Source organism: Pseudomonas putida, assembly GCF_028682475.1.
Classification (GTDB): Bacteria; Pseudomonadota; Gammaproteobacteria; order Pseudomonadales; family Pseudomonadaceae; genus Aquipseudomonas; species Aquipseudomonas putida_AG.
Genome location: NZ_JANHLE010000014.1, coordinates 1 through 115,343, shown reverse-complemented (window position 1 = coordinate 115,343; position 115,343 = coordinate 1). Strand labels below are relative to the sequence as shown.

Here is a 115,343-nt window from a genome sequence, read left to right as displayed (position 1 = left end):
TGAACAGCTGGGCCAGGACAGCCACTTCGCACGCCTGCGCCTGCTCGATCCGAACCGTTTCCATGACCTGGCAGCCTTCCGCGCCGAGAGCGAGCACTATCGCCCGGTCGCCGAAGCGGTACAGGAGCTACTGGACGAAGGTCGCCTGTCGGCCAAAGCCCATGCCACCATCGAAGGCTTCCTCGGTGCCGAAGGCGAAGCCCTGCTCGCCGCTGTCAACGACGGCGACACCCAGGCCAGCGCGCGTCTGATTCGCGAACTGCTCGATCGCCACGGTACCGGCCGGGTACTGTTCCGCAACACCCGTGCCGCCGTTCAGGGCTTCCCGGAACGTAATCTGCACCCTTATCCGCTGCCAAGCCCCGATCAATACATGGAGCTGCCGGTTGGTGAACACGCCGAACTGTACCCTGAGGTAGCATTCCAGTCTCAAGGCGACACTGACGAAGAAGAACGCTGGTGGCGCTTCGACCCACGGGTCGACTGGCTGATCGACACCCTGAAGATGCTCAAGCGGGTCAAGGTTCTGGTGATCTGCGCTCACGCCGAAACCGCCATGGACCTGGAAGACGCCCTGCGCGTACGCTCCGGGATTCCGGCCACGGTTTTCCATGAGGGCATGAGCATCCTCGAACGTGACCGCGCCGCCGCCTACTTCGCTGATGAAGAATTCGGCGCGCAGGTGCTGATCTGCTCGGAAATCGGCAGTGAAGGCCGCAACTTCCAGTTCGCCCACCATCTGGTGCTGTTCGACCTGCCTGCCCACCCTGACCTGCTCGAGCAGCGTATCGGTCGTCTCGACCGTATCGGCCAGAAGCACACCATCGAACTGCACGTACCGTACCTGCAGAACAGCCCGCAAGAGCGCCTGTTCCAATGGTACGACCAGGCGCTGAACGCCTTCCTCGCCACCTGCCCGACCGGTAACGCCCTGCAACATCAGTTCGGCCCGCGCCTGCTGCCACTGCTCGAAAGTGGTGACGACGGTGAATGGCAGGTGCTGGTCGATGAAGCCCGCGCCGAGCGTGAGCGCCTGGAAGCCGAGCTGCATAGCGGTCGCGACCGCCTGCTGGAGCTCAACTCCGGCGGTGCAGGCGAAGGTCAGGCCCTGGTCGAGGCGATCCTTGAGCAAGACGATCAGTTCGCCCTGCCGATCTACATGGAAACCCTGTTCGACGCCTTTGGCATCGACAGCGAAGACCATTCGGAAAACGCCCTGATCCTCAAGCCGAGCGAAAAAATGCTCGACGCCAGCTTCCCGCTGGGCGACGACGAAGGTGTCACCATCACCTACGACCGCAACCAGGCGCTGTCGCGCGAAGACATGCAGTTCATTACCTGGGAGCACCCGATGGTCCAGGGCGGCATGGACCTGGTGCTGTCCGGTTCGATGGGCAACACCGCGGTGGCATTGATCAAGAACAAGGCACTCAAGCCTGGCACCGTGCTGCTCGAACTGCTGTACGTCAGCGAAGTGGTTGCTCCGCGCGCCCTGCAACTGGGCCGTTACCTGCCACCGGCAGCACTGCGCTGCCTGCTCGACACCAACGGCAACGATCTGGCCTCGCGGGTATCGTTCGAAACCCTCAACGACCAGCTCGAAAGCGTGCCAAAGGCCAGTGCCAACAAGTTCATCCAGGCCCAGCGCGATGTGCTGACGCCACGGATCAACAGTGGTGAAGCCAAGATCATGCCGCGCCACGCCGAACGCGTTGCCGAAGCCCAGCGTCGTCTGGCGGCGGAAACCGACGAAGAGCTGGCGCGCCTGACCGCGTTGCAAGCGGTCAACCCGAGCGTGCGCGACAGCGAGATCGAAGCGGTGCGCAAGCAACGTGAGGAAGGCCTGGCGATGCTGGAAAAAGCTGCGCTGCGTCTGGAAGCGATCCGGGTGTTGGTCGCTGGGTAAATCCGGTCCAGTTCATCGCGGGGCAAGCCCGCTCCCACAGTGATTGTTGTAATCCTGGTGGGAGCGGGCTTGCCCCGCGATGCTTTAGAACGTTGCGCTATTACCCTAATACCCAAATCGTAGCAGTCAAAGTGCCATTAATCCGCCTGGGTTAATGCCCTCTTCCTATACTCCAGCACAAGAGTCTCCAGACAGGCTTTTGGGGGACGAGTGAAAACTCGACGAAGAGGCAGGCTATGGAGTGGCTGGGGCTACAGATGCTCGTCGATCTTCCGGCAAGCGGACAGATGATTCTTGAGTGCCAGTACAACCCTTACCTGGTCGTACTTGCCTTTCTGGTCGCTGGCGCAGGCAGCTTCGCCACCTTGAGCATGGCTGAACGCCTGAACCATGTAGAACAACCCATTGCCCAGCGCCAATGGCGCCTGCTCGGCGCCTGCTGCCTGGCCAGTGGTGTCTGGGCTCTGAATTTCATCAGCATGCTGGCCTTCCAGGCGCCCATTGAGGTGCACTACGACTTCGCCCTGACCGGCTTGTCGTTGATCGTCATGCTGCTGGCCGGCTGGCTGGCGATGAACACCCTGGGCCGCAGTGACCTGCGTGTCCGCCATTTCCTCCAGGCGGCCATCTGCATCGGTCTGGGTATCGCGGCGATGCATTACATCGGCATGTCGGCGATGCGCTCCAACGCCGAACAATTCTATCGTCCGGACCTATTCGCCGCCTCGATTGCAGTGGCCATCATCACCAGCCTACTGGCCCTGTTGCTGGCCCGCTACTTTCGCTATGGCAGCGGCACCCTTCATCAGTTGCTCAAGTACGCGGCCAGCCTGTTGATGGCCGGCGGCATTTTCGCCACCCATTTCACCGGCATGGCGGGCATGACCCTGATCATCCCCAGCGACGCAGTCGTGGTTCTGCCTGGCGCCGATAATAACCTGCAGCTGGGCCTGACAATCGCCTTCATCACCCTGCTGGTCAGCGCCAGCAGTATCAGTGCCGCCCTCTCCGACCAGAAGCTGCAAAGCAAGGAGCACGACCTGCGCCGGGTCAATGTTCTGCTCAGCCAGCTGGATCAGGCGCGGGTGTCGTTGCAGCAAGCCGCTCATTACGACGCTCTGACCAACCTGATCAACCGTCGCGGCTTCAATCAGGTGTTTGCCGAACGCCTTGCGGAGCAGACCACCAATGAAGGCTTGCTGGCGGTGATGTTCCTCGATATCGACCATTTCAAACGGATCAACGACAGCCTTGGTCACGATGCCGGCGATGAACTGCTCAAAGTCATTGCCGGCTATATCAAGGCGGCGACCCGCAGTCAGGACGTGGTGGCCCGCTTTGGTGGTGACGAGTTCTGCATCCTGATCGCCTTGAGCAACCGCGAAGAGGCCCGGCAACTCGCCCAGCGCATCATGCACAAGATGAAAGAGCCGATCGACCTGGCCGGACGGCGCATGGTCATGACCACCAGCATTGGTATCAGCATCTTCCCCGACGACGGCCGCAGCGCTGATGAACTGCTCAAGAATGCCGACCTGGCGCTGTATCAGTCCAAAGGCTGTGGACGCAACAGCCTGAATTTCTTCAACAGCAGCCTCAAGACCCGCGCCACGCTGGAACTGCAACTGGAAGAAGAGCTGCGCATCGCCCTGTTCGAAGAGCGCGGGCTGCGCATTCACTATCAGCCGATTTTCGACCTGCATACCGGTCAGGTGGCCAAGCTTGAAGCCCTGGTGCGCTGGCAACATCCACAGCATGGCCTGCTCAGCCCGGAGCGTTTCATCGGCATCGCCGAAGCCAACGGCCTGATCGCCGACCTTGACCTGTGGGTGCTACGTCATGCCTGTGAAGACCTGGCGCAACTCAATCGTCATGGTTATGGCAGATTGAAAGTCACGGTCAATTGCTCAGCCTTGACCCTTGGCCGCGAAGAACTGGCCAGAGACGTCGAGGACGCCCTGCAGCAGGCAGGCCTCTCAGCCCGCCAGCTGGAACTGGAAGTCACCGAAAACGCGCTGATGGGCAACATTCACAGCACCATCGCCCTGCTCAAGGATATTCGTGCCCTGGGCGTCTCGTTGTCGATCGATGACTTCGGCACTGGCTACTCATCATTGGCCTATCTCAAACGTCTGCCGCTGGACACCCTGAAGATTGATCGTTCCTTCATTCAGGATGTGCCACGCAGCCGACAGGACATGGAGATTGTCCAGGCAATCATCGTCATGGCCCACACCCTGCACCTGCAGGTGATCACTGAAGGCGTGGAAGCCATCGAGCAGTATCAGTTCCTCGCGCAGCAGGGTTGCGACTTCGTCCAGGGCTATCTGCTTAGCCGCGCCGTGCCCATGGGTGAGCTGCGCACCGTCCTCAACCGGCTTGACCAGCGCGACGAGTCGTCGCGGGTCAGCTTCAATCCTTACGCCGGTACAGATCAATCAGTGTCGCCGGATCTTTTTGCAGATAGCCCTGGCTTGCGTGCAGGCGCATCAGTTGTGCGGCCAGGCCACTGACCGGCGTTGCCGAGCCCTGCTCGCGCGAGAATTTCACCGCCGTATCCAGATCCTTGAGCAAGGTCCGCACATGCCATTTGACCGGCTCGAAGCAGCTCTGCGCCATTTGCGGTGCCAGAATCTGCAACGGCCTGGAATCGGCAAAGCCACCGGCCAGGGCTTCAGCAATAAGGCTGGCATCGACACCGGACTGCTCGGCGAGCGCTACCACCTCGGCAATCACCAGGGCGTTGCAGGCCACGATCATCTGGTTGCAGGCCTTGGTCACCTGACCCGCCCCCACCGGCCCCATATGGGTAACCCGTTGGCCCAGGGTCAGCAACACCGGGCGCACGCGCTCAAGGTCTACCGCATCTCCACCGACCATGATCGCCAGACTGCCGGCCTCGGCCCCTGGCGTGCCACCTGACACCGGCGCATCGAGCCAGCTCATGCCACTGAGCGCGGCCAATTCGGCAGCCATCTCCCGGGTTGCAGTCGGCTCCAGGCTGGAAAAATCCACCAGTAGCTGCCCGGCCTTGGCGCCACTGGCCACGCCTTCGGGCCCAAACACCACGTCCCGCACCACCGCCGTATCGGCCAGGCACAAGAGCACCAGATCAGCCGCCTGACACAGCTCAGCCGGCGTCTCTACCTGACGCGCGCCCGCCTCGACCAGCGCGGCACACTTGTCCGGCGAACGGTTCCAGACAGTCAACGGATACCCCGCTGCCAACAAGCGCCGACACATCGGCAATCCCATCAGACCGATTCCGGCAAACCCCAATGAAGGACGTGCAGTGCTCATGAACAGCTCCAGGCAGATTAAAGAAGTTGAAAGATTGGACGATTCAGTTTGCAGGCGTGGCAAGGAAAACTCCTAGAGCACTAGGGCAGACCCCTATCGCTCACGCCAAATGCGCACTGATACAGTCGCGAAACTTATCCAGTGATGGCTCTATGATATCTACTAGAACAGCCACCCACCCCCAGGCAAATGGCGCAAAATGACCTCCAAGACTACTTCTGCCAACGCGGTTTCCGAGCTGACCTCACCCACTCCCGCGTTCAGCGCTCCAGGGCCCAGAGAATTCTACAGCCCGCGAGCACTTAACCCGCAGCAGTACCTGTATTTCACCGAGCCCGACATCCAACGCATCCTCGACAACCTCGACGGCCTGCGCGATCTGGTGTTTCCACCGAGCGTCCACGTCGAAGACGACAGCCAGCTGCGCCTGGATCAGCAATTCCCGTCGGTCTGCCTGATTGGCCTGGGCCGTTGCGGCTCGAACATCGCCCTCGATGTCGCCGAACTTGTATACAACGCCCGCACCTTCTACCTCAACGAATTCAACAACGAAGACCGGCCCGGCAACGAGCCCACCTACAGCCCGGCCCGCTGGATCCGCAACAACCTGCGCCTGGTGCAGAACAAGGGCAGCAAGCCGGTGTTCCTGGTTGAGCCGCTGGTGATGCTGGGCGACCTGGACAAGGACATTGCCGGCCGTATCCGCTTCTCGCGCAAGGGTGAAAAAAGCGGCTTCATTCGCGACTACAGCAAAATGAAGATCATGGATCTCTCGGAAGTCCATGCCGGCGGCGCCGGTAACGCGCCGATCCTCGGCCAGTACCTGGCCAAGATCATCCTCAACAAGGAAACTCATCGTTTTTCCAGCGCCGACTGGAAGCTGATCCACTCGTACCTGATCGACTCCTGCGGGATCAAGGCCAATCAGTCGCGGCTGTACTTCTACATCTTCAGCGCCGGTGGTGGTACCGGTTCGGGCATGGCCTCGGAGTTCGGCCTGGCCCAGCAGTACTCGTACATGAACAAGACCTTTGACACCAAGCCGGCCGACGAAAACGACGGCAAGAGCGGGCACTCGTTCGTCTTCGAACCGATCTTCACCAGCGGCATCTGCGTGCTGCCGAACATTTCCGATCACCGCAGCGAAATGTCCGAGGCCTTGCACATCAACGCCGGGCGCCTGCTGTGCAAGTACCTGTCGGAAGAATGGGACTTCTCCTATAACTTCGACAATGAAGACAGCAGCGAAGCCAGCGTCATGGGGCGCATCCGCCCCTGGAACGCGATGATGCTGATTTCCAACGACATCATGCGTTACGCCGAAGAGAATGATGACGGCAACATCCAGAACATTGATGTCAATGCCATGGAAAAGCACGCCAACCAGTACATCTCCCAGCAGATCTTCAACATTTTGACCGCCCAGGCGGTGACCACCGACTACGACCAGAACTATTTCCGCCGCGCCGGCATCGACATCGGCGAAACCATTCGCCTGGATGCCAACGACCTGTTCATGAGCCTGGCCGGCCCCGTGGCCATTGCCTACGCAGAGTCCGTGGTACCGGAACAGCCGTCACCGAATTCGGATAAATTCAAAGTGTTCGAGAAGGACCAGCCGCGTCTGAACATCGACGACCTGTTCTTCCGCTCCATCGACCTGCCGCACTTCAACAAGGTGACCCAGGCGATCGAGGGCATCAGCCTGTTGCCGATCGAATCCAAGCGCTATCGCGCGGCGCTGGAACAGTACAAGGCCTCCGGTTATGACGCGGCGGCCCTGCACGACCTGCATTTCTTCAAGAATTGTTCGTCGGTGGTGTCGATCGTGTCCCTGCCCAAGGACTACAAGCTGTCGTACATGGACCTGAACCGGCTCAAAACCCACCTCAACAGCCTGTTCCCCAACACCACTCTCAAGCGCTATGCCCTGGTAATCGGCGCGTCGGCAAACCTGTCGCTGACCACCCTGATCGCCAAGAGCCCGTGCCTGTCGGACGACTTCCTGACCTTGATCGTGGCCTTCATCAAACGCTGCTTTGCGCGCAACCCGTACCGCTTCGACGACACCCTGGACAACGCCATTCTCGAATTCATCACCAGCGATACCTTCGATGAAGAACGCATCGATGATTTGCTCAATGAATTCGAAAACCCGGCAAAAATCCTCGATACCAACTGGTATGCGATCAAGCCGATGTACGAGAAGAAGTACCGTGAACTGATCAACGACAAGAGCAAGTTCGTCTCGATCAACGACATTCGCCTGTCGCGCGAGTGCGTGAAGAAGGCAGTGAAATACCTGCGCGAAATCTTCCGTCACCGGATCGGCAAGACCCGGGTGATTTCGCTGAACAGTCATACTGGGAAGGTGGATTACTGATTAGAAGCATCGCGGGGCAAGCCCGCTCCCACAGGGTCAGCCTGTGGGAGCGGGCTTGCCCCGCGATCTGTTACCGTTAACGTTAAGCACACTCAACTGTTACCAACAGCCACCCTCGCTGAACAGCCCCGCGCACCAAAATCTCCTCGCTGCTTGTTTTCGCGCACCAATCTGGGGCGCGCTCAGGCTGGTTTCTTTTCCTGAATCACAATAAACGGCGAAACCACCACCGCCCAGATCTCTGGATCGCGGCTCTGAAGGTCTAGCGCCTGCCCGGCAGACAGCGGGCCAACAGTGCCAGCATTGCGCCATGCAGCGAAGGTTTCACTGCGGTTCTCGGCCATTGCCTGGGCCACTTCGATCAGGTCCAGACTCGCGTCGACCCAAATCAGGTCACCTTTGGCCCAAAAACGCTCCAGGGCTTTCCACTCGATTACTGCGGTCTCGCCGAGCAGTTTGGCATAGAGGGTGCTTGGTTGATCAGTCATGGGTTCCTGCCAGAAATAATTCGACTACTGTAAGAGGTCGGTATTTTTGCAGAAAAACCCGGTTTCAAATAAGTAATTGATCGAAAAGGACTTGAAAGCGAAGGATTGCCACGGGAATCAGGGCAAGACCAAGCCGCTTTCTTGTAAGTTTCTGTCAATTAAGCGACACGCGCCGAATTTGCCCCAGCGGGCCTGCTTTTCAAGCGACGAAGCAGCGCTCTACACTGTACCGGTACAGTTGCCAGGGCAAAATCGGAGCACTCCGGTCCTCAAGCGCTGGCCGCAGGACTATAAAAATTACAACAGAATGAGTGGAGCACTATGAGTAAGGCTACTAAGCAGATTTCCAAGCTGTTTGCCGCAATGGTACTGGCCGGGGTTGCCAGCCATTCGTTTGCAGCCGATACCATCAAGATCGGCATCGCCGGCCCGAAAACCGGCCCGGTTACTCAATACGGCGACATGCAGTTCGTCGGTGCAAAACAGGCCATCAAAGACATCAACGCCAAGGGCGGCGTCGATGGCAAGATGCTTGAAGCCAAGGAATACGACGATGCCTGCGACCCTAAACAGGCCGTCGCCGTAGCCAACAAAGTGGTCAACGATGGCGTTAAATACGTGATCGGCCACCTGTGCTCCAGCTCCACCCAGCCCGCCTCCGACATCTATGAAGACGAAGGCGTGATCATGATCACCCCGGCTGCCACCAGCCCGGACATCACCGCCCGTAACTACAAACTGATCTTCCGCACCATCGGTCTGGACAGCGCCCAGGGCCCGGCCGCCGGCAACTACATCGCCGACCACGTCAAACCGAAAGTGGTTGCTGTGCTGCACGACAAACAGCAATACGGTGAAGGCATCGCCACCGCGGTCAAGAAGACCCTGGAAGGCAAAGGCACCAATGTTGCCGTCTTCGAAGGCCTGAACGCCGGTGACAAGGACTTCTCCTCGATCATCCAGAAGCTCAAGCAAGCCAACGTCGACTTCGTCTACTACGGCGGCTACCACCCAGAGCTGGGCCTGATCCTGCGCCAAGCCCAGGAAAAAGGCCTGAAAGCCAAGTTCATGGGCCCGGAAGGTGTCGGTAACGACTCCATCTCGCAGATCGCCCAGAACGCCTCCGAAGGCCTGCTGGTCACCCTGCCTAAGTCTTTCGATGCCGATCCTGCGAACAAGGCAATCGTTGACGCCATCAAGGCTGACGGCAAAGACCCTAGCGGCCCGTTCGTGTTCCCGGCGTACTCCGCTGTCGAGCTGATCGCCGAAGGCATCAAAGCGGCCAAGTCCGAAGACACCGAGAAGGTGGCTGCAGCCATCCACGCCGGTACCTTCAAGACCCCGACTGGTGACCTGTCGTACGACGCCAAGGGCGACCTGAAAGACTTCAAATTCGTGGTCTACGAATGGCATTTCGGCAAACCTAAAACCGAAGTTTCCCCTCAGTAATCCCGTGTGACTACATGACTAAAAGCCCACTGTGCGAGCAGTGGGCTTTGTTTTACGAGGTTCATGGGCCTGACTCCCGCGATCCGGGGGCAGGTTCACCTGAAAATCTTAAAACCGTCACCAGCGGTTCGCTGGCAGTTGCCGGTGTCGAAGTGGCTCAAGACCACACGACCGGGCCGGGGGCAGCCCCACCAGTGAAATGCGTATCAGGTTTTTAGGAGCGCTGTAATGCCTGAGATCTATCACTTCTTCCAACAGCTGGTTAATGGTCTGACCATTGGCAGCACCTATGCCTTGATAGCCATTGGCTACACAATGGTTTACGGCATCATTGGAATGATCAACTTCGCCCATGGCGAGGTGTACATGATCGGTTCCTACGTGGCCTTCATCGCCCTTGCCGGGCTGGCCATGATGGGTATCGATTCACTGCCGATATTGATGACCGTCGCGTTCGTCGCCACGATCTTCGTAACCAGTGCCTATGGCTACAGTATCGAACGGGTCGCCTACCGCCCCTTGCGTAACAGCAACCGGTTGATCCCGCTGATTTCTGCCATCGGTATGTCGATTTTCCTGCAGAACACCGTATTGCTATCCCAGGACTCCAAGGACAAGTCCATCCCCAACCTGATCCCGGGGAGCATCTCCTTCGGCCCAGGCGGCGCAGAGGAAGTGCTGATCTCCTACATGCAGATCCTGGTTTTCGTCGTCACCCTGGTGGCCATGACCGGTTTGACCCTGTTCATCTCCCGTTCCCGCCTGGGCCGCGCCTGTCGCGCCTGCGCCGAAGACATCAAGATGGCCAACCTGCTGGGTATCAACACCAACAACATCATCGCCCTGACCTTTGTCATCGGTGCCGCCCTGGCGGCCGTGGCGGCGGTACTGCTGAGCATGCAGTACGGCGTGATCAACCCCAACGCCGGATTCCTGGTGGGCCTGAAGGCCTTCACCGCGGCGGTGCTGGGCGGCATCGGCAGTATTCCGGGCGCCATGCTCGGCGGGCTGGTGCTGGGGGTGGCTGAAGCCTTTGGCGCCGACATCTTCGGTGACCAGTACAAGGACGTGGTGGCCTTCGGTCTTTTGGTTCTGGTGCTGTTGTTCCGTCCGACCGGCATTCTCGGCCGTCCGGAGGTTGAAAAAGTATGAACAGAAATCTCAAACAAGCGTTCTTCAGCGCCTTGCTGGTCTGGGCCGTGGCCTTCCCGGTGCTGGGCCTGAAACTCAGCATCGATGGCATCCGCCTGATCGTCCACACTCAAGGGGCCATGACCCTGTGGATCATCGCCCTGTGTTCGGTGCTGATGTTCCTGCGCGTGCTGTTCGACAAACAGTGGAGCGCCGTGATGCGCACCCGCTCGGACCGCAAGCTGATCTCGCCGGCCATGAGCAACTTCCTGACCCTGCCCAGGACCCAGCGCTGGGTGATCATGGGCCTGATCGTGGTTGCCCTGGTCTGGCCGTTCTTCGGCTCGCGCGGTGCAGTCGATATCGCCACCCTGATCCTGATCTACGTTCTGCTCGGGCTTGGCCTGAACATCGTGGTCGGTCTGGCCGGCCTGCTCGACCTGGGTTATGTCGGCTTCTACGCCGTCGGCGCCTACACCTATGCCCTGCTGTCGCACTACTTCGGCCTGAGCTTCTGGATCTGCCTGCCGCTTGCCGGCCTGATGGCGGCAACCTTCGGCTTCCTGCTCGGCTTCCCGGTATTGCGCCTGCGCGGTGACTACCTGGCCATCGTGACCCTGGGTTTCGGTGAGATCATCCGGCTGTTCCTGCGTAACCTCACCGGGCTGACCGGCGGTCCGAACGGGATCAGCAACATCGAGAAACCGACCTTCTTCGGCCTGACCTTCGAACGCAAGGCCGCCGAAGGCCTGCAGACCTTCCACGAGTTCTTCGGTCTGCAATACAACTCGATCAACAAGGTGATTTTCCTCTACCTGGTCGCCCTACTCCTGGCCCTGCTGGCGCTGTTCGTGATCAACCGTCTGCTGCGCATGCCGATCGGGCGTGCCTGGGAAGCGCTGCGTGAAGACGAGATCGCCTGCCGTGCGCTGGGCCTGAACCCGACCGTGATCAAGCTGTCGGCCTTCACCCTCGGTGCCTGCTTCGCCGGTTTCGCCGGTAGCTTCTTCGCCGCGCGCCAGGGCCTGGTGACGCCGGAGTCGTTCACCTTCATCGAGTCGGCCATCATCCTCGCCATCGTGGTACTGGGCGGTATGGGTTCGCAGCTGGGCGTGATTCTCGCGGCCATCGTGATGATCCTGTTGCCTGAACTGATGCGCGAATTCAGCGAGTACCGCATGTTGATGTTCGGTGCGCTGATGGTGTTGATGATGATCTGGCGTCCGCAAGGCCTGCTGCCTATGCAACGTCCTCATATGGAGCTGCGTCGATGAGCCGCGAAATTCTGCAAGTCAGCGGCCTGAGCATGCGCTTCGGCGGCTTGTTGGCGGTCAACGGCGTGGCCCTGACCGTCAAGGAAAAACAGGTCGTGGCATTGATCGGCCCCAACGGTGCCGGCAAGACCACAGTGTTCAACTGCCTGACCGGTTTCTACAAACCCAGCGACGGCACTATCCTGCTCGATGGTCAACCGATCCAGGGCCTGCCCGGTCACGAGATCGCCCGCAAGGGTGTGGTGCGGACCTTCCAGAACGTGCGTCTGTTCAAGGAAATGACCGCGCTGGAAAACCTGCTGATCGCCCAGCACCGACACCTGAATACCAACTTCCTCGCCGGTCTGCTCAAGACCCCGTCCTTCCGCCGCAGTGAGCTCGAAGCGAAAGAGTACGCACGTTTCTGGCTGGAGAAGGTCAACCTGCTCGAGTTCGCCAACCGCCCTGCCGGTACGCTTGCCTACGGCCAGCAACGTCGCCTGGAGATCGCCCGCTGCATGATGACCCGTCCTCGGATCATCATGCTCGACGAACCGGCGGCCGGCCTGAACCCGAAGGAGACCGAAGACCTCAAGGCGCTGATCAGCCTGTTGCGCGAAGAGCACAACGTTACCGTGCTGCTGATCGAGCACGACATGAAGCTGGTCATGAGCATCTCCGACCATATCGTCGTGATCAATCAGGGCACCCCCCTGGCCGACGGTACGCCGGAGCAGATCCGCGACAACCCTGATGTGATCAAAGCCTACCTGGGGGAAGCGTAAATGCTGCAGTTCGAAAACGTTTCCACGTTCTACGGCAAGATCCAGGCGCTGCACAGCGTCAACGTCGAGATCCGCCAGGGCGAGATCGTCACCCTGATCGGCGCCAACGGCGCTGGCAAGTCGACCCTGCTGATGACCCTGTGCGGTTCGCCCCAGGCTCACAGCGGCAGCATCAAGTACCTGGGTGAAGAGCTGGTCGGCCAGCCCTCCTCGCACATCATGCGCAAGAGCATTGCCGTGGTTCCTGAAGGTCGCCGGGTGTTCGCCCGCCTGACCGTGGAAGAGAACCTGGCCATGGGCGGCTTCTTCACCGACAAGGGCGACTATCAGGAACAGATGGACAAGGTCCTGCAACTGTTCCCACGCCTGAAGGAACGCTTTACTCAGCGTGGCGGCACCATGTCCGGTGGCGAGCAGCAGATGCTTGCGATTGGCCGGGCGCTGATGAGCAAACCCAAGCTACTGTTGCTCGACGAACCGTCGCTGGGCCTGGCACCGATCATCATTCAGCAGATCTTCGACATCATCGAACAACTGCGCCGTGATGGTGTAACGGTGTTCCTGGTCGAGCAGAACGCCAACCAGGCGCTGAAAGTCGCCGACCGTGCCTATGTGCTGGAAAACGGCCGGGTGGTGATGCAGGGCACCGGGGAAGCCCTGCTGACCGATCCCAAGGTGCGTGACGCCTACTTGGGCGGTTGAGCCTCTGCAACGCAAACGAAAAAAGGCCTACGGGCCTTTTTTCTTGCCCGCTGTAACGCCTCCCGGGCAGCGGACTCTAGTGCTGCAGGTGAGCCACAGCCAGTGGCACTCGCCCCTTTAACCTACTGGAGTCCCACCATGAACAAAACCATCAGCGCCGCCGCCCTCATCCTCAGCCTGGGTTCTAGCCTGGCCTTCCTGCCAGCCGTGCAGGCCGCCCAGGACATGAAAATGGACAAGGAAGCCAGCATGGAAAAGGACATGAAAATGGATAAGCACATGTCCGGCGACAAGATGGACATGAGCAAAGACAAGATGGGCAAGGACGACAAGATGATGAAAGGTGAAAAGCACGACGGCAACATGATGAAAGATGCAAAGCACGACGACAAAATGTAATCCCTACAGCGTCTGCAACGCCTGGCTGCTGCGCTTGAACCAGCGCAGCAGGTAGTCGGCCAGTACCTGGACCCGTCTGGGCATCCTGCCCTGATACGGATGCACCAGAAACAACGGCACACTGCGGGTCTGGTAGTCACGTAGCAACCACTGCAAGCGACCGTCGGCAAGCTCCGCATGCACCATGTAGGAAGGCAGCCTGGCGATGCCGGCCGCGAGCAATGCAGCTTGCTTGAGCAAGCTGTAATGATTGCTGGCAAAACTGCCGGCGACCTGCACCCGCAGCAGTTCATGCCGCTGGTGATACAACCATTCTTCCCGCCCGCTGTAATGGCTGTTGAGCAAACAGCGATGAGCGCTCAACTCAGCCGGCGTGCGCGGTTCACCATGACGCTGCAGATAGACAGGACTGGCACAGGTCAGCTCCTGCATGGCCAGCAGCGGGCGCGCAACCAGTCGCGCATCGTCCTGAACCGCAGTACGAATGGCCAGATCGAAGCCGTCCGCCAACAGATCCCGGTAACCATTGTTCAGCTCCAGTTCCACCTGCAGGTCTGGATAGTCGACGGCAAACTCCAGCAGCAAGCCTTCGAAGAACGTCTCGCCCAGCGACACCGGCACCGTGACCCGCACAGGGCCAGCCAGTTCGTCCTTGAGCATGGCCAGGGTCTGACGCGCCCCCTCCATTTGCCGTACCAGCGCCTGGGCCTGGGGCAACAACATGGCACCCGCTGCGGTCAGACTCAGGCGCCGCGTGGTGCGGTGCAGCAGCTTCACTGAATGACTGGCCTCCAATGCACTGATGCGCTTGGACAGCTGCCCTTTGCTCCACCCCAGTTGTTGCGCGGCCTGGGTGAAGCTGCCGGCATCCATCAATACGGCGAAAGCCGCCAGATCATCCAGGTCGCTCATTGATTGTTTCCAGATGAAAACCAAAGGTTGCCTATTAGCACGCTTATCCGCAGAAAAATCCACCCTAGACTTGAGCCTTGTCCCCAACAAACTGCGAGGAACGGTTCAATGAAAATCCTGTTGATCGGCGCCAACGGCACCATTGGTTCGGCGGTGGCCAAAGAGCTGGAGCAACGTCATGAGCTGGTGCGTATCGGCCGCAGCAGCGGTGACTATCAGGTCGATATCAGCGACAGCGCTTCGATTCGCCGCCTGTTCGAGCAGACCGGGCGTTTCGATGCCCTGGTCTGCGCTGCCGGTAATGTCACCTTCGCAGCGCTGGACGAGATGACTGAAGAGCACTTTGCCCTGGGCCTGAACGACAAGCTCATGGGCCAGGTCAACCTGCTGCTGATCGGTCGCGAGTTCATCAACGACGGCGGCTCGTTCACCTTCACCACCGGCATCACCAGCCATGATCCGATCCGTACCGGTGCTTCGGCCAGCCTGGTCAACGGCGCCATTGATGCCTTCGTCAAGGCCGCAGCCATCGAGTTGCCCCGTGGCCTGCGGGTCAATTCGATCAGCCCCAACGTACTGGTCGAAGCCATGCCGGCCTACGCCCCGTATTTTCGTGGCTTCAAGCCAGTACCGGCGGCTGAGGTGGCGCTGGCCTACGCCAAGAGCGTCGAGGGCCTGCAGACCGGCCAGACCTATCACGTCGGCTGAAGCCTTGTGATCGGCGGCCAGCCTGCGTAACGTGGCGGCACCTTTCGGTAGAGCCCTGGAGATTGCTTGATGCGTGCCGCCCCCTCGTTGTTGCTTGTCGCCCTGTTGCCGCTGTTCGCCGGCTGCCAGATGCTGGCGGAAAAACCGCAGCCAGCCTCTACCGCCGGCATGACCCGGATGCAGGGCGAATTGACTGCCAAGGGTGGCCAACTGCTGTTCAAACCTTGCACAGAAAATCGCCACTTTGCCGTCTTCGATAGTGGCAACACCGGTCTGTTGCAGGAAGCCGCCGCCCTGGCCGGCGAACCGGGCACGCTGTTCGCGGATATCAGCGGCAACCTTTCCGCCAGCCAGAAAGCCGGTAACGACGGACAATTGAATGTCCAGCGTCTGTACCGGGTCGAACATTCCAGCAGCGCCTGCAGCGATCCCAACTTCAAGCGCCTGACCGTGCGTGCACACGGTAACGAACCGGACTGGGACCTCAAAGCCAGCGGCAAGGGCATGGTCCTGACGCGCCCGGGCGTGCCGGAACTGGCCGTGCCGTTTCTGGAAGAACAATTGCCTGATGGACGCTTCAGCCTCAGCACCGAGGCCAACGGCCAACGCGTTGACCTCTGGGTCGCTCCGCAACGCTGCGTCGACAGCATGAGTGGCGCCGTCAGCCACCTGAGCGCCGAGCTGCGGGTGAACGGCCAGACCCTGCGCGGTTGCGCCTATTACGGCGGCTCGCGCAACGACTGATCATCGGCGCCTGCGTTTATCCTGCCTGCAAAGGCGGCGAACAGCTTATACTTGGCGGTTTGTGTAAAGCCGCCGGCCGTTCATGGCCGGGATACTGGACCCTGCCATGTTACGAATCACCGAACTGAAGCTGCCGCTGGATCATCCTGATGAGGCCCTGCGCGAGGCCATCGTGCAACGCCTGGGGATCAGCGACGACCAGCTGCTGGACTTTACCCTGTTCAAGCGCAGCTATGACGCCCGCAAGAAGAACAGCGAAATGCTGTTCATCTACACCATTGACCTGACTGTCAGCAACGAAACCGAACTGCTGCAAAAGTTCGCCGACGACCACAACATCAATGTCGCGCCGGATGTCAGCTACAAGGTGGTCGGTCAGGCCCCTGCCGGCCTGCAAGAGCGCCCCATCGTGGTCGGCTTCGGTCCGTGCGGGATTTTCGCCGGCCTGCTGCTGGCGCAGATGGGCTTCAAGCCGATCATCCTCGAGCGCGGCAAGGAAGTGCGTCAGCGCACCAAGGACACCTGGGGCCTGTGGCGCAAAAGCGTGCTCAACCCCGAATCGAACGTACAGTTCGGTGAAGGTGGCGCCGGGACCTTCTCCGACGGCAAGCTCTACAGCCAGATCAAGGACCCGCTGCACCACGGCCGCAAGGTGCTGCACGAGTTCGTCAAAGCGGGCGCGCCGGAGGAAATCCTCTACGTCAGCAAGCCGCATATCGGTACCTTCCGCCTGACCGGCATGGTCGAGAACATGCGCCACGAGATCCACGCCCTCGGCGGTGAAGTGCGCTTCGAAGAGAAAGTCACCGACCTGCTGATGGACGACGGCCAGCTCAATGGCGTGGTACTGGCCAGCGGTGAGCAACTGCACTCGCGGCATGTGGTCCTGGCCCTGGGCCACAGCGCCCGTGACACCTTCCGCATGCTGCATGCCCGTGGCGTGTTCATGGAAGCCAAACCGTTCTCCATCGGTTTCCGTATCGAACACCCGCAATCGCTGATTGACCAGGCACGCCTGGGCAAATACGCCGGGCACCCGAAACTCGGCGCGGCGGATTACAAACTGGTCCACCACGCCAAGAACGGTCGATCGGTCTATAGCTTCTGCATGTGCCCGGGCGGCACCGTGGTCGCGGCCACCAGCGAGCCGGGCCGGGTGGTTACCAACGGCATGAGCCAGTACTCGCGTAACGAGCGCAATGCCAACTCCGGCATCGTCGTCGGCATTACCCCGGAGCAGGACTATCCGGGTGGCCCGCTGGCAGGTATCGAGTTGCAGGAACAACTCGAAGCCCATGCTTACGTGCTCGGTGGCAGCAACTACCAGGCGCCGGCGCAGCTGGTCGGTGACTTTGTCGCTGGCCGGCCTTCCACCGCCCTGGGCAGTGTCGAGCCGTCGTACAAGCCCGGCATCAATCTCGGCGACCTGGCCCCGAGCCTGCCTGACTTCGCCATCGAAGCCATTCGTGAAGCCTTGCCGGCATTCGACCGCCAGATCAAGGGCTACAACCTGCATGACGCGGTGTTGACCGGTATCGAAACCCGTACCTCATCACCGCTGCGTATCACCCGTGATGCCAGCATGCAGAGCCTGAACCTCAAGGGCCTGTTCCCGGCGGGTGAAGGTGCAGGTTATGCCGGCGGAATTCTCTCGGCGGGTGTCGACGGGATCCGCATTGCCGAGGCGGTGGCTCGCAGCATGCTGGGCCTGGAAGGCTGATAGCGCAATCGCGGGGCAAGCCCGCTCCCACACCGACGGTGGGAGCGGGCTTGCCCCGCGATGCGCTTCAGATCCCTGCGCGCAATACCGTCTCAGGCAAAGCCTCACCGCGCTCCACACAGGCTGTTACCGCCGCGATCAATCCCGGCAACTGATATCCCTGCGCTACCAGCCAGTCCTGGTCGTAATAGGTGGTCGCATAACGATCGCCGCCATCACACAGAATCGCCACGATCGATCCCTCCTCCCCCGCCGCTCGCATCTGCCGTGCCGCCATCAGCGCACCGATCAGGTTGGTACCGCTCGAACCGCCCACCCGACGCCCCAGGCGTTCAGCCAGGTAATGCATGGCCGCCAGTGACAGTGCATCGGGCACTTTGATCATGGCGTCGATCACCTGAGGCAGAAACGAGGCTTCTACCCGTGGCCGGCCAATGCCCTCGATTCGCGATCCACAATCGAGCAACAACGAACGGTCACCGCTGGTATAGCTGTCGAAAAACACCGAGCGCTCGGCATCGGCACACAGCACACGGGTGGCATGCTGGCGATAGCGCACATAGCGCCCAAGTGTCGCGGTCGTACCGCCAGTGCCGGGACTCGAAATCAGCCAGGCAGGTTCTGGATGTCGCTCGAAACGCATCTGGGTAAAGATCGATTCGGCAATATTGTTGTTGGCACGCCAGTCGGTGGCGCGCTCGGCATAGGTGAACTGGTCCATGAAGTGACCGCCGGTTTCCCGCGCCAGGCGCTCGGACTCTGCGTAGAGCTGCGTCGGGTCATTCACCAGGTGGCTCTGACCACCATAGAAGGCGATCTGTGCAATCTTTTCCTGAGAGGTAGTAGCGGGCACCACGGCGATGAACGGCAGACCGAGCAAGCGCGCGAAATAGGCTTCGGAAATTGCCGTCGAACCGCTGGAAGCTTCGATCACCGGCGCCCCCGGACGCAACCAGCCGTTGCACAGGGCATACAGAAACAGCGACCGCGCCAGGCGATGCTTGAGGCTGCCGGTGGGGTGGCTGGATTCGTCCTTGAAGTACAGCTCCACCTCGGGAAAACCCGGCAAGGGCAGCGGGATCAGGTGCGTGTCGGCACTGCGCTGGAAGTCAGCTTCGATGATGCGGATTGCTTCACGTGCCCACTGGCGGTGATCGTTCATGGTCCAGTCCCGAAAAAGATCGTTATACAAGGGAGCATGTTAAGAAAGTCCCTACATCCCCAACAGATACAGCCAGGCAAAATATTCCCGCCCAACTGCTAGGCTGCCCTGGACAGGTTAGTCACAGCTTATAACAAAAAAGAATATAGTTTTTGTTTTAATGCATATCCTCACAAGGTAGGGTGTGCCCCTACCGGAACCCTCAGGATGGAGAGCGCCCTTGCTGCGTAGCACCTTCACACGTTTCTTTCAGTTGGAAGCGGCCAGCGGTCTGTTGCTGATTGCCGCCGCCGCCCTGGCCCTGATCATCAACAACTCGCCCTTGTCATACCTGTACAACGGCTTGCTGGATGTCCCTGTGGTCGCCCAGATCGGCGCGCTGAAAATCGCCAAACCCTTGCTGCTGTGGATCAACGACGGCCTGATGGCCCTGTTTTTCCTGCTGATCGGCCTTGAGGTCAAGCGCGAGATCATCGACGGTCATTTGTCCAAACCTTCGCAGATCGTTCTGCCGGGTGCTGCAGCCATCGGTGGCATGGTCGTCCCGGCGCTGATCTACTGGTTCCTGAACAAGGACAACCCGGCTGCCGTTGCCGGCTGGGCGATCCCCATGGCCACCGACATCGCCTTTGCCCTGGGCGTACTGGCGCTGCTGGGCAAGCGTGTGCCGGTGTCACTCAAATTGTTCCTGATGACCCTGGCCATCATCGACGACCTGGGGGCGATCATCGTCATTGCCCTGTTCTACTCGGGCGAGTTGTCGAGCCTGTCGCTGATGCTCGCTGGTGCCTGCCTGTTGGCGCTGATCGCGATGAACCGGCTCGGGGTGGTCAAGCTCGGTCCGTACATGGTGATCGGTCTGATCCTCTGGGTCTGTGTCCTCAAGAGCGGTGTCCACGCCACCCTCGCCGGCGTCACCCTGGCGCTGTGCATCCCAATGCGCACGCGCAACGCCGAACCCTCTCCGCTGCTGACGCTTGAGCATGCCCTGCACCCCTGGGTGGCTTACGGCATCCTGCCGCTGTTCGCGTTCGCCAACGCCGGGGTATCGCTGGCCGGGGTCAGCCTGGAAAGCTTCACCCACTACGTGCCGATGGGGATCGCCATCGGCCTGCTGCTGGGCAAGACCATCGGCGTGTTCGGTCTTACCTGGATCGCGATCAAGCTGGGCATGGCTGCCTTGCCAAGCGGGGCCAACTGGGGCCAGGTGCTGGGGGTGGCGATTCTCTGTGGCATTGGCTTTACCATGAGCCTGTTCGTCGGCTCGCTGGCCTTTGTGCCCGGCAGCAGCGAGTACGCCGGCATGGACCGCATGGGCATTCTTACCGGGTCGATCCTCGCCGCCCTGATCGGTTACGGCGTCACCGCACTGGCGAGCCGCAAGGCAGCCGCCGCCTGATCCGGCGCAGGCAGTAAAAAACCCCGACCGGCACTGCCGAGTCGGGGTTTTCTTTTTGCAGCGGACGTATCAGCGACTGACCCGGCTGGTACCGTCGACAGTCATGATCCGGACACGCTCGCCGACGCGGAAAATCTCGTTTTCCTGGACCGCCTGTACATAGGCACGCGTGCTGCCGTCGTCTTCACGCACAGTGATCTCCACGCCCTGGGTACGGGTCATACCTTCCTCAGCGGCAGCACCCACCAAGCCACCCGCCACGGCACCAATGACCGCTGCAACGATGCTGCCTTTGCCACCGCCGACGGAGCTACCCGCTACGCCGCCGACAACAGCACCGGCACCGCTGCCGATAGGCGTTTTGGTGCCTTCGATTTTCACCGGCCGCAGTGCTTCGATGGTCCCCATGCGCACGGTTTGCACACGGCGAGCTTCATCGCGCGTGTAGGTGTCACCGGTCAGGCTCGAGGCGCAACCGCTGAGCAGCAGCGACAGGGTGGTGAAGCTGGCAACCAGCAAAACAGATTTACGCATAGGATGACCTCCATAAGACAGGTGTTCATTAGACTCCGCACATTGACGACTGTCACGACTGATGCGGGGTAAAATTGATTCCATTCAGCTTCCATACAGCCTGTGTCACCGATGCAGCCTGAAAAACCGTTAGCGCAAGGATAGACATGGATTACTTCATCGTCGTCGTCACGACTCTGGCAGGCCTGTATTTTCACTGGTGGTTGTATGTGCGCATCCGCCGCTGGATGGACCGCGACCTGGCGCTGTCAATGGCCGGTACGGATGAGGGCAAGAAAGCCTACATGCTTGAATGTCTGGACAACGCCAAAGCGCAGAAGATCAAACGCGCCGAGCTGGCGACCTGGCTAGAACGCGAGGCCGCCGCTTACCGGGCCGATTAGGGTGCCAGACGCTCGCGCAGCCAGGTGCCTTGTTGCAGGCGGTAGTTGAGACGGTCGTGCAGGCGGCTGGCACGCCCTTGCCAGAACTCGATGCGCTCCGGCAGCAAACGGTAACCACCCCAGTGTTCCGGGCAATGCGGCTGGGTATCACTGAAACGCTGTTCGGTGGCCTTGACCAGCCCTTCCAGCTCGGCGCGATCTGCAATCACCTGACTCTGCGGCGAAGCCCAGGCACCGAGACGGCTGCCCAACGGGCGCACCTGGTAGTACTCATCCGACTCTGCTGGCGTGACCTTGACCACTTTGCCTTCGATCCGCACCTGACGCTCCAGGGCCGGCCAGAAGAACGTCATGGCCGCAAACGGATTGGCCTGCAGTTGCTGGCCCTTGGCGCTGTCATAGTTGGTGAAGAAGGTAAAACCCTGGTCATCCAGGCCCTTGAGCAACAGGATCCGGCAATGCGGACGGCCATCGGCGTCTACCGTGGCCAAGGTCATGGCATTGGCTTCCACTGGCGGCTGTTCGGTCTTCACCGCGTCGTCGAACCAGTGGCGAAACAACGCGAAAGGCTGGTCCGGGGCCTGGGCTTCGGCCAGGCCATCACGGGTGTAATCGCGGCGCATATCGGCCAGGGTCTTGGTCATTGCTGCGTTCCTTGACGATCAGTTGGTCTTCGCAGGGCTGGTGGTGGCGGCCACTTTCTTGGCAGCAGGCGCAGGCTTTTTAGCTGCGGGTTTGGCTGCAGGGGCTTTCTTCTTGGCCGTCGTGGCTTTGGCCGGAGCGGCTTTTTTGCTGGTACTGGCGTTTTTGACCGGGGCCTTGGCGGCAGGCTTCACCGCTGCTTTGACCGGGGCCTTGGCATCCTGCACCGCGACCAGCTCGGCCGGGCTCGGCGTAGGCTGTTTGTATTTGGCGAGCAAGGCGACCATGGTATTTTGCGGCGTCAGAACCAGTTCCACCCGACGATTCAGGGCGCGACCCTGCAAGCTGTCGTTGGCCGCACGCGGCATTTCCGAACCCATGCCACGCAGCATCAGGCGATCGCGTTCCAGCCCGCTGAGGCGGAAGATCGCTGCCACCGACTGGGCACGTTCCTGGCTGAGCTTCTGGTTACCGGCGGCGGCACCGCTGGTGTCGGCATGGCCCAGTACCAGAACGGCGGTCTGCTTGTCGGTTTCAATCGCTTTGGCGACACGGGTGATCGGGCCGAGGGTAACCGGCAGAAGCATGGCCGGACGATCCGGATTGTAGGAGCTGTCTACAGGAACGGTGACGACCAGCACGTCTTCACGGCGCTCGAGTTCGAACTTGCTGTCCTTGATGGCTTCACGCAGGCGCGGTTCATAGCTGTCCAGCCAGGCTTGAGTGGCCTTGTGGTCAATCTTCGGTACGGCGGCGGCCTTGGCCTTGGCGCTGTCGCCGAACGGCCACCACCAGCGGTTGCTCTCCGACTTGGCATCGGCCTTGGCGACTTTCTCGACAACCACTTCCTCCACCTCCTGGCTGGCAACCTTGTCCGAACCGAAGGGCCACCAATCGATGCTGCTGTCGGCTGTGCCTTTCTGGGAGTGCTGCGCGCAACCGGTCATGACCAGGCACAGGGCAAGAGCTAAGGATTTATGTGAAGACATCAGTGATACACCATGAAAATGAAAGAAATTCCGCCCAATTGCGCTAATGGTTGGAAGCCAGAATAGGCAAAGGGTTCAGGTAACATCAGGGCTAACCGATCAAAGGCAGGTTGCCAGGACGCGCACCAGCTTCTGGGCTCGTGGATCCATCAATACATAAGGGCCCAGGGTATTGGTGACAAAACCAAAGGCCACATCGTACTCCGGATCGGCAAAACCAACAGAGCCGCCGGCGCCCGGGTGACCAAAGGCTTTGCTGCCCAGACCAAAGGTGGCATTGGCCACGGTCGGTTGGTCGAGCATGCAACCCAGGCCGAAGCGGGTCTGGGTCAGCAAGGTCCTGTCCTCGCCCAGGCTGTGTTCACGGGTCAGCTCATCGAGCAGTTCCGATTCCAGCAGGCTGCCATCAAGCACACCGGCATAAAAACCGGCCAGGCTCCGGGCGTTGCCATGACCGTTGGCCGCTGGCTGCTGCATCCGTCGCCACTCCGGTTTGTTGGTGCTGGTGAGCATGCCCGGCGGGTTGGTAAAGGCGCGAGTGGACAGCGCCTGCGGTTCACGCATGGTCACCTGAAGCAGGCGCTGGGCGGCTTCATCGCCCATATTGCCCTTGCCGCGGGCGATATGCGCAACCCGGTGAAACTGATCGTCAGCCAGGCCGATGTGAAAATCCAAGCCTAGCGGGCGGGCGGTGCGGGCGACGATTGACTCGCCAGGGCTGCGCCCGTCGGCACGGCGGATCAACTCACCGATCAGCCAGCCGTAGGTGATCGCCGCATAGCCATGGGCGGTGCCAGGTGTCCACCAGGGTGCCTCGGCAGCCAGGGCCTGGACCATGGTTTGCCAGTCGTAGAAAGCCTCTGCGGGCATCAACTCGCGAAGTGCGGGCACCCCGGCACGGTGGCTGAGCAACTGGCGCAGGGTAATCGCCTGCTTGTCAGCCTGGGCAAATTCCGGCCAGTAACGGGCGACAGGAACATCCAGGGCCAACTTGCCCTCACCCACCAGTTGCAAGGCTGTCACCGCAGTGAACATCTTGGTACAGGAGAACAGGTTGGCGATGGTATCGCTGTGCCAGGCCTCGGCACCGTCCTTGTCGGCGGTACCGGACCAGAGGTCAACCACGGTCTCCCCGCCGACCTGAATACACAGGGCCGCACCACGTTCCTGAGGATCGTCGAACAGCGCTGCAAAGGCCTCGCGCACGGCTTCGAACTTAAGCTCGTAATGACCCTGAATCTGCACCCAGCCGCTCCTCGCGCATACCGCTATCGAAAATGGCGTGCATTGTTTCAGCCTGCGAGGATTTTGGGAACAGACACTGGACAGAGCGTCATCCAGCGAGCCCGAGGCAGTTTTCCTGCCTCAGGCTGCCGCGCCTTTGCTACGGGGCTTTTGCAGCCTTTTCGCCAACGCCTGCCTTGCCGATCTGCTCCTGTGCTTGCAGATTGCTCTTACGCACACTGTCGACAAAACCCTGGAATGGCAGGTCGGTGATACCCACCAGCCCGAAGTGACCGTTCTCGCCATCGAGCAAGCGGCCGCTGGCAGGCTGATCCAGGTACTGGAACCAGTGCACACCGACAATCGACGGCTCAGCCAGCGCTGCCTTTACGAAAGCGGCATAGGCCGGGCCGCGCCCTTCTTCCCTGGCCACTTCCATCGGCCCCGGCCAGAACGGGCCACGGTCACGTGAGCCGAACTGGAACTCCGATACCAGCACCGGTTTGTCCAGGGCGTTGAGCTGGCTGAAGTCGTAGCCGTCCTGCGGTTTCGGCGTATAGAAGTTGAAACTCAGGACATCACAGAATTCGGCACAGGCCGCCACCGCTTCAGGCGTACTGACCGCATAACGGCCGCCCAGCAGCAAGTGATTGGGCGCATGCCACTTGAGTGAATCGGCGATGGTCTTGAAGTAGGTTTCGGCAAAGACCTTCTGGAAGTACTTGAAGTCGGCTTCAATCTCCGGATGCTCTGCGCTTGGCAGCGGTGGCTCGAAACCCGGGTCTTCCATCAACTCCCAGGCGGGCAGGTCGATCCCCCAGGCTTTCGACAGCCCGGCCTGATTGCGGTATTTGTCGCGCAACTGTTTGAGGAACGCGCGCTTGGCCGGCACGTCCGTGGTCAGGCGCAAGGTGCCATAAGCCAGGGCATAACGGGCCTTGGGGTCATCTCCCGGAGCGGCCCAGGCCAGTTCGTTGTCGGCGAAATAACCGATCAGCCAGGGGTCGTCACGGTGATCGCGGGCGGCAATGGCCACGGCACGCTCGGTGGCCATGGCAAAGCGCGGGTCGAACGGGTCGGGCATACGCCCCCACCAGTCCATACCGGTGCTGATGCTGGTGTAATCGCCAACAATCGACAGCGGCAAGGTGTAAGGGAGGCGGTTGGCCTGCCCCAAAGCGGGTTCGCTCCAGTTGCCCAGGGTATTGAAGCCCCAGGCCTGCAGGCGGTCGAGGGTATGCCCCTGCCAACGCTGCACATCGACAGCGGCGGCCGGGCATTCCACTGCCGCCGTGGTGTCGGTTGCGGCGACCGGCGTACAGGGTTTGCCATGGCTGCGCTCAAGGTTGGCGGCATAGAAGTCGAACCAGCGCCCCTGACTGAAATTACGACCGCTGGACGAGCCGTTACCGTCGTTGTTGTTGCCCTCGCCGTAGAACTGCGCCAGTGGCTCGCCGGCTTGCGGCAATGCGGTAAACATCGACTCGCGCCCGGCCACATAGGTGCGGCCACCGTCGATTGCCACGGTGTTGACGCCTAGCGAGTAGAACGGATTCCCTTCAGGGGTGACCAGGTACCAGCGCCCGTCACGCTTTTCGGTACGGAAAAAACCCTTGGCCTCGAAATCCGGGCCCGAGGTCACGCCACCGAACTTGTCGCGCGGCAACTTGCTGCGCTCAGCCAGCCAGCCCTTGAGTTGCTGCTGTTCACGGGTCGCGGCAGCCTTGAGCTGGTCATCGCTGACGATCTTTTCCGGCCAGCGGCCACGGGTAGATTGGCCATAACCATCGATCAGGTCGGTATACACGGCCTTTTGCAGTTGGTCGTCATCCTGGATGCCAACACGTTCAATCAACAGACTCTGGGCGACATCGGGTTTGTTCATCGACAGGGTCACCGACACCACTTGCTTCAAGTCCAGCGCCCCGCTGCTGCTGGTCAGCACCCAGCGCTGGCCATCATGCATCCAGGGCATCGGTGGCCCGGCACGCATGCCCTGGCTCAGCGGCGAGCTGGCCGTGAGTGGCACCAGTACCGTCTGTGCCGGCCCGGCGGGCAGGTCGATGCGGCTGGTAAGGGTCTTGCCGTCACTGCTCAATACCGTGACATCCACGCTCAACGGCCAGTCCATGCCGCTTTGCAGGCGCAAGGTCATGGCCGTGGCCGCCGACCAGTCCCAAGCACCAGTTTGCGGGCTCAGTCGCAGGCTGGGGCGCTGCACCGGGTTGAACACCACACGCCGCAATACCTCGCCCTCGGCCGTCTGCTCTGCGTTGTATTGCGGCAAACTGGCATCTTCGGTCACCACATTGACCACGGCGGCCGGGCGCACAAAGCTGAACAGCGTCTGTTGTCCGGCCAGCAGCGGGGCGCTGAACAACAGGGCGAAGACAGCAGGCAAGGTACGGCGAATCATAGGGCTGGAACTCTCCTTGAGGGCCCTTGCGGGCCTTGAACTGAGACATAGACAACGCCCCGCCGGTTTGATCCCCGGGGGTCAGGAAATTTCCCGTCGAAACGGCGGCAACGCATTGAGAATAGCTTTGCCGTAGCGCTGGGTGACCACACGTCGATCCAGCAGGGTGATGGTGCCGCGGTCCTCTTCGGTACGCAGCAGGCGGCCGCAGGCCTGGATCAGGCGCAGCGAAGCGTCTGGTACAGCGATCTCCATGAACGGGTTGCCGCCACGCGCTTCGATCCACTCGGCCAGGGCCGCTTCGACCGGGTCATCCGGTACCGCGAAGGGGATCTTGGCAATTACCACGTGCTCACAGTAGGCGCCCGGCAAGTCGACGCCTTCGGCAAAGCTCGCCAGGCCGAACAGGACGCTGGAATCACCGCCATCGACACGTGCCTTGTGCTTGTTCAGGGTTTCCTGCTTGGACAGGTTGCCCTGGATGAATACCTGCTTGCGCCAGTCGCGATCCAGGCCGTCGAACACGTCCTGCATCTGCTTGCGTGAAGAAAACAGCACCAGCGAACCCCGCGACCCCTCAACCAGCTCCGGCAGGTCACGAATGATCGCAGCGGTGTGTGCCGCCGCATCCCGAGGGTCGGCCCGCAGGTCCGGCACCCGCAGCACACCGGCATCGACATGATGGAAAGGGCTGGGCACGACACTGGTGACCGCATCCCTGGGCAGACCGGCGCGCATGCGGAAGCGATCGAACTTGCCCAGTGCGGTCAGGGTCGCCGAGGTGACCAGTGCGCCATGGGCAACGTTCCACAGATTGCGCCGCAGCATCTCGGCCGCGAGGATCGGGCTGGCATTGACTTCGATGTCGAACAGCGCGCCGCTCTCGGCCAAGGTCAGCCAGCGCGCCATCGGCGGGCTGTCCTCCGGGTCTTCCGCAGTGAAGGCGGTCCACAGTTCCCAGTTGCCCTGGGCGCGCATCAACAGGCTGCCGAACAACGGGTACCACTCTTCGGCCTGATGGCTGGCGATACCGATATTGACCTCGGCATCCATACCTTCTTTAAGCAGTTCGGTCAGACGGGTAAACAGATCGGTCAGGCGCGAGAAGCCCTTCTTCAGCTCGATGCCCATCTCGCGCATGTGCTCGGGCACCACACCACCCTCAAAGCGGTGACGCGGCCGCTCGCGGCCTTCCATATCCTCACCGGGACGGAAATCGGCCACCTGCTCACAGGCGCTGAACATGAACTGCTGCTGGGCCTTGATCTCCCGCGCCAGTTCCGGCACCTGCTCGATCAGCTTGCCCAGATCGCCCGGCAACGGATGCTGGGCCAGCAGCTTGGTCAGGTTCTTGGCGGTTTGCTCGAGCCAGTCGGCGGTGGAACGCAAGCGGGTGTAATGCGCGAAATGGCCAATAGCCTTGTCCGGCAGGTGATGGCCTTCGTCGAACACATAGATGGTGTCGCGCGGATCAGGCAACACCGCGCCACCGCCCAGGGCCAGGTCGGCGAGGACCATATCGTGGTTGGTGACGATGACATCGACCTTGCCCATGCCCTCGCGGGCCTTGTAGAAGGTGCACTGGCCAAAGTTCGGGCAATGGCGGCCGGTGCACTGGCTATGATCGGTGGTCAGGCGCGCCCAGTCCTGGTCTTCCAGGGCTTGCGGCCAGCTGTCACGGTCGCCGTCCCAGCGGTTGCCGGCGAGCTTTTCGATCATGCTGGTAAACAGCTTCTGGCTGGCCTCGTCGACCTCGATCTTGAAGCCTTCCTCTTCGAACAGCTGCGCAGTGGCCGACTGTGCATGACCCTCCTGCAGCAGCAAGTCGAGTTTGGACAGGCACAAATAGCGACCACGCCCCTTGGCCAGGGCGAAGGTGAAGTTCAGGCCGCTGTTGCGCATCAGGTCGGGCAGGTCCTTGAAAACGATCTGCTCCTGCAGGGCTACCGTCGCGGTGGCGATCACCAGACGCTTGCCAGCGGCCTTGGCGGCGGGAATCGAGGCCAGGCTGTAGGCAACCGTCTTGCCGGTACCGGTACCGGCCTCGACCGCCACCACGGCGGGTTCGCCGGCACGCCGACCTTCATCGTCGCAGGCGATATCGCCAAGCACCTTGGCCACTTCGGCGATCATCAGGCGCTGGCCGTAACGCGGCTTGAGGCTCTTGGCTTCGAGAAAACGCGAATAGGCGCCCTGAATCGTGGTTTTGAGTTCGTTGCTGATCATGGTGTCGGGGCGCCCGAAGGGCTGGATAAATTTTCAGTGTTTCGATTGGGTCGCTATCATACCCCGCTATTGCCCTTTGCGCCGAATGGAGATCCTGATGAACGCCTTTGCCCTTCCTTATAGCCTGCACGTCCTGGCCGCCCTGGTATGGGTCGGCGGGATGTTCTTCGCCTGGCTGATCCTGCGGCCTGCGGCGGTTGCAGCCCTTCAGGGGCCTGACCGTCTGCGCCTCTGGGTAGAAGTGTTTCAGCGTTTTTTCGTCTGGGTCTGGGTAGCGATCGCGGTCCTGGCGATCAGCGGTATCGCCATGCTGCACCTGCGTTTTGCCGGCTTCGACGCAGCGCCACGTTATGTGCAGGTGATGATGGGTGGGGCGATTGCGATGATTGCGTTGTTCATTCGTGTCCAGTCCTTGCTGCTGCCGGAGCTGCGTAAAGCGGTGCAGGCGCAAGACTGGCCGACGGGCGCGGCGGTGCTGGGCAAGATTCGCCGTTTGGTAGGGATCAACTTGCTACTCGGTATTGCAGTGGTGTTGGTGGCGAGTACGCGCCTGCCGATGTAACGCCTATTCGGTGGGAGCGGGCTTGACCCGCGATGCGATGTGGCTGAAACACTGCAATCGCGGGGCAAGCCCGCTCCCACCGACCATTACACTTACAAACGCTGCAGGATCAACTCGCCGGCATTGCCCGCCAGTCCTGGCTGACCGTCAACCCCTGGCTTCCCGGGTGCCCCGGCGGCTGTACGATAGACCAGGCAACCCTTGCTCGCGCCCCCGGCTCCCGGCTTGCCCGCAGCACCCGCTACACCTGGCGCCCCGCCGTCGAGCTGGACCTTGATGCGTTCTGCGGGAAAGTCCGCCGGCAGCGCCAGACGTACCCGACCGCCGGCCGCACCGTCATGACCATCGCCACCGTTGTCACCATTGGCACCACGGCTTGCCTGGCCCCAGGTGCAGCCGCCAGCCTTGCCGTTGGCCCCGTCAAGCCCGACGTATCCCGGCGCCCCAGCGCCTCCGCGGGCATCGATCGCCAGCAACGGCGCCTGCACGGCATGCATCTGCAGATCAAGATTGCGCCCGGCCAGCGCCACCCGTTCATACGTCCCCGGAGCGCCACGCGCGGCGATCTGGCTGCCTTCGCTCAGCTGTGCCCGCGTCACTTCAACCCGCAACGTGCTCTCGGCCGGCGCAATGGCGATACGTGCCTCCTGCCCCAACTGCAGCTCGTCCACTTTCAGCTCGACCAGGCTAGCCGGCAACAGCAGCGTTGCGGAATCGGCCACATGCAGACGTTGCAGGTGCACAACACTGGATTTATTCGGCAAACGCAGCACCGAGTGCGGCGCGACACTGATCGACTGCGCCAGCGCCAAGGGGCTGAACAGCGCGGCCAACAACACCAACTTACGCATGCTTAGTCTCCTGACGGGGCGCCGGAATCGATAGGACATGAAAGATACCGACCAGCAGGATTTGCAAGCGGTCAAACCAGCGATGGCTGCGCCCACGCAGGCTGCCATTGAAAAACAGCACTTCCAGCAGATGCAGTCCGAGCAACGTAGCGCCGGTAAGGCTGATCAATCGATTGAAGGGAAATTCCTGGGGAATCAGCAGATTCACCAGCACCACCCACCAGAACACTACCGTCAGGGCTTTGCCCAGCCCCAGTAAGCCCTTCATACGCGCCCCCTGCTGTTATTTTTTTAGGCGATGCCAAGCAACTGACATCGCCTGCAACAGTAACGGCTGCTACCGCCGCGCACCAGAGGCAGGATCAATTGAGGTGCAGTTCTACCCGGCGGTTCTGCGCGCGCCCGGCCTCAGTCTCATTGTCGGCAATCGGTTCACTTTCACCACGGCCCTCACTGGTCACTTTCGACGCTGCCAGACCCTGGCTGATCAGGTACTCGGCGACGCTGCTGGCGCGCCGCTCGGAAAGCGTCTGGTTATAGTCATCCGCGCCCTGGCTATCGGTATGACCGATCACCTTGACGCTGCTCACGCCGGGCGCATCGAGCTTGCTCATCAGCCCCTGCAACTGGCTGTGGGCGCTGCTGGTCAGTTCGGCGGAGTCATAGGCGAACATCACCGAACCCTGATCATTGAGGGTGATGACCTCAGGTTCGGGCGCTGCCTTGTCAGTGACCGGATACTGCGGGAGCGGGCAACCGGTGTGGCTGACCGGGGTGTTGGCCGGCGTATCAGGGCAACGATCGCGGCGATCGAACACGCCATCTTCGTCCTCGTCGCCGTCCTGGGCATAGCAGATCAGGCCGCCGGCAATGGCCCCGGCAACACCGCCACCGGCTGCCCAGGCAGAACTTTCGATAGCCCCCAGTCCACCGCCCACCAAACCACCCAGCAGGCTGCAGACTGGCCATGTCCTTTGATTGAGTGGTGCGCTGCCATCGCTGTGGGTGGCGCAGCCGGAGAGCAGGCTTGCAGTCACCAGCACCGGTACTGCGGCCTTGGAGAAAACACTCATGGGAATTGCTCCTGTGTCACCGGCGTCTACCGGTCACACAGGAGTAAAGACCGACCGGCGGCACTTCTCAAGCCGCAGGCCGGTTGCGCTTCAGCGCTGGATACGAATCTCCACACGGCGGTTCATTGCCCGCCCTTCAGCGGTCGCATTGTCGGCTTCCGGCCGCGACTCGCCTGCGCCCTGGACCGAGACGAAGCTGGCTTGCGGCACTCCGCTGCTGACCAGGTAGTCGGTAACCGAATGGGCACGTTGCTCCGAGAGTTTCTGGTTATAGGCATCGCGGCCGACGCTGTCAGTGTGTCCGGTGACACTCAGTCTGGCAGTCGGTGCCTCGTTTTTCAGGCGGGTCGCGATGGTGTTCAGGCGTTCCTTGTCGGCTGGCGTCAACCTGGCAGAGTCGAACTCGAAGTGCACGTCGCGAATGACGATGACCTCTTCCTTGACCACGACCGCTTCTTCGACCACTGCCGGCGCAGGTGGGCAGCCATTGGCATCGACCTGAACGCCACGCGGGGTACCCGGGCATTTGTCACGGCTGTCCGGTACGCCGTCACCATCTTCGTCGCCATCGCCGTGGGCCCAGCAGTAGCCTGCCGCCAAACCGGCGCCAAGCAATGCGCCCCAGCCAGCCCAGCTCGAACTTTCTATGGCGCCCAGCCCCGCGCCGCCTACACCCCCGACGGCAGCACATATCGGCCAGTCAGTTTTTTGCAAACCTGCGCAACCAGTTAAGACGCTGGTTAGCAGAACCAGAGGTAATGCTGTGCGTACTATGCTCATTTTGTTGCGTCTCCTAGGGGGAATCGGTTTAAAACCGATGCTATGGGAGTAAAGACCGCGCAAACCGACTCCGCCAGCAATAAGCCATGATGCGGCTGTCAGCCACTATGCCTGACGGCCCGAGATCGTTAGTCTTGACGCATCTGACCGAGGATTCCCGATGATTGACGGATTTTCCCAACGAACCCCGCAGCAAGCCCTGGCGGCGCTGCTTGAACACCATTCACCGCAACGTTTATTACTGGTCGGCACGCGTTTTCCGGCGTTGGAGGCCTTTGTCCAGGCACACCCGCACGTGCAGATTGCCCAGACCGAACCGGGACCTTTACCTAAGGATCTGGCCGCTCAGCGCTTTGACCTAGCCTTGCTGGTCGATTGCCTGGAGCACCTGCCCAAGCGCGATGGCCTGCAGTTGTTGGGTGGCATCCGCAACCTCAATGCCAGCCGTTTGGCAGTGCTGGCCGACCTGAGTGCCTGCGGCTGGCAAGACACCGATTTCTTCGCCCTGGCCCTGCAAGCCAACGAAAAGTTTCAGCGTAATGACCAGGTACTGAGCCTGTTCACCTATGATCTACGTGAATACAAACAGGTCCCGGACTGGCTCAATGCCAAGTTCTGGGCCAACCCGCAAAATTTTGGCAAGTACTGGTGGTGAAACAATGAGTGTGTCGGTTTGTCCCTGCGGCAGCGGTAATCTGCTTGACGCCTGTTGCGGACACTATCACGCCGGGCATCCGGCCCCTGATGCGCAGACGTTAATGCGTTCGCGCTACAGCGCCTACGTGCTGGGGCTGATCGATTACCTGGTGAACACCACCCTGCCCGCGCAGCAGGCCGGCCTTGACCGCGCCGCGATTGCCGCCTGGAGCGCGCAAAGCACCTGGCTGGGCCTGGAAGTGGAAGGGGCCGAAGTATTCGGCGGCAAGCCCGAGCACGCTTTCGTCACCTTCACTGCCCGCTGGCACGATAATGATGGCGAACATAGCCATCGCGAGCGTTCGGCCTTTGTGCAGAATGACGGGCGTTGGTATTTCATCGACCCGACAGTCGGCCTCAAGGCCGGGCGCAACGATGCCTGCCCTTGCGCCAGCGGGCTCAAATTCAAGAAGTGCTGTGCCAGTTACCTAGGGAGCTAACGCCAATGACCCGTCTGTTGCTACTCAGCTTTCTGATACTGCAACTGACCGGGTGTGCCAGTTGGCTGGACAGTGACTACCGCGATCCCGAGGTTCGCCTGGTCAAGGTCGAAGCGGTCAAGATGCACCTGCTGGAGCAGGAGTTCGTCCTTCATATACGCGTCGATAACCCCAACGACGAACGCCTGTTCATCCGCTACCTGAGTTACACCGTGCACCTGAACGATCTGTTGCTGGTCGAGGGCGACGAAGACCTGTGGCGCAGTGTCGGCGCACACGCCCGTCGAACCTTCAAGATCCCTGTGCGCACCAACCTGTGGAAACAGGTCAAACCGCTGGCGAAAATGCTTAAAAACACCACCCTGCCCTTGCGCTATCGCCTCGATGGCGAGCTCAGCAGCGGATTATTCTTCGCCCGTGAACTGCACTTATCGCGTAGTGGTGAGATAATTCCCGGCGATCTTTTACCGGAGTAACCCGCAATGACCCAGCAACCCCATGTCCATGGCCCCGACTGCAACCACGAGCATGATCATCACGACCATGACCACGGCCATGTTCACGGTCCGCACTGCAACCACGGCCACCAGGAGCCGGTGCGCAACGCCCTGAAGGACGTCGGCCGCAACGACCCGTGCCCATGCGGCAGCAACAAGAAGTTCAAGAAGTGCCACGGGGCCTGATAGTGGCCTTTGAACAGCCTGAAAAATAAAGGCTGTGCCCCGCTTGCATGGCGTGGTCGGGCTCACTAACGTAGCGCCTTTTAGACGCCACGCCCTGCAGGAGCCCGACCATGGCCGCGCCAGCCTTCCCCCCTTTTCTCCCCCGGTTCGGCGTAGCCGCAGCGATGTTCGGCATGCTTGCCCTGGGCGGCTGCCAGATGGGCGGCTATCGCGACAGCGTGCCACCGACCAGTGGCGTACAACCCCTTAAAGGCCTGGCGCAAAACGTCTCGGTGCGACGCAATGCCCTGGGCATGCCGTTGATCGAAAGCAGCAACTTCCACGACGCACTGTTCGCGCTCGGCTATGTACATGCCGGTGACCGCATCGGGCAAATGGTCGGCATGCGCTTGCTGGCCCAGGGCCGTCTGGCCGAGATTGCCGGCCCGGATGTACTGGAAGTCGACCGACTGATGCGCGGCGCCAACCTCAAACAGACTGCCAACCAGCTCTATGCCGACTCATCTCCACGGCTCAAGCGCTTCTTTGAAGTCTATGCCCGTGGCGTCAACGCCTACCTGTTCCGTTACCGCGACCGCCTCCCGGCGCCATTGGCGCAAAGCGGCTACCGCCCGGAATACTGGAAGCCTGAAGACTCGGCACTGATCTTCTGCCTGTACAACTTCAGCCAGTCGGTCAACCTGCAGGAAGAGCTTGCCGCTTTGACCCTGGCGCAGAAAGTCGGCAGCGACAAACTGCCGTGGCTGTTGCCCAGCTACCCTGACGAACCCTTGCCCACGGCTGAAGCCGACAAGCTCAAAGGCCTGAGCCTGGGCAACGCGCTGGCCGGGCTGGCGCCGCTGAGCGCCGCCAGCGAACAGTTGGCCGCCCTTAACCTGTTGGGTGCGGCCGGTTCCAGCAACTGGGCGATTGCCCCGCAACGCAGCCGTAGCGGCAAGAGCCTGCTGGCCAGCGACACCCTGGGCGCCTGGGCAATGACGCCGGTGCAGATCCGCGCGCCTAAATACCAGGCCGCCGGCGTGACCATTGCCGGCTTGCCACTGCTGCTTTCCGGCTATAACGGCAAGCTGGCCTGGAGTGCCAGCGCGGTCATGGCCGACAACCAGGACCTGTACCTGGAACGCCTCAAACGCGAAGGCAGCCGCCTGATGTACCAGGCTGACGGTAAATGGCTGCCAGCCCTGGCGCGCAACGAAACCTTCTTCATCAAGGGCCAGCGCCCACGGCGCGAAACCCTGTACGACACCCGCCATGGCACGCTGCTCGGCCAGGCACAGAACGCCAGCCTGGGCCTGGCCCTGCAACTGCCCCAGCTCAAGGGCGACCAGAGCCTGGATGCATTCTTCAACCTGTCACGGGCGCAGAACGTCGAGCGTGCCTTCGACAACACCCGTGAAATCGGCGCCGCAGCGCTGAACTTCGTCTTCGCCGACGCCAGCAACATCGGCTGGCAAGTGAGCGGCCGCTTCCCCAACCGTCGCGAAGGCCAGGGGCTGCTGCCTTCGCCGGGCTGGGACGGGCGCTACGACTGGGATGGCTACGCCGACCCGATGCTCCACCCTTACGACCAGGACCCACCCCAGGGCTGGCTTGGCAACGCCAACCAGCGCAGCGTGCCCAAAGGTTACGGCATGCAGTTGTCCAACAGCTGGTACTACCCGGAGCGCGCCGAACGCCTGGGGCAGCTGGCCGCCAACGGCAAGCATGACAGCCGCAGCCTGATCACCATGCAAAACGACCAGACCACCCTGTTCGCCGCCAAGCTCAAGCAGATGTTCGAAGCACCCGGCATGGCGCAGCCGCTGAAACAGGCGATCGACGCCTTGCCCGGCGATCAGCGCAGCAAGGCCCGTGAAGCCTATACCCGCCTGATGGCCTTCGATGGTCGCCTGAGCACCACCTCGGCCGACGCCGCCCTGTATGAACTGTTTTTGCAGGAAAGCGCGAAACAGACCTTCCTCGATGAGCTCGGCCCGGAGACTTCGGCGACCTGGCAGGCCTTCGTCGCTAATGCGCGGTTGTCTTACTCGGCCCAGGCCGATCATTTGCTCGGCCGTGAAGACAGCCCGTTCTGGAATGACCAGCGCACCGCGCAGCAAGAGGACAAACCCGCGATCCTTGCCCGTAGCCTGGCCGCCGCGATCACGGCCGGTGAAGCGCAACTGGGCAATGACCGTCGCGCCTGGCAATGGGGCAAGCTGCACCAGTACCGCTGGCCGACACTGACCTTCCATGGTCTGGGTGATGCCGTCAGCCGTAGCCCGCAGGCCAGCGGTGGCGACCACAGCACCCTGAACCTTGCGCCCTATGCCTGGGGCAAGGATTTCAACGCCCAACTGGCGCCGTCGCTGCGCATGGTGGTGGATTTCGGCCAGATCGAACCGCTGCAACTGCAGAGCAGCAGCGGCCAGTCCGGCAACCCGGCCAGCCCGCACTTTGCCGATGGCCTGGATGCCTGGTTCAAGGGCCGTTACATGAGTTTGCCGCTGCAAGCGCAAAACTTCGACCGCGCCTACGGCAGCAAGCGTCTGACCCTGGTGCCCGGCAAGTAACCCCTCGCGCCTCGCAGCCGGTGCAATGCCGGCTGCGCTGATCCACATCAACTGTACCCGCCTGCAAATCCTCTACAACAACACTGGGACGAACCTCGTTCCCAGTGCTGCCTGATGAATCATAAAAAACGATTGCACACCTGCGCCCAAGGGACCACCCAGGCCAGGTGCCTAAAGGAATATGCAATGGCTTCCGTACTTTCACGCCTGGCCCTGTGCGCCACGACGTTGCTGCTGATACCCGCCCTTCACGCCAGTGAGCCAGACATGGCAGCGGCTGAAACCACCGACAAGTCCCTGCTCGAACGTGGCCGCTACGTTGCCCAGCTCGGTGACTGCATCGCTTGCCACACCGCCCCGCAAGGTCCGCTGATGGCCGGTGGACTGCAACTGAAGACGCCCATGGGCACGATCTACTCAAGCAACATCACCCCGGACCCGGACACCGGTATCGGGCGTTACAGCTTTGAGCAGTTCGACAAGGCCATGCGCGAAGGGGTGAGCGCCGACGGTACCCAGCTGTATCCCGCCATGCCCTACCCGTCCTACGCCAAAATCAGCGAAGAGGACATGCAGGCGCTGTACGCCTACCTGATGCAAGAAGTGCAGCCGATCAGCCAGTCCAACCAGGCCGCCGACATGAGCTGGCCGTTCAACATGCGCTGGGGGCTGGCATTCTGGAACTGGGCGTTTGTCGATAACACACCATTCGAGCCCGACCCGCAGCGCGATCCGCTGATCAATCGCGGCGCCTATCTGGTGCAGGGCCTGGGCCATTGTGGCGCCTGCCATACCCCGCGTGGCGTGGCTTTTCAGGAAAAGGCCATGAGTGACGCCGGCAGTAGCGGCAAGCACTTCCTCGCTGGCGAAACCGTCGAGCACTGGCGCGCCCTGAGTCTGCGCAATCTGTGGACGGTGCCCGACACCGTGCAACTGCTCAAAACCGGGCAGAACCGCTTCGCCACGGTGTCCGGAAACATGGCGGATGTGATTCACCACAGCACCCAGCACTTCAGCGATAGTGATCTGACCGCCATCGCCAGCTACCTCAAGTCGCTGCCACCGGGCGAAAACGACCTGCCCATGCCCACCGTTGCCCTGCCTGCGCCCACGCCACCGGCCGATCTGTTCAGCAGTCGTGGTGGCCTGGGTTACACCCAGTTCTGCAGCGACTGCCACCGCACCGACGGTGGCGGCGTGCCTGGCATGTTCCCGCCCTTGGCCGGCAACCCGAGCATCGCCTCCAGCGACCCGACCTCGCTGCTGCACATTACCCTGACCGGCTGGGAGACCGCGCAGACCGCGACCCATTCACGGGTTTACACCATGCCCGGATTCGCCCGCCTGTCGGATCAGGAAATCGCCGAGATCCTCAGTTTCGTGCGCAGTCGCTGGGGCAACGACAGTTCCGCAATCACTCCGGCACAGGTGAAAAAACTGCGCGGCCAACTCAATCCGCAAACCACTGATTCGACCGCCTTTGAGACGCCGCGCCTGGCCGACCTGCTCGCCGCCGCCAATGCCGACCAGGTTATCCGTGGCATGCGCCTGCACCTGCAGACCAAGGAACTGCTGCCCGACAACGTCGGTAATGCACTCAACTGCACCAGCTGTCACCTCAACGCCGGCACCGTGGCCGATGGTTCGCCCTTTGTTGGCGTATCGGCGTTTTTCCCCGGTTACGCGCCGCGCGCCGGCAAGGTGATTACCCTGGAAGAGCGTATCAACGGCTGCTTCCGCCGCTCCATGAACGGCAAGCCGATTGCACCGCAGTCAGCTGATATGCAGGCCATGGTCGCCTACTTCGAATGGATGAAAAACAACACCCAGCCCGGCGACAAAGTGGCCGGCCGGGGGGTCGGCAAGATCGATCCGGCGATCAAGCCCGACCTTGGCAATGGCCAGCAGGTCTACGCCAAACAGTGCGCGGTGTGTCACGGCGCCGATGGCGAAGGCTTGGCGCGTGCGGATGGCAGTCTGGTGTTTCCACCACTGTGGGGCGAGCAGTCCTTCAACATCGGCGCTGGCATGGCACGTACCTACACGGCTGCCGCATTCGTCAAACGCAACATGCCGATCGGCTTTCATGAACGCTTTCCACTGGGCCAGGGCGGCCTGAGTGACCAGGAAGCGGTGGATGTTGCCGCCTGGTTCTCGCAGCAGCCGCGACCGGACTTCCCGGACAAGGTCAAGGACTGGCCCAACGGCGGCAAACCGGTGGATGCACGCTACTGACATCGAGGAGCAAGCCCGCGGCTCCGACATGGTGTGAAAATTGCTGTCATTGTGATGTCAGGCACTGACCGGTAACGGCCCGGTGCCACCCCTCCAGGTTACAAATCCAGGGACACACAATGAAAAAAGCATGGCTGACGTTTTCTGCACTTGCACTGTGTCTGGCTGCGGGCAATGCCCTGGCCAAGGAATACAAGGAGCTGCGCTTCGGCGTCGATCCCTCGTATGCCCCGTTTGAATCCAAGGCTGCCGACGGCAGCCTGGTGGGCTTCGACATCGACCTGGGCAACGCCATCTGCGCCGAGCTCAAGGTCAAATGCAAATGGGTCGAGAGCGATTTCGACGGCATGATCCCGGGCCTCAAGGCCAACAAGTTCGACGGCGTGATCTCGTCCATGACGGTAACGCCAGCGCGCGAGAAGGTCATCGACTTCTCCAGCGAGCTGTTCTCCGGCCCGACTTCGCTGGTGTTCAAAAAAGGCTCAGGAATGAGCGCCGATCCGGCTTCGCTCAAGGGCAAGACCGTCGGCTATGAGCAAGGCACCATCCAGGAGGCCTACGCCAAGGCCGTGCTGGACAAGGCCGGGGTCAAGACCCAGGCCTACCAGAACCAGGACCAGGTGTATGCCGACCTGACCTCCGGCCGCCTCGATGCTTCGATCCAGGACATGCTCCAGGCTGAACTGGGCTTTCTCAAGTCGCCTCAAGGTGCAGACTATGAGGTCAGCGCACCGGTAGAAAGCGAATTGCTACCGTCGAAGACTGCAGTGGGTATCAAAAAAGGTAACAAAGAGCTCCAGGACCTGATCAACAAAGGTATCAAAGCGTTACACGATGACGGCACCTATACCCAGATCCAGAAAAAACACTTCGGTGATCTGAACCTCTATAGCGGCAAGTGAAGGGTAGGAGCGAGCTGGATTAACTGTGGGAGCCAGCCTTGCTGGCGATGCCCGGCGCAGCCGGGCCAGGGCCGCTACGCGCCCCATCGCCGGCAAGGCCGGCTCCCACAAATAAGCAGTTAGACAGTTGCTCCCACACCTCCTGGCATAGGTTGCTTACATGTTCGAAGACCTGTTGCAGTCTCTGGGACTCTCGGCCTTCAGCCTGAAGGGCTTCGGCCCTTTGTTGCTGCAGGGCACCTGGATGACCATCAAATTATCCTTCATGTCGCTGCTGGTCAGTGTTGGCCTGGGCCTGCTCGGCGCCAGCGCCAAGCTCTCGCCGGTGCGCCCGTTGCGTCTGATCGCCCAGGCCTACACCACGCTGATTCGCGGCGTGCCCGACCTGGTGCTGATGCTGCTGATTTTCTACAGCCTGCAAACCTGGCTGACGACGCTCACCGACTATATGGAATGGGAATACATCGAGATCGACCCGTTCGCGGCGGGCGTGATTACCCTGGGTTTCATCTACGGCGCCTACTTCACCGAGACCTTCCGCGGTGCGATCCTCGCCGTACCCCGTGGCCAGGTCGAGGCCGCCACCGCCTATGGCCTCAAGCGCATGCAGCGCTTTCGCTTCGTGGTCTTCCCGCAGATGATGCGCTACGCCCTGCCCGGCATCGGCAACAACTGGATGGTCATGCTCAAGGCCACTGCCCTGGTCTCGATCATCGGCCTGGCCGATCTGGTCAAGGCCGCCCAGGATGCCGGCAAGAGCAGCTATCAGCTGTTCTACTTCCTGATGGTCGCCGCCTTTATCTACCTGCTCATCACCAGCGCCTCGAACGTTGTTCTGCGCTGGCTGGAACGCCGTTATAACGTCGGCACCCGGGAGGCCATCCGATGATCGAATTGCTGCAGGAATACTGGCGCGCGTTTCTCTATACCGATGGCACGCACATCACCGGCCTGGCCATGACCATGTGGCTGCTGACCGCCGCACTGGCGATCGGCTTCGTGGTCTCGATACCGTTGTCCATCGCCCGCGTCTCACCGCGTTTCTGGATCCGCTGGCCGGTGCAGTTCTACACCTACCTGTTCCGCGGCACACCGCTGTATATCCAGCTGTTGATCTGCTACACCGGGATCTACAGCCTGGCCGCGGTGCGCGCGCAACCGCTGCTCGACAGTTTCTTTCGTGACGCGATGAACTGCACCATCCTGGCGTTTGCCCTGAACACCTGTGCCTACACCACGGAGATCTTCGCCGGCGCGATCCGCAGCATGAACCATGGCGAGGTGGAGGCGGCCAAGGCTTATGGCCTGCGCGGCTGGAAACTTTATGCTTATATCATCATGCCGTCGGCGCTGCGCCGCTCGTTGCCCTACTACAGCAACGAAGTGATCCTGATGCTGCACTCCACCACGGTTGCCTTCACCGCCACCGTGCCGGATGTGCTCAAGGTCGCCCGCGACGCCAACTCGGCCACGTTTCTGACCTTCCAGTCGTTCGGTATCGCCGCACTGATCTACCTGTGCGTGACCTTTGCGCTGGTGGGACTGTTCCGCCTCGCCGAACGGCGCTGGCTGGCTTTTCTAGGACCGACTCACTAGGACTGATATGCACCACTCGACCCACGACATTCTGGCCCCGGTTCCAGGGATCGCCCGCCAGATTCACAGCTTCCATTTCGGCCCGCGGGGCGCCGGCAAAATCTACATCCAGGCCTCGCTGCACGCCGACGAACTGCCCGGCATGCTGGTGGCCTGGCACCTCAAGCAACGCCTGGGCGAACTCGAAGCCCAGGGCTTGCTGCGCCGCGAGATCGTGCTGGCGCCGATCGCCAATCCGGTCGGCCTGGAACAGGTACTGATGGATATGCCGCTGGGCCGCTTCGAGCTGCAGAGCGGTGAAAATTTCAATCGCAACTTCGTCGACCTGAGCGACAAGATCGGCGATCAGATCGAAGCACACCTGAGCCAGGATCCGGCGCACAACGTTGCCTTGATCCGCGAGTGCCTGCGCCGCGCCCTGGATGACCACCCGGCATCCACACCGCTGCAGTCGCAACGCCTGACCCTGCAGCGACTGGCCTGCGATGCCGAGATGGTACTGGACCTGCATTGCGACTTCGAAGCCGTCGCCCACCTGTACACCACCCCCGAGGCCTGGCCGCAGGTCGAGCCCCTGTCGCGCTACCTCGGTGCCCAGGCCAGCCTGCTGGCCACCGATTCGGGCGGGCAGTCCTTCGACGAGTGCTTCACCCTGGTCTGGTGGCAGCTGCAGCAGCGTTTCGGCAAACAATTCCCGATCCCGCAAGGCAGTTTCTCGGTCACCGTCGAGTTGCGCGGCCAGGGCGATGTCAGCCACCCGCTGGCCGAACAGGATTGCGCGGCGATTCTCGATTATCTGACGCACTACGGCGCCATCGAAGGCCAGGCGAGCCCCCTTCCGTCACTGACGTATCCGGCAACCCCGTTGGCGGGTGTGGAGCCTGTTGCCACGCCGTTGGGCGGCTTGCTGGTATTCCACGTCAAGCCGGGCCAGTACCTGGAGGCTGACCAGTTGATCGCCGAAGTCATCGACCCGCTCAGCGACCGGGTGACAGCGGTACGCAACGTCCAGCCCGGGCTCATGTATGCCCGCTCGCTACGGCGCATGGCGACTGCCGGCATGGTCATTGCGCACGTCGCCGGCCGCCAGCCCTACCGCAGCGGCTACCTGTTATCGCCTTGAGTAATAGTCACCTTTGAGAGCCTGCGCATGTACAAACTGACCATCGAAGACCTGCACAAGCGCTACGGCGAACACCATGTACTCAAAGGTGTCTCGCTCAAGGCGAAAACAGGCGACGTGATTTGCCTGATCGGCGCCAGCGGCTCGGGCAAAAGTACCTTCCTGCGCTGTATCAACTTTCTCGAACAACCCAACGAGGGCAGCATGACCCTCGATGGCAAGCCGGTACACATGACCCACGACCACCTCGGTCTGCGGGTCAGCGACCCGGATGAGCTGCAGCGTCTGCGCACGCGCCTGGCCATGGTCTTCCAGCACTTCAACCTGTGGAGCCACCTGAGTGTGCTGGACAACATCAGCCTGGCGCCACGACGGGTGCTGGGGGTCAGCAAGCAGGAAGCCGAAGCTCGCGCCCGGCGTTACCTGGACAAGGTCGGCCTGGCTGCCCGCGTGGCCGAGCAGTACCCGGCGTTTCTTTCCGGGGGGCAGCAACAGCGCGTGGCGATTGCCCGGGCGCTGGCCATGGAGCCGGAAGTCATGCTCTTCGATGAGCCAACCTCGGCGCTCGACCCGGAGCTGGTCGGTGAGGTGCTGCGGGTGATCCAGGGCCTGGCCGAAGAAGGCCGGACCATGATCATGGTGACCCACGAAATGGCCTTTGCGCGCAAAGTGGCAACCCAGGTCATGTACCTGCATCAGGGCCTGGTCGAAGAGCAGGGGCCGCCCGCCGAGGTACTCGGAAGTCCGAAAAGCGAACGCCTGCGCCAGTTCTTGAGCGGTAACCTGAAGTAAGCCTCAGGCGACGGGCGCAGGGGGTGGTTCATCCGGCAGGGTCGGCTCACCCGGCTCCATGGGCGGGGTTTCACCCGGTTGCGGGCTGTCAGGGGTATCCGGGTCAGGTTGCCCGGGTACACCACCGGCCTGGGTGATGTGCGGGTGCGGGTGGGCCAGCAGCGACCAAGCCATCACTCCTACATGATTGGGCTGTAAAACAGCCAGCTTGGCACTGATGGTCGGGTCTAGTTTCATGGACGGCTCCTTGGCAAAGTCCGCCAGACCTGTGCCTGGCGAAACAGTTCATCTCTTTGGAGTCCGCCAGGCGCAGGGAATTCCCGCGTTTTGTCGGATCAGGTGCGTGGCAGGGTGACGCCGCGCTGGCCCTGATACTTGCCGCCACGGTCCTTGTACGAGACTTCGCACTCTTCATCGGATTCAAGGAAAAGCATCTGCGCCACGCCTTCATTGGCGTAGATTTTCGCCGGCAACGTGGTGGTGTTGGAGAACTCCAGGGTCACATGGCCTTCCCACTCAGGTTCCAGCGGTGTGACGTTGACGATGATGCCGCAACGGGCGTAGGTGCTTTTACCCAGGCAGATGGTCAGGACGTTGCGCGGAATCCGGAAGTACTCCACGGTGCGGGCCAGAGCAAAGGAGTTCGGCGGGATGATGCAAACGTCGCTTTTGACGTCGACAAAACTGCCGGCATCGAAGTTTTTCGGATCGACGGTCGCCGAATTGATGTTGGTAAACACCTTGAACTCGTCGGCGCAGCGTACGTCGTAGCCGTAGCTGGAGACACCGAAGGAGATCAGCCGGTTGTCGCTCTCACCGCGCACCTGGCGCTCGACGAACGGCTCGATCATGCCGTGTTCCTGCGCCATGCGGCGAATCCACTTGTCCGATTTGATGCTCATGGCGGGTGTCCTGAAGTAACGAGGTGAAGAAATTCTGTGGCGCATCTTACCGGGCCCGGCGCCCGGTTCAAAGTTCCATGCAACGTCAGGCGTCGAATCCCCGTGTAGCGGGGCCTTGAGGGAGGCTTGCAGCACCGTCAGTCATGATTTGCGCGAAAGCTGAACAAGACCATTGGCACGTTCTGGAAAAAGGGTTATGGTGACGTCACTGTGCTGCACGTGTCACTGAGAATATCTACCTGATGCAAGATTTCGATCAACCCATCTTCATGAATTTTCTGCCTCTTTGCACTCAGTCTCGGCCAGGGCGTTTCCTGAGTCGTAGTTAACTTTGTCCAAGGAGACAGACCATGTCCAATCGCCAAACCGGTACCGTTAAGTGGTTCAACGATGAAAAAGGCTTCGGCTTCATCACCCCACAATCCGGTGACGACCTGTTCGTACACTTCAAAGCCATCAAGGCTGACGGCTTCAAGAGCCTGAAAGAAGGCCAAGCGGTCTCTTTCATCGCTACCCGCGGTCAGAAAGGCATGCAGGCTGAAGAAGTAGAAGTTATCTAACTTCCGCTTTACAGCTTGAAAAAAGCCCCGCCCTTAACAGGCGGGGCTTTTTTTATGCCTGCGATTTCAACCCAGGGCTGCTTCGCAGCCCATCGCCGGCAAAGCCGGCTCCCACAGGATTTTTGTAGCCAGATCCTGTGGGAGCCGGCCTTGCCGGCGATCAAGGCCTCATCAATCTTCGCTGATGGTGATATTCGGCATCGCCGGCGCTGCGGCCTCCTGCAGCACGATCCGCGCACCCACCTGACGGGCCAGCTCCTGGTAGACCATGGCAATCTGGCTCTCCGGCTCGGCAATCGCCGTCGGCTTGCCACTGTCGGCCTGCTCGCGAATCAACATCGACAGCGGCAGCGAGGCCAGCAGCTCGACACCGTACTGGCTGGCCAGCTTCTCACCGCCGCCCTCGCCAAACAGATGCTCGGCATGGCCGCAGTTGGAACAGATATGCACGGCCATGTTCTCGACCACGCCCAACACCGGAATATTGACCTTGCGGAACATTTCCACGCCTTTCTTGGCGTCGATCAGGGCCAGGTCTTGCGGCGTGGTGACAATCACCGAACCTGCCACCGGGACTTTCTGCGCCAGGGTCAGCTGGATATCGCCAGTGCCTGGCGGCATGTCGATCACCAGGTAGTCGAGATTGTCCCAGGCAGTCTGGGTCACCAGCTGCAGCAACGCCCCGGAAACCATCGGCCCGCGCCAGACCATCGGCGTGTTGTCGTCGGTCAGAAAGGCCATGGACATGACTTCGACACCGTGCGCCTTGAGCGGCACAAACCACTTCTGCTCGCGGATCTGCGGACGGGTGCGCTCAGGGATACCGAACATCACGCCCTGGCTCGGACCATAGATGTCGGCATCGAGAATCCCCACCCGCGCGCCTTCACGGGCCAGGGCCAGGGCCAGGTTGGCGGCAGTTGTCGACTTGCCCACGCCACCCTTGCCCGAGGCCACGGCAATGATGTTCTTGACGTTGGCCAGGCCCGGGATCTGCGCCTGGGACTTGTGCGCGGTGATCACACAGTTGATTTCGACCTGGGCCGAGGCGACCCCGTCGATCCCTTCGATAGCGGTTTGCAGGACCTGGGCCCAGCCATTCTTGAACAGGCCGGCGGCGTACCCCAGCTGCAGCTGGACACTGACCCGGTCGCCCTGGATATCGATGGCCTGGACACAACCGGCGCTGACCGGGTCCTGGTTCAGGTAAGGGTCGGTGTACTGGCGAAGAACGGCTTCGACGGCTGCGCGAGTGACGGCACTCATGGAGACTCCCGTTAAAAAGACTGAGTAAAACAGACCACTATGCTAACCCGCGAAACATCCACAGACGTCCATGGGGTGAAATAAATTTCCCGGCGTTTTATAGTGGCCGATCACCGTTTCATCTCAAGTAGCCGAAAAAAGTAGCCGAGCCCCCATGTCCGAGCCACGTCAGATTCTCGTCACCAGCGCCCTGCCCTATGCCAATGGTTCCATTCACCTTGGCCATATGCTCGAGTACATCCAGACAGACATGTGGGTGCGCTACCAGAAACATCGCGGCAACCAATGCGTGTATGTCTGCGCCGACGACGCCCACGGTTCGGCCATCATGCTGCGCGCCGAAAAGGAAGGCATCACCCCCGAGCAACTGATCGCTGCCGTCCAGGCCGAGCACGCCGGGGACTTTGCCGACTTCCTGGTCGATTTCGACAACTTCCACTCGACCCACGCCGAAGAAAACCGCGAGCTGTCGAGCCAGATCTACCTCAAGCTGCGTGACGCCGGGCACATTGCCACCCGCTCGATCACCCAGTACTTCGACCCGGACAAGAAAATGTTCCTGGCCGACCGCTTCATCAAGGGCACCTGCCCCAAGTGCGCCGCCGAAGACCAGTACGGCGACAACTGTGAAAAATGCGGCGCCACCTATGCCCCGACCGAGCTGAAGAACCCCAAGTCGGCGATTTCCGGCGCCACGCCGGTGCTCAAGGACTCCCAGCACTTCTTCTTCAAGCTCCCCGACTTCCAGGCCATGCTCCAGCAGTGGACCCGTAGCGGCACCCTGCAGGACGCCGTGGCCAACAAGATCGCCGAGTGGCTGGATGCCGGCCTGCAGGAATGGGACATCTCCCGCGACGCGCCGTATTTCGGTTTCGAAATCCCGGACGAGCCGGGCAAGTACTTCTATGTCTGGCTGGACGCGCCGATCGGCTACATGGCCAGCTTCAAGAACCTCTGCGCCCGTCGTCCCGAGCTGGACTTCGATGCGTTCTGGAACAAGGACTCCAAGGCCGAGTTGTACCACTTCATCGGCAAGGACATCGTCAACTTCCACGCCCTGTTCTGGCCTGCCATGCTCGAAGGCGCCGGCTACCGCAAGCCGACCGGCATCAACGTGCACGGCTACCTGACCGTCAACGGTTCGAAGATGTCCAAGTCGCGCGGCACCTTTATCAAGGCCCGCACCTACCTGGATCACCTGGCGCCGGAATACCTGCGTTACTACTACGCCTCCAAACTCAGCCGTGGCGTCGATGACCTCGACCTGAACCTGGAAGACTTCGTGCAGAAGGTCAACTCCGACCTGGTCGGCAAAGTGGTCAACATTGCCAGCCGTTGCGCCGGCTTCATTCAAAAGGGCAACGACGGGGTGATGGTTGCCGGCGACGCCGCACCAGAGCTGACCGAAGCTTTCCTGGCCGCTGCGCCTAGCATCGCCGAGGCCTATGAAGCACGCGACTTCGCCCGCGCCATGCGTGAAATCATGGCCCTGGCCGACCGCGCCAACGCCTGGATCGCCGACAAGGCCCCGTGGTCCCTGGCCAAGCAGGAAGGCAAGCAGGACGAAGTCCAGGCGATCTGCGCCCAGGGCATCAACCTGTTCCGCCAGTTGGTGATCTTCCTCAAGCCGGTACTGCCTTTGCTGGCTGCCGACGCCGAGGCGTTCCTCAATGTCGCCCCGCTGACCTGGAACGACCATCAGACGCGCCTGAGCAATCACCAGCTGAACCCGTTCAAGGCACTGATGAGCCGTATCGACCCGGTCAAAGTCGAAGCCATGACCGCCGCCAGCAAGGAAGACCTGGCCGCCAGCCAGACCTCCGTGGTGACTGGCAATGGCGAGCTGAGCAAAGACCCGCTGTCGCCCGAGATCGAGTTCGACACCTTTGCTGCCGTCGACCTGCGCGTCGCCCTGATCCTCAAGGCCGAAGCGGTTGAAGGCGCCGACAAGCTGCTGCGCCTGACCCTGGACATCGGTGACGAGCAGCGCAACGTGTTCTCCGGCATCAAGTCGGCGTACCCGGACCCGGCCAAGCTCGAAGGTCGCCTGACCATGATGATCGCCAACCTCAAGCCGCGCAAAATGCGCTTCGGCATCTCCGAAGGCATGGTCATGGCCGCGGGCCCCGGCGGTGAAGAAATCTACCTGCTCAGCCCTGACAGCGGCGCCAAGCCCGGTCAGCGCATCAAGTAAGGCCTGACGCCCCGGACGATTGCGTCCGGGGCGTTCTCATCCTCGCGTCATTGCCGGATAATGGCGAACAGCCCTGGCAATGTGCACCCCCATGAGCGAATTCATCCTGGCCCTGATCAGCGCCGCGCTGGTCAACAACCTGGTCCTGCATCAAGGGCTGGCCATCGACCCGGCCTTGCAGCCTTCGGCTGGCCACGACCGCCGTCGCCTGCACGCCCTGGGGCTGGCAACGCTGGCGTTACTGGTGCTGGCCGCTACGCTGGGGCAGCTGCTGTATCACTACCTTCTGCACCCCTTGCAGCTTGACTATCTACGCCTGTTCGTCCTGTTACCCCTGTGCGCACTGCTGATCGAACCGCTGCTCGGCGTCTTGTCCCGGGCATTGCCAAGCCTGCCCTTCGACGGGCTGATGCCGTTACTGCTGGGCAATGTGGCACTGCTAGGCTTGAGCCTGCAGATCATTGAAGGTGCCTACGGCATACTGCAAACCCTGGCCTGGAGCCTGGGCGGTGGTCTGGGATTCTGGCTGGCATTGAGCCTGTTCGCCGATCTGCGCCAACGCAGTGACAACGAGGCGATGCCCGAGAGTTTTCGCGGCCTGCCTGCAGAGCTGATCGGCGCGGGGGTGATGGCCTTGGCGTTTCTCGGCTTCAACGGATTATTTACATCATGAGTCTGATTCAACGCATCGACGCCCTGCTGCCGCAGACCCAATGCGGCAAATGCGGTCACCCTGGCTGCAAGCCCTATGCAGAGGGCCTGGCCAAGGGCGAAGCGATCAATAAATGCCCACCAGGCGGCGACGAAACCATTGCCGCCCTGGCCAATCTCCTGCACGTGCCGATCATCGCCCTGGACCCTGAGCGTGGCAGCGCACCACCCCAGGTCGCCTTTATCCGCGAGGCCGAGTGCATTGGCTGCACCAAATGCATCCAGGCCTGCCCGGTGGATGCCATTGTCGGTGCGGCCAAATTGATGCACACCGTGATCAGTGCTGAATGCACGGGCTGCGACCTGTGCGTGGCGCCCTGCCCGGTTGACTGCATCGACCTGCTGCCCCTAAACGCAACCAGCAAGATCATCCCGATTGTCGGCGGCATGGCCCAGGACCCCGAGGCCCTGACCGCCCGCAGCGCCAAACGCAATCATGCCCGCCGTCGCTTTGAACTGCGCAACAGCCGCCTGCAGCGCGAAGAGGCGCGCAAACAAGCCGAACGTGCTGCCCGCAATCAACGCAGCGCCCCCAGCAACACCCCGGAGCAAGCCGCAACCAGCGATGACCCGATCAAAGCGGCCATCGAACGGGTCAAGGCACAGAAAGCCGCCGCAGCCGATGCCGCCCTGAAAAAAGCCAAGATTGCCGCCGCCATGAGCCGGGCACAGCTGAACAAAGCCAGAAGCGCCTTCGGCGAGACACCGAACGCGGCTCAACTGGCGCAGCTGGCCGAGCTGGAGCAAGAGGCCGAACAGGCCCAGGCGCAACTGCTGGCCTTGCAACCGGCCACCGCCCATGCCGGCCGCTGACAACAGCGAGCGCCTGCGCAGCACCATGTTGCTGGTGCTGCTGGCGTGCCTGCCCGGGGTACTGACGTTGCTCTGGCAGCATGGCTGGGGAATGCTGTTCAATCTGTTGTTGTGCGCAGGCTCAGCCCTGGCGAGCGAAGCGTTGCTGCTCAAGCTGCAACAACGCCCGGTCCGGCCTCCACTCAATGACGGCAGTGCGCTGGTCAGCGCAACCCTGCTTGCCGCTGCCTTGCCGGCCTACGCCCCCTGGTGGGTACCGGTTATCGCCACGGTCAGTGCCATCGCCCTTGGCAAACAACTGTACGGCGGCGTCGGCAAGAACCCGTTCAACCCGGCCATGCTCGGCTATGCCGTAGTCTTGCTGGCCTTTCCACTACAGATGACCCAGTGGCCCGGCGCGCACTTGCTGGATCTGGGGAGCAGCCTGCAGCAGGTGTTTGGCTTCAGTGCCAATGAGCAACCCGATGCCTGGGCCCAGGCCACCGTTCTGGATGGCCTGCGCAACAACCGCAGCCTGACCCTCGACGAGTTGTTCGCCAGTCATCCAGGCTTTGGTCATTTCGGCGGTGCTGGCAGCGAAACGGTCAACCTGGCCTTCCTGCTGGGCGGCTTGCTGCTGTTGCAACGCAAAGTGTTCAGCTGGCATGCCCCGGTTGGCTTGCTGGCGAGCCTGTTCGTGATCAGCCTGCTGTGCTGGAACGGCTCAGGGTCCGACTCCAACGGCTCACCACTCCTGCATTTGTTCAGCGGCTCGACCATGCTGGCAGCCTTCTTTATCGCCACAGAACCGGTATCCGGCCCCAAATCACCGCAGGCACGCCTGCTGTTTGGCATCGGCATGGGCTTGTTGATCTACCTGATCCGCACATGGGGCAACTACCCCGATGGCACCGCGTTTGCCGTGTTACTGATGAACCTGTGTGTACCGGCCCTGGAGCGCTGGGCCGAACGTCGTCAAGCGGTGTCGTCATGAACCGCTCGTCGATCCGCAGCGCCATGCTGCTGTTGCTCATAGCCTTGTTGAGTCTGGGCAGCAGCATGATCTGGCAGCACTTCAGCGCCCGGGATATCGCCTTGGCCGAGCAGAAACTCAAGGCGCAGACCTGGCTCAGTGTCCTGCCAGAAAAGAGCTATGACAACCAGCCATTGCAGACACCCCTGGAATTAAACGCCCCCACCCTCGCCCACAGCCGGCTGCTGGCAGGCTATCGTGCCACCCTTGCCGGTCGTCCCAGCGCGGTGGTGCTGCACAGTCAGGCCCAGGGTTACGCAGGCCAGATCGAGCTGCTGATCGCTATCGACACGCACGGCCGCCTGATTGCCAGCAAGGTTCTACGCCAACAGGAAACACCTGGCCTGGGGGCCAAGCTGGTAGAACCGGACAACCATTGGCTACAGGGCTTCAACGGTAGCAGCCGCCAGACAACACCTGATGCAGCCTGGGCTCTCAAGCGTGACAGCGGCCAGTTCGATCAACTGGCGGGCGCCACGGTGACTTCGCGGGCCGTGATCCATGCTGTGCATGACGCCCTGCGCTACTTCGACGAGCATCGTCAGCGCCTACTTGAGGCAGGCAGTGATGAGTAGACAATGGCTGGCCGCCGTGAGCCTGGCCCCTTTGCTGGGTATGACCCAGACGCTGCTCAATGCGTGCGCCATCGCTGCCTTCAGCGTCTTGCTGATTGCCCTGCATCACCTGGCAATGGGTCCATTGCGCCGCTGGCTCGGGGCCCGCGGCAGAATGCTCGCCAGTGTGCTGCTGGCCGCAGCGCTGGTCACCTGCCTGGAGTTGAGTCTGCTCGCCTGGGCCCTGCCCCTGCATCAAGCGTTGAGCCCCTACCCGGCGTTGATCGCCGTACAATGCGTGGTATTCGAGTACGCTCAAGGCGAAAACCGGCGCTGGCGCGACATCGTCCAGCTGCTGTGCGCCTTCGCCACCCTGTGTATCGCCTTGGGGCTTTGCCGCGAGTTGTTGGCGGGATGGGCGGGACTGCGTCTGGCTGCCCTGCTGCCTGGGGCATTTTTTCTGTTGGGCCTGTTGCTGGCCCTGTACAACCGGGTTTGCCTGCGGCGAGCCCCCTCACGTCGTCAAGGAAAGCGTTGACCCCATGAATGCCGCCAAACGCCTGGAGATATTTCGCAGGCTGCACGAAGACAATCCCGAGCCCAAGACAGAACTGGCTTACACCTCCCCCTTCGAGTTGCTGATTTCGGTCATTCTTTCGGCCCAGGCCACCGATGTCAGCGTGAACAAGGCGACTGCAAAGTTGTACCCGGTCGCCAATACCCCCGAAGCCATCTATGCCCTTGGCGTCGAGGGGCTGTCGCAGTACATCAAGACCATTGGCCTGTACAACAGTAAAGCGCGCAACGTGATCGAAACCTGCCGTTTGCTGATCGAACAGCATGGCAGCCAGGTACCGGAAACTCGCGAGGCGCTTGAAGCATTGCCTGGGGTGGGTCGCAAGACCGCCAACGTGGTCCTCAACACCGCATTCCGGCAGCTGGCAATGGCGGTGGACACGCATATTTTCAGGGTCAGCAACCGCACCGGGATTGCTCCGGGCAAGACCGTGCTTGAAGTTGAGAAGGCATTGATGAAGTTCGTGCCCAAGGCTTACCTGCTCGATGCCCACCACTGGCTGATCCTGCACGGGCGCTATGTGTGCCTGGCGCGTAAACCCCGTTGTGGAAGTTGCCGGATCGAAGACCTGTGCGAATACAAGCAGAAAACCTCAGACGATTGAGCAGATAGTGAAAACTGCGCCAGACCGATTGAAAAAATCTTTTGTACCGGCTCGAAAATTCTCGCTATAAGGTGCGCCAATGGCCCTCTTGGCTTGGAGTGACTTATGAGCACCGATAAAGAAGACCTGGTTGTTGATGACGACATCGCCACTGAGGATGCAGAGGAAGATGTTCCGGCTGAAGTGGCAAAGACCAACTTGAGCAAGCGCCGTACCATCGATAACCTGCTGGAAGAACGTCGCCTGCAGAAACAACTGGCCGATTACGACTTCGACCTCTGACGCCTCGACTGCGCAAGCCAGGTAGCCCTTGGCTGCAGAGCACCGGCGTCACCATCAAAGCCTCCCGAGTGGAGGCTTTGTTGCTTCTGGTGATATCAAGCCAGGCCGTTGCGCTGGGCCAGTTCGATCAAATCAACCAATGACCGGGCGTTGAGCTTGAGTAGCAGTCGGGTCTTGTAAGTACTGACGGTCTTGTTGCTCAGAAACATACCGTCGGCAATTTCCTTGTTGGTCCTGCCGCGCGCCAGTTGCTGCAGGACCATCATCTCCCGCCCCGACAGACGCTCGACCATGTCGGCCTCGCTGGCCCCGCCCAGGTTGCTACGCACCGAATGCAGTGCTTGATTGGGGAAGTAACTGTAGCCGGACAGCACAGCCTTGATTGCACTGAGCAGTTCCGTGAGATCCTGCTGCTTGCACACATAGCCAGCGGCACCTGCCTGCATGCAACGCATCGAAAAGTGCCCGGGTGCCTGGGAGGTCAGCACCAGCACCTTGGCAACCGGACAGGTGGTCGTAAGCCGGGCAATAACTTCAAGGCCATCGAGCTTGGGGATGCCGATGTCCAGAATGACGATATCCGGATCATGCTCTCGTGCCAGTTGTAACGCGTCCACGCCATTGTCCGTCTCTGCGATGACTTCATAGCCATGCCGCTCCATCAGCATACGTACAGCCAGGCGGATGACCGGGTGATCATCCACGATCAGCACTTTATTCATGGGCAGATCCAATTGTTCGCTGTTCGATTTTTTTTGAGTCCGCACAATAGCCCAGTTACGCGACATAGTGTATTGCGGCACCCGCAAGCAAAAGCACACTAAGATAAAGCCTACACACATAGAGGATTGGTCCTACAAAAGACCTTAACCTGCCCATTCTCACACTTCTACCAGTGCCTTCGAACGAAACAGCGTTAACCTCTTAAACTAAAAGTAGCACCAGAGCACACAAACAGCCCAACCGGCAGGACCTTAATACTTGAAGGAAAAGTCCTATAATCCTGATATATATTTACCGACACCGATAAATTTCGATAAAACATGACAGGTAACAGGTTCCCCGTTCAGAAATCCCGCCCAGTGCCACTCCTGCGTGCTATCCAGACTAATAGCCACTCGACTGGGTGATAGCGAACGTGAGGACACGGCGATGAGCAACGCAGAGCCGAAAAGCCCATTGACCATCATTGCTATATTCGCCGGAATTATCGAAGCCTCGGCACTGGCCTCATTGCCTTTTCTAAGTGAGGACAGCCAGACTACCTACACATGGTTTCTGGTAGGCTTTCCGTTTTTTCTGACAGTCTTGTTCTTCCTTACACTCAACTTCAACTACAAATCTTTGTATTCACTGCCGGTACAGGACTCTACTGACGCCTGCGCTATTTCTACTTCAGCTCAACTATCCACTGCGGCGCAAACAATGATTAGCGACGCAATACAGGTACCTGCCGAATTACCCTTCGGCAATGAGGCTATCCACGTTGAGGCGGACAATGGCACCGCCCATGCGCGCGGTAATCCGCCACAGATTGCACAAGCAACCGTGACCATTACCCTGAGCGGAACAGGTGCGAGCCAATTGCTCGAACACTTTGCCATGCTGGCATTGGACCAGACCCAGCCACTGTGCAACACCTGGACGCTGATCAACCTGGAGACAGGCATCCAGACCACCCTGGCAACCCAGTCGATCAACCGCTAAAAAAAAACCCCGGACCAGGCCGGGGTTTTTATTCAGGGCGCCGCTCAGATCAGCGAACGACCCTTGTTTGCCGCAATGCGCATACGCAGGGCGTTGAGCTTGATGAAGCCCGCTGCGTCGGCCTGGTTGTACGCACCGCCATCTTCTTCGAAGGTCGCGATGTTGGCGTCGAACAGCGAGTCATCGGACTTGCGACCGGTGACGATGACGTTGCCCTTGTACAGCTTCAGGCGCACGACACCGTTCACATTGACCTGGGAGGCGTCGATCATCTGTTGCAGCATCAGACGCTCCGGGCTCCACCAGTAGCCGGTGTAGATCAGGCTGGCGTACTTGACCATCAGCTCGTCTTTCAGGTGAGCGACTTCACGATCCAGGGTGATCGATTCGATTGCACGGTGGGCGCGCAGCATGATGGTGCCGCCTGGAGTCTCGTAGCAACCACGGGACTTCATGCCGACATAGCGGTTCTCGACGATGTCCAGACGACCAATGCCGTTCTCGCCGCCAATGCGGTTGAGGGTGGCCAATACGGTGGCCGGCGACATTTCAACGCCGTCCAGGGCGACGATGTCACCGTTGCGGTAGGTCAGTTCCAGGTAGGTAGGAACGTCCGGCGCGGTTTCCGGCGACTTGGTCCACTTCCACATGTCTTCTTCGTGTTCGGTCCAGGTATCCTCCAGCACACCGCCTTCATAGGAGATGTGCAGCAGGTTGGCGTCCATCGAATAAGGCGACTTTTTCTTGCCGTGACGCTCGATCGGAATACCGTGCTTCTCGGCATAGTCCATGAGTTTCTCGCGGGACAGCAGGTCCCACTCACGCCATGGCGCGATAACCTTGACGCCCGGCTTGAGTGCATAGGCGCCCAGCTCGAAACGCACCTGGTCGTTGCCCTTGCCGGTAGCGCCATGGGAGATGGCGTCGGCGCCGGTTTCATTGGCGATTTCGATCAGGCGCTTGGCGATCAGCGGACGAGCGATGGAAGTACCCAGCAGGTACTCGCCTTCGTAAACGGTGTTGGCGCGGAACATCGGGAATACGAAGTCGCGCACGAACTCTTCGCGCAGGTCATCGATGTAGATTTCTTTCACGCCCATGGCCTGAGCCTTGGCGCGGGCCGGTTCGACCTCTTCGCCCTGCCCCAGGTCGGCGGTGAAAGTCACCACTTCACAGTTGTAGGTATCCTGCAGCCACTTGAGAATCACCGAAGTATCAAGGCCGCCGGAATACGCCAGTACGACCTTTTTTACGTCCGCCATGCCATCACTCCACGGGGTTGTACGGAAAGCCGTTGATTCTACCGGCCTTGCCGCGAAAATTACAGTGGGGCGACAGCTTGTGACGACAAAGCGACAGGAACTGTCGAGAGCGCGACGGACGGTCGCAGCTCAGGACTTGACCGAGGGCTTGCTTGCATCCGTTTGCACGGCCGATTGCGGTGTTGGTTCTGGGGTATTGCCCGCTGCTTTCTCTTCGGGCGCCGCCACCGGCGTCACCCGATCGAGCTGAATGTTCACCCGGCGATTGCGCGCGCGATTGGCTGCGGAGTTGTTAGCGGCCAGCGGGTAGCGCTCACCATGGAAGCGCACGCTGATCTGATTTTCAGGAATACCGTGTGCCTTCAAGTACTCCATCACCGCCAGGGCCCGGCGCCGGGACAGATCACGATTGGTCAGGCGATTGCCACTGTTGTCGGAGTGACCATCAAGCTCGATGCGGTTGACCGTAGGATCGGCCTTGAGAAATTCCAGGATCACATCCAGACGCGCCTTGGCATTGGCGTCCAGTTCAATACCACCCCCAGGGAAACCGACTCGCCCCTGGCGGACCTGGTCGTAGTTCATCGGCAGCAACTTGGCGGCGCAAACCTGGTAATCGCTGTAAGCCTTGCTGAATTTTACCGGCAGCAGGCGCACTTCCATTGATCGCCCGGCTTCGCCGGCATAGTTGCGCACCACGGTACTGCGGCCGTCGAGCAGACCATTGATCAGACGGCTGGCCTGCCCCTGGGAGCTGGTAAACAGCACGCCGCTACGGGCCATGCGCACCGACCCCAGGTTGATATCGCCACGGCCTGGCTGCCACGGCGCGGCAGCGGCCAGCAAGGTGGCAGAACCTGTACCCAGGACATTGCTGCTCGAACGCAACTGAAACGTCGCCTGTTCACCGGCACGGCGCACGAATTCACCGCTGCCGAAATCGGCAACCGGCTGGACCAGGCGGCATTCGAACTGATCGCCTTCGACCTTCCACTCGATATTCTCCAGACGGGTCTGGAAGGTAAGTGCTGTCGCTGGCAGGCAGGCAAACACACTGAGCAGGGCTAGATAACGCTGGCGCACGGGCGGCTCCACAGATTTTCACGGTATACCCGCAGGCTATCGGTCAGGCATGGCAAAACTTGATAGCGAGTGCTCGCACCCGGCTTTTCCGGTAGCATTCACCTTGAGTTCGACCCGCCTGGAATCCCCAATGTCCGACCGCCTGACCCTCCTGCGTCCCGATGACTGGCACATCCATCTTCGTGATGGTGCCGTCCTGCCCCACACTGTTGGCGACGTTGCGCGCACCTTTGCCCGCGCAATCATCATGCCCAACCTGGTACCGCCTGTGCGCAATGCCGCCGAAGCTGGCGCCTATCGCGAGCGCATCCTCGCCGCGCGTCCGGCCGCGAGCCGCTTCGAGCCGCTGATGGTGCTGTACCTCACTGATCGTACTCAGCCTGAGGAAATCCGCGCAGCCAAGGCCACTGGCTTCGTGCATGCAGCCAAGCTTTACCCGGCTGGCGCCACGACCAACTCCGATTCCGGCGTCACCAGTGTCGACAAGATTTTTCCGGTACTCGAAGCCATGGCCGAAGTCGGCATGCCATTGCTGGTACATGGTGAAGTGACACGCAGCGAAATCGACGTGTTCGACCGCGAGAAGCTGTTCATCGACGAACACCTGCGCCGTGTCGTCGAGCGCTTCCCGACCCTGAAGGTGGTGTTCGAACACATCACCACCAGCGATGCCGTGCAGTTCGTCAACGAGGCCCCGGCCAACGTCGGCGCGACCATCACCGCCCAGCACTTGCTGTACAACCGCAACCACATGCTGGTTGGCGGTATTCGTCCGCACTTCTATTGCCTGCCGATCCTCAAGCGCAACACCCACCAGGTGGCCTTGCTCGACGCCGCCACCAGCGGCAGCAGCAAATTTTTCCTCGGCACCGACTCGGCCCCCCACGCCCGTCACGCCAAGGAAGCGGCTTGTGGTTGCGCCGGTTGCTACACCGCTTATGCCGCCATCGAGATGTACGCCGAAGCGTTCGAGCAACGCAACGCGCTGGACAAGCTCGAAGGTTTTGCCAGCAAGCACGGCCCTGACTTCTATGGCCTGGCGCGCAACACCGAGACCATTACCCTGGTTCGCGAAAGCTGGACTGCCCCAAGCAGCTTGCCGTTCGGCGAGCAGACCGTTATCCCGCTGCGCGCCGGTGAGCAACTGCGCTGGCGCCTGCTGGAGGAAACTGCGTGAGTGAAGATCTGTACGACGACCAGGACGGTCCAAGCGGTGGCCCACGCCACCCGATGGCGGAACGTTTTCGTGGTTACCTGCCGGTTGTAGTGGATGTCGAAACCGGCGGCTTCAACAGCGCCACTGATGCCCTGCTGGAAATTGCCGCAGTGACCATCGGCATGGATGAAAAAGGCTTCCTGTTCCCGGAGCACACCTACTTCTTCCGGGTCGAACCGTTCGAAGGCGCCAACATCGAACAGGCTGCCCTGGAGTTCACCGGGATCAAGCTGGATCACCCACTGCGCATGGCTGTCAGCGAAGAGTCGGCGCTGACCGATATCTTCCGTGGCGTGCGCAAGGCGCTCAAGGCCAATGGCTGCAAGCGGGCGATCCTGGTTGGTCATAACAGCAGCTTCGACCTGGGCTTCCTCAACGCGGCCGTGGCGCGCCACGACATGAAGCGCAACCCGTTTCATCCGTTCTCCAGCTTCGACACCGCGACCCTGGCCGGTCTTGCCTATGGTCAGACCGTACTGGCTCGCGCCTGCCAGAGTGCCGACATCGATTTCGACGGTCGCGAGGCCCACTCGGCCCGCTACGACACCGAGAAGACGGCCGAGCTGTTCTGCGGCATCGTCAACCGCTGGAAGGAGATGGGCGGCTGGCAGGACTTCAACGACTGAAGCCTTGCTCAACCCACAAAAAAACCGGCCATCAAGGCCGGTTTTTTTATCGCTCGCTATTACAGCTTGCCAGCGTTCTCGCTCAGGTAAGCAGCAACGCCTTCAGGCGAAGCGGTCATGCCCTTGTCGCCTTTTTTCCAGTTGGCAGGGCAGACTTCGCCGTGCTCTTCGTGGAATTGCAGGGCATCAACCAGACGCAGCAGCTCGTCCATGTTGCGGCCCAGTGGCAGGTCGTTGACGATCTGCGAACGGACAACGCCTTTGTCGTCGATCAGGAACGCGCCACGGAAAGCAACGCCGCCTTCGGACTCAACGTCGTAGGCCTTGGCGATTTCGTGCTTCATGTCAGCAGCCATGATGTACTGCACCTGACCGATGCCACCGGCATTGATCGGGGTGTTGCGCCAGGCGTTGTGGGTGAAGTGCGAGTCGATCGACACTGCGATCACTTCAACGTTACGGTCACGGAACTCGGCCATGCGGTGATCCAGAGCGATCAGCTCGGACGGGCAGACGAAGGTGAAGTCCAGCGGGTAGAAGAACACCAGGCCGTACTTGCCTTTGATGGCCGAAGCCAGGTTGAAGCTGTCGACGATTTCGCCATTGCCCAGTACGGCTGGAACAGTGAAGTCCGGGGCAGTTTTGCCAACGAGTACGCTCATTCGATATCTCCTGATGGTTGAAACAGCTGTGCAGGCTGGCATAAACCACCTGACAGCGCAAAGGTCGGCCATGATACACCGCCTGACGCTGCTCGCCGAATTTCAGGCCGTTCACATTCGATAGCTGCCGCTGGTCGCCCTGGCGCAAAGTCCTGAAGATTGTACTTTGACAAGCATTCTCATTAACATTAAGCTTCTTCGCATTGAGCCTTTACCAGCGATGGTCTGCCCTATGTATGTGTGTCTTTGTGTTGGTGTAACCGACGGACAGATCCGCGATGCGATCTATGAAGGATGCTGCAGCTACAAGGAAGTCAGAACCGCCACCAACGTGGCGAGCCAGTGTGGCAAATGTGCCTGCCTGGCCAAGCAGGTTGTGCGTGAAACCTTGACCGAACTGCAGGTCAGTCAGGCCGCCTTGCCCTACCCTGTGGAATTTACCGCAGCGTAAAAACAGCTGATTCCAAAAACCGGACCTCGTGTCCGGTTTTTTTATGTCCGTAATTCAATAAGTTAGGGTTCGAACGCGGAACACAAACATTCTTATTCCGATTAATTTTCATTTATTATTCAATAACTTAGGTTTGACAGTCGAAGTTGTGGGGCTCAAACTCTTGCTTATAGGCACACTTATAGGGCAGGACCCCATCATGAAAGGCGACGTTAGCGTCATCCAGCATCTCAACAAGATCCTCGGAAACGAGCTGGTCGCAATCAACCAATACTTCCTGCATGCGCGCATGTATGAAGACTGGGGTCTGGATAAGCTCGGCAAGCACGAGTACAAGGAATCCATCGATGAGATGAAGCACGCTGACAAACTGATCAAGCGTATTCTGTTTCTCGAAGGCATCCCTAACGTCCAGGACCTGGGCAAGTTGCTGATTGGTGAACACACCAAAGAAATGCTCGAATGCGACCTGAAAATCGAGCAGAAAGGTCTGGCCGACCTCAAGGCCGCTATCGCCCACTGTGAAACCGTTGGCGACTTCGGCAGCCGCGAACTGCTTGAAGACATCCTCGAGTCCGAGGAAGAGCACATTGACTGGCTGGAAACCCAGCTGAGCCTGATCGACAAAGTCGGTCTGGAAAACTACCTGCAGTCGCAGATGGGCGAGTAACTTCGCCTAGTCCGCTGCAAATGAAAAAGCCCCGCAATGCGGGGCTTTTTGTTGACCAAACCTGTAATCAGGCCTTGGCCGCCTCAGCCTTGGCTGCGGCTTCCTTGATCAGGGTCTGCAGTTCGCCGTTGGCAAACATTTCAGCCATGATGTCGGAGCCGCCAACCAGCTCACCGGCAACCCACAGCTGTGGGAAGGTCGGCCAGTTGGCATATTTTGGCAGGTTGGCGCGGATTTCCGGGTTCTGCAGGATATCCACGTAAGCGAATTTCTCGCCACAACCCATCACGGCTTGCGCCGCCTTGGCCGAAAAACCGCACTGCGGGGCATTCGGCGAGCCTTTCATGTAAAGCAGAATGGTGTTGTTGGCAATCTGCTCTTTGATTGTTTCAATGATATCCATGAAGCACCTCGCGGCTGAACTTTCCGACCTGGTTGTCGGCACGGTGACGCATTGTATCGGAAAGCCGAGCTTGACGCTCGGCCTTGCCGATATCAGGCGGCAACCACCTGCACCGGCACGCCATTGAGCGCTGCATTGCCTGAGACCGTATCCACGTGACGTTCGTCAGTCAGGTCATTGGCACTGGCGCCAGGCTGACTGCAGGCAATGTCCATGCGCACGCCCGCACGGGCATGACCAAAGCCATGAGGCAGGCTGACCACCCCGGGCATCAGATCGCTGCAGGCCTGCACCTCGACCTCAATGCTGCCGACCCGCGAACTGACCCTGACCCGCTGCCCATCCTGCAACTGCCGCCCTGCCAGGTCATCCGGGTGCATCAACAGTTGATGACGCGGTTTACCCTTCACCAGACGATGATAATTGTGCATCCAGGAATTGTTGCTGCGCACATGTCGGCGACCGATCAACAGCAACTGCCCAGGCTCGGCCGGCTGCTGGGCGGCAAATCGCTGCAAATCGCCGAGAATCTGCGCAGGCGCCGCCTGGATGCGCTGGTTGGCGGTTTTCAGGCGGCCAGCAAGGTTCGGTTGCAGCGGCCCCAGGTCAATGCCGTGAGGGTGCTGAGCCAAGGTCTCTATCGATAGATTGAAGGACGAATGCTCGCCATAAGGTCCGAAGCGCAAGCCACTGTCGATCATCTGCGCCGGAGGCACAGTGGGCTTCAACGGCTTGTCGCTGAGCGCGGCATAGGCCTTGGCCAGGCCCACGAAGATTTCCCAGTCGTGCAGCGCGCCTTCCGGTTTGGGCAGTATCGCCCGGTTGAAGCGGCTGACATTGCGCACCGCCAACAGGTTGAAGGTGGTGTCGTAGTGATCGTTCTCCAGCGCCGAGGTGGACGGCAGGATCAGGTCGGCGTAGCGCGTGGTTTCATTGATGTAGAGATCGATGCTGAGCATGAACTCAAGTCCGTCCAACGCACGCTCCAGCTGGCGGCCGTTGGGCGTGGACAACACCGGGTTGCCGGCCACGGTCACCAGGGCGCGCACCTGCCCTTCCCCTGCGCACAGCATCTCTTCGGCCAGGGCCACCACCGGCAGCTCACCGCCGTATTCCGGCAAGCCTGAGACCCGGCTCTGCCACGCGTTGAAATGCCCGCCTGCAGTGCTCGCAACCAGATCCACCGCCGGCTGCGTACACAAGGCGCCGCCAACCCGGTCAAGGTTACCGCTGACCAGGTTGATCAATTGCACCAGCCAATGACAAAGCGTGCCGAACGCCTGGGTTGAAACGCCCATACGGCCGTAGCACACGGCTTTATCGGCAGCTGCAAAATCACGCGCCAATTGCCGGATGACCCGCGCATCGACGCCGCACAGGGGCGCCATCGACTCGGCAGTGAACGGCGCTATGGCCACCCGCACTTCGTCCAGGCCATCGACCGGCAATGCCGACGCGCGCTCCAGGCCTTCGGCAAACAAGGTGTTGAGCATGGCGCACAACAGCGCAGCATCTGCGCCAGGCCGGATAAACACATGCTGGTCAGCCATGGCCGCGGTTTCACTGCGCCGCGGATCGATCACCACGACTTTGCCACCCCGGGCCTGAATCGCCTTGAGGCGCTTTTCGACATCCGGCACGGTCATGATGCTGCCATTGGACGCCAAGGGGTTGGCGCCGAGGATCAGCATGAAATCGGTATGGTCGATATCCGGAATCGGCAACAACAGGCCATGACCATACATCAGGTAGCTTGTCAGGTGATGCGGCAACTGGTCGACCGAGGTGGCGGAAAACCGATTGCGGGTCTTGAGCAGACCGAGGAAGTAATTGCTGTGAGTCATCAAGCCGTAGTTGTGCACGCTGGGGTTGCCTTGATAGACCGCCACGGCGTTCTGCCCATGGGCCTGCTGGACGGCCCAGAGCTTTTGCGCGGCCAGCGCGAAGGCTTCGTCCCAGCCGATCGCGTGCCAGCTGTCGCCTATCCGCTTGTGCGGCGCGCGCAGCCGGTCAGGGTCATTCTGAATGTCTTGCAGGGCCACGGCTTTGGGGCAGATGTGGCCGCGGCTGAAGCTGTCCTGGAGATCACCCTTGATTGAAGTGATGCGTGGCTCTGCACCAGGCTCCTGAGTGGTTTCAATGGTCAAGCCACAGATGGCTTCACACAGGTGACAGGCACGGTGATGCAAGGTCTTGTTCATGGCCACCTCTTGCGGGTGTCTGCTAATCCGCCTGACTATGGGCCTGAACGTGGGTCACGGCCAGCGAGTTTCGCCGTGTGAATCTCGCGGCATCAGGCACAGCGATTCGCGCGGGTGTTTGCCAAGGCCTCAGCGGGCAGTGTAAAACCCTTGTGTAGCAAACAAAAAAAACGGCCCGCCAAGGGGTTACGACACTGCCAGCACTACAGACAGTGAACGCCCCACTTGGTATGACGCGACATTTAATTATAGTATTGCGTCTTCCCTTATTTCGTCGCCCCGTGCGGCTTTCGCCGCAGGTCACTTCCGTTGTTGCTGAAAACCGGCACTGTTGATCTGCGGTCTGTTGCAAAAAGGTAGTCAAACATGAGCGCTAGGCACTTTCTCTCCCTGATGGATTTCACACCCGACGAACTGCTCAGTGTGATCCGTCGAGGTATCGAGCTGAAGGACCTGCGTAACCGCGGCGTACTGTTCGAACCCCTGAAAAACCGCGTGCTGGGGATGATCTTCGAGAAATCCTCGACCCGTACCCGGCTGTCGTTCGAAGCCGGCATGATCCAGCTCGGCGGCCAGGCCATCTTCCTGTCCCCGCGCGACACCCAACTGGGCCGTGGCGAGCCGATCGGCGACTGCGCCATCGTTATGTCACGCATGCTCGACGCAGTGATGATCCGTACCTTTGCCCATAGCACCCTGACCGAGTTCGCGGCCAATTCCCGCGTACCGGTAATCAATGGTCTATCGGACGACCTGCACCCCTGCCAGTTGCTGGCCGACATGCAAACCTTCCTTGAGCATCGCGGTGCGATCCAGGGCAAGACCGTGGCCTGGATCGGCGACGGCAACAACATGTGCAACAGCTATATAGAAGCGGCGATCCAGTTCGACTTCCAGCTGCGCATCGCCTGCCCGGCCGAATACGAGCCCAACCCGGAGTTTCTGGCCAAGGCCGGTGACCGCGTGCAGATCTTCCGTGAACCCAAGGATGCCGTGCAGAGTGCGCACCTGGTGAGCACCGATGTCTGGACTTCCATGGGTCAGGAAGAGGAAACTGCACGGCGTCTGGCCTTGTTCGCGCCTTACCAGGTAACCCGCGAACTGCTCGACCTGGCAGCACCCGATGCCCTGTTCATGCACTGCCTGCCCGCCCACCGTGGCGAGGAGATCAGTCTCGACCTGCTCGACGACCCACGTTCGGTCGCCTGGGATCAGGCTGAAAACCGTCTGCATGCACAGAAGGCGCTTCTCGAATTTCTTGTTGAACCGGCCTATCACCACGCATGAGTCAACCTTTACTGCTTAACCTGCGCAACCTCGCCTGCGGCTATGGCGAGCAACGCATCGTCCAGAACCTCAACCTGCACCTCAATGCTGGCGACATCGGTTGCCTGCTGGGTTCGTCGGGGTGCGGCAAGACCACCACCTTGCGCGCCATCGCCGGCTTCGAGCCGGTGCATGAGGGTGAGATCCAGCTGGCGGGCGAGGTGATCTCCAAAGCCGGCTTCACCCTGGCACCGGAGAAACGCAGGATCGGCATGGTGTTCCAGGACTATGCACTGTTCCCGCACCTGACGGTCGCCGAGAACATCGCATTCGGCATCGGCAAACACCCGCAGCAGCAACAGGTCGTGGCGGAAATGCTCGAACTGGTCAAACTGGGCGGGCTCGGCAAACGCTACCCGCACGAGCTTTCCGGCGGCCAGCAACAGCGTGTGGCCCTGGCCCGCGCATTGGCCCCCGAGCCACAGCTACTGTTGCTTGACGAACCTTTCTCCAACCTCGACGTGGAATTGCGCCGGCGCCTCAGCCATGAGGTCCGCGACATTCTCAAGAGCCGTGGCACCAGTGCCATTCTGGTCACCCACGACCAGGAAGAAGCCTTTGCCGTCAGCGATCACGTTGGCGTGTTCAAGGAAGGTCGTCTGGAGCAATGGGACACCCCATACAACCTCTATCACGAACCGCTGACGCCCTTCGTCGCCAGCTTCATTGGCCAGGGCTACTTCATTCGTGGCCAGCTGACCAGCCCGGAGTCGGTGCAAACCGAACTGGGCGAGCTGCATGGCAACCGTGCCTATGCATTTACCCCTGGCTCTGCGGTTGATGTGCTGTTGCGTCCCGACGACATCATTCATGCGCCGCACAGTGCCCTCAGGGCGCTGATCACCGGCAAGAGTTTCCTCGGCGCCTCGACCCTCTATCGCCTGCAACTGCCCACCGGTAGCCAGCTTGAAGCGATTTTCCCCAGCCATATCGATCATCAGGTCGGGGCCGAGGTGGGTGTCGAAGTGGCCGCAGACCACCTGGTGCTGTTTGCCGTACCGGGTAGTGTGGCGGCGCAGTTGCCGGTTCCGGAGAACGGTGTCCGACGCTATAGCTCGGCGGTCTGATATCCGCAATCGCGGGGCAAGCCCGCTCCCACCGGTCCATCGCAACCCCGGTGGGAGCGGGCTTGCCCCGCGATGCTTTTTACAGGCTCAACGTACCGCTAGCTACTCGCCGGGCATAACCCCCGATTTTCACCCGCTCCCCCTCCAGCCGACAAAACAGCTCCCCGCCGCGGCTGGAACACTGAAAGGCGTGCAGCTCAGTCTTACCCAGACGCTCAGCCCAATAAGGGATCAGACAGCAGTGGGTCGAACCGGTTACCGGATCTTCAGGGATGCCAATCCCCGGAGCAAAGTAACGCGAGACAAAGTCATGCTTCTCGCCACGCGCCGTGACGATCACGCCCAACCCAGGCAATTGCGCCACTGCGGCCATGTCCGGTGTGCAGTCGCGTACCGCCCGCTCAGACTCCAGCACCACCAACAGTTCCTTGGTCTGCAGCACCTCCAGCACCGGACAGCCTAAAGCTTCTGCAACCAGCAATGGCTGACTTACCGGTTGCGGATCGATGCGTGGAAAGTCCAGCAGCAACCGCCCGTGTTCACGACTCACGCTCAAGGGCCCGGACTGGCTCTGGAACAGCAGGCGCTCGCTAGCCACTTTGTAGACCTCCAGCAGCACATGGGCGCTGGCCAGAGTCGCATGACCACACAAGGGAACTTCAGTAGTAGGGGTGAACCAGCGAATCTGCCACTGCGGACCATCGGCCACCACAAAGGCGGTTTCGGCAAGGTTGTGCTCAGCGGCAATTTGCTGCATCAGCTCATCGCTGAGCCAATCGTCGAGGCGGTAGACCATGGCCGGATTGCCGGCAAAGGGACGCTCACTGAAGGCGTCGACCTGATGAAATTCCAGCTGCATGCGGCGACTCTCTCTGTTCTGGGGCAGTGAGCATGCCCGTAACCAGACAGTGGCTAACAGAGACAGAGTCGGCGGATTTTCAGCATACAGTTGTCAGTCGCGGGCGATGGCGGCGAATGTGGCCTGCGTGTGCTCAGCCAGCACTGCCGCCGCCAGCTCGACTTCCAACCCACGCCGTCCGGCACTGACGAAAATCGTTTCAAAAGATTGTGCTGACTGATCAATAAAAGTGCGCAAGCGCTTCTTCTGGCCCAGCGGACTGATCCCGCCCAACAGGTAGCCGGTGGAACGCTGGGCGGCTGCCGGATCGGCCATTTCGCACTTCTTCACCCCGGCCGCGTGGGCAAGGCCCTTCAGATCGAGACTACCGATCACCGGGACCACCGCCACCAGCAACTCACCCTTTTCACTGCTGGCGAGCAAGGTCTTGAATACCCGCACCGGCTCAAGATTAAGCTTCTCCGCAGCTTCAAGCCCGTAGGACGCCGCTTTGGGATCATGTTCATAACTATGAATGTGATGTTCGGCGCGAAGCTTTTTCAGCAGATCCAGGGCGGGGGTCATGCGGGACTCCAAACAGAAAGTGAATAGCATTTCGCCGGTTACTTTAGGACAAAACGACCTCCTCGAACCACTAACCCTCACCCTCAACCAGCCAATCAGGCGCCGGAACGATTCAGCATCAGCACGTTGCCAATAGTCAGTTTGTGAACACCAGTTCACTTTCGACCTTTGACATAAGCGTTTCTTGTCTATATTTTTTCGATTCTGAATATAGCAATGCACCGAACAGGTGCGTTTTTTTGCCGCCTGCCTGACCGAAATGGGGATTTCTGTCGGGCTTTTGTCGAGCGCTCACTGCGCCTCACAACAACAAAAACCGAGGTAACGAATGACGACAGCTCTGCGACAACCCACCTTATCCAGCCAATGCATGGCCGAATTCCTCGGCACCGCCCTGTTGATTTTTTTCGGTACCGGCTGCGTGGCTGCGCTCAAAGTCGCGGGTGCCAGCTTCGGGCTGTGGGAAATCAGCATCATCTGGGGCGCCGGCGTGAGCATGGCGATCTACCTGACCGCCGGGGTATCCGGCGCTCACCTGAACCCTGCAGTCAGCATCGCCTTGTGGTTGTTCGCCGGATTCGAAAAGCACAAACTGCCGTTCTACATCGTCGCCCAGATCGCCGGGGCCTTCTGTGGCGCCGCGCTGGTCTATACGCTGTACAGCAACCTGTTCTTCGATTACGAACAAACCCACGCCATGGTGCGTGGCAGCCAGGCCAGCCTTGAACTGGCCTCGGTATTCTCCACCTACCCACACCCGGCGCTGTCCACCGGCCAGGCCTTTCTGGTCGAGGTGATCATTACTGCGGTACTGATGGCGGTGATCATGGCCCTGACAGACGACAACAACGGCCTGCCCCGCGGTGCCATGGCGCCGTTGCTGATCGGCCTGCTGATTGCCGTGATCGGCAGCGCCATGGGGCCGCTGACCGGCTTTGCGATGAACCCGGCCCGTGACCTGGGGCCCAAACTGATGACATTCCTCGCCGGATGGGGCGAAGTCGCCTTTACTGGCGGCCGTGACATTCCCTATTTCCTGATTCCGATTTTTGCGCCAATCATAGGAGCGAGCCTTGGTGCCGCCCTGTACCGCGGCGTGATCGCCCGCAACCTGCCGGTTGCCGAGAGCGAGCGCGCGCAGACCGACGCCAACCCTCAGGGCAAGACCCAGGCATCCTGATGCCGAACCGGCGAGCCAGGCTCGCCCTGCCCTGACCACCACCCTATTTAAGTGCAAGGCCAACGACATGACAGACACCCAGAACAAGAACTACATCATTGCCCTTGACCAGGGCACGACCAGTTCGCGGGCTATCATTTTCGACCGCGATGCCAACGTGGTAGGCACCTCGCAGCGTGAATTCGCACAACATTACCCGCAAGCGGGCTGGGTCGAACACGATCCCATGGAAATCTTCGCCACCCAGAGCGCGACCATGGTCGAAGCCCTGGCCCAGGCAGGCCTGAGCCATGACCAGGTGGCCGCCATCGGCATCACCAACCAGCGTGAAACCACCGTGGTCTGGGACAAGGAAACCGGCCGCCCGGTGTACAACGCCATCGTCTGGCAATGCCGCCGCAGCACCGAGATCTGCGAACAGCTCAAACGTGACGGCCTGCAGGAGTACATCCGCGAAACCACCGGCCTGGTCACCGACCCGTACTTCTCCGGCACCAAGCTCAAGTGGATCCTCGACAACGTCGAAGGCGCCCGTGAGCGCGCCGAGCGCGGCGATCTGCTGTTCGGTACTGTCGACAGCTGGCTGATCTGGAAATTCTCCGGCGGCAAGGTACACGTCACCGACTACACCAACGCCTCGCGGACCATGCTCTTCAACATCCATACCCTAGAGTGGGATGAGAAGATGCTTGAGGTGCTGAACATTCCTCGGCAGATGTTGCCCGAAGTGCGTAGCTCTTCTGAAGTCTACGGCCGCACCAAGAGCGGGATTGCCATCGCCGGTATCGCGGGCGACCAGCAAGCGGCGCTGTTCGGGCAGATGTGCGTGGAACCGGGCCAGGCCAAGAACACCTACGGCACCGGTTGCTTCTTGCTGATGAACACCGGCGACAAGGCGGTGAAATCCTCCCACGGCCTGCTCACCACCATTGCCTGCGGTCCGCGTGGCGAAGTGGCCTACGCCCTGGAAGGCGCCGTGTTCAATGGCGGCTCCACCGTGCAATGGCTGCGTGACGAGCTGAAAATCGTCAATGACGCCCATGACACCGAGTACTTCGCCAGCAAGGTCAAGGACAGCAACGGTGTTTACCTGGTGCCGGCTTTCACCGGCCTTGGCGCACCGTACTGGGATCCTTACGCCCGTGGCGCACTGTTTGGTCTGACCCGCGGGGTCAAGGTCGATCACATCATCCGCGCCGCCCTGGAATCGATCGCCTACCAGACCCGCGACGTGCTCGACGCCATGCAACAGGATTGCGGTGAGCGTCTGAGCGAACTGCGCGTGGACGGTGGCGCGGTGGCCAACAACTTCCTCATGCAGTTCCAGGCCGACATCCTCGGCACCTGTGTCGAACGCCCGCAAATGCGCGAAACCACAGCCCTCGGCGCCGCCTACCTGGCGGGTCTGGCGTGCGGCTTCTGGAGTGGTCTGGATGAACTGCGCGGCAAGGCGATCATCGAGCGCGAGTTCAGCCCGCAGCTGGATGAAGCAGCCAAAGAGAAGCTGTATGCCGGTTGGCTGAAAGCAGTGGACCGTACGCGCGATTGGGAACCGCACGAAGAGTAAAACATCGCGGGGCAAGCCCGCTCCCACAGGGGATCATCAACACCCGGTGGGAGCGGGCTTGCCCCGCGATCGCTTTGGTTGACTGGCCGCCAGCCAATTCCTCCGGCATCATGGCGCAATTTGCCCGGCAGCCCAAAAGGACCGCCCATGAATCTGCCCCCTCGCCAACAACAAATCCTCGAACTGGTCCGCGAACGCGGCTATGTCAGTATCGAAGAAATGGCGCAGCTGTTCGTCGTCACCCCGCAAACCATCCGCCGCGATATCAATCAGCTTGCCGAAGTCAATCTGCTGCGCCGCTACCACGGCGGTGCCGCCTATGACTCCAGTATCGAGAACACCGCCTACGCCATGCGCGCCGATCAGATGCGCGATGAAAAGCAGCGAATCGCCGAGGCCATCGCCGCACAGATTCCCGACCACGCCTCGCTGTTCATCAACATCGGTACCACCACCGAATCCATCGCCCGCGCCCTGCTCAATCACAACCACCTGAAGATCATCACCAACAACCTGCATGTGGCTTCGATCCTCAGCGCCAAGGATGACTTCGAAGTGCTGCTGGCCGGTGGCAACGTACGCCGTGACGGCGGCGTGGTGGGCCAGGCCAGTGTCGATTTCATCAACCAGTTCAAGGTCGATTTCGCCCTGGTCGGCATCAGCGGCATCGACGAAGACGGCAGTCTGCTGGATTTCGACTATCAGGAAGTGCGGGTGTCCCAGGCGATCATCGCCAATGCCCGCCAGGTGATCCTCGCCGCCGACTCCAGCAAGTTCGGACGCAACGCCATGGTGCGTCTGGGTTCCATCAGCCTGATCGATTGCCTGGTCACCGACCAGGCACCGGTGCCTGCACTCACCCAATTGCTCAACCAGTACAAGATTCGCCTGGAAGTGGTCTGAGGCGGCAACAGCTGCCACCGCAACGGTGGCAGCGAAAATGTTCGTTATTTTTCATTTAATTATCATCCGATCAGTATTTTCTATTGAAAGCGGCTGGCAGGCAGCATTCTGTTGCGCTAGTATTTTCGAAAGTGAACATAAATGTTCAAAATCGATGTTAGAAAGTCTTTGAGGAAGCCGCCCGTGCCGCAATCCAGCTTGTCATCGCCCGCCCTGGCCGATATCTATGACCTCGCCGTAATCGGCGGCGGCATCAACGGTGTGGGAATAGCCGCCGATGCGGCAGGACGCGGTCTGTCGGTGTTCCTCTGCGAAAAAGACGACCTCGCCAGCCACACCTCCTCGGCCAGCAGCAAACTGATCCACGGCGGCCTGCGTTATCTGGAGCACTACGAATTCCGTCTGGTGCGCGAAGCCCTGGCCGAGCGTGAAGTTCTCCTGGCGAAGGCTCCGCACATCGTCAAACCAATGCGTTTCGTCCTCCCGCACCGCCCGCACCTGCGCCCGGCCTGGATGATCCGTGCCGGCCTGTTCCTTTACGATCACCTGGGCAAACGCAAGCAGCTCGGCGCCTCGCGCAGCCTGCGTTTCGGTCCGGGCAACCCGCTCAAAGCAGCGATCACCCGCGGTTTCGAATATGCCGATTGCGCCGTGGACGACGCCCGCCTGGTGGTCCTCAACGCCATGGCTGCGCGCGAGCACGGGGCAGACATCCGCACGCGTACACGTTGTGTCAGCGCACAACGTGTCGATGGCGTATGGAACGTACAGCTGGAACACGCTGACGGTAGCCAACAGTCGATCAAGGCCCGCGCCCTGGTCAATGCGGCCGGCCCCTGGGTGGCCAGATTCATCCAGGATGACCTCAAGCTCGACGCCCCTTACGGCATTCGCCTGATTCAGGGCAGCCACCTGATCGTGCCGAAACTGTACGACGGCGAGCATGCCTACATCCTGCAGAACGAAGACCAGCGGATCGTGTTCGCCATTCCGTACCTGGAGCGCTTCACCCTGATCGGCACCACCGACCGCGAATACACCGGCGACCCGGCCAAGGTCACGATCACTGAAGGCGAAACCGACTACCTGCTCAAAGTGGTCAACGAGCACTTCAACCATCAGCTCAGCCGCGCCGACATCCTTCACACCTACGCCGGTGTGCGCCCGCTGTGCAATGACGAATCCGATAACCCATCGGCGGTGACCCGCGACTACACCCTGGCGCTCTCTGCTGGCACCGACGAAGCACCGCTGTTGTCGGTATTCGGCGGCAAGCTGACCACCTACCGCAAACTGGCCGAGTCGGCCATGACCCAGCTCGCCCCGTTCTTCACCCAGATGCGCGGTAGCTGGACGGCCAGCGCAACACTGCCGGGCGGCGAAGACATGACCACCCCGCAAGCCCTGGCCGACGCCATCCTGGCCCGTTGCGGCTGGCTGCCGGCAGCAATCGCCAAGCGCTGGGCCCTCACTTATGGCAGCCGCGTCTGGCGCCTGCTCGAAGGTGTACAAGGCCCCGCGGACCTGGGCGATGCCATTGGTGGCGGCCTGTTCACCCGCGAAGTGGATTACCTGTGCAGCGAAGAGTGGGCAGTCAGCGCCGATGACATCCTCTGGCGCCGCACCAAGCTCGGGCTGTTTACCTCGGCAGCAGAACACTCTGCACTTAAGGAATATCTGCAAAAAGTCGAGCTGAACCGGCTACGCGTCCAGGCGGCCTGAAGCCCTTATACACGGGGCGGCCATGGCAGATGAAGGCGCCGCTTTCACCACGCCCTCGTCTGTCACTGGCTCGCTGCGGCGGCGCTACTGGATTGGCCAACGCGCATAAGCCTGATGGGTCAACTCCAGGTAAAGATCGCGCTCAGCAGCGTTGGCTTGACTCAACAAGATTTTGCAATGCTGCAGATAGGTCTCCTCGTTGATATCCCCCGCCTCGCATTGCTCTAGATAATCCGCCAACGGTGCTTGGTACGAGTCGAACAGCGCCGTAAAACGGTTGGGGTAACTGGTGCGCAGGTGCTTCTGCCAGAAGTCGCGAACGGCCAACGCCGCTGCAAGGCTTTCGTTGGATTCGGCCTGCAATACAGCAACCCGGGCAATATTCAGGTCTTGCGCGGTTACGCCACTGTAGGCTTCGTAATGCATGCTGCTCGGCTGCCCTGGCAATCCAAGAGTATGCGCCAGCCTAAGGCGGTAGGTGAGATAGACCTCAACGTCGTCAATTGCGTGCCTGCCACTGGCGCGCATCTCCCGAAGCCGCTGGGCGGCAATCAGATCGACCTGATCAAGACGAAACAACGAACGGCCCAACTGCATCAACGGCACTTCGCTTTGCGCCAGAGACAGCCCTGCCGTCTGTTGATGAATGATCACCCGGACCTGCATCTGACTGACGATCAGTAGCAACCGGTCCTCGCAAGCGCCCCTGCCACCCGCCAGAAGGAACAGTTGCTCGCGTACCTCACTGTTCTCGTAGCAGGCATCGATGACCTGCCACATACGCATCCTGTGGTAGATCGGGTGCCGTTGGAAATCCGGAGATTGAGCAAAATCGCGAAGAAAACGAAAAAAATCCGTCGATCTCGTGACTTTGTTAAGAGCGCGCCAGCGGGCCTCTCTCTGGGTTCTCAGCGCGCCGTACGCGCCGACCAGCCAGCGCTCACGCTCGGCCTCCTGAACCAGTTGATGGCGGTAGGGCAAGCTATGGTTGCCCCCCGAACCGGACACGCTGGATGACGTCGACACGTCGCTGAGAAACTGCTCACTGGCCTCGTCCAGTGGATTGTCATGCAGGGCCACACGTTCGGCCCGTAGCCGCAGTCCATGAAGCTCCTGGTTTAGCTGTCGCAGTTGATTTTCCCGCATGTCGGTAAGGCCCCGCCAAGGCAGTTGCTGAACCCTTGCCGGAAACTGCGTCAGGCCGGTAGCGCGCAATCCCAGCTCGCGCAAGTGCACCAGTCCATTCACATCAGGTGCCGTACCCAGTGGATTCTGCCCAAGGTCGAGCTGTTCCAGGTTGGTCAGAGCCCTCAGACGCAGGTTGGCGGCCGAGGTCATGACGATCTGGTTATTGTTCAAACGCAATCGCCTTAATGCGCTCAACTGCTCAATGCCCTGAGGCAGGGTCGAAAGCTGGTTGTCCCGCAGATCAAGCGAGAGCAGCCTGGGAAAGCGCGGCAGAAAATCAGCATCAAGCTGCGAAAGGTTCATATTGCGCAGCTTGAGTTGGGTCACATGGCCGAAATCCACGTCATCCGGAAGCCTGGGCAGACTGCCGACCCGCTCCCCTTCGATTTCCAACGAGTAACTGCCATCCTCCAGCATCTCGGTTTTGCGCCGCCAGCATCGACGCAATCTGTCAGTTACTCGCTGGCGCCTGAGCAGATCGAGGACACCGTTGCGCTCCTCCCGCCATCGGCGCAGCACTATACGCAGGCGCGCCAACTGGCCATGCAGTTGATGGACATGCTCCCACAGGGCGACCCCGCGCTCGTCAAGCTCCACCAGATAGCGGTTCAGCTGAGTGTCGTCCAGCGTTGGGAACACCTGCCGGATAGCGCGCCTGATCGCCACACGGCTACTTGCCCCGCGACCACTGAGCGGATAGCCAAGTCGTCCGTCGCCAAAGCGCACCGGAGGGCGCACACCACCACCAACCGGCGCCTGACCGATTAATCGCGACGCCACTTCACGGTGACTACCGGCCTGCTTCGCTAATACTCTACTCAACCCTTGCTCGCTGAGCAGCGGATCGCCGAGTAGCAACTTCTGCCCTGCGTCCAGGCACAACAACAAGGCGCCTGCCAGGCTGTCGGTGTGTGCAGCCATGGGGAGCAGCCGCCCGGAGGCATCATAGGTGGCGTAGCCCTGCTGCCCCCTGACAACGCACATGACGTGTTCGGCCTCTTGCGTACCCGCCTGCGCCTGCAACGCGCCAGCAACACTGTCAGCTCGCAGCTCGACCTTGATCGACTCGGGCCAGGGTGCCAGGTGTTCGATTAGGCCCAATGCCAACTTTTCAGTGTCGGTATTGACCGCCTGGCGTTGATGCAAACCTGCACACGCGCGATCCAGGCGCGCGTCGCGAATGTACCAACGAGCCCTTTCAGCCAGCATCAACGGAACCCGACCGGTTTCGAGCATCTGTTCAAGCTGATGACTGTCAATCTGCTCGACGACTTCCTCGGCACCGCGTATCGACAGGCCCGGAAAATCTCGCCGTAGCACGGCAACCGTGGACTGCTCCATTGCCTGACGGGATGCTACCAGCTCGTCAAACGCTTCCCCTCGTAGCTCAGGGAACTGCTGATGCAACCGGTAACACTCCACAGCATCCTGCAACCGTGCAGGCGCCCGCGCGTTTTCCAGATGCAGACGGCGCAGCCGGGGTTCGTCGAAGCCGGTGCTATGCAGAACGCTCTGCGCCTCCCCTTCTGTGATATCGGCCAGATTGGCGCCCAGCCTTCGCAGCAACTGCATAGCGCCTGTCCACTCCTGCGGCTGTTCCAGTACATGGCGCCAGCCGCCAGCGCCGTTATGTTCAAGCAGCGGCCCGACATCGCTTCGGCGCGGATGGCGAATACGCAAAGTGCCGTTGAGCTCACTGCCTTGCACCTGGTAAGTCCCTTCATGCAGACGTAAATGTTGCCGACCTTCGCGCTGAGTCTGTTGTCCGACTGTCAACCCGGCATCCTTGACGCGGTAGGTCGTGATCTGTTCAGTGCAGAGCTTCATCTGACCGCCATCGGTGTAGATCGGCGAAAGTCCATCGACGAAGGGCAACCGCTCAAGCAACCTGCCCGCAGCAGAAGCACCCGCCCCTGTAGCAGCGCCTAGAAGCACATTTTCGGCAACGCCAAACAGGTGCGCCAATGCGGCCTTGCGATCACCCAACTGCCAATCCTGATAGCCCTCGTACACTTCATTGGCGACCTGCAAGACTGCAACACCGAGCATGACCTGGCCAAGCCCGGGCACCAGCAACCCTGCCAGGTTCAGCAAGGTCAGCCCCAGGTTCTCGTACCCTTGCAGTCGTTGACGCCGCGACTCGGCATCTTCATCTCCGGTGGGAACCGCCATTACCCTGGCATCGTCGAGCATCTTTTCGATGCGTAATCGACGTAAATAGGCAAACAACGGTTGATCGATGGCGAAATTACGCCCATCGAGCTCCAGAGATGAATGGACGTCGTTAGAAGCAAGCAGCCCGTTCAACGTACTGAAAAAGGAAACGCGGTCCCGCTCACTGATGAATCGGGCAAAAAAGGCCGCATAGCCCGGGTCGCGAAGGCGCCCGCCTAACGCCTGGTAGAGGGCCGCCCATGAGGTATACGCCTGCAGCGGTTGCTGCGGGTCATCAGGCACCCACGCGATGATGCCTTGTACCGACGCAGAATCGCCCGGCGGGTATATCTCCACCACGACGACACCATTGATGCGGGCGCCCAACAGAAACAGCTGACGGCACTTCAACACGGCCGCCGTGGCAGGCACAACCGGTTTGCCAGCGATGACCGGCAGCATCAGCAGGTAGCTACGGGAGTCGATTTCACCCTTGAGCGCCGCCAACCGAACCGCGACCTCCAGCTGCGAACGCTGGACTTCTTCGAGCATGGCCTCAATGCGCTGGCGTGCCTGCCCCGGCGTACTATCGGGCACATCTGCCGGCAACAGCCGCTCACGCAGGACAGCCTGGTACTTACCCCCCAGATCCAATTGACGGCAGAGTCGGGCAAAGTCCTCAAAAGCAATAGACAAAGGCTTGCGTGAAGCATCAAGCAGTGTCACCTGAGTGAACGCACGCGGCCGGGTCTCTTCATCGGTAAAGTTGTGCAATGCCGCTGCCAGCAGGCGTTGCGACGATGTACGGGTGTAGGGGGTTACAGGCGCAGAGGCGATCACCGGTGGCGGGAACACCTTTTCTACGACACGTACCCGACTTGTACGCACATTGGTGGTCAGCCGATGGCTGCGGTGCAAGGCCGCTCTCAGCAGGGGGGCGGCGAAGTCGTCCAGCGCAGGAATAGTGCTCAACAGTTCCTGCACTTGCTGCTCGCTTGCCTGCTGCTTGCCCAAGGCGCGATGCAGGGCATGCAGTTGATCGCTCGTGGCGCTGCTGAGCCAGCCAGGCAGGCACCTGGCGATAAGTGCATCAACGGAGTCGGCAGGTATCAGTTTTGCGGTCATGGTGCGTGCTCATTGTCGAGAAAGCCCCAGAACACCATGCCAGACCCGCTGCGAAGCGGTAATTACGTCAAGCGCTGACCTATGTCCATCGACCACTCGGATTTCCGAACGCCAAACCAGCACTCATTCGGGTATCCGTACGCAGTCAGCGCTACTGCAAGCGTCAAAAAACTTTAATCCCCAGTCTTTTCACGGCGTTATGATCAAAGTCAGGGCTTGGCACGACTCATGCTCTACACTCAGTACCCGAATGCGCAACGCTTCATTGCAGTGTTCGCTGAACGAAAGAGCCGGCCAACGGCTCCATAAAAAAAACAACGTCGAGGAAATTTTGATGCGTATCGTTCCCCACCTGTTGGGCGCAGCCATCACGGCCGCTTTGATCAGCATGCCAGTCACCGCCGCAGAGTTGACCGGCACCCTGAAGAAAATCAAGGACTCGGGCACCATTACCCTGGGGCACCGCGACGCTTCCATCCCGTTCTCCTACATCGCCGACGCTTCGGGTAAACCCGTCGGTTACTCCCATGACATCCAGCTGGCCATCGTCGAGTCCCTGAAAAAGGACCTGGACGTGCCGAACCTGAACGTCAAATACAACCTGGTCACCTCCCAGACCCGTATCCCGCTGGTACAGAACGGCACCGTTGACGTCGAGTGTGGCTCGACCACCAACAACGTCGAGCGCCAGCAGCAAGTGGCTTTCTCGGTCGGTATCTTTGAAGTGGGTACCCGTCTGCTGACCAAGGCAGCAGACGGCAAGCCGGAGAACGCCAAGTACAAGGACTTCCCTGACCTGGCTGGCAAGAACGTGGTGACCACCGCCGGTACCACTTCCGAGCGCATCCTCAAGTCGATGAACGCCGACAAGCAGATGAAGATGAACGTCATCTCGGCCAAGGACCACGGCGAATCCTTCCAGATGCTCGAATCCGGTCGCGCCGTGGCCTTCATGATGGACGACGCGCTGCTCGCCGGTGAAATGGCCAAGGCCAAGGATCCGAAAGGCTGGGCAATCGTCGGCACCCCACAGTCCTATGAAATCTACGGCTGCATGGTCCGTAAAGATGACCCAGCGTTCAAGGCAGCCGTCGACAAGGCCATCGTGGCCCTCTACAAGTCGGGCGAGATCAACAAGATCTACGACAAGTGGTTCAATCAGCCAGTCCCGCCTAAGGGCTTGAACCTGAACTTCCCGATGAGCGAAGAGCTCAAGGCGCTGATCGCCAATCCTACCGACAAAGCTGCAGACGAAAAGAAGTCCTGATCCCCAGCTAGTTAGTGTCTAACCTTTCATCCGAGGGCGCCTTGCGCCCTTGGATGCTCGAAGGTGCCCGTGAAAAAACTGATCTGAGGGGAAATCCCGATGAATTACAACTGGGACTGGGGCGTATTCTTCAAGTCCACTGGCGTTGGCAGCGAAACCTATCTGGACTGGTACATCACCGGCCTGGGCTGGACCATCGCCATTGCTGTCGCCGCCTGGATCATCGCGCTGCTACTGGGCTCCGTGCTCGGTGTCATGCGTACTGTCCCGAACCGCGTGGTATCGGGAATCGCCACGTGCTACGTGGAACTCTTTCGTAACGTACCGCTGCTGGTGCAGCTGTTCATCTGGTACTTCCTGGTGCCAGACCTGCTGCCTGAAGGCTTGCAGGAATGGTTCAAACAGGACTTGAATCCGACCACCTCGGCACTGATCAGTGTGGTCATCTGCCTGGGACTGTTCACCGCCGCGCGTGTCTGCGAACAAGTACGCACCGGCATCCAGGCGCTGCCGCGCGGCCAGGAAGCCGCTGCCCGCGCCATGGGCTTCAGCCTGCCGCAGATCTACTGGAACGTGCTGCTGCCGCAAGCCTACCGGATCATCATTCCGCCGCTTACGTCGGAATTTTTGAACGTGTTCAAGAACTCCTCGGTGGCCTCGCTGATCGGCCTGATGGAGCTGTTGGCGCAAACCAAACAGACCGCCGAGTTCTCGGCCAACCTGTTTGAGGCCTTCACCCTGGCGACGCTGATCTACTTCACCTTGAACATGGGCCTGATGTTGCTGATGCGTATGATCGAGAAGAAAGTCGCTGTTCCCGGCCTGATCTCCGTGGGGGGCAAATAATGGACTTCAGTGGAATCATTCCCGCCCTGCCCGGCCTGTGGAACGGCATGCTGATGACCCTGCAACTGATGGTCATGGGGGTTGTCGGCGGTATCGTGCTGGGCACCATCCTGGCCCTGATGCGGCTATCGTCGAACAAGCTGCTGGCAAACATCGCTGGCGTTTACGTCAACTACTTCCGTTCCATCCCGCTGCTGCTGGTGATCACCTGGTTCTACCTGGCAGTACCCTTTGTACTGCGCTGGATCACCGGCGAAGACACTCCGATCGGCGCCTTCACCTCCTGCGTCGTGGCCTTCATGATGTTCGAGGCGGCGTACTTCTGCGAAATCGTCCGTGCTGGCGTGCAGTCGATCTCCAAGGGCCAGATGGGTGCTGCCCAGGCACTGGGCATGAGCTACGGCCAGACCATGCGCCTGATCATCCTGCCGCAGGCGTTTCGCAAGATGACCCCGCTGCTGCTGCAGCAGAGCATCATCCTGTTCCAGGACACCTCGCTGGTCTACACCGTCGGCCTGGTCGACTTCCTCAACTCGGCACGGGCCAGTGGCGACATCATCGGACGCTCCAACGAGTTCCTGGTGTTCGCTGGCGCTGTGTACTTCGTCATCAGCTTCTCCGCTTCCTTCCTGGTCAAGCGTCTGCAGAAAAGGATAACCGTATGATTTCCATCAAGAACGTCAACAAGTGGTACGGCGACTTCCAGGTTCTGACCGACTGCAACACCGAGGTCAAGAAAGGTGAAGTGGTGGTGGTCTGCGGCCCGTCCGGTTCGGGCAAGTCGACCCTGATCAAATGCGTCAACGCCCTGGAGCCTTTCCAGAAGGGTGACATCATCGTCGACGGCACCTCGATCGCCGACCCCAAGACCAACCTGCCCAAGCTGCGTTCGCGGGTCGGCATGGTGTTCCAGCATTTCGAGTTGTTCCCGCACCTGACCATCACCGAAAACCTGACCATTGCCCAGCGCAAGGTCCTCGGTCGTAGCGAAGCCGAAGCGACCAAGAAGGGCCTGGCCCTGCTTGAGCGCGTGGGTCTGAGCAGCCAGGCGAAGAAACACCCCGGGCAACTCTCCGGTGGTCAACAGCAGCGTGTAGCGATTGCCCGGGCCCTGGCCATGGACCCCATCGTCATGCTGTTCGACGAGCCGACTTCGGCGCTGGACCCGGAAATGGTCAGCGAAGTACTCGACGTGATGGTCCAGCTGGCCCACGAAGGCATGACCATGATGTGCGTGACCCATGAAATGGGCTTTGCACGCAAGGTCGCCAACCGGGTGATCTTCATGGACAAGGGCAACATCATCGAGGACTGCACCAAAGAGGAATTCTTCGGTGACCAGAGTGCGCGTGATGAGCGCACCCAGCACTTCCTCAGCAAAATCCTGCAACACTGAGGTGATGATCAGCACCCTTTGTCCGGTGTACGCCGGGCAGAGGGTGCTGGTCGTACCAAGGCCACTGTGATGAAATGCGATCCCACGCTCTTTCGCCCAGCCAAGCCTGCCCTTGCCGTGAAACCCCGTTTGATCCGCCAACTGCTGATTCCCCCCCTGATCATCCTGCTGATGATCGGCCTGGGTGTGGCTGGCTTCATGATCAGCGAACACAACGGCATCCGCACCTTGAGCGAATCCGGCGAGCGCCAGCTTGAGCTGCACGCGCGCGGCGTCGAGAGTGAAATCAGCAAATACACCTACCTGCCCAGCCTGCTGGAACTGGAAAACAGTGTCTCCAGCCTGCTGACCGAACCCGACGGTGAACATCGCCAGACGGTCAACGAATACCTCGAAGGCCTGAACCGGCGCAGCCGCAGCCGGGCGATTTTCGTCCTCGATACCACCGGCCGGGTCCAGGCCACCAGCAACTGGCGCGATGTCGACAGCTTCCTCGGTGAAGACCTGTCGTTCCGCGCCTATTTCCAGCACGCCGTACGCGGTCAGCCGGGACGCTTCTATGGCATCGGCAGTACCACCGGCGAGCCCGGCTACTACCTGGCCCATGGCCTGGAAGAACACGGCAAGATCATTGGCGTGGCAGTGATCAAGGTGCGCCTGGAGAACATGGAAGAACGCTGGCAACGGGCTCGCCTGGAAGCTTTCGTCAGCGACGAGAACGGCATCATCATCCTCTCCAGCGATCCGGCGCGGCGGCTCAAGTCGGTGCGCCCGTTGACCCCGGAAATAAAGGAACGCCTGGCCCGCAGCCTGCAGTACTACTGGTGGCCGCTCAATGAGCTGCAGCCCTTGTCGCGGGAAAAGCTCGCCGACGGTATCGAAAAACTCAGCTTCCCGGCCAATGCCGAACTGGGCGATGGCCGCCGCGAAGTCGCCTACCTGGCCCAGACCCGACGCCTGAGCGACACACCGTGGCATTTCACTCTGCTTACACCCCTGCAGGACCTGCGCCGCGAGTCGATCATCCAGGGCGTCCTGGTCGCAGTAGCCTTCGCCCTGCTGACAATTGTGCTGATTGCCTGGAACGAGCGGCGCAAGGTCATCGCCACGCGCCTGGCCGCCCGTGAGGCACTTGAAGAGGCCAACAGCCAGCTGGAGCGCAAGATCACCGAGCGTACTGCCGACTTGCGGGCCAGCAACGATCGCCTCAAAGGCCAGATTCGTGAGCGCCGACAAGCCGAGCAGACCCTGCGCCATGCCCAGGACGAACTGGTCCAGGCCGGAAAACTCGCGGCCATCGGCCAGATGTCGACCAGCATCGCCCATGAGCTGAACCAGCCACTGGCGGCGCTGCGCACGCTGTCGGGTAACACCGTGCGCTTTCTTGAGCGCGGCGCTCTGGAAACCGCCAGCACCAACCTGCGCACCATGAACGACCTGATCGATCGCATGGGCCGGATCACCGCGAGCCTGCGCTCCTTTGCCCGACGCGGTGACGACAGCGGCCAGGCCTCGCTGGCCAAGGCGGTGGATGCCAGCCTGCAAGTGCTGAGCAACCGTATCGCTGGCTGCCACCTGAAACTCAACAACCAGTTCGACGACCAGCAACTGGCCATCGATCAGACCCGCCTGGAACAGATCCTGGTCAACCTGATCGGTAACGCCCTCGACGCCATGGCCGCACAACCGCTGCCCGAGCTGTGGCTGGAAGGCGAGCGGCAAGGCGACAAGTATCGCCTGCGGGTGCGCGACAATGGCCATGGCATCGACGATGAAGCCCGCAAGCACCTGTTCGAACCGTTTTTCACCACCAAGCCGGGAGAGCATGGCCTGGGCCTGGGCCTGACCCTGTCCGCCAGCCTCGCCGCCGCTGCCAAGGGCAGCCTGAGTGTCGAACACCCCGCCAGTGGCGGCACGGCGTTCGTCCTCGCCCTGCCCCTGGTCAATGCCCCTACAGAATCTGCCGAGTCCCTATGAACCAAGCGCCCCTTACCGTCCTGATCGTCGAAGACGACCCGCATGTGCTGCTCGGCTGCCAGCAGGCCCTGGCGCTGGAAGACATCGCCTGTGAAGGTGTTGGCAGCGCCGAAGAAGCCCTGCAACGCATCGGTGATGATTTCGCCGGGATCGTGGTCAGCGACATTCGGCTGCCCGGCATCGATGGCCTGGAACTGCTGAGCCGGCTCAAGGCGCGCGACAGCAGCCTGCCGGTGGTGCTGATCACTGGCCACGGCGATATCGACATGGCCGTCGGCGCCATGCGCAACGGCGCCTACGACTTCATGGAAAAACCCTTCGCCCCGGAACGCCTGGTCGAAGTGGTGCGCCGCGCCCTGGAACAACGCGGGCTATCGCGAGAGGTGTTCGCCTTGCGCCGGCAACTGGCCGAGCAAAGCACCCTGGAAGGCCGGATCATCGGCCGTTCGCCGGCCATGCAGAACCTGCGTGAACTGATTGCCAACGTCGCCGACACTTCGGCCAACGTCCTGATCGAAGGCGAGACCGGTACCGGCAAAGAGCTGGTCGCCCGTTGCTTGCACGACTTCAGCCGCCGGCAGAGCCAGCCCTTTGTCGCCCTGAACTGCGGTGGCCTGCCTGAAAACCTGTTCGAAAGCGAAATCTTCGGCCACGAGGCCAACGCCTTTACCGGCGCGGGCAAGCGCCGCATCGGCAAGATCGAGCACGCCAATGGCGGCACGCTGTTCCTCGACGAAGTCGAAAGCATGCCGATCAACCTGCAGATCAAGCTGCTGCGCGTGTTGCAGGAGCGCACCCTCGAGCGCCTGGGCTCGAACCAGAGCATTGCCGTGGATTGCCGGGTGATCGCCGCGACCAAGTCAGATCTCGACGCACTCGGTCAGAGCGGGCAGTTCCGTAGCGACCTGTACTACCGCCTCAACGTGGTCACCCTGGAGCTGCCGCCGCTGCGCGAGCGTCGTGAAGACATCCTGCAACTGTTCGAACACTTCCTGCAGCTGTCGTCATTGCGCTTCGACCGTGAAGTGCCGCAACTGGACAGCCAGACCCTGTCGCGCCTGATGGCCCACGACTGGCCAGGCAACGTGCGTGAACTGCGCAACGTGGCCGAGCGCTATGCCCTGGGCCTGCCGGCCTTCAAGAAGGCTGGCGCCAGTGCCAACCAGGGTCTGGGTTTTGCCGAAGCGGTCGAGGCCTTCGAACGCAACCTGCTCAGCGATGCCTTGCAGCGTACCGGCGGCAACCTCAGCCAGGCCAGCCAGGAGCTGGGCATGGCCAAGACCACGCTGTTCGACAAAGTGAAGAAATATGGCCTGGGTTGACCGGCCGACAACACGAGAAAGCATGTGGACCTGATACTCAAAGCCTGCCTGGGCGCGGCGGTAGTGGTGATCCTTGCCGCTCTGGCGAAAACCCGTAACTACTACATCGCCGGCCTGGTCCCGCTGTTTCCGACCTTCGCCCTGATTGCCCACTACATCGTCGGTAAAGGCCGCTCACTGGAGGACCTGAAGACCACCATCCTGTTCGGCATGTGGTCGATCATTCCCTATTTCGTCTACCTGGCGGCCTTGTATGTACTGGTCGACCGCCTGCGCCTGGAGCTGTCGTTGGCGCTGGCGGCAGTGGCGTGGCTGGTGGCAGCGACGGTGCTGGTCAGTGTCTGGGTGCGCTTGCATTGAACCCGATCGCGGGGCAAGCCCGCTCCCACTGGGTTACCACTGAGCCGGTGGGAGCGGGCTTGCCCCGCGATCAATACACCGCCAGATGGGTATCTGCCAGGCGTTGGGTTTTCAGATAAGGCAGCACCGCCGCCAGCAAAGGCACCTTGAACTGCTCCTGAAAGCGATGGGCCAGCCCCGGAATCAGCTTCAACTGGCTACCCTGGATGTGCGCCGCCAGGTGTACACCATGCATCACCGGCAACAGCGGATCGGCAGTGCCATGCACCACCAGCGTCGGTAGGCGCAGGCTGTTGAGCAACTCGACCCGGCTCGGCTCGGCGAGAATGGCCATGATCTGGCGCTCGACGCCTTGCGGATTAAAAGCCCGGTCGTAGGATTGCGCAGCTTGCTGTAACAGCGCCTGACGGTCGTCCTCGACCTGCGGACTGCCCAGGGCTGCCAGCAGGTCAGCCTGCTGCTCCAGGGCCGCTTCACGGTTCGGGGCCTCGCGCCGTGCCAGCAACTGCACCAACGCTGGGCTAGGTGTCGGCAGCCCCTGGGCGCCGGAGCTGGACATGATCAAGGTCAGGCTTTCGACCCGTTCCGGGGCCACTGCCGCCATATGCTGGGCAATCATGCCGCCCATGCTGACGCCGAGGACATGGAAGCGTTCGACGTGCAGGGCATCCATCAGTCCCAGGCCATCTTCAGCCATATCATTGAGACTATAGGGTGCGGCCACCGACAGTCCGAGCTTGTAACGCAGCACCTGGTAGGTCAGGTTGGCGCTAGCCGGTGCCTGAAGCCAGCGGGTCAGGCCGACGTCGCGGTTGTCATAGCGAATGACCCGAAAGCCTTGTTGGCACAAGGCAACCACCACTTCATCGGGCCAATGGATCAACTGGCCACCGAGGCCCATGACCAATAACAGAGCCGGGTCCGAGTCACGACCGATGCTCTGGTACGCCACGCTCAACGAAGCGATCTCGGCGTGCTCGGTGGGCACGTCGACGTCGCAGCGCGACGCCGCAAAGGAAGGTAAGGCGCTGATCAGCGCCAGAACAAACAAAAACGCCCGCATGAAGGAAACACCAGATTGAAAATCCCCAGTAGAACGGGAGTCTGATGACTTTCATGCGAGCGCGCTGCCACAAAACCGTGACCGTTTGATGACACGCGCTGAGCGGTAAGCGCCATGCTGCTCGATCATGGCGTCCACTGGCTGCACCTTTGCTCAGGACACCGGGTTTTGTGCCCAACCAACTGAAGACCAGAAACACAGACGCATTTTAGGAAGCGTCTGACATCTATTTTTTGCCGCGCTTGGTAGCGTTTCCGGGTGTTTACGCCCGCTCAAGCACAATTTCGCTTGAGTGTTGCGTGGTTTCTCTCTCCCGTTTAAGGAAAAACGCATGTTCGCATCGGCCAATAGCGTGCAGTTCGAATTGTTGATCCCATCGGTTCGCAATGATTTCAAGGTACTGACGTTTGACGGCACGGAAGCCATCAGCACCTTGTACGCGATCCACATTGAACTGGTCAGCGAGTACCCCGACTTCGATCTCGAAAGCCTGCTCAGTCAGCCGGCGTTTCTACGCTTCGGATTGAACGGGGAAGGTATCCACGGGCGGATCGAAAATGTCCGGGACGGCGAGCCCGGCACACGTCTGACCCGTTATCACCTGACCCTGGTCCCGGCCCTGCACTACTTGCAGTTCAGCCACAACCAGCGGATTTTCCAGCAGCTGACCGTGCCGCAGATCATCGCTCAGGTGCTCCAGGGACATGGCATTCAAGCCGATGCCTATAGCTTTCATGTTCGCAACAGCCCCGTGCGCGAATACTGCACTCAATACTTCGAAAACGACTACCAGCTACTCCAAAGGCTGTGCAGTGAAGAAGGTATCGCCTGGCATCACCAGCACAGCCCGGACGGTCATCGGCTGGTGTTCACCGACGACCAGACCTTCTTTCCCAGACTGGGGGCAACCCCCTATCAGCAAGGCACCGGACAGGTGGCCGATGAGCCGGTTATCAGCCAGTTCTCCCAGCGCTTAAGTACCCGGACCACTACCGTCACCCGGCGCGACTACGACCTGAAAAGGCCAAGCCGGTTAGTGGAAAATCAGTGCATCGCCGAGTTCAAGCCGGCGCTTGAGGATTACCACTACCCCACGCCGATCGACACCGAAGAACGCGGCAAGCAGCTGGCCCGCCAGGCCCTGGAACGGCATCGCAGCGACTATCAGCTGGCCGAAGGTAAAAGCGATCAGCCGAACTTGCGCAGCGGTCATTTCTTTGACCTGCGCGAACACCCGCGCAAAGCCTGCAACGACTTGTGGCTCCTGCTCAGTGTGACCCACGAAGGCAAGCAGCCGCAGGTGCTGGAGGAGTCGGCCAGCAGCGAAAAACCGCCTAAAGACGGCTTCAGTCAAGGCTACCGCAACCGCTTCAGCGCCATCCCCTGGGACGTGTTCTACCGGCCACCGCTGGTCACCCGAAAATCCGTGCTGGTCAGCCAGACCGCTCGCGTTACCGGACCTGAAGGCGAAGAAATCTTCTGCGATGAGCATGGCCGGGTGAAAGTCGAGTTCCATTGGGACCGCGCCGAGCTGAACAGCGACAAGAGCAGTTGCTGGCTACGGGTTTCATCCAGCTGGGCCGGTGAGGGTTTTGGCGCGGTGACCATCCCGCGCATCGGCATGGAAGTGGTGGTGACCTACCTGGAAGGCAATCCCGACCAGCCGTTGATTACCGGCTGCGTGCCCAATATCCGCACGGCGGTGCCCTATCCCTTGCCCACGAACAAAACCAAAACCGTGTTGCGCAGCCGCAGTTCGCCGGCCGGTGGTGGCTACAACGAACTGTCGATCGAAGACCGGGCCGGGCAGGAAAAAATCTACCTGCGCGCCCAGCGCGACCTGGAGCAGAAGATCGAGAACGACAGCCAGCTGGAGGTCGGTAACGAACGCCGGGAAACCATCAAGGGCAACAGCGTCGTGATGCTGGAAGCCGAAGACCAGCGCACCGTGACGGCAGACCGCAAGGTCGAACTCAAGGCCAACGACTACCTGGAAGTCGCCGACAGCAGCCATACCCGCATCGGCCAAACGCTGGTGATCGAGGCCGGTCAGCAAGTGCACCTCAAGGCGGGCCACTCAATCGTGCTAGACGCTGGGGACAGCCTCAGCTTGAAAGGCGGTGGTCAGCATATCGTCGTAGGCCCGGGCGGCATCTTCAGCAGTAGCGAGATTCAAATCGGCGGCGCACCTGCGCCGGGAATCGCTGCTGCTCCGATATTACCCGGCATGCTTGAAGGGCTGCCATCAGCCGAGGCGCTCCCGCCAGGTATTGCTTTGTACGGCCCCATCAAACCCGGAATCCACAAACTCTGTGGCAAGCAAAGCAATGGTGTCTGTAGTCGAGGAGATTGTACATGCAAGAAGGATTGATCGAATTCATCAACCAGCCTCGGCAGAGCAGATTAGCGGCAACTTTACAGCCACTGCACTTCATTCTCGATCCGGCGCTGTATCCCGACCTGATAAAAGAGCTCACCGCACGTCAAGTGTACGCATTCGACTTCTTGCTCATCGACACTGACTTTGCCTCGCTGGCAAATACCGGGCCGATCTGGCTCAGCACGCACGCTGATAGCGCCATAGCCGAGTGGTGCATGCACCTTTGCCAGCACCACCATGCGGGCATAGTAATTGTGGCGAGCGACAGTGAACAGGCGCTCAAGCACGCGCGCTGGCTGTTGAAAGTCAATGACGGTTCCGGCGGTCAAAGTTGGCTGACCTACTATCAGCCCGCCTTGTGCGCGGCCCTGTTCGGGACCACTCAACCATCGTCGATAAATCTGTTGCTGGGCCCCTGGTCTGCGGTTTATGCCCCCTCCCCGCGTCATATTCAGGGCCTGTCGCCTGGCTGGTTGAGCTGGCAGACAGACCATCCCGCTCAGGCGCCGACAACTCCCCTCTTCAACTTGCCACCGTGCACCGAGCCGACCTACGTCACGCTGCGCTGGGTGTATTGGCTTGACCAGCAGCACGCAGCCTTTAACCAGCCGGATGTCGAACAACTCGCCCCATTGATCGACAACCTGAATCTGCTGCTCGAGCACCAGATCTACGAAAGCACTCATTTACTTCAGTTGGCGGATTTGATGGTGCGCACCGACCTTGCCACTCAACCCGCCGCCATGACCATTTTGCGCGGTGCTGACCCAGCCTTTGCCAAGGTTGAACACCTGCAAGCGCTGATGGGTATGCCTGACTCGAGGAAGAAACACAGCTCATGGAATTGATCATCCACACCGTCAAAGCAGGCGATACGCTCCATGACATCTCACAGCGATATGCTTGTAGCGTTGCGCAGTTGCGTCAGTTGAATCCATTCATCATCGATAGTATCCACCCGGGCTGGAACCTCAGGGTTCCGGTTCCAGGGGGTGGAACCGCGCCGGTCAGCGCAACATCTCCCTCCACAACCTACACCGAGCCTGAAAACCCGCCTGCGCCAGCGCCGCCCTCCAAGCCCCTGGAGCTGGACCCGCAGACCAAGTCCAAACCCTCCGCCAGCATCTGTTTTGCCCCACAGGAAAAGCTCGCCTGCTCTCCTGAATACGCCGACATCATTTACGCCACTCAAGAGAAAACCTTCTGGCTGCTGTCGGCTGAGGCAGCCAGCGCACTCAAGGAAGCCGCCTACAAACTGGATAACCTGATTGCCCCGGGCAAAAGCCCGGAGGAGCGCCAGAAAGGTCTGTATGCCTGCGATCTGCTGGATTATTTTCTCGAGCCCAAACTGGCCAACTTCCTCGAGGGTGAGCAGCAGGCAAGGATGCTCGCAATCGAGGCTGAGGAGCCGCTGATTGCCGACCCTCGTTATGCCATGGAGGCCAGGACAGCGGCTGAAGACAAACAGCGCGATATCGCCGCCAGAAGCGCTGGGCCCGTTGATCCATACGCGCGCGACACAGCGTGGGAAGACAACGAGCGGATGCTCGATAACCACAAGAAATTCCAGGCACTGAGAACGCTTCACCAGGAATGGAAACACCTGGCCAACCTCGCCCAGGCCCAGGCCAAACGTCAGGGATACGTGGTCGAGGGCGGCTCACTGTTTACCCCTGAAGCCCTCAAGGCCCGCGATATTGTGCAGGTTTACCTGAGCGAGCGTGCCAAGCTGCTGGACGACAAAGGGCAACTCAGCACCTTCTCGACCGATGAGGTGGCCAGGGTCCTGCAAGCCGCCAGCGAACACCGAAATCACCTGGAAAGCTGCTTGCTTGACTGTGACGCAGCGCTGATGAGCTACCACGCCCTGCAGAGCCAGGAGGCGGCAAAATTCGCCTACCCGAAGTACCTCGAGGCAATTCTCAACGCCGCCGACTATGGCATTGCCCTGCCAGAACTGGCGTTGTGCCAGGGCGCGGATCTGGATGCGGGGGTGCAAACTCTCAAGCACTACCTGGCGTTGCAGCTGCAACAAACCCGGATCAAGCAACGTCTGTTCGACAAGTACGGGGCCTGGATCAAGGCCAGCGGCGAAAACACCCAGGCGCCTGACAGCCTGGTGGCAGGCGAACGTAGCGCCTGGGCCGATCTGCAAACCCAGATGGAGGCCATTCACCAGCGGGCGCAAAGCAATGTCCTGGCGACCGTGCCCCGCCGCCATTTGCTCTGGGAGCCCGAGCAGTTCAAGCCCACGCCGGTAGAACGCCTGGTCAAACCTGACTTCCCGTTGCGGGAAATCAGCTGGCCAGCCAGCAGCTCACCGGTGCGCCATATCAGCTTGACGGTACTCAAGGCGCTAAAGGCGCAAAGCACAGTCAAATGGGGCGCAAACAGTACGGGCAAGTCCGCGAAAGACCGGGCCCACAGCGACTTTCATGACTGGCTCAAGTCCATGGGCGGCGTGCCTGTTGCCGACCAGGGTGAGTGGTTCGACAACGAGGGCGGTTTCGATGTCGAGCAGTTCCACCGCCGCCTGACCGAACAAGGCTACGCGGTCAAAACCCTGGCCAGTGCCGATCAGCGCGGCGCCTGGGGTGAACAACTGCGGCAGATGCTGTTCATGGCCGGAGCACAGCGCCAACTGCGTCTGTTCGACAGCAGCCCGCAAGCCCAGCTGATTCGTTGCCTGACCCCAACGATCAGCAATGTGCAACAAACCGTCAGTGCCAGCAGCAGCTTCTCCCCCAACGGCATAGGCGCCTCGGCACAGCTACAGGTTGAGGTAAACCTGGCCAAGGGTGAAGTCGAACTGTTCAAGCTCGACTGGCCTGAGCGCAGTGCGACCCAGGACATCAAGATTCAGTACCAGCGCTACGATGGCCAGGGCCTTGCCGAAATGAACATCGGGCGTTTTTCTTGCAACGTCGCTGCGCATGCCTGGGGCTTTGCCGGTGCGGCCATGCTCGCCTCAACCAGTATCGCCCTGACGCCCAGCAATACCCGCTATGGCGCCGGGCTCAGCGCCTTGCAGGATGCCAACGCACCGGCAGGCGTCCTCTCTGCTGCGCACACCCAGAAAAGCGCACCGGTACTTACCGGCAAGGCGGCTAATGTACAGATCGACGACGGCGCCACTGCCGCCTTTAACCTGTTTGCCGGTGTGCAGGCAGGCATTCGCCTGACCGGCGCACTGAACTGGGCGCCGCCGAAAGACCTGGTTGCGCTGCGCAGCGTGTCCTTGCAATCACCCCCCTCAAGTCGATGGCTCAGCCTCGCACGCCTGGAAGGCGAAGTCGCCGCTGCGGCGGGGGTCGGTGCGGCCGCAGCGTTCACCTTGTCTACCGACAAGGGACGGCTGATTCTGCGCCTCAAGGCCGCCTTGATCTTTGGCCCCGGCGCCAAGGGTACGTTTGCCTTTGAGGTGGGGTACGACGCCGTCTATGAACTGCTGAACCTGTTCCGACGCGAACTGCACAAAAACCACGGCCAGCCACTGGACTGGGTGGATGGCAGCGCGATGGACCTGTTCAGCAAAATGAACTTGCTGGGGATGGCCGGCCTGGATCCGGGCATGCTTTACCTGATGGGCTTCGACAAGATTGCTGAGCTTTGTGAGGCGCTGACTTCTGCGGGTAAGGGTGGGCCGATTGCGCACACCATTATGAACTACGACAACCCATCAGAGTTGGAACAATGGACCGTGGACGCCATCCCGGAAGCCTTGGGGCCAATGTTGATGACGTTAATTAGCGAGGCGAAAGCGTTTGACGTTGTTTCTTATGAAATCGATCTTATAACAGATGTATGGATAGAAGTTAAAACCCACTACACCGAACCACAGGCGTGGATGCTTCAGCAGAAAGCAGTCAACCGGCTATTGAATTGGATCGTTAGCAACGCCCAGGAAAAAGGCACACTGGATAGCGCCCAACTGCAGTTTGAAGAAGCGTGTATGCGAATGAGCCGCTTTGGCGCCAGATCGGAAACACCAGGCCAGTCGTATTGTACAAACAGGTTGGAAATGGACAACTTTATGGCAGAAGGTGTAGAGAGGTTGCATGAACGAAGGGGCGATGCAGTTCGCGCCGAATACAGGACCAACTCTGCGATGCTCGGCGCAAGCAAAGATAATTACTGCGAGCGCCGTCAATATTACGGCAGAGATTATATTCCAAGTGGCTTCGCAACATACATAGGACCGGGACAATGAGAGGCTTTAATCTATCACTAATAGTTACACTCCTGGGTCTATGCACAGTTTTTTCAGCATCTTCACTTGCAGCATTGTCGCCTGATCAACAGGCGGCAAAAGAGCGCGGCATCATGCTGTACAACCAATACAAGCCATCCGAAAAAGAGTTGCGTATTGCCGCTGAAGCTGGGGATGCGGAGGCGCAGTTTTATCTGGGAGAAAATCTTCGCCGCAAAAATCGCTACATGACAGCAGAAGCCAGAAATCTCCTTGAGGCCTCTGCGAGTCAAGGCAACCTCTATGCAATGATTCGCCTGGGCAACAGCGGCAGCGGACTGTGCAATATATTAGGAAATTGTCCGATAGGATTTAAAAGCCAAGAAGATTGGCTTCGGGAGGCACTGAAAATATCAAAGGAGAAAGCTGCGCAAGGAGATCCTGAGGGACTGTATATACTCTATAAAGTGACAGGGGACTTTGACTCATTGATAAAATCCGCTGAGTCAGGATTCCCATTTGCACAGTATTGGTTAGCAAGAAGATACTATAACGGCGACGGTTTCTTTTGGCTACCTTGGCGACGCAGCCAGGAAATTGAACGCTGGTACAAGGCTGCCGCTGAAAATGGCCACCCAGAAGCCATGGTCAGATACGCCGTTAGCGTTTATGAAAACCAAGGTGACATGGAGGTGGTGCGTCACTGGATAGAAGAAGCGGCAAAAACAGGTTATGAAAATGGTGTAGCGCACTTGGCGGGGGAATACGCGCACTCACCTAGCCATTTCAACTTTCCACTTGACTTAGTCAAAGCTTATGGGCTGACGTCATTATTATTAGTGCTCGATGGCGGCGGCGACACATTAAGATTTACAGAAAGAGAGCTTGTGAAAATATCATCCCAGATGACCCCCGAACAAATCGAGCAGGGTAAAGTTTTCGCACTGGAATGGCAGGCTGCCAACCCACGCCCTATTTCATTCTTCCCGATGATGCTTGATCCACTGGATTCGTTTTGATTGTTATAGGTCATATGAGGGTTACAAACCCTCAAGGAATAATGACGCCCGGCAACACCCACTACGGCGCCGGCAGGCGCCCTCTCTGCAGCGCATATAAATACATCGGGGAAGGAAAACAATGCGTCTCAGTAACCTTAGAACCCTATCACTGAAATCAATTGTATTCTTTGTTCTCTGCTTGAGTTTTCCAAAATGGTCATCTGCGACGTTGACACCTTCTCAGCAGGCAGCGAAAGAGCGCGGCATCATGCTGTACAACCAGTACAAACCTGCCGAAAAAGAGTTGCGCATTGCCGCTGAAGCCGGAGATGCGGAAGCGCAATTTTATTTGGGAGAAAATCTTCGTCACAAAAATCGCCATATGACAGCGGAAGCACAGAAATGGCTAGAGGCTTCCGCTAATCAGGGAAATCTCTACGCCATGGTTCGACTCTCTCAGAATGCTCATGGGCTATGTACGGTAATCGGAAACTGTGCCAATGGACAGAAAGGCCCTAAGGAATGGCTGGAAGAGGCCTATAAGCTAGCTAATGCTAAAGCCACGAAAGGTGATGCGGAGGCAATGTATATTCTCTATTGGATCACCGTTGACGACCTTCCATTTTTAGTTAAATCGGCCGAGGCCGGATTCCCGTTTGCTCAATATTGGCTGGCAAAAAGCTATGCGAATGGAAATGGCTTTTTTTGGCTACCCTGGCGGCGTAGCCAGGAAGTGGAGCGCTGGTACAAGGCTGCCGCTGAAAATGGCAATCCAAAAGCCATGATTGAGTACGCTATCATTGTTTATGAAGATCGCGGTGACATGGCCGTGGTGCGTCAGTGGATAGAAAAATCCGCAAAAACAGGTTATCAGAATGGCGTAGCACATTTGGCCGCGGAGTCCGCGCATCTGCGGACCTATTTTGAATTTCCCTTCGATTTGGTCAAAGCTTATGGGTTGACATCATTATTATTGGTGCTTGATGGCGGCGGCGACACATTAAGATTTGCAGAAAGAGATCTTGAAAAAATATCCGTCCAGATGACTCCCGAACAAATCGAACAAGGTAAAGCTTTCGCACTGGAATGGCAGGCCGCCAACCCACGACCTATTTCATTCTTCCCGATGATGCTTGACCCGTTGGACTCCTTTTGATTGCCCCGAGCGCAGTGCGGCCCAGGGCATCAAGATTCAGTACCAACGCTACGATGACCAGAGCCTTGCCGAAATGAACAGCAGGCGCTTTTTTCTTTCAACGTGCACCCAACGACAGCAAGGCCCTGAAGAATGGCTGGAAGCCTGATAACCGGCTTGCTTCAAGCCAGTTCGCTACGCAGCTGCCGGGCCGCGGCCACCATGTTCACCAACGCCGCCTCGGTCTCCGGCCAGGCCCGGGTCTTCAGGCCACAATCGGGGTTGACCCACAGACGCTCGGCCGGGATCCGCTTGACCGCCTTGCTCATCAACTTGACCATTTCCGCAGTGTCCGGCACGCGTGGCGAGTGGATGTCGTACACGCCCGGACCGATATCGTTGGGGTAGTCGAAGGCTTTGAAGGCCTCCAGCAGCTCCATGTCCGAACGCGAAGTCTCGATGGTGATGACGTCGGCATCCATCGCCGCGATGGCTTCGATCACGTCGTTGAACTCGCTGTAGCACATGTGCGTATGAATCTGGGTTTCATCCCGTACGCCACTGGAGCACAGGCGGAAGGCCTCCACCGCCCAGTCCAGGTACGCCTGCCATTGCGCCCGGCGCAGCGGCAGACCTTCACGGAACGCCGCTTCGTCGATCTGCACGATCTTGATGCCGGCCGCTTCCAGGTCCTGTACTTCGTCGCGAATGGCCAGGGCCAGTTGCTCGGCCTGGACCTTGCGCGACACGTCTTCACGGGGGAACGACCACATCAGCATGGTCACCGGGCCGGTCAGCATGCCCTTCATGACCTTGCTGGTCTGGCGCTGGGCATACTCGATCCAGGCCACGGTCATCGGCTGCGGACGGCTCAGGTCACCGTAAATGATCGCCGGTTTGACGCAACGCGAACCGTAGCTCTGGACCCAGCCGAAACGGGTGAAGCTGTAACCGTCTAACTGCTCGGCAAAGTATTCGACCATGTCGTTGCGCTCGGCTTCGCCGTGCACCAGCACATCCAGGCCAAGACGCTCCTGGATCTTCACGGCGTGGCGGATCTCGCTGTGCATCGCGTCGGTGTAGTCGTTGGCCGATAGCTTGCCTTGCTTGTAGGCCTGACGTGCCAGACGGATCGCCGAGGTTTGCGGGAACGAGCCAATGGTCGTGGTCGGGAAAGCCGGCAGCTGCAAGCGCTGACGCTGGGCTTCGATACGTTGGGCAAAAGCCGACTGGCGCCGGCTATCGGCGGCGGTAACCGCGGCCAGACGCGCCTGCACTTCTGGCTTGTGGATACGCGGCGACTGGCTGCGGCTGTGCTGCACGGCGCGGCTGGTGGCCAGGGCGTTCTGTACGCCTGGCAGGTGAGGCGCCTCCAGGGCCTTGGCCAGCACGGCAATTTCTTCACACTTCTGCACGGCGAAGGCCAGCCAGCTTTTCAGTTCGGCATCGAGCTTGTCTTCTCGCGCCAGGTCCACCGGGCTGTGCAGCAACGAGCAGGAACCGGCAACCCAGAGGTTGGCGCCGAAGCGCTGTCTGGCCTGCTGCAATTGCTCCAGCGCCTTGTCCAGGTCACAGCGCCAGACGTTGCGGCCGTTGACCACGCCCAGCGACAGCACTTTGTAAGTCGGCAGACGGTCGAGTACCGTCGGCAACTGCTCCGCAGCCCGAACCAGGTCGATGTGCAGACCATCCACCGGCAGGCCGACGGCCAGGCCGAGGTTGTCTTCCAGGCCGCTGAAGTAGGTTGCCACCAGCTTCTTCAACGGCGAGTACTGCAGGATGTGATAGGCGCGTTCGAAAGCGTTCTTCCAGTCTTGTGGCAAATCCAGGCCGAGGATCGGCTCATCGATCTGCACCCACTCCACGCCCTGGCGCGCCAGGCGGCTGAGGATTTCGCCGTAGACCGGCAACAGACGCTCCAGCAGGTCGAGTTTGTCGAAGTCGCCGCCTTTGGCCTTGCCCAGCCACAGGTAGGTCAATGGCCCGATCAGCACCGGTTTGACCGCGTGGCCGAGGGCCTGTGCTTCGGCAACTTCGTCGAACAGTTGTTCCCAGCTGAGCAAAAAGCGTTGGTCGGCGCTGAACTCAGGCACCAGGTAGTGATAGTTGGTGTCGAACCACTTGGTCAGCGCCTGGGCATATTGCGCCTGGCCGTGCTCGCCACCGCAGCAGCTGGTGGTGGCACCGCGGGCCATGGCAAACAAAGTGTCGAGGGTCGGCAAGCCATTGCTGCCCAGGGTCTTGGCGAAGCGCTCGGGAATCGCACCGAACGCCAGCGAGTGGCTCAGAACCTGGTCGTACCAGGCAAAGTCACCGACCGGCAGCAACTCGATGCCGGCATCCTTTTGCAGTTGCCAGTGACGGGCACGCAGCTCACGCCCCACCGCCTGCAAACCGGCCTGGTCGATATCGCCCTTCCAGTAGGCTTCTTGCGCTTTCTTCAGCTCGCGGTCAGCGCCAATGCGCGGAAAACCAAGGTTGTGGGCCAATGCCATGACAGTCGTGCTCCCTGTAAAAGATGGCGCTATTGTCGACAGACAGGGCAACATGAGACAAACTCAATAAATTCGTGTTGATCTCAAAATTTACTCATGGAGCACCCGGTGCTGGAAATTCGCCACCTGAAAACCCTGCACGCCCTGCGCGAAGCCGACAGCCTGGTAGAAGCCGCTGAACGGCTGCACCTGACCCAGTCGGCCCTGTCCCACCAGTTCAAAGAGCTGGAAGAGCGCCTGGGAATGCAGCTGTTCATGCGCAAGACCAAACCGCTCCGTTTCACCAGCGCCGGCCTGCGTTTGCTGCAACTGGCCGATGCCACCTTGCCCTTGCTGCGCGGTGCCGAACGCGACATCGCGCGTCTGGCCGGTGGTACCGCCGGGCGCCTGCACATGGCCATCGAATGCCACAGTTGCTTCCAGTGGCTGATGCCGACCATCGACCAGTTCCGCGACGCCTGGCCGGAGGTCGAGCTCGACCTGGCCTCGGGCTTTGCCTTTGCCCCGTTGCCGGCGCTGGCCCGCGGTGACCTGGACCTGGTGGTGACTTCCGACCCGCTGGAGCTGGCGGGCCTGACCTATGTCCCGCTGTTCACCTACGAAGCCATGCTCGCGGTGGCCAACCAGCACCCGTTGGCCAGCAAGCCCTACATCGTGCCCGACGACCTGGCCTGCGAGACGCTGATCACCTACCCGGTGGAACGGGATCGCCTGGATATCTTCACCCGCTTCCTCGAACCTGCCGATGTGGAACCGGCGCAGGTACGCACGGCGGAACTGACGGTGATGATGATGCAGCTGGTGGCCAGCGGCCGCGGCGTCTGTGGCATGCCGCACTGGGCACTGCACGAGTACAGCTCGCGTGGTTACGTGAAGGGCAAGCGCCTGGGCGAGAAAGGTCTGTTTGCCACACTGTACGCGGCGGTGCGCACCGATATGCTCGATGCGCCGTATATGCGTGATTTTCTGCTGACGGCCAAGGACACCTCGTTCTCCACCCTTGACGGTGTCAGCGCGGTGCGTTGAGCCTTACGCCAGCTTGCGCTGTTCCTGCACCAGGCGCAGCGCAAGGCCCGCCAGGACAAAACCCATCACATAGCGCTGCACCATCAGCCACAACGGGTAGCGAACGAACCAGGCAGAGAGTGCGGCGGCGAACAAGGCGATCAACAGGTTCACCGAGAAGCTCACGGTGATCTGGGTCAGCCCCAGCATCAGACTCTGCGCCAGCAGCGAGCCATGCTCCGGGGAGATGAACTGCGGCAGGATCGACAGGTAGAACATTGCTACCTTGGGGTTCAGTACACTGGTCAGAAAGCCCATCATCACCAGCTTGGCGGGGGAATCCGGGGTCAACTCGCGGGCTTCAAACGGCGACCGTGCTCCAGGCTTGACCGCTTGCCAGGCCATCCACAGCAGGTAGGCGGCGCCTGCCCACTTGAGCAGGTCATAGCCCAGTGGCACGGCCATGAACAAGGCGGTCAACCCCACCGCCGCAGCCGTCATGTGTACCAGGAAACCGGCGACCACACCCAGCAGCGAAGTGATCCCGGCCATGCGGCCCTGGCAGATCGAACGTGAAATCAGATAGATCATGTTGGGCCCCGGGGTCAGGACCATCAACAACGCGGCACCGATGAACAGCAGCCATTCGTGAGCGGGGATCATTGGCATTCCTTTGCAAATGGAAGATCAGGCGGGTTGGCTAGTCAAGCGCCGGTACAGGGGCAGGATCAAGTCCCGGGTCAGCGGCGCCAGCTCAAGCGTCAGTTGCTTGCGGGCCGAGACCCAGACCACTTCTTCGATCTCTGCGCCAGGCTCGACGGGCATCGAAGTGTGCACCTGAAACAGCTCGGCCTGGACTTCATAACCCGGCTCGTTGGCTGCCGGGGCGCTGAACTGACCGAGGTAGTCGGCGTCTTGCGGATCGATCTGCAGGCCCAGCTCTTCGAACAGCTCACGGGCCAGGGCGCTGACCGGTTGCTCATCGGCCTCGATCTTGCCGCCAGGCTGCATGAAGGCCTGGGTGCCGCGTTTGCGGACCAGCAGGGTGCGGCCTTGCGGGTCGAGCAGGAGCGCGGCGGCGATGCGGATGATTTTACTCATGGGGGACTCGTGACTGGAAAAGCGCGTAAGGATCACATGTTGTCGATGGCCTTACAATCGCATCGCTGGCAAGGCCAGCTCCCACAAGGTTCGGTTCAGCCAGTCTGACGAATGTACCTTGCCAGTTGCTGCAGTTAGCCGCATAAACAGCCCATGAACCTACCTGCCCTGAACCATCCGGAACTGGATGCATTCCACCCAGCTGTACGCACCTGGTTCCAGCGTCGCTTCCCGACCGTGACCGCCGCTCAGGCGCAAGCCTGGCCGCTGATCCGGCGCGGCCAGTCGCTGCTGGTGGCGGCCCCCACAGGTTCAGGCAAGACCCTCACCGCCTTTCTGGCGATTCTCGACGAACTGTTCGAACAGGGCCTGACCAGCGGACACCTGCCGGACCAGACCCAGGTGGTCTATGTCTCGCCGCTCAAGGCGCTGTCCAACGATATCCAGATCAACCTGCAGGCACCGTTGGCGGGTATCAATGAAGCATTGGTTGAACAGGGCCACGAGCCCCTGGCGATACGCACGGCTGTGCGCAGCGGCGATACCCCGCAAAAGGAACGCAACGCCATGCGCCGTCAGGCGCCGCATATTCTGGTGACCACGCCCGAATCGCTGTATGTGCTGCTCGGTTCCGACTCCGGACGCCAGGGCCTGGCCAGTGTGCACACGGTGATCGTTGACGAGATCCATGCCCTGGCCGGCAACAAGCGCGGCAGTCATCTGACCCTCAGCCTTGAACGTTTGCAGGCCCTGTGTGGCCGACCGTTGCGCCGTATCGGCCTGTCGGCCACCCAGCGCCCGGTCGAACGGGTGGCCGAGTTTCTGGTCGGCAAGGGCCGCGACTGCGCAATTGTCGACATCGGCCATGCCCGTACCCGCGACCTGGCGCTGGAAGTGCCGCCCGTTCCCCTCGACGCGGTGATGGCTACCGATGTCTGGGGCCTGGTGTATGACCGTCTGGCCGTGCTGGCCCGCGAGCACCGCACCACCCTGATATTCGTCAACACCCGCCGCCTGGCCGAGCGCCTCACCCGGCATCTGAGCGAACGCCTCGGCGTGCACGCCGTAGCCGCGCATCACGGCAGCCTGGCCAAGGAATATCGCCTGGATGCCGAACAGCGCCTCAAGCGTGGCGAGCTACAGGTGCTGGTGGCCACCGCTTCGCTGGAACTGGGGATTGATATCGGCGAAGTCGAACTGGTCTGCCAGATCGGCTCGCCCGGCTCCATCGCCGCCTTTCTGCAACGGGTCGGGCGTGCCGGCCATCAGGTCGAGGGCACGCCCAAAGGCCGTCTGTTTCCACTGTCCCGGGACGATCTGATCGAATGCGTGGCGCTGCTCGACTGTGTGCGCCGTGGCGAGCTGGACCTGCTGCAGATTCCCCGGGCGCCGCTGGATGTACTGGCCCAGCAGATCGTTGCCGAAGTCAGCTGCCAAGCCTGGCAGGAGCAAGCGCTGTACGACTGTCTGCGCCAGGCCATGCCCTATGCCGAACTGGACCAGACGCATTACCAGGCCCTGCTGCGCATGCTCGCCGAAGGCTTCAATGGGCGTCAGGGTGTACGCAGCGCCTATTTGCACCGCGATGCCGTCAACAGCAGCCTGCGCGGACGCCGCGGCAGCCAGCTGACCGCGCTGACCAGTGGCGGCACCATCCCTGACAACGCCGACTATGCGGTGCTGCTTGAACCCCAGGGATTGAACATCGGCAGCGTCAATGAAGATTTTGCCGTGGAGAGCATCGCCGGCGACATCTTTCAGCTGGGCAACACCTCTTACCGTATCCTGCGGGTGGAAAGCGGCAAGGTGCGCGTCGAGGATGCCAAGGGCTTGCCGCCGAGCATCCCGTTCTGGCTGGGTGAAGCGCCGGGGCGCAGTGATGAGTTGTCGTTCGCTGTCGCCCGTCTGCAAGGCGAGATTGACCGCCGCCTGAGTGAGTCTGCCGGTCAATTGCAGAACACGCTAGCCTGGCTGCAGGAGGAGATCGGCCTGGACCCGGACAGTGCAGAACAGCTGCTCGACTATCTGGCTCGAACCCGCCAGGTCCTGGGCGCCCTGCCCTCACAGCAAACCTTGATCATGGAGCGCTTCTTCGACGCCTCCGGCGGCACCCAGCTGATCCTCCACAGCCCGTTTGGCAGCCGCATCAACCGCGCCTGGGGCCTGGCCCTGCGCAAGCGCTTTTGCCGCACCTTCAATTTCGAACTGCAGGCCGCCGCCAGCGAAGATGCCATCGTCCTGTCGCTGTCCACCAGCCACAGCTTTGTGCTGGACGAGGTGTGGCGCTACCTGTCGAGTAACAACGCCGAATCGGTGCTGATCCAGGCTTTGCTCGATGCGCCGTTGTTCGGCGTGCGCTGGTGCTGGAATGCCGGTGTAGCGCTGGCCTTGCCGCGCTTTGTCGGCGGGCGCAAGGTGGCGCCGCAGATCCAGCGGATGAAAAGCGAGGACCTGATCGCCGCGGTGTTCCCCGACCAGATCGCCTGCCTGGAAAACCTTGCTGGTGAACGGCAGATTCCCGATCACCCGCTGGTCGAGCAAACCCTCGACGACTGCCTGCACCACGCCATGGACTGCGAAGGCTGGTTGAGCTTGCTGCGACGCATCGAACACGGCCAGATCAAACTGGTCAGCCGCGACCTGCCCGCGCCCTCGCCGTTGGCTGCGGCGATTCTCAATGCCCGGCCCTACACCTTTCTCGATGATGCGCCGCTGGAAGAACGGCGCACGCAAGCGGTACAGAGTCGCCACTGGAGTGATGTACACAGCGCCGATGACCTGGGAGCCCTGGACACCGAGGCCATTGCTGCAGTGGCAAGCGAAGCCTGGCCAACGCCTACGCGCGGCGATGAAATGCACGAAGCGCTGATGAGCCTGGCCTGTATCAGTAAGGATGAGGTGACGGCCAACTCCGGTTGGCAGGCGTGGCTGGAGGAACTGCAGGCGGCAGGTCGGGCCTGCTGCCTGCAACTCGCGCGCGGGCAATCCCTGTGGCTGGCCCGCGAGCGCCTGATGCTCCTGCGTGCGCTCTACCCTCAAGCGCAGATAACGCCTGAGCTTGCAGCACTTCCCGGTTTCGACCAGCCCTTCGATGGCGACACAGCGCTGGTGGAAGTACTGCGCGCGCGCCTGAGCGGTTTCGGGCCACTGACGCTGGAGCAGATTGCCGCGCCTTTGCAGCTGCCTGCCAGTGACGTCGAGCAGGCGTTGGTCCGCCTTGAAGCTGAAGGTTACGTGATGCGCGGTTACTTCAGTCCTGGCCAACAGCGCCTGCAATGGTGTGAACGTCACCTGCTGGCGCGCATCCATCGCTACACGGTCAAACGTCTGCGGCGCGAGATCGAACCGGTCTGCCTGCAGGATTTCATGCGTTTTCTGTTCGACTGGCAGCACCTCTCGCCCGCTACTCGCCTGCAAGGCCCGGCAGCCCTCAGCGAAGTGCTGGGGCAGTTCGAGGGCTATCCGGCAGCGGCCGGGGCCTGGGAAAGCGATCTGCTGCCCAGCCGGATCAGCGACTACAGCGCGCGCTGGCTGGACGAGAGCTGTCGCGCCGGCAAGCATGTGTGGGCACGTCTGGCCCCCGCAGCAGCGAGCAACACCCTGCGCAGCACACCGTTGGTGCTGCTGCCACGCACGCAACTGAACCTGTGGCGCACCTTCGGCCCCGCCCTCGACAGCAGCGAACTGAGCCTGCGCGCGCAACGGGTGCACACGGCGCTGAGCGAGCACGGTGCGTTGTTTTTCGACGAGTTGGTCATCGACGCCCACCTGCTCCCCACTGAGCTGGAAAACGCCTTGCAGGAGCTGGTGGCCGCAGGCCTGGTCAGTGCCGACAGTTTTGCCGGCCTGCGCGCGCTGATCACCCCGGCCAGCAAACGCCAGAACCGTAGTCATCGCCGAGGTCGCGGCGCGCTGTTCGGTGGTATGGAAGACGCCGGACGCTGGGCCCTGCTGCGCAAGAGCTCGGCTGCCGACAAGCGTGACGACAGTCTGGAACACGTCGCCCGCACCCTGCTGCGCCGTTACGGGGTGATCTGCTGGCGCCTGCTGGAACGTGAGGCCGACTGGCTGCCGAGCTGGCGCGATTTGTTGCGCTGCTACCACCGCCTGGAAGCTCGCGGCGAAATCCGTGGCGGGCGCTTCATCGGCGGCCTGGCGGGCGAACAGTTCGCCCTGCCCGAAGCACTGGCGCTGTTGCGCGAAGTACGCAGACGACCGCGGGAGGACAGCCTGGTCGCCATCAGCGCCAGCGACCCGTTGAACCTGATCGGTACTCTGCTACCGGGCAACAAGGTGCCAGCCCTGAGCGGCAACCGCCTGCTCTATCGGGATGGCTTGCCGGTCGCCACATTGATTGCCGGCAAGGTGCAGATGCTTGTCGCGGTGGAACTGGAGCAGCAGGGTGAACTGCGCGAGCGTTTGATCCGCGAGCCGGGATGCTTGAGCTGACCGCCACTGCGAGAATGATTTTCACTCCAGAAGGCACCGCGCAAACGTTCATCTTTGCAGGCTGGCGCTAGCGCGCCCAACCGGGCTAAGGTCGAGGATTGTCCAGGCCCTGAGCCTGACCGTGCCATCGCAAGGAATCCGTATGAGCCTGTCACTTCTCAGCCGCTACGCCTTTTTCGCCGCCTGTGTCCTGTTCACGTTGGTGAGCCTGCCCTTCCTGCAGCATGAATGGCTGTGGCCGTTCACCCTGACCACCGCCGTGCTCAGCCTGATCGGCCTGTTCGATCTGCTGCAAAGCCGCCACGCGGTGCGGCGCAACTACCCGATTCTGGGCAACATCCGCTACCTGGTCGAAGGCATTCGTCCGGAAATCCGCCAGTACCTGCTCGAAGCCGACAGCGATGCCCTGCCCTTCTCCCGCGCCCAGCGTTCGCTGGTTTACGCCCGGGCCAAGAACGAAGCGTCGGATAAACCCTTCGGCACCTTGATCGATGTCTACCAGTCCGGCTTCGAATTCATCGGCCACTCCATGCGCCCGGCGCCCTTGAGCGACCCGGCGAGCTTTCGGGTGATCGTCGGCGGCCCGCAATGTACCCAGCCTTACTCGGCTTCGGTCTTCAACATTTCAGCAATGAGCTTCGGCTCGCTCAGCGCCAATGCCATCCGCGCCCTGAACCAGGGCGCCAAGCTGGGCAATTTCGCCCATGACACCGGCGAGGGCAGCATCAGCCCTTACCACCGCGAACACGGTGGCGACCTGACCTGGGAGCTGGGCAGCGGTTACTTCGGCTGCCGTACCTCCGACGGGCGCTTCGACCCCGAGCGCTTCGCCGAACAGGCCCGCAGCCCGCAAGTGCGGATGATCGAGATCAAAATGAGCCAGGGTGCCAAACCCGGACACGGCGGCATCCTGCCCAAGCACAAGGTTACCCGCGAGATCGCCGAGACGCGCGGGGTGATGATGGGTGAAGACTGCATTTCGCCGTCTCGCCACAGCGCCTTTTCCACGCCGATCGAAATGATGCAGTTCATTGCCCAGCTGCGCGAACTGTCCGGCGGCAAGCCGGTGGGCTTCAAGTTCTGCCTGGGTCATCCCTGGGAGTTCATGGGCATTGCCAAGGCCATGCTGGAAACCGGGATCCTGCCGGATTTCATCGTCGTCGATGGCAAGGAAGGCGGTACCGGCGCGGCGCCGGTGGAATTCACCGACCATATCGGCGTGCCGCTGCGGGAAGGCCTGTTGTTCGTGCACAACACCCTGGTTGGGCTGAACCTGCGCGACAAGATCAAACTGGGCGCCAGCGGCAAGATTGTCAGCGCCTTCGACATCGCCAGCATGCTGGCCATCGGCGCCGACTGGGCCAACTCGGCACGCGGCTTCATGTTCGCCATCGGCTGCATCCAGTCGCAAAGCTGCCATACCAACAAGTGCCCCACCGGCGTTGCCACTCAGGACGCCTTGCGCCAGCGTGCCCTGGTAGTGCCGGACAAGGCTCAACGGGTGTTCAACTTCCACCACAGCACCCTCAAGGCCCTGGCCGAAATGCTCGCGGCGGCAGGCCTGGATCACCCGTCGCAACTGGAGGCCAGGCATCTGGTGCGCCGGGTCTCGGCCACCGAGATCAAGCTGTTCTCGCAGATGCATGTGTTCCTCAAGCCGGGCGAACTGCTCAGTGGCGAAATCAGTGGCGAGTTCTATTCGCGGATGTGGCAGATGGCCCGGGCGGACAGCTTTGAGCCCCAGGACCTGGCAGTCGCCTGAAAATCAGCGCGGTATTGAGACATCAAGTAATACGCAAACTTTTGCAATTGCTTGCCAATACCGCCACCCTGCCCCCCGCCCGACGTGCGGCACAAGAGAATTCCTACGTCGGCCTGTCACTATTAAATCAACTGTTCAAGAGCCCGCTGCCATGTTTAACGGACGCGACCCGCGCATCGATTTCTTTCGAGGCCTGGCGCTGATCTTCATCTTCTGGGATCACATCCCGCATAACCCGCTGGGCCAGATCACCCTGCGCAATATCGGTTTCAGCGATGCGGCGGAGGTTTTCGTCTTTCTTGCCGGCTACGCGGCCGTACTGGCCTACGGCAAAGTCCTGCAACGCGACGGTTACCTGATTGCCTGTGTGAAAATCCTCAGACGCACCTGGGTACTGTATGTGGTGCATATCTTCCTGTTGGCGATGCTGATGGGCATCGTCTTCTACGCCAACAGCCATGTGCAGACCCGCGACCTGGTCGAGGAAATGGGCCTGACGCATTTCATCACCAATCCCCAGCAAGCGCTGACCGATGAACTGCTGTTGCGCTTCAAGCCCAACCTGATGGACCCGCTGCCGCTGTACATCGTGCTGTTGGCCGGCCTGGCCATCGCCCTGCCGCTGTTGCTGCGCCATACCTGGGCGGTAGTGGGCGTCTCGATGGCGGTGTACCTGATGGCGCCAAAGCTCGGCTGGAATCTGGCGAACTTTTCCGACGGCGTCTGGTACTTCAACCCGGTCACCTGGCAGTTTCTGTTCGTGCTCGGTGGCGCCGCAGCGATACACGGGCAGCAGCCACGCGCGCCGCAAACCCGGCCATTGCTGCGCCAACCGCTGTTTCTCGCGGCGGCCGTGTATTCACTGCTGGCGGGGCTGATCACTATTTCCTGGCGCTGGCCGGAGATTCACGATGCATGGATGCCGGCAGCGATCAGCGAGCTGTTGTACCCGATCAGCAAGACCGATCTGTCACCGGTACGTTTGCTGCACTTCCTGGCACTGGCTTATGTCACCGCCAAACTGTTGCCTGACAGCCGCTGGACGCAAAACTGGCTGGCCCGGCAAACCTGTCGCATGGGGCGCTATTCGCTGGAAGTGTTCTGTTTGGGCGTATTGCTCGCGCCCTTGGCGGACATGGTCAATGCCCTGGCGGATGAGCACTGGTCGATGCAGATGCTGAGTGCATTGGTCGGGGTTGGGGTGATGGCGTTGCTGGCGGCCTGGCTTGATCTGAACAAGCGTTTGGGGCGGCCGGTACAAATGACAGCGGCCTGAAGGGGCCTCATCGCGGGGCAAGCCCGCTCCCACAGTGGGAGCCGGGCTTGCCCCGCGATGTTTCTACATCACGAAGCGGAACGCGCCAGCTGTACGCTGTCGGCTTTAGGCGACAGTTTGAACACGTAGTACAGCACCGTCAGCATCACCAGGAACGCCGGGCCGATGTACAGCGCCACACGGGTCTCCTCGAAGTAAGCCATCAGGCCAACCACCAGGATCAGGAACGCCAGCGCCAGGTAGGAGCTCAGCGGCCACAGCCACATGCGGTATTTCAGCGCCGCACGTTCGGTTTCGCTCAGACCGGCACGGAATTTCAGTTGTGCCAGCAGGATCATCACCCAGGTCCAGATCGCGCCGAAGGTGGCGATCGCGGTGACCCAGACGAAAACTTTCTCCGGCACCAGGTAGTTGGCCAGTACGCCCAGCAGCAATGCGGCGATCGACAGCAGCAAGGCATTACGCGGCACGCCATTGCTCGAGGTACGAGCGAAGGTCGCCGGAGCCTGACCGTTCTGCGCCAGGCTGTAGAGCATGCGCCCGGTACTGAAGATACCGCCGTTGCACGACGACAGTGCCGCCGTGATCACCACGAAGTTGATGATACCGGCAGCGGTCTTGATACCCAGACGCTCGAAGGTCATCACGAACGGGCTGCCCTGGCTGCCGATTTCGTTCCACGGGTAGATCGACAGGATCACGAACAGTGCGCCGACATAGAACAGCAGAATGCGCCAGAACACCGAGCCGATGGCCTGGGGAATGGTCTTTTGCGGGTTGCGCGCTTCACCGGCGGTCAGGCCGATCATTTCTACGCCGAGGTAGGCGAACATCACCATCTGCAGCGACATCAGCACACCGGTCACGCCATTGGGCATGAAGCCGCCGTTGCTCCACAGGTTGGAAATGCCCACGGCCACACCGTCGTTGCCGAAGCCAAAGGCAATGACACCGATGCCGCCGAGCACCATGGCAATAATGGTGACGATCTTGATCAGGGCGAACCAGAACTCGAACTCACCGAAGGCCTTGACCGCAATCAGGTTGATCGCGCCCATGCTGCCCAGTGCCGCCAGGGCCCAGATCCAGCGCGGGACGTCGGGGAACCAGATGCCCATGTAGATGGCCACCGCGGTGATTTCCGCAACGCACGTCACCAGCCACAGGAACCAGTAGTTCCAGCCGGTCAGAAAGCCCGCCAGCGGGCCGAGGTAGTCTTGAGCATAACGGCTGAAGGAGCCTGCGACCGGGTTGTGCACGGCCATTTCACCGAGGGCACGCATGATCACCAGGATCGCCAGGCCACCAATGATGTACGACAGCATGATTGCCGGGCCGGCCATTTCGATGGCCTTGGCCGAGCCCAGGAACAGGCCGACACCGATACAGGCGCCCAGCGCCATCAGGCGAATGTGTCGCTCGCCGAGTTCTCGCTTGAGTGGGCCGCCCTGGGCGGTCTCACTGTGAGCAGGAGGGTTGCCGACTGGCATAGAAATACAACCTCATTTTGTTATTGGATATAGACCCGTCGTGCAGACCTGGTACCGCCGATAGGCTGAATACGCTGTCTTGCCGGGCACCACCTTGTGAGCGGACCCGTCTGCCGGCACGCAAAACCGGCAAAGCGAAAGGGGCGAGCAGTATAGAAAGGCCCCTGCAGGGCATTTCACTATAAAGAGCCGGATATTTGGCGAGAAGTCTCGGCAAAAACCGCAGTCACCGAGGGCATTCCCCGTGCTTTTCTCCAGGGTGATAAACAGGGCGGCTAACATAGCACCAAAACAGGGCATTTCAACCTCTACCAAAGGCGCAGGTCGTACCCTTTTTAGGAGCAGCCCTACAGGGCTTACAAATTTTTCACCAAACCCGCTCACCGTCTAAGCTTCAGGCAAGCGAGACGAAAATACGTAGCCGGGCTGAACACTATGGGCGCATTGTGGCAATCGGAACCAACGAGTAAGGAAACTCCCTCTGAATCCCTTGAAGAATCGCCTTCGCCGAAAAGCCCTCGCCAGCGTCATCTAGGGTGGTGGCTGATCGGGCTGATGCTGCTGCTCGCCCTTATTGCGCTGGGACTTGCCGCCGCCAACGAAATGCATACCTCGCGCCTGCAGTCGCGTGAGCTCAGCCAGCTCGCCTCGACCCTGACCTACTCCCTGCAACCGGGCCCCAGCGATGCGATCATCTACCCCGGTGACGGGCCGTTCGACAAACGCCTGGGCTACAGCGCGTTGGGGGAGTTCCTGCCACGCCTGCTCAAGCGCGATTATGTGATCAGCGAGCAGGTGCATTTTTCCCCGGCGCTGATGAACTACACCGAGCATGGTTTCTTCATTCCCTATAAAGAGAAGATCCAGACCGGGCTGTCGATCACCGACTGCAAGGGCGATGTGCTGTACCAGTACCACTACCCGCAGTTCCTGTACCCGGACTTCGACTCCATCCCCCCGGTCATCGTCAACAGCCTGCTGTTCATCGAGAACCGCGACCTGCTCGACCCCAACGATCCAAACGCCAACCCGGCCGTGGACTGGCCACGCTTTGCCAAGGCGGCCTACAGCCAGGTCGCCAAGTACCTGGCCCTGCCCGGCCAGTCTGCCGGGGGCAGCACCCTGGCCACCCAACTGGAAAAGTACCGCCACTCTCCCGACGGCCTGACCGTCTCGGGCAGCGAAAAAATCCGCCAGATGATTTCCGCCAGCGTGCGCGCCTACCAGGGCGGTCCGCAAACCCTCGAAGCACGCCAGCGCATCGTGCGTGACTACCTCAACAGCGTGCCGCTGTCGGCAGTGCCCGGGCATGGTGAAGTGCATGGCATGGCCGAGGGCCTGCGGGTCTGGTACGGCGCCGACTTCGCCCAGGTCAATCAGGCCCTGGCTTCAACCGCAACCGATCCTGCAAGCCAGGCCGCTCGTGGCCTGGCCCTGCGTCAGGTGCTGTCGCTGATGATTGCCCAGCGCCGTCCCTCGCATTTTCTCTCCAAGGGCCGCAATGAACTGGCCGACCTGACCGACAGCCACATTCGCATACTGGCCGCCGCCAACATCGTCGATCAACCGCTGGCCGACGCCGCGCTGGCCAGCAAGGCGATCTACCGCGACTGGGTGGCGCAACCGACCATTCAACCGATCGTCACCAACAAGGGCATCAGCGTTGCCCGCAGCCGCCTGTCGCTGGCCCTGGCGCGGCCGTTGTACGACCTTGACCGCCTCGACCTGTCGGCCACCAGCACCTTGCAGTCCGACCTGCAAGGCCAGGTCAGCCAGTACCTCAAGGACCTCGCCGATCCGGCCATCGCCGAGAAGCTCGGGCTGTTTGGCGAGCGGTTGCTGACCCCGACCAGCACCACCCAGGTGCGCTACAGCTTTACCCTGCTTGAACGCACCGCCAACGGTTCGCGCGTGCGGGTGCAAACCGACAGTACCGACCAGCCGTTCGACATCAACGAGGGCAGCAAGCTGGAGCTGGGGTCCACCGCCAAGCTGCGGGTGCTGACCAGTTACCTGGAGATCATCGCCGAACTGCATGACAAGTACGCCAATACTCCCGCTGCCGACCTGAAGAAGGTCGAGGTCGCTGAACTGGACTTCATCACCCGTTGGGCCCTCGACTACCTGATCCAGAACAAGGACCGCAACATCACCACGATGCTCGATGCCGCGCTCAATCGCAAGTATTCGGCCAGCCCCGGCGAAGCCTTCTTCACCGGTGGCGGCATGCATGTGTTCAATAACTTCCGCAAAGAAGACAACAACCGCATTCCCACGCTCAAAGACGCCCTGCGCGAGTCGATCAACCTGCCGTTTATCCGTTTGATGCGTGACCTGGTGCGCTACAGCACCTACCAGACACCGGGCAGCAGCATCAGCTTGCTTAAGGATGATGCCGAGCCACGCCGCCAGGAGTACCTGGCGCGCTTTGCCGACAAGGAGGGTACCGACTACCTGCGCAGGTTCTGGAAAAAGTACCAGCGCAAAACTTCACAACAGCGCCTGGACACCTTCCTCGACAGCTTGCGCATCACGCCGATCCGCCTGGCCGCCGTGCATCGCTACCTGTTCCCCGAAGCTGACCAGGCCACCTTCAACGCCTTCGTCCGTGCCCACGTGAAAAAGGACCTGCAGGACACCAAGCGCAAGCCCACCAAGCAAGACATTCTGACCGATGAGCGTCTGGACAACCTGTACTACGCCTACGGCCCCGGCAAATTCGATCTGCCCGACCAGGGTTTTGTCGCCAAGGTCCACCCGCTGGACCTGTGGCTGCTGGGCTACTTGCTCAACAACCCGAATGCCAGCTTCCAAGAGGCGACGCAGGCCAGCCAGTTCGAGCGCCAGGAAGTCTACAGCTGGCTGTTCAAGAGCCGACACAAAGGCGCGCGTGACAGCCGTATTCGTACCTTGGTGGAAATCGAAGCGTTCCTCGATATCCATCGGCGCTGGAAACGGGTCGGCTATCCCTTCGATCACCTGGTGCCTTCGCTGGCCACTGCCATCGGCAGCTCCGGCGACCGCCCGGCAGCCCTGGCCGAGCTGATCGGGATCATTCAGAACGACGGTATCCGCCTGCCGACCCTGCGCATCGATACCCTGCACTTTGCCGCCGATACCCCGTATGAAACACGCCTGGCAGGCGACCCCGACCTTGGCCAGCGGGTGCTCTCGGTGGAGGTCGCCCGCGCCTTGCGCGGTGCCCTTTCGCAGGTCGTCGATGCCGGTACTGCACGCCGGGTGTCCGGCAGTTTCAAACTCAACGACGGTACGCCGATGGTCATGGGCGGCAAGACCGGCACTGGCGACAACCGCCTCGAAAGCTGGGGCGCCGGTGGCCGCCTGCTTGGCTCAAAAGCGATCAACCGCACGGCGACCTTTGTGTTTTTCCTTGGCGACAACCACTTCGGCACCCTCACCGCGTTCGTCCCCGGACGCGCCGCCGAGTCCTTCAAGTTCACCTCGGCGCTGCCGGTGCAGGTCCTCAAGGGCATGGCGCCGATCCTTACCCCGTACCTGCAACCCGGTAGCCACACCTTGTGCAAAGCCCCTCAGCAAGTAGCCCGGCAGTAGTCCGGTAAAGCAACACCCAGGCGGCTGACGGCGCCTGGGTGTTGCTCTGTCAGCGCTACCGCTCATCTCCTTGAGCGCCTTCATGAGAAATATTCTCACTCTCACACTTGCTTTAAGATATATCTTGAGTAATATCTAAAGATACATCTAACGCAAACGGAGCCCTCCATGCGTGAACATCACCCCCACCGCGAACATGGCGAACGCCATGACGGATTCGAACGCCGCCACACTCGCGAGCGCGGCGACCGCGGGCCACGGGTCTTCGCCCCTGGCGACCTGAAACTGCTGCTGCTGTCGATGCTGGCCGAGCAGCCCTGCCACGGCTATGACCTGATCCGCCAGATCGAAAACCTGTTCGGCGGCAACTACAGCCCAAGCCCGGGCGTTATCTACCCGACGCTGACCTTCCTTGAAGAAAGCGAGCTGATCGTCGGCCAGGTTCATGGCAGTAAAAAGCTCTACAGCGTCACCGCTGCCGGTGTCGAGTCCCTGGCCGAGCAGGCCATCGCCCTGGACGGCGTGCGCATGCGCATCGAAGTCAGTAAACGCTCGCTGTTCGGCCACGACCGACCGCCAGAAATCCACGAAGCAGTGCACAACCTGCGCCATGCCCTGCAGATGCACAGTGGCCGCTGGAACCCGGAAGAAATCGAGCGGGTGGGTACCCTGCTCAACAACACCGCCAAAGCCATCGTCGCAGGGCCTGCTGCGACCGCCTCGGAGAAAACCGAATGAGTGCCAGCGAAAACAACGCGATTCATCGCGTCAACCATGAGATCAAACATCGCCGCCTGGATGTGCTGCGGGTCACCGATCTGACCCCTCGCATGCGCCGCATCACCTTGGGCGGAGCGCAACTGCAAGGCTTCACCAGTGTCGGCAGCGACGATCACGTCAAGCTGATGTTCGCCTGTTCGGCAGAAGAACAGGCGGCGCTGGACAACCTCGACTTCAGCCGTGATGGCCTGCGTCCGACCATGCGCGAATACACCCCACGGCGTATCGATCTGCTAGCCGGTGAACTGGATATCGATTTCGTCCTGCACGGCGACGGCCCAGCGTCGACCTGGGCGGCCCAGGCGCAGGTCGGCCAGGTCCTCAACATTGCCGGCCCGCGCAGTTCGATGGTGGTGCCGGATATCTTCGACAGCTATTTGCTGATCGGCGATGAAACCGCGATCCCGGCCATCGCCCGTCGCCTGGAAGAGCTGCCGGCCACGCGCAAGGTGCTGGCGGTCATCGAGATCGAAGACGCCGGGGAACAACAGGCCCTGGCGAGTCAGGCCCAGCTGGAGGTGATCTGGGTACAGCGGCACCAGCAGGATCTGCTGGATGTAGTGAAAAGCCTGAGCCTGCCGGAAGGTCAGCTGTACACTTGGGTTGCCCTGGAAAAGGCCCTGACGCGCAAGACCAAGCGCCTGCTGATCGACGAAAAAGGCGTCAAGGAAGACCTGATCAAGGCTGCTGCCTATTGGCGCCTCGACCCGCACGACGACGAATAAGCGGCACCATCAAGGTTGCGTCCTGGCCTTGGCCAGGCGCCCGCCTTGCCAATGATCCAGGCCCAGTATCAGCAGGCCGATAGCAATGAAGCCGAGCACAATCGCCAAGGCATTGAGCAGCACCTGACCGTAGCCAAGGCTTGCGACGTCGATGAACGGATAGGGATAGACCCCTATCGACTCGCCGCGCAGCAGCACATAAGCAAAATACCCCGCCGGATACAGCAGCCAGGCCAACAGATGCCTGAGCCGCAGGCTGCCTTTCTCCACGCAACACCACCAATAGCCGATGAACAGCAACGGCATGACATCGTGCAGCAGCTCATCGGCCAGCCACTGCCAGCCCTGCGGTTGCCACAGATGGCGCAACAACAGGCTATAGGCCAGACCGACCAGGACGATACTGGCGGCAATAGCCGAACTGACTGCCGGGCCGAGAAACCAGCGGCGCGCCGCCGACTCGCGGCCGAATGCCGCCTGGCTGAGCACCACGGCGACCAGGGTATTGCTCAATACGGTGAAATAGCTGAAGAAATTCACCAGGCCGCCGATCAGGCTCGCCTGCTCCTGCCAACGCGCCCACAGCACCAGGTACAGCTGGATCGCCAGTGCGCTCCAGCCCAGACAGGCGGCCAGGCCGATCACGACCTCGCGCCGGACCATGAGCTCAGCGGCCGCGTTGCAGCTTCAGGTACAGGCGCTCGACTTTCTCCCGGGCCCAGGGGGTACGGCGCAGAAAGGTCAGGCTCGACTTGATGCTCGGGTCGCTCTTGAAGCAGCGGATATCGATGCGCTCGGCCAGCCCTTGCCATTGGTAATGCGCTACCAGTGCGGTGAGGATCTGCTCCAGGGTCACGCCATGCAGCGGATTGGGGTTGGCGGTGGTCATGCCTGTGCTCCAGCGAATCAAAGGTGCGCACCTTAGCCCAGGGGTGGGCTGGCTACAAACATTCTAGCGCAGCTGTGTGGGAGATGTGTGGGAGCGGGCTTGCCCCGCGATTGCAGGTAGTCAGTCACATCGAATCGCGGGGCAAGCCCGCTCCCACCGCTATCGGAACACCCACCCATAATGGTAATGTTATATTGTATCAACATCATTACCCTGCCAAGGAACCCTGCCGCCCATGCGTCGCTTGCCCCTTCGACTCTCCCCTTTTACCGCCGCCCTTTGGCTCGCCTCCCCGCTGAGCCAGGCCGTGGAGTTGCAACCCCAGGTCATCACCGCCAACCCACTGGGCAACAGCGAGCTGGCCGCGCCCACCACCGTGCTTGAAGGTGACGCGCTGGCCCTGCAACAGAAAGGCAGCCTCGGCCAGACCCTGAACAACCAGCCCGGCGTCGCCTCGACCTGGTTCGGTCCCGGCGCCAGCCGCCCGGTGATTCGTGGCCTGGACGGCGATCGCATTCGTATTCTGCGCAATGGCGTCGGCGCTCTGGACGCCTCATCGTTGTCCTACGATCACGCCGTACCGCTGGACCCGGCCACCGTAGAACGCATCGAAATCGTCCGCGGCCCGGCCGCCCTGCTCTACGGTGGCAACGCCATCGGTGGCGTGATCAACAGCTTCGACAACCGCATTCCCTCCGCCGCCATCGACGGTATTCATGGCGCTGGCGAGTTGCGCTACGGCGGCGCCGACACCACCCGCAGCAGCGCCGGCAAGCTGGAAGCCGGCGACGGCCGTTTTGCCTTGCACCTGGACGCCAACAGCCGACAATTCAACGACCTGCGCATCCCCGGCTACGCCCGTAGCTCCAAAGTCCGCGACGCTGACAACCCGGGCAGCAAGCATCGTCTGGAAAACAGCGATGGCCGTCAGGATGGCGGCGCCGTCGGCGGCGCCTATCATTGGGACCACGGCTACACCGGCCTGTCCTACAGCCGCTATGACTCGAACTATGGCTCGGTGGCCGAACCCGGTGTGCGCCTGGACATGCAACAGGATCACTACGGTTTCGCCTCCGAGCTGCGCGACCTCGATGGCCCCTTCAGCTCGCTGAAGTTCGACGTCGGCTACACCGATTACCAGCATCGTGAAATGGAAGGCGGCGAGGTTCACACCACCTTCAAGAACAAGGGTTACGAAGCACGGGTCGAAGCCCGGCATCAACCTTGGGGGCCGGTGGAAGGCGTGATCGGCGCCCAGGTCAGCCGCAACGAATTTTCCGCCCTCGGTGAGGAGGCCTTCGTCCCGCAGAGCGATACCAATAGCCTGGCGCTGTTCATGCTTGAACAATGGCAAGCCAGCGAGCGCCTCAACCTGAGCCTGGGTGGGCGCCTGGAACACACCCGGATCAATCCCGACAGCCAGGGCAGCGAGCGTTTCGCCCACGCCGACAGCGCCAGCAGTTTCACCGCCGCCAGCCTGTCATCGGGTGCAGTCTATGAGTTGACGCCGATCTGGTCGCTGGCCGCGACCTTGGGCTACACCGAACGCGCACCGACTTTCTACGAGCTGTACGCCAATGGCGCCCACGTCGCCACCGGCACCTTCGAAGTCGGCGATCCGGATCTGAGCAAAGAAAAAGCGATTTCCAGCGACCTGGCCCTGCGCTTCGACAATGGGGTGCACAAAGGCAGTGTCGGGGTGTTCTACAGTCACTTCCGCAACTACATCGGTCTGCTGGCCAGCGGCAACATGCGCGAAGGCCATGACCACGATCATGACCATGGTGATGAAGACCACGATCACGACCATGATCATGAACACGCCGGTGACGTGCCCGAGTACCTGTACAAAGGTGTGCGGGCCCGTTTCTATGGCATCGAGGCCCAGGACCGTTGGCAACTGGCGCAGAACCACTTGGGCAGCTTTGCCCTGGAACTGTCCGGCGACTACACCCGGGCCAAGAACCTGGACAGCGGCGAAGACCTGCCACGCATTGCTCCGCTGCGCCTGAACAGCGGCCTGCTGTGGGAACGGGAGCGCTGGCAGGCCCGGGTTGATGTGCAACATGCCAGTGCCCAGCATCGCAAACCGGACAATGAAACCAGTACCGATGGCTATACCACCCTGGGCGCCAGCCTCGGCTATCGCTTTGATATCGGCCAGAGCCAGTGGCTGGCCTTTGTCCGCGGTGAAAACCTCACTGACCAGACCGTGCGCTATGCCAGCTCCATCCTGCGTGACATTGCGCCGGCGCCGGGGCGCAGTGTCGAGGTAGGTCTGCGTACGTCCTTCTAAGGCAACACCTATCAC

98 protein-coding genes and 1 pseudogene (1 of these 99 running past the window's edge) are annotated in these 115,343 nt (G+C 60.8%); 66 read left to right on the top strand and 33 right to left on the bottom strand.

Going from position 1 to position 115,343, the window contains the following annotated elements; genetic code table 11:
* Together rapA and NPS47_RS14010 are read left to right on the top strand one after the other, a co-directional pair.
* Positions 1–1,906, top strand: partial view of an RNA polymerase-associated protein RapA gene (gene rapA, locus NPS47_RS14015; protein WP_274295497.1) — the 3' portion only. The gene continues 941 nt to the left of window position 1, outside the view; only the last 1,906 of its 2,847 coding nucleotides appear in the window; its start codon lies off the left edge, out of view; the stop codon is at positions 1,904–1,906.
* A gap of 236 nt (positions 1,907–2,142) precedes the next feature.
* Positions 2,143–4,419, top strand: a complete 2,277-nt coding sequence (locus NPS47_RS14010; RefSeq protein WP_274295496.1) for a putative bifunctional diguanylate cyclase/phosphodiesterase — start codon at positions 2,143–2,145, stop codon at positions 4,417–4,419.
* On the opposite strand, the gene NPS47_RS14005 is transcribed toward NPS47_RS14010, so the two are convergent.
* Positions 4,319–5,206, bottom strand: coding sequence for an NAD(P)-dependent oxidoreductase (locus NPS47_RS14005; protein WP_274295495.1), 888 nt, complete (start codon positions 5,204–5,206; stop codon positions 4,319–4,321). The genes NPS47_RS14010 and NPS47_RS14005 overlap by 101 nt on opposite strands.
* A 199-nt stretch (positions 5,207–5,405) precedes the next feature.
* Between NPS47_RS14005 and NPS47_RS14000 the strand changes: the two genes are divergently transcribed.
* Positions 5,406–7,589: a hypothetical protein gene (locus NPS47_RS14000; RefSeq protein ID WP_274295494.1), complete on the top strand. Its 2,184-nt coding sequence runs from the start codon at positions 5,406–5,408 to the stop codon at positions 7,587–7,589.
* 182 nt (positions 7,590–7,771) lie between these two features.
* Here the strand turns inward: NPS47_RS14000 and NPS47_RS13995 are convergent, their stop codons facing one another.
* Positions 7,772–8,077, bottom strand: coding sequence for a DUF2288 domain-containing protein (locus NPS47_RS13995; protein ID WP_274295493.1), 306 nt, complete (start codon positions 8,075–8,077; stop codon positions 7,772–7,774).
* Between the two features lie 321 nt (positions 8,078–8,398).
* Here NPS47_RS13995 and NPS47_RS13990 point away from each other — a divergent pair, with 321 nt between their 5' ends.
* From NPS47_RS13990 to NPS47_RS13965, 6 genes are all read left to right on the top strand, one after another.
* Entirely contained in the window at positions 8,399–9,526 is a 1,128-nt protein-coding gene (locus NPS47_RS13990; RefSeq protein ID WP_274295492.1) for a branched-chain amino acid ABC transporter substrate-binding protein, read from the top strand.
* Positions 9,527–9,754: 228 nt separating this feature from the next.
* Positions 9,755–10,678: a high-affinity branched-chain amino acid ABC transporter permease LivH gene (gene livH / locus NPS47_RS13985; RefSeq protein ID WP_028943524.1), complete on the top strand. Its 924-nt coding sequence runs from the start codon at positions 9,755–9,757 to the stop codon at positions 10,676–10,678.
* A complete protein-coding gene (locus NPS47_RS13980) occupies positions 10,675–11,931 on the top strand; it encodes a high-affinity branched-chain amino acid ABC transporter permease LivM (RefSeq protein WP_274295491.1) in 1,257 nt (418 codons plus the stop codon). Before livH ends, NPS47_RS13980 begins: the two co-directional genes overlap by 4 nt.
* Positions 11,928–12,695, top strand: a complete 768-nt coding sequence (gene livG / locus NPS47_RS13975) for a high-affinity branched-chain amino acid ABC transporter ATP-binding protein LivG (protein WP_274295490.1) — start codon at positions 11,928–11,930, stop codon at positions 12,693–12,695. The genes NPS47_RS13980 and livG overlap by 4 nt, the downstream gene beginning before the upstream one ends.
* Entirely contained in the window at positions 12,696–13,397 is a 702-nt protein-coding gene (locus tag NPS47_RS13970; RefSeq protein WP_274295489.1) for an ABC transporter ATP-binding protein, read from the top strand.
* A 138-nt stretch (positions 13,398–13,535) separates the two neighbouring features.
* Entirely contained in the window at positions 13,536–13,796 is a 261-nt protein-coding gene (locus NPS47_RS13965) for a hypothetical protein (protein WP_274295488.1), read from the top strand.
* Positions 13,797–13,799: 3 nt separating this feature from the next.
* Here NPS47_RS13965 and NPS47_RS13960 read toward each other — a convergent pair whose 3' ends face one another.
* On the bottom strand, positions 13,800–14,708 hold the full coding sequence (locus NPS47_RS13960) for a LysR family transcriptional regulator (RefSeq protein WP_274295487.1): 909 nt from the start codon (positions 14,706–14,708) through the stop codon (positions 13,800–13,802).
* A 108-nt stretch (positions 14,709–14,816) separates the two neighbouring features.
* Between NPS47_RS13960 and NPS47_RS13955 the strand changes: the two genes are divergently transcribed.
* From NPS47_RS13955 to NPS47_RS13945, 3 genes are all read left to right on the top strand, one after another.
* Positions 14,817–15,416 carry a short chain dehydrogenase gene (locus NPS47_RS13955; protein WP_274295486.1) on the top strand — a complete coding sequence of 200 codons (600 nt, stop codon included), beginning with the start codon at positions 14,817–14,819 and terminating at the stop codon, positions 15,414–15,416.
* 69 nt (positions 15,417–15,485) lie between these two features.
* A complete protein-coding gene (locus NPS47_RS13950) occupies positions 15,486–16,160 on the top strand; it encodes a COG3650 family protein (protein WP_274295485.1) in 675 nt (224 codons plus the stop codon).
* 106 nt (positions 16,161–16,266) lie between these two features.
* A complete protein-coding gene (locus tag NPS47_RS13945) occupies positions 16,267–17,880 on the top strand; it encodes an NAD(P)/FAD-dependent oxidoreductase (protein WP_274295484.1) in 1,614 nt (537 codons plus the stop codon).
* Between the two features lie 67 nt (positions 17,881–17,947).
* Here the strand turns inward: NPS47_RS13945 and NPS47_RS13940 are convergent, their stop codons facing one another.
* Positions 17,948–19,042, bottom strand: coding sequence for a PLP-dependent cysteine synthase family protein (locus NPS47_RS13940; protein WP_274295483.1), 1,095 nt, complete (start codon positions 19,040–19,042; stop codon positions 17,948–17,950).
* 220 nt (positions 19,043–19,262) lie between these two features.
* Here NPS47_RS13940 and nhaA point away from each other — a divergent pair, with 220 nt between their 5' ends.
* Positions 19,263–20,441 (top strand): Na+/H+ antiporter NhaA, encoded by a 1,179-nt coding sequence (gene nhaA, locus NPS47_RS13935; protein WP_274295482.1) that lies wholly within the window; start codon positions 19,263–19,265, stop codon positions 20,439–20,441.
* 69 nt (positions 20,442–20,510) lie between these two features.
* Here the strand turns inward: nhaA and NPS47_RS13930 are convergent, their stop codons facing one another.
* Entirely contained in the window at positions 20,511–20,975 is a 465-nt protein-coding gene (locus NPS47_RS13930) for a glycine zipper 2TM domain-containing protein (protein WP_274295481.1), read from the bottom strand.
* Between the two features lie 146 nt (positions 20,976–21,121).
* On the opposite strand from NPS47_RS13930, the gene NPS47_RS13925 reads away from it, so the two are divergent.
* The gene (locus tag NPS47_RS13925; RefSeq protein WP_274295480.1) at positions 21,122–21,358 is read left to right on the top strand and encodes a hypothetical protein; all 237 of its coding nucleotides are present in this window, start codon (positions 21,122–21,124) and stop codon (positions 21,356–21,358) included.
* Here the strand turns inward: NPS47_RS13925 and pdxH are convergent.
* From pdxH to dinG, 5 genes are all read right to left on the bottom strand, one after another.
* Entirely contained in the window at positions 21,355–22,002 is a 648-nt protein-coding gene (gene pdxH, locus NPS47_RS13920; protein WP_274295479.1) for a pyridoxamine 5'-phosphate oxidase, read from the bottom strand. The genes NPS47_RS13925 and pdxH overlap by 4 nt on opposite strands.
* 18 nt (positions 22,003–22,020) lie before the next feature.
* Positions 22,021–22,989 carry an OmpA family protein gene (locus NPS47_RS13915; RefSeq protein WP_274295478.1) on the bottom strand — a complete coding sequence of 323 codons (969 nt, stop codon included), beginning with the start codon at positions 22,987–22,989 and terminating at the stop codon, positions 22,021–22,023.
* Between the two features lie 99 nt (positions 22,990–23,088).
* Positions 23,089–24,234: a serine hydrolase domain-containing protein gene (locus NPS47_RS13910; protein ID WP_274295477.1), complete on the bottom strand. Its 1,146-nt coding sequence runs from the start codon at positions 24,232–24,234 to the stop codon at positions 23,089–23,091.
* A 139-nt stretch (positions 24,235–24,373) separates the two neighbouring features.
* Positions 24,374–26,629, bottom strand: a complete 2,256-nt coding sequence (locus NPS47_RS13905) for a beta-agarase (protein WP_274295476.1) — start codon at positions 26,627–26,629, stop codon at positions 24,374–24,376.
* An 81-nt stretch (positions 26,630–26,710) separates the two neighbouring features.
* Positions 26,711–28,855 carry an ATP-dependent DNA helicase DinG gene (gene dinG, locus NPS47_RS13900; RefSeq protein ID WP_274295475.1) on the bottom strand — a complete coding sequence of 715 codons (2,145 nt, stop codon included), beginning with the start codon at positions 28,853–28,855 and terminating at the stop codon, positions 26,711–26,713.
* Between the two features lie 97 nt (positions 28,856–28,952).
* On the opposite strand from dinG, the gene NPS47_RS13895 reads away from it, so the two are divergent.
* Entirely contained in the window at positions 28,953–29,417 is a 465-nt protein-coding gene (locus NPS47_RS13895) for a CopD family protein (RefSeq protein ID WP_274295474.1), read from the top strand.
* A gap of 92 nt (positions 29,418–29,509) precedes the next feature.
* On the opposite strand, the gene NPS47_RS13890 is transcribed toward NPS47_RS13895, so the two are convergent.
* The 4 genes from NPS47_RS13890 to NPS47_RS13875 form a co-directional block, all read right to left on the bottom strand.
* Positions 29,510–30,268 carry a collagen-like protein gene (locus NPS47_RS13890; protein WP_274295473.1) on the bottom strand — a complete coding sequence of 253 codons (759 nt, stop codon included), beginning with the start codon at positions 30,266–30,268 and terminating at the stop codon, positions 29,510–29,512.
* On the bottom strand, positions 30,261–30,536 hold the full coding sequence (locus NPS47_RS13885; protein WP_274295472.1) for a DUF1145 domain-containing protein: 276 nt from the start codon (positions 30,534–30,536) through the stop codon (positions 30,261–30,263). The genes NPS47_RS13890 and NPS47_RS13885 overlap by 8 nt, the downstream gene beginning before the upstream one ends.
* Positions 30,537–30,630: 94 nt before the next feature.
* Positions 30,631–31,341, bottom strand: coding sequence for an OmpA family protein (locus NPS47_RS13880; protein ID WP_274295471.1), 711 nt, complete (start codon positions 31,339–31,341; stop codon positions 30,631–30,633).
* A 90-nt stretch (positions 31,342–31,431) separates the two neighbouring features.
* Complete coding sequence (locus tag NPS47_RS13875) at positions 31,432–32,121, bottom strand: OmpA family protein (protein WP_274295470.1); 690 nt, start codon at positions 32,119–32,121, stop codon at positions 31,432–31,434.
* A 160-nt stretch (positions 32,122–32,281) separates the two neighbouring features.
* On the opposite strand from NPS47_RS13875, the gene NPS47_RS13870 reads away from it, so the two are divergent.
* From NPS47_RS13870 to NPS47_RS13820, 11 genes are all read left to right on the top strand, one after another.
* The gene (locus NPS47_RS13870; protein ID WP_274295469.1) at positions 32,282–32,776 is read left to right on the top strand and encodes a DUF6231 family protein; all 495 of its coding nucleotides are present in this window, start codon (positions 32,282–32,284) and stop codon (positions 32,774–32,776) included.
* Positions 32,777–32,780: 4 nt separating this feature from the next.
* Positions 32,781–33,257 (top strand): YchJ family protein, encoded by a 477-nt coding sequence (locus tag NPS47_RS13865; RefSeq protein WP_274295468.1) that lies wholly within the window; start codon positions 32,781–32,783, stop codon positions 33,255–33,257.
* Between the two features lie 5 nt (positions 33,258–33,262).
* Positions 33,263–33,733, top strand: coding sequence for an LEA type 2 family protein (locus tag NPS47_RS13860; protein ID WP_274295467.1), 471 nt, complete (start codon positions 33,263–33,265; stop codon positions 33,731–33,733).
* Between the two features lie 6 nt (positions 33,734–33,739).
* Entirely contained in the window at positions 33,740–33,940 is a 201-nt protein-coding gene (locus NPS47_RS13855; RefSeq protein WP_274295466.1) for an SEC-C metal-binding domain-containing protein, read from the top strand.
* Positions 33,941–34,050: 110 nt separating this feature from the next.
* Entirely contained in the window at positions 34,051–36,492 is a 2,442-nt protein-coding gene (locus NPS47_RS13850) for a penicillin acylase family protein (protein ID WP_274295465.1), read from the top strand.
* A 186-nt stretch (positions 36,493–36,678) separates the two neighbouring features.
* Positions 36,679–38,727: a c-type cytochrome gene (locus tag NPS47_RS13845; RefSeq protein ID WP_274295464.1), complete on the top strand. Its 2,049-nt coding sequence runs from the start codon at positions 36,679–36,681 to the stop codon at positions 38,725–38,727.
* Between the two features lie 119 nt (positions 38,728–38,846).
* Positions 38,847–39,629: a transporter substrate-binding domain-containing protein gene (locus NPS47_RS13840; RefSeq protein WP_274295463.1), complete on the top strand. Its 783-nt coding sequence runs from the start codon at positions 38,847–38,849 to the stop codon at positions 39,627–39,629.
* 160 nt (positions 39,630–39,789) lie between these two features.
* Positions 39,790–40,518 (top strand): ABC transporter permease, encoded by a 729-nt coding sequence (locus tag NPS47_RS13835; RefSeq protein ID WP_274295462.1) that lies wholly within the window; start codon positions 39,790–39,792, stop codon positions 40,516–40,518.
* Entirely contained in the window at positions 40,515–41,225 is a 711-nt protein-coding gene (locus tag NPS47_RS13830) for an ABC transporter permease (protein ID WP_274295461.1), read from the top strand. The genes NPS47_RS13835 and NPS47_RS13830 overlap by 4 nt, the downstream gene beginning before the upstream one ends.
* Before the next feature lie 7 nt (positions 41,226–41,232).
* Entirely contained in the window at positions 41,233–42,348 is a 1,116-nt protein-coding gene (locus NPS47_RS13825; RefSeq protein ID WP_274295460.1) for a succinylglutamate desuccinylase/aspartoacylase family protein, read from the top strand.
* Positions 42,349–42,375: 27 nt separating this feature from the next.
* Complete coding sequence (locus NPS47_RS13820) at positions 42,376–43,140, top strand: ABC transporter ATP-binding protein (RefSeq protein ID WP_274295459.1); 765 nt, start codon at positions 42,376–42,378, stop codon at positions 43,138–43,140.
* A 3-nt stretch (positions 43,141–43,143) separates the two neighbouring features.
* Here NPS47_RS13820 and NPS47_RS13815 read toward each other — a convergent pair whose 3' ends face one another.
* A complete protein-coding gene (locus tag NPS47_RS13815; protein ID WP_274295458.1) occupies positions 43,144–43,377 on the bottom strand; it encodes a hypothetical protein in 234 nt (77 codons plus the stop codon).
* A 98-nt stretch (positions 43,378–43,475) separates the two neighbouring features.
* The gene (gene dcd / locus NPS47_RS13810; RefSeq protein ID WP_028943496.1) at positions 43,476–44,042 is read right to left on the bottom strand and encodes a dCTP deaminase; all 567 of its coding nucleotides are present in this window, start codon (positions 44,040–44,042) and stop codon (positions 43,476–43,478) included.
* Between the two features lie 350 nt (positions 44,043–44,392).
* On the opposite strand from dcd, the gene NPS47_RS13805 reads away from it, so the two are divergent.
* Positions 44,393–44,602 (top strand): cold-shock protein, encoded by a 210-nt coding sequence (locus NPS47_RS13805; protein ID WP_010221054.1) that lies wholly within the window; start codon positions 44,393–44,395, stop codon positions 44,600–44,602.
* Between the two features lie 171 nt (positions 44,603–44,773).
* Here NPS47_RS13805 and apbC read toward each other — a convergent pair whose 3' ends face one another.
* On the bottom strand, positions 44,774–45,868 hold the full coding sequence (gene apbC, locus NPS47_RS13800) for an iron-sulfur cluster carrier protein ApbC (protein ID WP_274295457.1): 1,095 nt from the start codon (positions 45,866–45,868) through the stop codon (positions 44,774–44,776).
* Positions 45,869–46,022: 154 nt separating this feature from the next.
* Between apbC and metG the strand changes: the two genes are divergently transcribed.
* The 8 genes and pseudogenes from metG (at position 46,023) to NPS47_RS13760 (ending at position 52,615) form a co-directional block, all read left to right on the top strand.
* Entirely contained in the window at positions 46,023–48,062 is a 2,040-nt protein-coding gene (metG, locus tag NPS47_RS13795) for a methionine--tRNA ligase (protein WP_274295456.1), read from the top strand.
* A gap of 91 nt (positions 48,063–48,153) precedes the next feature.
* Positions 48,154–48,735 carry an Rnf-Nqr domain containing protein gene (locus NPS47_RS13790; protein ID WP_274295455.1) on the top strand — a complete coding sequence of 194 codons (582 nt, stop codon included), beginning with the start codon at positions 48,154–48,156 and terminating at the stop codon, positions 48,733–48,735.
* Positions 48,732–49,577, top strand: a pseudogene (gene rsxB / locus NPS47_RS13785) (electron transport complex subunit RsxB); the annotation flags it as partial. The gene NPS47_RS13790 and the pseudogene rsxB, both read left to right, overlap by 4 nt.
* Positions 49,573–50,559: an RnfABCDGE type electron transport complex subunit D gene (locus tag NPS47_RS13780; RefSeq protein ID WP_274295454.1), complete on the top strand. Its 987-nt coding sequence runs from the start codon at positions 49,573–49,575 to the stop codon at positions 50,557–50,559. The pseudogene rsxB and the gene NPS47_RS13780, both read left to right, overlap by 5 nt.
* A complete protein-coding gene (locus NPS47_RS13775) occupies positions 50,556–51,173 on the top strand; it encodes an RnfABCDGE type electron transport complex subunit G (RefSeq protein WP_274295453.1) in 618 nt (205 codons plus the stop codon). Before NPS47_RS13780 ends, NPS47_RS13775 begins: the two co-directional genes overlap by 4 nt.
* A complete protein-coding gene (locus NPS47_RS13770) occupies positions 51,166–51,690 on the top strand; it encodes an Rnf-Nqr domain containing protein (RefSeq protein ID WP_274295452.1) in 525 nt (174 codons plus the stop codon). The genes NPS47_RS13775 and NPS47_RS13770 overlap by 8 nt, the downstream gene beginning before the upstream one ends.
* A 4-nt stretch (positions 51,691–51,694) precedes the next feature.
* Positions 51,695–52,333: an endonuclease III gene (gene nth / locus NPS47_RS13765; RefSeq protein WP_274295451.1), complete on the top strand. Its 639-nt coding sequence runs from the start codon at positions 51,695–51,697 to the stop codon at positions 52,331–52,333.
* A 105-nt stretch (positions 52,334–52,438) separates the two neighbouring features.
* Positions 52,439–52,615 carry a PA3496 family putative envelope integrity protein gene (locus NPS47_RS13760; protein ID WP_038607792.1) on the top strand — a complete coding sequence of 59 codons (177 nt, stop codon included), beginning with the start codon at positions 52,439–52,441 and terminating at the stop codon, positions 52,613–52,615.
* 95 nt (positions 52,616–52,710) lie between these two features.
* Here the strand turns inward: NPS47_RS13760 and NPS47_RS13755 are convergent, their stop codons facing one another.
* A complete protein-coding gene (locus NPS47_RS13755; protein WP_274295450.1) occupies positions 52,711–53,337 on the bottom strand; it encodes a response regulator transcription factor in 627 nt (208 codons plus the stop codon).
* 430 nt (positions 53,338–53,767) lie between these two features.
* Here NPS47_RS13755 and NPS47_RS25755 point away from each other — a divergent pair, with 430 nt between their 5' ends.
* On the top strand, positions 53,768–54,322 hold the full coding sequence (locus NPS47_RS25755) for a hypothetical protein (protein WP_425313513.1): 555 nt from the start codon (positions 53,768–53,770) through the stop codon (positions 54,320–54,322).
* Positions 54,323–54,366: 44 nt separating this feature from the next.
* Here the strand turns inward: NPS47_RS25755 and NPS47_RS13745 are convergent, their stop codons facing one another.
* On the bottom strand, positions 54,367–55,584 hold the full coding sequence (locus NPS47_RS13745) for an argininosuccinate synthase (RefSeq protein ID WP_045185748.1): 1,218 nt from the start codon (positions 55,582–55,584) through the stop codon (positions 54,367–54,369).
* A 129-nt stretch (positions 55,585–55,713) separates the two neighbouring features.
* The gene (locus NPS47_RS13740) at positions 55,714–56,667 is read right to left on the bottom strand and encodes a flagellar protein MotY (RefSeq protein ID WP_274295449.1); all 954 of its coding nucleotides are present in this window, start codon (positions 56,665–56,667) and stop codon (positions 55,714–55,716) included.
* Positions 56,668–56,797: 130 nt separating this feature from the next.
* Here NPS47_RS13740 and pyrC point away from each other — a divergent pair, with 130 nt between their 5' ends.
* Entirely contained in the window at positions 56,798–57,844 is a 1,047-nt protein-coding gene (gene pyrC / locus NPS47_RS13735; RefSeq protein WP_274295448.1) for a dihydroorotase, read from the top strand.
* A complete protein-coding gene (rnt, locus tag NPS47_RS13730) occupies positions 57,841–58,509 on the top strand; it encodes a ribonuclease T (protein WP_274295447.1) in 669 nt (222 codons plus the stop codon). Before pyrC ends, rnt begins: the two co-directional genes overlap by 4 nt.
* Before the next feature lie 59 nt (positions 58,510–58,568).
* Here rnt and NPS47_RS13725 read toward each other — a convergent pair whose 3' ends face one another.
* Positions 58,569–59,171: a peroxiredoxin gene (locus NPS47_RS13725; protein ID WP_038607775.1), complete on the bottom strand. Its 603-nt coding sequence runs from the start codon at positions 59,169–59,171 to the stop codon at positions 58,569–58,571.
* A 232-nt stretch (positions 59,172–59,403) separates the two neighbouring features.
* Between NPS47_RS13725 and NPS47_RS13720 the strand changes: the two genes are divergently transcribed.
* Both NPS47_RS13720 and bfr read left to right on the top strand, forming a co-directional pair.
* Complete coding sequence (locus NPS47_RS13720) at positions 59,404–59,622, top strand: bacterioferritin-associated ferredoxin (RefSeq protein WP_115085622.1); 219 nt, start codon at positions 59,404–59,406, stop codon at positions 59,620–59,622.
* Between the two features lie 199 nt (positions 59,623–59,821).
* Positions 59,822–60,292, top strand: coding sequence for a bacterioferritin (gene bfr / locus NPS47_RS13715; RefSeq protein WP_157191402.1), 471 nt, complete (start codon positions 59,822–59,824; stop codon positions 60,290–60,292).
* Between the two features lie 67 nt (positions 60,293–60,359).
* Here the strand turns inward: bfr and grxD are convergent, their stop codons facing one another.
* Positions 60,360–60,695 carry a Grx4 family monothiol glutaredoxin gene (gene grxD, locus NPS47_RS13710; RefSeq protein ID WP_028943477.1) on the bottom strand — a complete coding sequence of 112 codons (336 nt, stop codon included), beginning with the start codon at positions 60,693–60,695 and terminating at the stop codon, positions 60,360–60,362.
* A 92-nt stretch (positions 60,696–60,787) separates the two neighbouring features.
* The gene (locus tag NPS47_RS13705; protein WP_274295446.1) at positions 60,788–62,896 is read right to left on the bottom strand and encodes a molybdopterin oxidoreductase family protein; all 2,109 of its coding nucleotides are present in this window, start codon (positions 62,894–62,896) and stop codon (positions 60,788–60,790) included.
* A 366-nt stretch (positions 62,897–63,262) separates the two neighbouring features.
* Between NPS47_RS13705 and argF the strand changes: the two genes are divergently transcribed.
* Together argF and NPS47_RS13695 are read left to right on the top strand one after the other, a co-directional pair.
* Positions 63,263–64,183 carry an ornithine carbamoyltransferase gene (argF, locus tag NPS47_RS13700; RefSeq protein WP_274295445.1) on the top strand — a complete coding sequence of 307 codons (921 nt, stop codon included), beginning with the start codon at positions 63,263–63,265 and terminating at the stop codon, positions 64,181–64,183.
* Entirely contained in the window at positions 64,180–65,289 is a 1,110-nt protein-coding gene (locus tag NPS47_RS13695) for an ABC transporter ATP-binding protein (protein ID WP_274295444.1), read from the top strand. Before argF ends, NPS47_RS13695 begins: the two co-directional genes overlap by 4 nt.
* Before the next feature lie 79 nt (positions 65,290–65,368).
* Here the strand turns inward: NPS47_RS13695 and NPS47_RS13690 are convergent, their stop codons facing one another.
* Positions 65,369–66,148, bottom strand: coding sequence for a PhzF family phenazine biosynthesis protein (locus tag NPS47_RS13690; protein ID WP_274295443.1), 780 nt, complete (start codon positions 66,146–66,148; stop codon positions 65,369–65,371).
* A 93-nt stretch (positions 66,149–66,241) separates the two neighbouring features.
* On the bottom strand, positions 66,242–66,712 hold the full coding sequence (gene ybaK, locus NPS47_RS13685; protein ID WP_191830896.1) for a Cys-tRNA(Pro) deacylase: 471 nt from the start codon (positions 66,710–66,712) through the stop codon (positions 66,242–66,244).
* 328 nt (positions 66,713–67,040) lie between these two features.
* Between ybaK and NPS47_RS13680 the strand changes: the two genes are divergently transcribed.
* The 4 genes from NPS47_RS13680 to glpD all read left to right on the top strand — a co-directional run bounded on the left by NPS47_RS13680 (position 67,041) and on the right by glpD (position 72,084).
* Positions 67,041–67,892 carry an MIP/aquaporin family protein gene (locus NPS47_RS13680; protein WP_274295442.1) on the top strand — a complete coding sequence of 284 codons (852 nt, stop codon included), beginning with the start codon at positions 67,041–67,043 and terminating at the stop codon, positions 67,890–67,892.
* Between the two features lie 67 nt (positions 67,893–67,959).
* Positions 67,960–69,459, top strand: coding sequence for a glycerol kinase GlpK (gene glpK / locus NPS47_RS13675; protein ID WP_274295441.1), 1,500 nt, complete (start codon positions 67,960–67,962; stop codon positions 69,457–69,459).
* A gap of 147 nt (positions 69,460–69,606) precedes the next feature.
* On the top strand, positions 69,607–70,362 hold the full coding sequence (locus NPS47_RS13670) for a DeoR/GlpR family transcriptional regulator (protein WP_010221027.1): 756 nt from the start codon (positions 69,607–69,609) through the stop codon (positions 70,360–70,362).
* A gap of 141 nt (positions 70,363–70,503) precedes the next feature.
* Entirely contained in the window at positions 70,504–72,084 is a 1,581-nt protein-coding gene (gene glpD, locus NPS47_RS13665; RefSeq protein ID WP_425313512.1) for a glycerol-3-phosphate dehydrogenase, read from the top strand.
* An 84-nt stretch (positions 72,085–72,168) separates the two neighbouring features.
* On the opposite strand, the gene NPS47_RS13660 is transcribed toward glpD, so the two are convergent.
* A complete protein-coding gene (locus NPS47_RS13660; RefSeq protein WP_274295439.1) occupies positions 72,169–76,551 on the bottom strand; it encodes an NEL-type E3 ubiquitin ligase domain-containing protein in 4,383 nt (1,460 codons plus the stop codon).
* A gap of 334 nt (positions 76,552–76,885) precedes the next feature.
* On the opposite strand from NPS47_RS13660, the gene NPS47_RS13655 reads away from it, so the two are divergent.
* The 7 genes from NPS47_RS13655 to NPS47_RS13625 all read left to right on the top strand — a co-directional run bounded on the left by NPS47_RS13655 (position 76,886) and on the right by NPS47_RS13625 (position 83,719).
* Positions 76,886–77,818, top strand: coding sequence for a glutamate/aspartate ABC transporter substrate-binding protein (locus NPS47_RS13655; RefSeq protein WP_274295438.1), 933 nt, complete (start codon positions 76,886–76,888; stop codon positions 77,816–77,818).
* Positions 77,819–77,917: 99 nt separating this feature from the next.
* Complete coding sequence (locus tag NPS47_RS13650; protein ID WP_274295437.1) at positions 77,918–78,664, top strand: amino acid ABC transporter permease; 747 nt, start codon at positions 77,918–77,920, stop codon at positions 78,662–78,664.
* Positions 78,661–79,329: an amino acid ABC transporter permease gene (locus tag NPS47_RS13645; RefSeq protein ID WP_274295512.1), complete on the top strand. Its 669-nt coding sequence runs from the start codon at positions 78,661–78,663 to the stop codon at positions 79,327–79,329. The genes NPS47_RS13650 and NPS47_RS13645 overlap by 4 nt, the downstream gene beginning before the upstream one ends.
* Positions 79,326–80,060: an amino acid ABC transporter ATP-binding protein gene (locus NPS47_RS13640; RefSeq protein ID WP_274295436.1), complete on the top strand. Its 735-nt coding sequence runs from the start codon at positions 79,326–79,328 to the stop codon at positions 80,058–80,060. Before NPS47_RS13645 ends, NPS47_RS13640 begins: the two co-directional genes overlap by 4 nt.
* Positions 80,061–80,129: 69 nt before the next feature.
* Positions 80,130–82,037, top strand: a complete 1,908-nt coding sequence (locus tag NPS47_RS13635) for a sensor histidine kinase (RefSeq protein ID WP_274295435.1) — start codon at positions 80,130–80,132, stop codon at positions 82,035–82,037.
* Positions 82,034–83,359 carry a sigma-54-dependent transcriptional regulator gene (locus tag NPS47_RS13630; protein WP_038607729.1) on the top strand — a complete coding sequence of 442 codons (1,326 nt, stop codon included), beginning with the start codon at positions 82,034–82,036 and terminating at the stop codon, positions 83,357–83,359. The genes NPS47_RS13635 and NPS47_RS13630 overlap by 4 nt, the downstream gene beginning before the upstream one ends.
* 33 nt (positions 83,360–83,392) lie before the next feature.
* Positions 83,393–83,719 carry a GlpM family protein gene (locus tag NPS47_RS13625; RefSeq protein ID WP_274295511.1) on the top strand — a complete coding sequence of 109 codons (327 nt, stop codon included), beginning with the start codon at positions 83,393–83,395 and terminating at the stop codon, positions 83,717–83,719.
* Between the two features lie 70 nt (positions 83,720–83,789).
* Here the strand turns inward: NPS47_RS13625 and NPS47_RS13620 are convergent, their stop codons facing one another.
* Positions 83,790–84,782, bottom strand: coding sequence for an alpha/beta fold hydrolase (locus NPS47_RS13620; RefSeq protein ID WP_274295434.1), 993 nt, complete (start codon positions 84,780–84,782; stop codon positions 83,790–83,792).
* 331 nt (positions 84,783–85,113) lie between these two features.
* Between NPS47_RS13620 and NPS47_RS13615 the strand changes: the two genes are divergently transcribed.
* From NPS47_RS13615 to NPS47_RS13595, 5 genes are all read left to right on the top strand, one after another.
* Complete coding sequence (locus NPS47_RS13615) at positions 85,114–87,153, top strand: type VI secretion system tip protein VgrG (RefSeq protein ID WP_274295433.1); 2,040 nt, start codon at positions 85,114–85,116, stop codon at positions 87,151–87,153.
* Positions 87,138–88,010, top strand: a complete 873-nt coding sequence (locus tag NPS47_RS13610) for a DUF4123 domain-containing protein (RefSeq protein ID WP_274295432.1) — start codon at positions 87,138–87,140, stop codon at positions 88,008–88,010. The genes NPS47_RS13615 and NPS47_RS13610 overlap by 16 nt, the downstream gene beginning before the upstream one ends.
* Positions 88,001–91,372 carry a LysM peptidoglycan-binding domain-containing protein gene (locus tag NPS47_RS13605; protein ID WP_274295431.1) on the top strand — a complete coding sequence of 1,124 codons (3,372 nt, stop codon included), beginning with the start codon at positions 88,001–88,003 and terminating at the stop codon, positions 91,370–91,372. Before NPS47_RS13610 ends, NPS47_RS13605 begins: the two co-directional genes overlap by 10 nt.
* Complete coding sequence (locus tag NPS47_RS13600) at positions 91,369–92,370, top strand: tetratricopeptide repeat protein (RefSeq protein ID WP_274295430.1); 1,002 nt, start codon at positions 91,369–91,371, stop codon at positions 92,368–92,370. Before NPS47_RS13605 ends, NPS47_RS13600 begins: the two co-directional genes overlap by 4 nt.
* 121 nt (positions 92,371–92,491) lie before the next feature.
* Complete coding sequence (locus tag NPS47_RS13595) at positions 92,492–93,508, top strand: tetratricopeptide repeat protein (RefSeq protein WP_274295429.1); 1,017 nt, start codon at positions 92,492–92,494, stop codon at positions 93,506–93,508.
* A gap of 161 nt (positions 93,509–93,669) precedes the next feature.
* Here NPS47_RS13595 and metE read toward each other — a convergent pair whose 3' ends face one another.
* Positions 93,670–95,982: a 5-methyltetrahydropteroyltriglutamate--homocysteine S-methyltransferase gene (gene metE / locus NPS47_RS13590; RefSeq protein ID WP_274295428.1), complete on the bottom strand. Its 2,313-nt coding sequence runs from the start codon at positions 95,980–95,982 to the stop codon at positions 93,670–93,672.
* Between the two features lie 108 nt (positions 95,983–96,090).
* On the opposite strand from metE, the gene metR reads away from it, so the two are divergent.
* Complete coding sequence (gene metR, locus NPS47_RS13585) at positions 96,091–97,008, top strand: transcriptional regulator MetR (protein ID WP_274295427.1); 918 nt, start codon at positions 96,091–96,093, stop codon at positions 97,006–97,008.
* Between the two features lie 3 nt (positions 97,009–97,011).
* Here the strand turns inward: metR and NPS47_RS13580 are convergent, their stop codons facing one another.
* Together NPS47_RS13580 and NPS47_RS13575 are read right to left on the bottom strand one after the other, a co-directional pair.
* Positions 97,012–97,650 (bottom strand): LysE family translocator, encoded by a 639-nt coding sequence (locus NPS47_RS13580; protein ID WP_274295426.1) that lies wholly within the window; start codon positions 97,648–97,650, stop codon positions 97,012–97,014.
* A 24-nt stretch (positions 97,651–97,674) separates the two neighbouring features.
* Positions 97,675–98,088, bottom strand: coding sequence for an NUDIX hydrolase (locus tag NPS47_RS13575; protein WP_274295425.1), 414 nt, complete (start codon positions 98,086–98,088; stop codon positions 97,675–97,677).
* 153 nt (positions 98,089–98,241) lie between these two features.
* Between NPS47_RS13575 and NPS47_RS13570 the strand changes: the two genes are divergently transcribed.
* From NPS47_RS13570 to NPS47_RS13560, 3 genes are all read left to right on the top strand, one after another.
* Complete coding sequence (locus NPS47_RS13570) at positions 98,242–102,537, top strand: DEAD/DEAH box helicase (protein WP_274295424.1); 4,296 nt, start codon at positions 98,242–98,244, stop codon at positions 102,535–102,537.
* A gap of 142 nt (positions 102,538–102,679) precedes the next feature.
* Positions 102,680–104,299 carry an FMN-binding glutamate synthase family protein gene (locus NPS47_RS13565; protein WP_274295423.1) on the top strand — a complete coding sequence of 540 codons (1,620 nt, stop codon included), beginning with the start codon at positions 102,680–102,682 and terminating at the stop codon, positions 104,297–104,299.
* A gap of 151 nt (positions 104,300–104,450) precedes the next feature.
* Positions 104,451–105,575 carry an OpgC family protein gene (locus NPS47_RS13560; RefSeq protein ID WP_274295422.1) on the top strand — a complete coding sequence of 375 codons (1,125 nt, stop codon included), beginning with the start codon at positions 104,451–104,453 and terminating at the stop codon, positions 105,573–105,575.
* 68 nt (positions 105,576–105,643) lie between these two features.
* Here NPS47_RS13560 and NPS47_RS13555 read toward each other — a convergent pair whose 3' ends face one another.
* Positions 105,644–107,065, bottom strand: coding sequence for an amino acid permease (locus NPS47_RS13555; protein ID WP_274295421.1), 1,422 nt, complete (start codon positions 107,063–107,065; stop codon positions 105,644–105,646).
* A gap of 435 nt (positions 107,066–107,500) precedes the next feature.
* Here NPS47_RS13555 and NPS47_RS13550 point away from each other — a divergent pair, with 435 nt between their 5' ends.
* From NPS47_RS13550 to NPS47_RS13540, 3 genes are all read left to right on the top strand, one after another.
* Entirely contained in the window at positions 107,501–110,638 is a 3,138-nt protein-coding gene (locus NPS47_RS13550) for a biosynthetic peptidoglycan transglycosylase (protein WP_274295420.1), read from the top strand.
* Positions 110,639–110,806: 168 nt separating this feature from the next.
* Positions 110,807–111,376 carry a PadR family transcriptional regulator gene (locus tag NPS47_RS13545; RefSeq protein WP_274295419.1) on the top strand — a complete coding sequence of 190 codons (570 nt, stop codon included), beginning with the start codon at positions 110,807–110,809 and terminating at the stop codon, positions 111,374–111,376.
* A complete protein-coding gene (locus tag NPS47_RS13540) occupies positions 111,373–112,143 on the top strand; it encodes a siderophore-interacting protein (protein WP_274295418.1) in 771 nt (256 codons plus the stop codon). Before NPS47_RS13545 ends, NPS47_RS13540 begins: the two co-directional genes overlap by 4 nt.
* Positions 112,144–112,152: 9 nt before the next feature.
* Here the strand turns inward: NPS47_RS13540 and NPS47_RS13535 are convergent, their stop codons facing one another.
* Both NPS47_RS13535 and NPS47_RS13530 read right to left on the bottom strand, forming a co-directional pair.
* On the bottom strand, positions 112,153–112,806 hold the full coding sequence (locus tag NPS47_RS13535; protein ID WP_274295417.1) for a Pr6Pr family membrane protein: 654 nt from the start codon (positions 112,804–112,806) through the stop codon (positions 112,153–112,155).
* 4 nt (positions 112,807–112,810) lie between these two features.
* Positions 112,811–113,032 carry a VF530 family DNA-binding protein gene (locus tag NPS47_RS13530; protein WP_107024588.1) on the bottom strand — a complete coding sequence of 74 codons (222 nt, stop codon included), beginning with the start codon at positions 113,030–113,032 and terminating at the stop codon, positions 112,811–112,813.
* Positions 113,033–113,267: 235 nt separating this feature from the next.
* Between NPS47_RS13530 and NPS47_RS13525 the strand changes: the two genes are divergently transcribed.
* Positions 113,268–115,328: a TonB-dependent receptor gene (locus tag NPS47_RS13525; RefSeq protein WP_274295416.1), complete on the top strand. Its 2,061-nt coding sequence runs from the start codon at positions 113,268–113,270 to the stop codon at positions 115,326–115,328.
* Positions 115,329–115,343 lie beyond the last annotated feature (15 nt).

Bases quoted from the DNA above. Each gene is read 5' to 3' on its own strand.
- metG (WP_274295456.1), top strand. From the start codon at position 46,023: ATGTCCGAGCCACGTCAGATTCTCGTCACCAGCGCCCTGCCCTATGCC.
- NPS47_RS13660 (WP_274295439.1), bottom strand. From the start codon at position 76,551: ATGACCGCAAAACTGATACCTGCCGACTCCGTTGATGCACTTATCGCC.
- NPS47_RS13880 (WP_274295471.1), bottom strand. From the start codon at position 31,341: ATGAGTGTTTTCTCCAAGGCCGCAGTACCGGTGCTGGTGACTGCAAGC.
- NPS47_RS13580 (WP_274295426.1), bottom strand. From the start codon at position 97,650: ATGATCCCCGCTCACGAATGGCTGCTGTTCATCGGTGCCGCGTTGTTG.
- NPS47_RS13525 (WP_274295416.1), top strand. From the start codon at position 113,268: ATGCGTCGCTTGCCCCTTCGACTCTCCCCTTTTACCGCCGCCCTTTGG.
- livG (WP_274295490.1), top strand. From the start codon at position 11,928: ATGAGCCGCGAAATTCTGCAAGTCAGCGGCCTGAGCATGCGCTTCGGC.
- NPS47_RS13965 (WP_274295488.1), top strand. From the start codon at position 13,536: ATGAACAAAACCATCAGCGCCGCCGCCCTCATCCTCAGCCTGGGTTCT.
- NPS47_RS13705 (WP_274295446.1), bottom strand. From the start codon at position 62,896: ATGAACAAGACCTTGCATCACCGTGCCTGTCACCTGTGTGAAGCCATC.
- NPS47_RS13555 (WP_274295421.1), bottom strand. From the start codon at position 107,065: ATGCCAGTCGGCAACCCTCCTGCTCACAGTGAGACCGCCCAGGGCGGC.
- NPS47_RS13560 (WP_274295422.1), top strand. From the start codon at position 104,451: ATGTTTAACGGACGCGACCCGCGCATCGATTTCTTTCGAGGCCTGGCG.
- NPS47_RS13955 (WP_274295486.1), top strand. From the start codon at position 14,817: ATGAAAATCCTGTTGATCGGCGCCAACGGCACCATTGGTTCGGCGGTG.
- NPS47_RS13855 (WP_274295466.1), top strand. From the start codon at position 33,740: ATGACCCAGCAACCCCATGTCCATGGCCCCGACTGCAACCACGAGCAT.
- NPS47_RS13565 (WP_274295423.1), top strand. From the start codon at position 102,680: ATGAGCCTGTCACTTCTCAGCCGCTACGCCTTTTTCGCCGCCTGTGTC.
- bfr (WP_157191402.1), top strand. From the start codon at position 59,822: ATGAAAGGCGACGTTAGCGTCATCCAGCATCTCAACAAGATCCTCGGA.
- NPS47_RS13780 (WP_274295454.1), top strand. From the start codon at position 49,573: ATGCCGGCCGCTGACAACAGCGAGCGCCTGCGCAGCACCATGTTGCTG.
- apbC (WP_274295457.1), bottom strand. From the start codon at position 45,868: ATGAGTGCCGTCACTCGCGCAGCCGTCGAAGCCGTTCTTCGCCAGTAC.
- dcd (WP_028943496.1), bottom strand. From the start codon at position 44,042: ATGAGCATCAAATCGGACAAGTGGATTCGCCGCATGGCGCAGGAACAC.
- NPS47_RS13570 (WP_274295424.1), top strand. From the start codon at position 98,242: ATGAACCTACCTGCCCTGAACCATCCGGAACTGGATGCATTCCACCCA.
- pdxH (WP_274295479.1), bottom strand. From the start codon at position 22,002: ATGACCAAGACCCTGGCCGATATGCGCCGCGATTACACCCGTGATGGC.
- livH (WP_028943524.1), top strand. From the start codon at position 9,755: ATGCCTGAGATCTATCACTTCTTCCAACAGCTGGTTAATGGTCTGACC.
- NPS47_RS13720 (WP_115085622.1), top strand. From the start codon at position 59,404: ATGTATGTGTGTCTTTGTGTTGGTGTAACCGACGGACAGATCCGCGAT.
- NPS47_RS13760 (WP_038607792.1), top strand. From the start codon at position 52,439: ATGAGCACCGATAAAGAAGACCTGGTTGTTGATGACGACATCGCCACT.
- NPS47_RS13925 (WP_274295480.1), top strand. From the start codon at position 21,122: ATGGATTACTTCATCGTCGTCGTCACGACTCTGGCAGGCCTGTATTTT.
- NPS47_RS13835 (WP_274295462.1), top strand. From the start codon at position 39,790: ATGTTCGAAGACCTGTTGCAGTCTCTGGGACTCTCGGCCTTCAGCCTG.
- NPS47_RS13850 (WP_274295465.1), top strand. From the start codon at position 34,051: ATGGCCGCGCCAGCCTTCCCCCCTTTTCTCCCCCGGTTCGGCGTAGCC.
- NPS47_RS13770 (WP_274295452.1), top strand. From the start codon at position 51,166: ATGAGTAGACAATGGCTGGCCGCCGTGAGCCTGGCCCCTTTGCTGGGT.
- NPS47_RS13690 (WP_274295443.1), bottom strand. From the start codon at position 66,148: ATGCAGCTGGAATTTCATCAGGTCGACGCCTTCAGTGAGCGTCCCTTT.
- NPS47_RS13820 (WP_274295459.1), top strand. From the start codon at position 42,376: ATGTACAAACTGACCATCGAAGACCTGCACAAGCGCTACGGCGAACAC.
- NPS47_RS13595 (WP_274295429.1), top strand. From the start codon at position 92,492: ATGCGTCTCAGTAACCTTAGAACCCTATCACTGAAATCAATTGTATTC.
- NPS47_RS13870 (WP_274295469.1), top strand. From the start codon at position 32,282: ATGATTGACGGATTTTCCCAACGAACCCCGCAGCAAGCCCTGGCGGCG.
- argF (WP_274295445.1), top strand. From the start codon at position 63,263: ATGAGCGCTAGGCACTTTCTCTCCCTGATGGATTTCACACCCGACGAA.
- NPS47_RS13695 (WP_274295444.1), top strand. From the start codon at position 64,180: ATGAGTCAACCTTTACTGCTTAACCTGCGCAACCTCGCCTGCGGCTAT.
- NPS47_RS14010 (WP_274295496.1), top strand. From the start codon at position 2,143: ATGGAGTGGCTGGGGCTACAGATGCTCGTCGATCTTCCGGCAAGCGGA.
- glpK (WP_274295441.1), top strand. From the start codon at position 67,960: ATGACAGACACCCAGAACAAGAACTACATCATTGCCCTTGACCAGGGC.
- NPS47_RS13990 (WP_274295492.1), top strand. From the start codon at position 8,399: ATGAGTAAGGCTACTAAGCAGATTTCCAAGCTGTTTGCCGCAATGGTA.
- NPS47_RS13945 (WP_274295484.1), top strand. From the start codon at position 16,267: ATGTTACGAATCACCGAACTGAAGCTGCCGCTGGATCATCCTGATGAG.
- NPS47_RS13905 (WP_274295476.1), bottom strand. From the start codon at position 26,629: ATGATTCGCCGTACCTTGCCTGCTGTCTTCGCCCTGTTGTTCAGCGCC.
- NPS47_RS13640 (WP_274295436.1), top strand. From the start codon at position 79,326: ATGATTTCCATCAAGAACGTCAACAAGTGGTACGGCGACTTCCAGGTT.
- NPS47_RS25755 (WP_425313513.1), top strand. From the start codon at position 53,768: ATGAGCAACGCAGAGCCGAAAAGCCCATTGACCATCATTGCTATATTC.
- NPS47_RS14005 (WP_274295495.1), bottom strand. From the start codon at position 5,206: ATGAGCACTGCACGTCCTTCATTGGGGTTTGCCGGAATCGGTCTGATG.
- NPS47_RS13615 (WP_274295433.1), top strand. From the start codon at position 85,114: ATGTTCGCATCGGCCAATAGCGTGCAGTTCGAATTGTTGATCCCATCG.
- NPS47_RS13865 (WP_274295468.1), top strand. From the start codon at position 32,781: ATGAGTGTGTCGGTTTGTCCCTGCGGCAGCGGTAATCTGCTTGACGCC.
- NPS47_RS13540 (WP_274295418.1), top strand. From the start codon at position 111,373: ATGAGTGCCAGCGAAAACAACGCGATTCATCGCGTCAACCATGAGATC.
- NPS47_RS13650 (WP_274295437.1), top strand. From the start codon at position 77,918: ATGAATTACAACTGGGACTGGGGCGTATTCTTCAAGTCCACTGGCGTT.
- NPS47_RS13745 (WP_045185748.1), bottom strand. From the start codon at position 55,584: ATGGCGGACGTAAAAAAGGTCGTACTGGCGTATTCCGGCGGCCTTGAT.
- NPS47_RS13995 (WP_274295493.1), bottom strand. From the start codon at position 8,077: ATGACTGATCAACCAAGCACCCTCTATGCCAAACTGCTCGGCGAGACC.
- NPS47_RS13815 (WP_274295458.1), bottom strand. From the start codon at position 43,377: ATGAAACTAGACCCGACCATCAGTGCCAAGCTGGCTGTTTTACAGCCC.
- NPS47_RS13575 (WP_274295425.1), bottom strand. From the start codon at position 98,088: ATGAGTAAAATCATCCGCATCGCCGCCGCGCTCCTGCTCGACCCGCAA.
- NPS47_RS13610 (WP_274295432.1), top strand. From the start codon at position 87,138: ATGCAAGAAGGATTGATCGAATTCATCAACCAGCCTCGGCAGAGCAGA.
- dinG (WP_274295475.1), bottom strand. From the start codon at position 28,855: ATGATCAGCAACGAACTCAAAACCACGATTCAGGGCGCCTATTCGCGT.
- NPS47_RS13930 (WP_274295481.1), bottom strand. From the start codon at position 20,975: ATGCGTAAATCTGTTTTGCTGGTTGCCAGCTTCACCACCCTGTCGCTG.
- NPS47_RS13605 (WP_274295431.1), top strand. From the start codon at position 88,001: ATGGAATTGATCATCCACACCGTCAAAGCAGGCGATACGCTCCATGAC.
- NPS47_RS13960 (WP_274295487.1), bottom strand. From the start codon at position 14,708: ATGAGCGACCTGGATGATCTGGCGGCTTTCGCCGTATTGATGGATGCC.
- NPS47_RS13840 (WP_274295463.1), top strand. From the start codon at position 38,847: ATGAAAAAAGCATGGCTGACGTTTTCTGCACTTGCACTGTGTCTGGCT.
- NPS47_RS13620 (WP_274295434.1), bottom strand. From the start codon at position 84,782: ATGCGGGCGTTTTTGTTTGTTCTGGCGCTGATCAGCGCCTTACCTTCC.
- grxD (WP_028943477.1), bottom strand. From the start codon at position 60,695: ATGGATATCATTGAAACAATCAAAGAGCAGATTGCCAACAACACCATT.
- NPS47_RS13825 (WP_274295460.1), top strand. From the start codon at position 41,233: ATGCACCACTCGACCCACGACATTCTGGCCCCGGTTCCAGGGATCGCC.
- NPS47_RS13630 (WP_038607729.1), top strand. From the start codon at position 82,034: ATGAACCAAGCGCCCCTTACCGTCCTGATCGTCGAAGACGACCCGCAT.
- NPS47_RS13895 (WP_274295474.1), top strand. From the start codon at position 28,953: ATGAACGCCTTTGCCCTTCCTTATAGCCTGCACGTCCTGGCCGCCCTG.
- NPS47_RS14000 (WP_274295494.1), top strand. From the start codon at position 5,406: ATGACCTCCAAGACTACTTCTGCCAACGCGGTTTCCGAGCTGACCTCA.
- NPS47_RS13970 (WP_274295489.1), top strand. From the start codon at position 12,696: ATGCTGCAGTTCGAAAACGTTTCCACGTTCTACGGCAAGATCCAGGCG.
- NPS47_RS13550 (WP_274295420.1), top strand. From the start codon at position 107,501: ATGGGCGCATTGTGGCAATCGGAACCAACGAGTAAGGAAACTCCCTCT.
- NPS47_RS13980 (WP_274295491.1), top strand. From the start codon at position 10,675: ATGAACAGAAATCTCAAACAAGCGTTCTTCAGCGCCTTGCTGGTCTGG.
- NPS47_RS13755 (WP_274295450.1), bottom strand. From the start codon at position 53,337: ATGAATAAAGTGCTGATCGTGGATGATCACCCGGTCATCCGCCTGGCT.
- NPS47_RS13655 (WP_274295438.1), top strand. From the start codon at position 76,886: ATGCGTATCGTTCCCCACCTGTTGGGCGCAGCCATCACGGCCGCTTTG.
- glpD (WP_425313512.1), top strand. From the start codon at position 70,504: ATGTTCAAAATCGATGTTAGAAAGTCTTTGAGGAAGCCGCCCGTGCCG.
- NPS47_RS13890 (WP_274295473.1), bottom strand. From the start codon at position 30,268: ATGCGTAAGTTGGTGTTGTTGGCCGCGCTGTTCAGCCCCTTGGCGCTG.
- NPS47_RS13950 (WP_274295485.1), top strand. From the start codon at position 15,486: ATGCGTGCCGCCCCCTCGTTGTTGCTTGTCGCCCTGTTGCCGCTGTTC.
- NPS47_RS13845 (WP_274295464.1), top strand. From the start codon at position 36,679: ATGGCTTCCGTACTTTCACGCCTGGCCCTGTGCGCCACGACGTTGCTG.
- NPS47_RS13775 (WP_274295453.1), top strand. From the start codon at position 50,556: ATGAACCGCTCGTCGATCCGCAGCGCCATGCTGCTGTTGCTCATAGCC.
- NPS47_RS13940 (WP_274295483.1), bottom strand. From the start codon at position 19,042: ATGAACGATCACCGCCAGTGGGCACGTGAAGCAATCCGCATCATCGAA.
- metE (WP_274295428.1), bottom strand. From the start codon at position 95,982: ATGGCATTGGCCCACAACCTTGGTTTTCCGCGCATTGGCGCTGACCGC.
- ybaK (WP_191830896.1), bottom strand. From the start codon at position 66,712: ATGACCCCCGCCCTGGATCTGCTGAAAAAGCTTCGCGCCGAACATCAC.
- NPS47_RS13885 (WP_274295472.1), bottom strand. From the start codon at position 30,536: ATGAAGGGCTTACTGGGGCTGGGCAAAGCCCTGACGGTAGTGTTCTGG.
- NPS47_RS13530 (WP_107024588.1), bottom strand. From the start codon at position 113,032: ATGACCACCGCCAACCCCAATCCGCTGCATGGCGTGACCCTGGAGCAG.
- NPS47_RS13790 (WP_274295455.1), top strand. From the start codon at position 48,154: ATGAGCGAATTCATCCTGGCCCTGATCAGCGCCGCGCTGGTCAACAAC.
- NPS47_RS13725 (WP_038607775.1), bottom strand. From the start codon at position 59,171: ATGAGCGTACTCGTTGGCAAAACTGCCCCGGACTTCACTGTTCCAGCC.
- NPS47_RS13635 (WP_274295435.1), top strand. From the start codon at position 80,130: ATGAAATGCGATCCCACGCTCTTTCGCCCAGCCAAGCCTGCCCTTGCC.
- nth (WP_274295451.1), top strand. From the start codon at position 51,695: ATGAATGCCGCCAAACGCCTGGAGATATTTCGCAGGCTGCACGAAGAC.
- NPS47_RS13535 (WP_274295417.1), bottom strand. From the start codon at position 112,806: ATGGTCCGGCGCGAGGTCGTGATCGGCCTGGCCGCCTGTCTGGGCTGG.
- NPS47_RS13875 (WP_274295470.1), bottom strand. From the start codon at position 32,121: ATGAGCATAGTACGCACAGCATTACCTCTGGTTCTGCTAACCAGCGTC.
- NPS47_RS13600 (WP_274295430.1), top strand. From the start codon at position 91,369: ATGAGAGGCTTTAATCTATCACTAATAGTTACACTCCTGGGTCTATGC.
- pyrC (WP_274295448.1), top strand. From the start codon at position 56,798: ATGTCCGACCGCCTGACCCTCCTGCGTCCCGATGACTGGCACATCCAT.
- NPS47_RS13680 (WP_274295442.1), top strand. From the start codon at position 67,041: ATGACGACAGCTCTGCGACAACCCACCTTATCCAGCCAATGCATGGCC.
- NPS47_RS13915 (WP_274295478.1), bottom strand. From the start codon at position 22,989: ATGTCTTCACATAAATCCTTAGCTCTTGCCCTGTGCCTGGTCATGACC.
- NPS47_RS13670 (WP_010221027.1), top strand. From the start codon at position 69,607: ATGAATCTGCCCCCTCGCCAACAACAAATCCTCGAACTGGTCCGCGAA.
- NPS47_RS13805 (WP_010221054.1), top strand. From the start codon at position 44,393: ATGTCCAATCGCCAAACCGGTACCGTTAAGTGGTTCAACGATGAAAAA.
- NPS47_RS13545 (WP_274295419.1), top strand. From the start codon at position 110,807: ATGCGTGAACATCACCCCCACCGCGAACATGGCGAACGCCATGACGGA.
- NPS47_RS13830 (WP_274295461.1), top strand. From the start codon at position 40,515: ATGATCGAATTGCTGCAGGAATACTGGCGCGCGTTTCTCTATACCGAT.
- NPS47_RS13860 (WP_274295467.1), top strand. From the start codon at position 33,263: ATGACCCGTCTGTTGCTACTCAGCTTTCTGATACTGCAACTGACCGGG.